Annotated in this window: 95 protein-coding genes, 1 tRNA gene, 1 other RNA gene and 1 pseudogene (1 of these 98 running past the window's edge); 18 read left to right on the forward strand and 80 right to left on the reverse strand. The window is 39.2% G+C overall.

Annotated elements, in window-relative coordinates:
- Nucleotides 1-339: 339 nt before the first annotated feature.
- From MAF46_RS02910 to MAF46_RS02975, 14 genes are all read right to left on the reverse strand, one after another.
- Nucleotides 340-1890 carry a zinc-ribbon domain-containing protein gene (locus MAF46_RS02910; RefSeq protein WP_060785911.1) on the reverse strand — a complete coding sequence of 517 codons (1551 nt, stop codon included), beginning with the start codon at nt 1888-1890 and terminating at the stop codon, nt 340-342.
- A 300-nt stretch (nt 1891-2190) separates the two neighbouring features.
- Complete coding sequence (locus MAF46_RS02915; protein WP_060785910.1) at nt 2191-2955, reverse strand: hypothetical protein; 765 nt, start codon at nt 2953-2955, stop codon at nt 2191-2193.
- 470 nt (nt 2956-3425) lie between these two features.
- Entirely contained in the window at nt 3426-4211 is a 786-nt protein-coding gene (locus tag MAF46_RS02920; RefSeq protein ID WP_269145763.1) for an SHIRT domain-containing protein, read from the reverse strand.
- A gap of 45 nt (nt 4212-4256) precedes the next feature.
- A complete protein-coding gene (locus MAF46_RS02925) occupies nt 4257-5807 on the reverse strand; it encodes a hypothetical protein (RefSeq protein ID WP_230953891.1) in 1551 nt (516 codons plus the stop codon).
- A gap of 109 nt (nt 5808-5916) precedes the next feature.
- Nucleotides 5917-5990, reverse strand: a tRNA-Arg gene (locus MAF46_RS02930).
- A gap of 154 nt (nt 5991-6144) precedes the next feature.
- Entirely contained in the window at nt 6145-6813 is a 669-nt protein-coding gene (locus tag MAF46_RS02935; protein ID WP_060785909.1) for an ATP-dependent Clp protease proteolytic subunit, read from the reverse strand.
- Nucleotides 6814-6818: 5 nt separating this feature from the next.
- On the reverse strand, nt 6819-7430 hold the full coding sequence (locus MAF46_RS02940; protein ID WP_032813113.1) for an ATP-dependent Clp protease proteolytic subunit: 612 nt from the start codon (nt 7428-7430) through the stop codon (nt 6819-6821).
- Between the two features lie 35 nt (nt 7431-7465).
- Nucleotides 7466-8950: a chloride channel protein gene (locus MAF46_RS02945; RefSeq protein WP_060785908.1), complete on the reverse strand. Its 1485-nt coding sequence runs from the start codon at nt 8948-8950 to the stop codon at nt 7466-7468.
- Between the two features lie 137 nt (nt 8951-9087).
- Complete coding sequence (tig, locus tag MAF46_RS02950; RefSeq protein ID WP_060786026.1) at nt 9088-10446, reverse strand: trigger factor; 1359 nt, start codon at nt 10444-10446, stop codon at nt 9088-9090.
- Between the two features lie 51 nt (nt 10447-10497).
- The gene (locus MAF46_RS02955; RefSeq protein ID WP_032840218.1) at nt 10498-11880 is read right to left on the reverse strand and encodes an HRDC domain-containing protein; all 1383 of its coding nucleotides are present in this window, start codon (nt 11878-11880) and stop codon (nt 10498-10500) included.
- A gap of 203 nt (nt 11881-12083) precedes the next feature.
- Nucleotides 12084-12431 (reverse strand): hypothetical protein, encoded by a 348-nt coding sequence (locus MAF46_RS02960; RefSeq protein WP_004574578.1) that lies wholly within the window; start codon nt 12429-12431, stop codon nt 12084-12086.
- 134 nt (nt 12432-12565) lie between these two features.
- The gene (gene pflA / locus MAF46_RS02965; RefSeq protein WP_004112608.1) at nt 12566-13447 is read right to left on the reverse strand and encodes a pyruvate formate-lyase-activating protein; all 882 of its coding nucleotides are present in this window, start codon (nt 13445-13447) and stop codon (nt 12566-12568) included.
- 110 nt (nt 13448-13557) lie between these two features.
- Nucleotides 13558-15933, reverse strand: coding sequence for a formate acetyltransferase (locus MAF46_RS02970; protein WP_004132136.1), 2376 nt, complete (start codon nt 15931-15933; stop codon nt 13558-13560).
- A gap of 249 nt (nt 15934-16182) precedes the next feature.
- Nucleotides 16183-17895, reverse strand: coding sequence for an NAD+ synthase (locus tag MAF46_RS02975; RefSeq protein WP_060786025.1), 1713 nt, complete (start codon nt 17893-17895; stop codon nt 16183-16185).
- 291 nt (nt 17896-18186) lie between these two features.
- Here MAF46_RS02975 and MAF46_RS02980 point away from each other — a divergent pair, with 291 nt between their 5' ends.
- From MAF46_RS02980 to MAF46_RS02995, 4 genes are all read left to right on the forward strand, one after another.
- Nucleotides 18187-19035, forward strand: coding sequence for a MetQ/NlpA family ABC transporter substrate-binding protein (locus MAF46_RS02980; protein ID WP_020758567.1), 849 nt, complete (start codon nt 18187-18189; stop codon nt 19033-19035).
- A gap of 111 nt (nt 19036-19146) precedes the next feature.
- On the forward strand, nt 19147-19947 hold the full coding sequence (locus MAF46_RS02985) for a methionine ABC transporter ATP-binding protein (RefSeq protein ID WP_060785907.1): 801 nt from the start codon (nt 19147-19149) through the stop codon (nt 19945-19947).
- A 1-nt stretch (nt 19948) separates the two neighbouring features.
- Complete coding sequence (locus tag MAF46_RS02990; RefSeq protein WP_060785906.1) at nt 19949-20629, forward strand: methionine ABC transporter permease; 681 nt, start codon at nt 19949-19951, stop codon at nt 20627-20629.
- 52 nt (nt 20630-20681) lie between these two features.
- Nucleotides 20682-21221 (forward strand): peptidylprolyl isomerase, encoded by a 540-nt coding sequence (locus MAF46_RS02995; protein WP_004132129.1) that lies wholly within the window; start codon nt 20682-20684, stop codon nt 21219-21221.
- A gap of 134 nt (nt 21222-21355) precedes the next feature.
- Here MAF46_RS02995 and MAF46_RS03000 read toward each other — a convergent pair whose 3' ends face one another.
- From MAF46_RS03000 to MAF46_RS03010, 3 genes are read right to left on the reverse strand one after another with little or no spacing between them, the layout of a single operon-like run.
- Nucleotides 21356-23695 carry a RelA/SpoT family protein gene (locus MAF46_RS03000; protein WP_060785905.1) on the reverse strand — a complete coding sequence of 780 codons (2340 nt, stop codon included), beginning with the start codon at nt 23693-23695 and terminating at the stop codon, nt 21356-21358.
- An 11-nt stretch (nt 23696-23706) separates the two neighbouring features.
- Entirely contained in the window at nt 23707-24195 is a 489-nt protein-coding gene (gene dut / locus MAF46_RS03005) for a dUTP diphosphatase (protein ID WP_004132127.1), read from the reverse strand.
- Entirely contained in the window at nt 24195-24488 is a 294-nt protein-coding gene (locus tag MAF46_RS03010; RefSeq protein WP_004574584.1) for a DUF4193 domain-containing protein, read from the reverse strand. The genes dut and MAF46_RS03010 overlap by 1 nt, the downstream gene beginning before the upstream one ends.
- A gap of 233 nt (nt 24489-24721) precedes the next feature.
- Between MAF46_RS03010 and sepH the strand changes: the two genes are divergently transcribed.
- On the forward strand, nt 24722-26044 hold the full coding sequence (gene sepH / locus MAF46_RS03015) for a septation protein SepH (RefSeq protein WP_060785904.1): 1323 nt from the start codon (nt 24722-24724) through the stop codon (nt 26042-26044).
- Between the two features lie 20 nt (nt 26045-26064).
- Here sepH and MAF46_RS03020 read toward each other — a convergent pair whose 3' ends face one another.
- Entirely contained in the window at nt 26065-27282 is a 1218-nt protein-coding gene (locus MAF46_RS03020; protein WP_060785903.1) for an alkaline phosphatase family protein, read from the reverse strand.
- 217 nt (nt 27283-27499) lie between these two features.
- On the opposite strand from MAF46_RS03020, the gene MAF46_RS03025 reads away from it, so the two are divergent.
- On the forward strand, nt 27500-30187 hold the full coding sequence (locus MAF46_RS03025) for a DNA gyrase/topoisomerase IV subunit A (RefSeq protein WP_060785902.1): 2688 nt from the start codon (nt 27500-27502) through the stop codon (nt 30185-30187).
- Nucleotides 30188-30253: 66 nt separating this feature from the next.
- Here the strand turns inward: MAF46_RS03025 and MAF46_RS03030 are convergent.
- The 13 genes and pseudogenes from MAF46_RS03030 to MAF46_RS03090 form a co-directional block, all read right to left on the reverse strand.
- Nucleotides 30254-32205 (reverse strand): annotated as a pseudogene (locus MAF46_RS03030) (InlB B-repeat-containing protein).
- A gap of 153 nt (nt 32206-32358) precedes the next feature.
- The gene (locus tag MAF46_RS03035; protein WP_004132121.1) at nt 32359-32652 is read right to left on the reverse strand and encodes a type II toxin-antitoxin system YafQ family toxin; all 294 of its coding nucleotides are present in this window, start codon (nt 32650-32652) and stop codon (nt 32359-32361) included.
- Between the two features lie 26 nt (nt 32653-32678).
- Entirely contained in the window at nt 32679-32936 is a 258-nt protein-coding gene (locus MAF46_RS03040; protein ID WP_004132119.1) for a hypothetical protein, read from the reverse strand.
- A gap of 145 nt (nt 32937-33081) precedes the next feature.
- Nucleotides 33082-35631, reverse strand: coding sequence for an InlB B-repeat-containing protein (locus tag MAF46_RS03045; protein ID WP_081090761.1), 2550 nt, complete (start codon nt 35629-35631; stop codon nt 33082-33084).
- 243 nt (nt 35632-35874) lie between these two features.
- Nucleotides 35875-37980: a hypothetical protein gene (locus MAF46_RS03050; RefSeq protein ID WP_020757906.1), complete on the reverse strand. Its 2106-nt coding sequence runs from the start codon at nt 37978-37980 to the stop codon at nt 35875-35877.
- Nucleotides 37981-38177: 197 nt separating this feature from the next.
- A complete protein-coding gene (locus tag MAF46_RS03055) occupies nt 38178-39362 on the reverse strand; it encodes an MFS transporter (protein ID WP_018627643.1) in 1185 nt (394 codons plus the stop codon).
- An 83-nt stretch (nt 39363-39445) separates the two neighbouring features.
- On the reverse strand, nt 39446-39670 hold the full coding sequence (locus MAF46_RS03060; protein ID WP_004132107.1) for a DUF3791 domain-containing protein: 225 nt from the start codon (nt 39668-39670) through the stop codon (nt 39446-39448).
- Nucleotides 39671-39679: 9 nt separating this feature from the next.
- Nucleotides 39680-40150, reverse strand: coding sequence for a DUF3990 domain-containing protein (locus MAF46_RS03065; RefSeq protein ID WP_230472040.1), 471 nt, complete (start codon nt 40148-40150; stop codon nt 39680-39682).
- 20 nt (nt 40151-40170) lie between these two features.
- Nucleotides 40171-40413 (reverse strand): DUF3791 domain-containing protein, encoded by a 243-nt coding sequence (locus MAF46_RS03070; RefSeq protein ID WP_020758557.1) that lies wholly within the window; start codon nt 40411-40413, stop codon nt 40171-40173.
- A 196-nt stretch (nt 40414-40609) separates the two neighbouring features.
- Complete coding sequence (locus MAF46_RS03075) at nt 40610-42835, reverse strand: InlB B-repeat-containing protein (RefSeq protein ID WP_060785460.1); 2226 nt, start codon at nt 42833-42835, stop codon at nt 40610-40612.
- Between the two features lie 220 nt (nt 42836-43055).
- Nucleotides 43056-45470 (reverse strand): DNA gyrase/topoisomerase IV subunit B, encoded by a 2415-nt coding sequence (locus tag MAF46_RS03080; RefSeq protein ID WP_060785461.1) that lies wholly within the window; start codon nt 45468-45470, stop codon nt 43056-43058.
- A gap of 54 nt (nt 45471-45524) precedes the next feature.
- Complete coding sequence (locus tag MAF46_RS03085; RefSeq protein WP_081090751.1) at nt 45525-46829, reverse strand: RNA polymerase sigma factor; 1305 nt, start codon at nt 46827-46829, stop codon at nt 45525-45527.
- A 135-nt stretch (nt 46830-46964) separates the two neighbouring features.
- The gene (locus tag MAF46_RS03090; protein WP_060785463.1) at nt 46965-47915 is read right to left on the reverse strand and encodes a hypothetical protein; all 951 of its coding nucleotides are present in this window, start codon (nt 47913-47915) and stop codon (nt 46965-46967) included.
- A gap of 283 nt (nt 47916-48198) precedes the next feature.
- Between MAF46_RS03090 and MAF46_RS03095 the strand changes: the two genes are divergently transcribed.
- Together MAF46_RS03095 and MAF46_RS03100 are read left to right on the forward strand one after the other, a co-directional pair.
- Nucleotides 48199-49302, forward strand: a complete 1104-nt coding sequence (locus MAF46_RS03095) for a polyprenyl synthetase family protein (RefSeq protein ID WP_060785464.1) — start codon at nt 48199-48201, stop codon at nt 49300-49302.
- Nucleotides 49303-49385: 83 nt separating this feature from the next.
- Nucleotides 49386-51683 carry a protein kinase domain-containing protein gene (locus MAF46_RS03100; RefSeq protein WP_004574599.1) on the forward strand — a complete coding sequence of 766 codons (2298 nt, stop codon included), beginning with the start codon at nt 49386-49388 and terminating at the stop codon, nt 51681-51683.
- Between the two features lie 9 nt (nt 51684-51692).
- Here MAF46_RS03100 and MAF46_RS03105 read toward each other — a convergent pair whose 3' ends face one another.
- Nucleotides 51693-52397 carry a lysophospholipid acyltransferase family protein gene (locus MAF46_RS03105; RefSeq protein ID WP_004574600.1) on the reverse strand — a complete coding sequence of 235 codons (705 nt, stop codon included), beginning with the start codon at nt 52395-52397 and terminating at the stop codon, nt 51693-51695.
- Between the two features lie 72 nt (nt 52398-52469).
- Between MAF46_RS03105 and MAF46_RS03110 the strand changes: the two genes are divergently transcribed.
- Nucleotides 52470-53009, forward strand: coding sequence for a hypothetical protein (locus MAF46_RS03110; protein ID WP_060785465.1), 540 nt, complete (start codon nt 52470-52472; stop codon nt 53007-53009).
- Nucleotides 53010-53112: 103 nt separating this feature from the next.
- Here the strand turns inward: MAF46_RS03110 and secA are convergent, their stop codons facing one another.
- Both secA and hpf read right to left on the reverse strand, forming a co-directional pair.
- The gene (gene secA, locus MAF46_RS03115) at nt 53113-55881 is read right to left on the reverse strand and encodes a preprotein translocase subunit SecA (protein ID WP_060785466.1); all 2769 of its coding nucleotides are present in this window, start codon (nt 55879-55881) and stop codon (nt 53113-53115) included.
- Between the two features lie 215 nt (nt 55882-56096).
- Nucleotides 56097-56771, reverse strand: a complete 675-nt coding sequence (hpf, locus tag MAF46_RS03120; RefSeq protein ID WP_004132090.1) for a ribosome hibernation-promoting factor, HPF/YfiA family — start codon at nt 56769-56771, stop codon at nt 56097-56099.
- A 157-nt stretch (nt 56772-56928) separates the two neighbouring features.
- Between hpf and rnpB the strand changes: the two genes are divergently transcribed.
- Nucleotides 56929-57300, forward strand: an RNA gene (rnpB, locus tag MAF46_RS03125) — RNase P RNA component class A.
- Nucleotides 57301-57337: 37 nt separating this feature from the next.
- On the opposite strand, the gene MAF46_RS03130 is transcribed toward rnpB, so the two are convergent.
- The 12 genes from MAF46_RS03130 to MAF46_RS03180 all read right to left on the reverse strand — a co-directional run bounded on the left by MAF46_RS03130 (nt 57338) and on the right by MAF46_RS03180 (nt 71369).
- On the reverse strand, nt 57338-57970 hold the full coding sequence (locus MAF46_RS03130; RefSeq protein WP_060785467.1) for an HAD family hydrolase: 633 nt from the start codon (nt 57968-57970) through the stop codon (nt 57338-57340).
- Between the two features lie 35 nt (nt 57971-58005).
- Nucleotides 58006-58083, reverse strand: a complete 78-nt coding sequence (locus MAF46_RS06045) for a pentapeptide repeat-containing protein (protein WP_145988654.1) — start codon at nt 58081-58083, stop codon at nt 58006-58008.
- Nucleotides 58083-59879 carry a DNA repair protein RecN gene (gene recN / locus MAF46_RS03135; RefSeq protein ID WP_060785468.1) on the reverse strand — a complete coding sequence of 599 codons (1797 nt, stop codon included), beginning with the start codon at nt 59877-59879 and terminating at the stop codon, nt 58083-58085. The genes MAF46_RS06045 and recN overlap by 1 nt, the downstream gene beginning before the upstream one ends.
- Before the next feature lie 9 nt (nt 59880-59888).
- Entirely contained in the window at nt 59889-60956 is a 1068-nt protein-coding gene (locus MAF46_RS03140) for an NAD kinase (RefSeq protein WP_060785469.1), read from the reverse strand.
- Between the two features lie 186 nt (nt 60957-61142).
- Complete coding sequence (locus tag MAF46_RS03145; RefSeq protein ID WP_060785470.1) at nt 61143-61928, reverse strand: TlyA family RNA methyltransferase; 786 nt, start codon at nt 61926-61928, stop codon at nt 61143-61145.
- A gap of 75 nt (nt 61929-62003) precedes the next feature.
- A complete protein-coding gene (locus MAF46_RS03150) occupies nt 62004-63101 on the reverse strand; it encodes an HAD-IIA family hydrolase (RefSeq protein ID WP_060785471.1) in 1098 nt (365 codons plus the stop codon).
- A gap of 97 nt (nt 63102-63198) precedes the next feature.
- Complete coding sequence (locus MAF46_RS03155; protein ID WP_275883740.1) at nt 63199-64752, reverse strand: tetratricopeptide repeat protein; 1554 nt, start codon at nt 64750-64752, stop codon at nt 63199-63201.
- Between the two features lie 81 nt (nt 64753-64833).
- Entirely contained in the window at nt 64834-66153 is a 1320-nt protein-coding gene (gene tyrS, locus MAF46_RS03160) for a tyrosine--tRNA ligase (RefSeq protein WP_004574605.1), read from the reverse strand.
- Between the two features lie 65 nt (nt 66154-66218).
- The gene (gene argH, locus MAF46_RS03165) at nt 66219-67730 is read right to left on the reverse strand and encodes an argininosuccinate lyase (protein ID WP_004574606.1); all 1512 of its coding nucleotides are present in this window, start codon (nt 67728-67730) and stop codon (nt 66219-66221) included.
- Nucleotides 67731-67778: 48 nt separating this feature from the next.
- Nucleotides 67779-68993 carry an argininosuccinate synthase gene (locus MAF46_RS03170; protein WP_004574607.1) on the reverse strand — a complete coding sequence of 405 codons (1215 nt, stop codon included), beginning with the start codon at nt 68991-68993 and terminating at the stop codon, nt 67779-67781.
- Nucleotides 68994-69254: 261 nt separating this feature from the next.
- Nucleotides 69255-70661: a sensor histidine kinase gene (locus MAF46_RS03175; protein WP_004574608.1), complete on the reverse strand. Its 1407-nt coding sequence runs from the start codon at nt 70659-70661 to the stop codon at nt 69255-69257.
- A gap of 6 nt (nt 70662-70667) precedes the next feature.
- Complete coding sequence (locus tag MAF46_RS03180; RefSeq protein ID WP_004574609.1) at nt 70668-71369, reverse strand: response regulator transcription factor; 702 nt, start codon at nt 71367-71369, stop codon at nt 70668-70670.
- Nucleotides 71370-71508: 139 nt separating this feature from the next.
- Here MAF46_RS03180 and MAF46_RS03185 point away from each other — a divergent pair, with 139 nt between their 5' ends.
- The 3 genes from MAF46_RS03185 to MAF46_RS03195 are packed head-to-tail and all read left to right on the forward strand — an operon-like array spanning nt 71509 to nt 73819.
- Complete coding sequence (locus MAF46_RS03185) at nt 71509-72273, forward strand: ABC transporter ATP-binding protein (protein ID WP_004132070.1); 765 nt, start codon at nt 71509-71511, stop codon at nt 72271-72273.
- Entirely contained in the window at nt 72270-72995 is a 726-nt protein-coding gene (locus tag MAF46_RS03190) for an ABC transporter permease (RefSeq protein ID WP_020757887.1), read from the forward strand. The genes MAF46_RS03185 and MAF46_RS03190 overlap by 4 nt, the downstream gene beginning before the upstream one ends.
- 59 nt (nt 72996-73054) lie before the next feature.
- On the forward strand, nt 73055-73819 hold the full coding sequence (locus MAF46_RS03195; protein ID WP_004132068.1) for an ABC transporter permease: 765 nt from the start codon (nt 73055-73057) through the stop codon (nt 73817-73819).
- Nucleotides 73820-74078: 259 nt separating this feature from the next.
- Here the strand turns inward: MAF46_RS03195 and MAF46_RS03200 are convergent, their stop codons facing one another.
- Both MAF46_RS03200 and MAF46_RS03205 read right to left on the reverse strand, forming a co-directional pair.
- Nucleotides 74079-75776 carry an ATP-dependent nuclease gene (locus MAF46_RS03200; protein ID WP_004574611.1) on the reverse strand — a complete coding sequence of 566 codons (1698 nt, stop codon included), beginning with the start codon at nt 75774-75776 and terminating at the stop codon, nt 74079-74081.
- A 351-nt stretch (nt 75777-76127) separates the two neighbouring features.
- Complete coding sequence (locus tag MAF46_RS03205) at nt 76128-76784, reverse strand: peptidase (RefSeq protein WP_275883741.1); 657 nt, start codon at nt 76782-76784, stop codon at nt 76128-76130.
- Between the two features lie 905 nt (nt 76785-77689).
- Between MAF46_RS03205 and MAF46_RS03210 the strand changes: the two genes are divergently transcribed.
- The gene (locus MAF46_RS03210; protein WP_004113289.1) at nt 77690-77893 is read left to right on the forward strand and encodes a helix-turn-helix transcriptional regulator; all 204 of its coding nucleotides are present in this window, start codon (nt 77690-77692) and stop codon (nt 77891-77893) included.
- A 57-nt stretch (nt 77894-77950) separates the two neighbouring features.
- Here the strand turns inward: MAF46_RS03210 and MAF46_RS03215 are convergent, their stop codons facing one another.
- The 13 genes from MAF46_RS03215 to MAF46_RS03275 form a co-directional block, all read right to left on the reverse strand.
- Nucleotides 77951-78595, reverse strand: coding sequence for a helix-turn-helix transcriptional regulator (locus MAF46_RS03215; RefSeq protein WP_081090754.1), 645 nt, complete (start codon nt 78593-78595; stop codon nt 77951-77953).
- Nucleotides 78596-78940: 345 nt separating this feature from the next.
- Entirely contained in the window at nt 78941-80224 is a 1284-nt protein-coding gene (locus tag MAF46_RS03220; RefSeq protein ID WP_060785474.1) for a hypothetical protein, read from the reverse strand.
- A 211-nt stretch (nt 80225-80435) separates the two neighbouring features.
- Nucleotides 80436-81395 (reverse strand): hypothetical protein, encoded by a 960-nt coding sequence (locus MAF46_RS03225; protein WP_060785475.1) that lies wholly within the window; start codon nt 81393-81395, stop codon nt 80436-80438.
- A 128-nt stretch (nt 81396-81523) separates the two neighbouring features.
- Complete coding sequence (locus MAF46_RS03230) at nt 81524-82030, reverse strand: GNAT family N-acetyltransferase (RefSeq protein WP_060785476.1); 507 nt, start codon at nt 82028-82030, stop codon at nt 81524-81526.
- A 426-nt stretch (nt 82031-82456) separates the two neighbouring features.
- Nucleotides 82457-83407 (reverse strand): ABC transporter permease, encoded by a 951-nt coding sequence (locus MAF46_RS03235; protein WP_060785477.1) that lies wholly within the window; start codon nt 83405-83407, stop codon nt 82457-82459.
- On the reverse strand, nt 83404-84183 hold the full coding sequence (locus MAF46_RS03240; protein WP_060785478.1) for a hypothetical protein: 780 nt from the start codon (nt 84181-84183) through the stop codon (nt 83404-83406). The genes MAF46_RS03235 and MAF46_RS03240 overlap by 4 nt, the downstream gene beginning before the upstream one ends.
- 10 nt (nt 84184-84193) lie before the next feature.
- Nucleotides 84194-85303 (reverse strand): ABC transporter ATP-binding protein, encoded by a 1110-nt coding sequence (locus MAF46_RS03245; protein WP_060785479.1) that lies wholly within the window; start codon nt 85301-85303, stop codon nt 84194-84196.
- 571 nt (nt 85304-85874) lie between these two features.
- Complete coding sequence (locus MAF46_RS03250; protein WP_230953869.1) at nt 85875-86516, reverse strand: P-loop NTPase family protein; 642 nt, start codon at nt 86514-86516, stop codon at nt 85875-85877.
- Nucleotides 86517-86524: 8 nt separating this feature from the next.
- Nucleotides 86525-88744 (reverse strand): ATP-binding cassette domain-containing protein, encoded by a 2220-nt coding sequence (locus tag MAF46_RS03255; RefSeq protein ID WP_230953870.1) that lies wholly within the window; start codon nt 88742-88744, stop codon nt 86525-86527.
- A 100-nt stretch (nt 88745-88844) separates the two neighbouring features.
- Complete coding sequence (locus MAF46_RS03260; RefSeq protein ID WP_196485392.1) at nt 88845-89279, reverse strand: hypothetical protein; 435 nt, start codon at nt 89277-89279, stop codon at nt 88845-88847.
- A gap of 556 nt (nt 89280-89835) precedes the next feature.
- Complete coding sequence (locus MAF46_RS03265) at nt 89836-90411, reverse strand: hypothetical protein (RefSeq protein ID WP_060785480.1); 576 nt, start codon at nt 90409-90411, stop codon at nt 89836-89838.
- A gap of 424 nt (nt 90412-90835) precedes the next feature.
- Nucleotides 90836-91132, reverse strand: a complete 297-nt coding sequence (locus MAF46_RS03270) for a type II toxin-antitoxin system RelB/DinJ family antitoxin (RefSeq protein WP_004132047.1) — start codon at nt 91130-91132, stop codon at nt 90836-90838.
- A gap of 197 nt (nt 91133-91329) precedes the next feature.
- Nucleotides 91330-91569 (reverse strand): restriction endonuclease, encoded by a 240-nt coding sequence (locus tag MAF46_RS03275; RefSeq protein ID WP_004132045.1) that lies wholly within the window; start codon nt 91567-91569, stop codon nt 91330-91332.
- Between the two features lie 249 nt (nt 91570-91818).
- Here MAF46_RS03275 and MAF46_RS03280 point away from each other — a divergent pair, with 249 nt between their 5' ends.
- On the forward strand, nt 91819-92229 hold the full coding sequence (locus MAF46_RS03280) for a hypothetical protein (RefSeq protein ID WP_004132044.1): 411 nt from the start codon (nt 91819-91821) through the stop codon (nt 92227-92229).
- An 833-nt stretch (nt 92230-93062) separates the two neighbouring features.
- On the opposite strand, the gene MAF46_RS03285 is transcribed toward MAF46_RS03280, so the two are convergent.
- The 5 genes from MAF46_RS03285 to MAF46_RS03305 all read right to left on the reverse strand — a co-directional run bounded on the left by MAF46_RS03285 (nt 93063) and on the right by MAF46_RS03305 (nt 97720).
- The gene (locus MAF46_RS03285) at nt 93063-94361 is read right to left on the reverse strand and encodes a hypothetical protein (protein WP_050566870.1); all 1299 of its coding nucleotides are present in this window, start codon (nt 94359-94361) and stop codon (nt 93063-93065) included.
- Between the two features lie 415 nt (nt 94362-94776).
- Entirely contained in the window at nt 94777-95073 is a 297-nt protein-coding gene (locus MAF46_RS03290; protein ID WP_032812850.1) for a type II toxin-antitoxin system RelB/DinJ family antitoxin, read from the reverse strand.
- Nucleotides 95074-95550: 477 nt separating this feature from the next.
- Nucleotides 95551-95988, reverse strand: a complete 438-nt coding sequence (locus MAF46_RS03295; RefSeq protein ID WP_004132038.1) for a GNAT family N-acetyltransferase — start codon at nt 95986-95988, stop codon at nt 95551-95553.
- A gap of 229 nt (nt 95989-96217) precedes the next feature.
- A complete protein-coding gene (locus MAF46_RS03300; RefSeq protein ID WP_275883742.1) occupies nt 96218-96703 on the reverse strand; it encodes an NUDIX hydrolase in 486 nt (161 codons plus the stop codon).
- A 405-nt stretch (nt 96704-97108) separates the two neighbouring features.
- Nucleotides 97109-97720, reverse strand: coding sequence for a CadD family cadmium resistance transporter (locus tag MAF46_RS03305; protein WP_060785499.1), 612 nt, complete (start codon nt 97718-97720; stop codon nt 97109-97111).
- A 431-nt stretch (nt 97721-98151) separates the two neighbouring features.
- Here MAF46_RS03305 and MAF46_RS03310 point away from each other — a divergent pair, with 431 nt between their 5' ends.
- Nucleotides 98152-98403 (forward strand): type II toxin-antitoxin system Phd/YefM family antitoxin, encoded by a 252-nt coding sequence (locus MAF46_RS03310; RefSeq protein ID WP_060785498.1) that lies wholly within the window; start codon nt 98152-98154, stop codon nt 98401-98403.
- Between the two features lie 380 nt (nt 98404-98783).
- On the opposite strand, the gene MAF46_RS03315 is transcribed toward MAF46_RS03310, so the two are convergent.
- On the reverse strand, nt 98784-99581 hold the full coding sequence (locus MAF46_RS03315) for an LEM-3-like GIY-YIG domain-containing protein (protein ID WP_196485393.1): 798 nt from the start codon (nt 99579-99581) through the stop codon (nt 98784-98786).
- Between the two features lie 318 nt (nt 99582-99899).
- Between MAF46_RS03315 and MAF46_RS03320 the strand changes: the two genes are divergently transcribed.
- Nucleotides 99900-100175: a type II toxin-antitoxin system RelB/DinJ family antitoxin gene (locus MAF46_RS03320; RefSeq protein ID WP_004110960.1), complete on the forward strand. Its 276-nt coding sequence runs from the start codon at nt 99900-99902 to the stop codon at nt 100173-100175.
- 322 nt (nt 100176-100497) lie between these two features.
- Here MAF46_RS03320 and MAF46_RS03325 read toward each other — a convergent pair whose 3' ends face one another.
- On the reverse strand, nt 100498-100737 hold the full coding sequence (locus MAF46_RS03325) for a restriction endonuclease (RefSeq protein WP_004132045.1): 240 nt from the start codon (nt 100735-100737) through the stop codon (nt 100498-100500).
- A 249-nt stretch (nt 100738-100986) separates the two neighbouring features.
- Between MAF46_RS03325 and MAF46_RS03330 the strand changes: the two genes are divergently transcribed.
- Nucleotides 100987-101397, forward strand: a complete 411-nt coding sequence (locus tag MAF46_RS03330; RefSeq protein ID WP_275883743.1) for a hypothetical protein — start codon at nt 100987-100989, stop codon at nt 101395-101397.
- A 169-nt stretch (nt 101398-101566) separates the two neighbouring features.
- Here the strand turns inward: MAF46_RS03330 and MAF46_RS03335 are convergent, their stop codons facing one another.
- From MAF46_RS03335 to pheS, 12 genes are all read right to left on the reverse strand, one after another.
- Nucleotides 101567-102967, reverse strand: coding sequence for a hypothetical protein (locus MAF46_RS03335; RefSeq protein WP_060785633.1), 1401 nt, complete (start codon nt 102965-102967; stop codon nt 101567-101569).
- Nucleotides 102968-103168: 201 nt separating this feature from the next.
- On the reverse strand, nt 103169-103336 hold the full coding sequence (locus MAF46_RS03340; protein WP_004574620.1) for a recombinase family protein: 168 nt from the start codon (nt 103334-103336) through the stop codon (nt 103169-103171).
- A gap of 553 nt (nt 103337-103889) precedes the next feature.
- Entirely contained in the window at nt 103890-105368 is a 1479-nt protein-coding gene (locus tag MAF46_RS03345; protein ID WP_060785651.1) for an Lsa family ABC-F type ribosomal protection protein, read from the reverse strand.
- 110 nt (nt 105369-105478) lie between these two features.
- Nucleotides 105479-105763, reverse strand: a complete 285-nt coding sequence (locus MAF46_RS03350) for a hypothetical protein (RefSeq protein WP_004114737.1) — start codon at nt 105761-105763, stop codon at nt 105479-105481.
- Between the two features lie 91 nt (nt 105764-105854).
- Nucleotides 105855-106448: a DUF4097 family beta strand repeat-containing protein gene (locus MAF46_RS03355; RefSeq protein ID WP_060785634.1), complete on the reverse strand. Its 594-nt coding sequence runs from the start codon at nt 106446-106448 to the stop codon at nt 105855-105857.
- A gap of 273 nt (nt 106449-106721) precedes the next feature.
- Nucleotides 106722-108128 carry a class I SAM-dependent RNA methyltransferase gene (locus MAF46_RS03360; protein WP_060785635.1) on the reverse strand — a complete coding sequence of 469 codons (1407 nt, stop codon included), beginning with the start codon at nt 108126-108128 and terminating at the stop codon, nt 106722-106724.
- Nucleotides 108129-108138: 10 nt separating this feature from the next.
- Nucleotides 108139-108912 carry a DUF3159 domain-containing protein gene (locus tag MAF46_RS03365; RefSeq protein ID WP_004574628.1) on the reverse strand — a complete coding sequence of 258 codons (774 nt, stop codon included), beginning with the start codon at nt 108910-108912 and terminating at the stop codon, nt 108139-108141.
- Between the two features lie 55 nt (nt 108913-108967).
- Nucleotides 108968-109804, reverse strand: a complete 837-nt coding sequence (locus MAF46_RS03370; protein WP_018638755.1) for a DUF3710 domain-containing protein — start codon at nt 109802-109804, stop codon at nt 108968-108970.
- Between the two features lie 69 nt (nt 109805-109873).
- A complete protein-coding gene (locus tag MAF46_RS03375) occupies nt 109874-110767 on the reverse strand; it encodes an exodeoxyribonuclease III (RefSeq protein ID WP_018638757.1) in 894 nt (297 codons plus the stop codon).
- Between the two features lie 137 nt (nt 110768-110904).
- On the reverse strand, nt 110905-111447 hold the full coding sequence (locus MAF46_RS03380) for an arginine repressor (protein WP_016636269.1): 543 nt from the start codon (nt 111445-111447) through the stop codon (nt 110905-110907).
- Nucleotides 111448-111689: 242 nt separating this feature from the next.
- Nucleotides 111690-114308: a phenylalanine--tRNA ligase subunit beta gene (pheT, locus tag MAF46_RS03385; RefSeq protein WP_060785636.1), complete on the reverse strand. Its 2619-nt coding sequence runs from the start codon at nt 114306-114308 to the stop codon at nt 111690-111692.
- Nucleotides 114309-114311: 3 nt separating this feature from the next.
- Nucleotides 114312-115343, reverse strand: partial view of a phenylalanine--tRNA ligase subunit alpha gene (pheS, locus tag MAF46_RS03390; RefSeq protein WP_032815474.1) — the 3' portion only. 36 nt of this gene lie beyond the right edge of the window; 1032 of the gene's 1068 nt are visible here — the last part of the coding sequence; the start codon falls outside the window, past its right edge — the gene reads right to left on this strand; its stop codon occupies nt 114312-114314.

Genomic DNA, 115343 nt, shown 5'->3' on the forward strand with positions numbered 1-115343 from the left:
TGACCTCTTAAAAAGAAAAAATCTAGAGTTTATTCTCGCTAGATTACCGCATAACATATTTTAACTTTACAAATTTCTAAAAAGCCCTTATTCATAATGCTTCTTTTAGACAGTAGCCAACAGACTTGTAATCATTTTCTATAAATGTGAGTAATCTATCATCATACATTTACTAAAAAATACGAATGCCAACTAACAAATGCTCACTTACAAGTCCAACTGCCTACTGCTTTTACTTATAGCGTACTTCAAGTTGTCAATTTGCTTAATCGGATTTCTTCTCATATAGATAGCTATCGGTTTCAATATTTTACTTTCATAAAAGATCCAAGCATTAATCTATTTTTTATTACTACTAATGTTTGAAATATAATCAATCAAACATTTTATACTACTATCAAAATCACTATAATCAGATTGAACAAAAATTTCATGATAATAAGATGATTTTATGTTCAGCGATTGAAGATTAGCTTCTCTAATTCTTATAACAATGAAACCTGCCTCCAATAACTCTGAAGTTTTCCGTTTATCCACATCTATTTTCCCTTCATGCCAGTATCCGCCATCATATTCTATGGCAAATTTTTTATCATGAATACTAAACGAAATATCAATGGACCAGTTATAGGAAAAATTATCATAATTGTATCTAGCTCCAGATCGAGCCGTTCCTATCTTTTTCCGAACAGCATCAAAGTATTTAAGTTCAATCCTTGATTTATTAGAATCTGTACATTCAGGACACACAGCACCATGGATTCTAGAAACTATAGATGCCTTATATGTATGAGCATGATTGTTTTCACACACCCACAAGGGCACAAAATTTAATTTTGCATTAGGACGAATACACCAAGGACTAACAGGATTTGAAGTATCCCATTGCTCAACTAATTTAGGATAAATCCAAGCTATTGATCCTTGAATTTTTCCACAGTTAGGACACAACTGTCCATCTTTTCTTTGTCTATCTCTAGGGGTAGATTGCCATTCATGACCACAAGCTATGCACTTCCACCATACTATTCTCTTACTATTATCTCTTATATTTTCAGGTGTATAAACACCGTTTTTCTCTTTTAGCCACTCAGAAGCTATCTCAGGATTCGTATCTGCCAAAAAAAGTCCAGTGCCAAGAGTTGCTTGACCTCTACATGCTGGACATCCTGATTCTAAATAAGAATACGGAAAAGCATATGGATGATGCCCCCTCTTACATTTAAACCTATATTCCCCATCCCCTGCGCGCATACCGCTCCAATTTGTTGGGTATACTGCTGTCTCGTATGGGCTTCTCTCATCATCCCATGATTCCAATAACTCAGGCACATCAGAACATAAAGTATTTTTTGCTTCTTCAATTGATAAAAAAGTTTTCTGAACATATGTTATTTCTGGTTCCAGAACTTTTCTCGTCACTTTTGGAGCGTAATGAGAAGCAGTGTTAGGATGCATTTGGCATGAACATTTTAATGAACCGTCATCAACGATTTGTCTACCGCAATGACTGCATACAACAAGTAGAATAGTACCAGTATTATCTATAGAACCATCTTTAAGGATACTAACTAATTCAAACCCACGTCGATTCACAAGAGTGCTATATTTACTAAAAATAGTTCCTGAGGTTATATGCACTATAGGATAATTTGACCTCATCAATGCATTCCAATAACAAGCTCTACATACAGGTTCACCAATATTAGCTTTCTCCATAATATACTTGATGCGATAATGTGCTTCTGTGTTGCAAATCTTGCATTTAGTAAGTATGTATAAATCTTTAGGATAGCTTTTAGAAGAATCATAGTTTTCAGCTAGCTCTAAACCTCCAGAAGTTAAAATATTTTCAAGCTCTTCTTTAGTTCGTAAAACTTTTCTTCCCATGATAAACTCTATATTCTTTATAAATTACTTTTAAAATTATTATATGCAATAAGTAAATAACCAGAATGTTTTCTTTGACACCTACTATCTCAATTATTGTTTTATCCTTGAAAAATTTAGCTTTTTGTCTGAGTGCAAGGTAGATGCATTTTCATATTATCTATCCTGTTCAATCGTCACTACGCTATCGACATGTTTCCATAAACGCAAAATAACACTCAAAAACCGTAAGAAACCAGTTTAAAAGCCTCAGCGCGCTAAACTTTTTAACGATATCCTTCACTAAGCACGCAAAACCGACTAATCCGAATATCCAATCACATCTTTCTCAACTTCGCGTATAACATCTTCGGATATGTTTTCAACAGCAATGCGGTAGACCTTATTCATACGAGGATTATAAATACCCAAATACTTAATATTCTGAAACTCTGGATGAATAGAATGCAAACCCATACGCCAATACATAAGCAGTTGAAGAGTCTGATCCTTATCCAACTTTTCTTTAGAAACTTTAAAATCCCACAAAGTATCAGCTGTTATAAAATCACCATCGCCAGCACTTACAGTATCAGTGTAACCGCCCTCTAGCGTAAAACCGTCAAGCACCTTCGGGCCATAACACTCAAGAAAATGAAGCGAACGCTGAACCATAACTCTAATGTTCTGTATTGTGTGCTCATCGGGATTGATTTCATCAAAAGGCCTGTAGCCAATAGGACCATATCTAAAGCATACGTCGAATCCAACAAGTTTGACGGCATTAACTATATCTTCATCGCCAAGTCCTTTAATGTCGGACATAAGTTTCAACGCATTATCGCGTTCGTTTATAATCATTGCGCCCAGTAAAGAAATTTTAAACGCGTCTATTGCACTCGATCCAGACATTAAACGAGTCATGTAGTCAACTACTATACCAACTAAACTTGGGTGAATGTTTTCTTTATCGTATAAGTCTTCTATTCCTTCGCCTAATGATTCTTCAACAAATTCTTTTCGTGGCAAATATCCGCCATAAGGTTGTTTAATGCTTTTAATGCGTTGTGTAACTGAATATCCCATAACTAAACACTCTCCTCTTTAAAAGTGCGTAAAAATTATAAAACTATTTTAATATAATCAGAGTACGTACGAATTTGTTGAGACAGAAAAACTGATATGTAATCCTTTTGTCTAACCCACTGCAATTTTTAACGTGTTAACAAAAGGGTCAAGTAGCGTGATGCTTGCGAAACGTATAACACAAAAGCAACAGTTTCAGAGTTCAGAAGGAAAAGTTTCATTATATCCAAATGAGTAAGAAACTAGACCCCACTTCGTAGTATTGCTAGCTGTTGATTAAATGTTTTATACTCTTTCACTCCGCACACCTCATAAAAATGGTCAGGGCACCGTATGCTTCCTGACCTAATCTTATACTGCAAGTTTATTTCGCAAGTTACGGCTTGTCAAGATATACTACAAAACGGGGTTATAGGCCTTTCGGCCTATAACCCCTCTATCTGTAGATAGAGGGGTTCAATTATTAAACATTAATCTTTTCGTTTAATTACTTTAAACAAAACACCCATCGCAACTAATACACTTACCATCAACACTAAGCTACTAACGGTCGTTCCTGTCCGTGGTAAAGTGGTTTTGGGCTTCGACTGTGGCTGCGGATTCGACTGCGGCACTGTCTCTTGTTTCGGCTGTGGCTGCGACTCTGGCTGCGACTGCGGAGTCGGCGTCACTGGCTGAGGCTGTGGCTCTTGCTCTGGCTGTGGCTGTGGATTTGATTTTGTTTTTTCTTTTACTGTTACTGTCGCTTGTTTTGTTGCAGTTGCTCCTTTGCTATCTGCTACTTTATATGTAATTTCATATGTGCCGACTTTGTTATTGTCAAAACCACCTTTATCTACTATTTCTACTTTTTCTTTTAAGTCACCGTCTTCTTTGTCTGTTGCACTTATTATTAAGGTTTTTAAATCTAAATCTTCTCCTACCATTATTTCTTTGTCAGCTACTTCTAATTGAGGTGCTTCGTCTAGGGTAGATATAGGTTTTATGCTAGTAAATTTCCATGTTCCTGTGAATGTTAAATCTTTGTCTGCTACTGTTTGCTCTTTAGCATCATATCCTATGAATGTCCATTTCCCTCCGTCTACTAATATTTCTTTTTGCGTTGGGTCAGCTGGAGTTATTTTTTCGCCTTTTTTATATGTATTTTCATTTTTTGGCAGTAAGTTTGTGACTTTATCTGGTAAGTTTTTGCCATCTTCTGATTTGAAATTATAGTTTACTTTATATTTTAAACCAGCATTAAAGTCTACGACTATTCTTGTTTTTTTGTCACTACTATCTAAAAGACCAACTGTAAAATCCTAATTTTCTTTTTCGTTATAGTATGGCTCTTCTAAATTTTTTGATTTCAAGACATATTTTCCCGGTTCTAAATAAAGAAGATTATTTGTTTCATAATAGCCTTGATCGTTTATTGTAGTTTTTTTCATCATTTTTTCTATAGAATTAATAGTATCTTCTTTTTCATCCGCACGAGAATGATTAGGTTTAATAGCAGATTTAACTAAAACCTCTTTATTATCTTCCACACGGTAAAGATCAAAACTATTATCTAAAGATGTTTTTTTATCTTCTTTAAATTGACGAACAACAATTTCTGTTGGTATGGCACGATAAGTGACATAATAATGTTTTGTAGTCAACATATTTCTATCTTTATCGTAACCATAAGTTAAATAATGATTGCCCTTTTCTTTCGTTGTGGCGTCATCTTTTTTAAATTCTTTTGTTTTTGGCTTATCTATATCATTATCACAGTAAATATATCCTGGAATTGTTTTTGCTTTTAACTGATCTAAAGTAGGTCTTTTTATTGAACTTTTTTCATCACCATCATATGACAATAAAGGAGTGGACAATCTAGCTTTGTAGACTGGATTATTTCCAAAGAAAGCTTTATCTGTTGTAACAATGTTAAGCATATCTTTTAAATCTAATTTTTTAAAAGCTTCATTAGAAAAAGAATTTTTATCTCTTTCACTTCTTTCTTTTAGAGGTGAAGATAATTTTTGGTTTGTTAATTTTCTATAACTACTGTCATCTATAAAGTGAAAATCTGCATCTACAGAAGTTACAAAAAATTTAAATATAGTATTTCCTTCTCCATATCTATCTACATAAAAAACTTGCGATAGTGCATCGTCTTGTTTAGTTACTTGATAACTAACTCTGATAAAGGCACGAGTTTGCTTTGGATTTACTTTAAATTTAGTTTCCTCTTTTAAATTTTCTCCAAGGACTTTTTTATTTACCGAAAGAGAAAATGGCGTTTCGGCATATTTACCTTCATTAAAAGAAATTTTATTGCCTTCTTCTAAGGTGTTAAAAGCATGATAAACTGCTCCAACTTGCGCTCTTGCAAGGCCTACATTTCTTTTTGGTAAAAATATAAAGTAATCAACTGTTCCATCTTGTGGATACCAATCTACAAATCTCCATCCTATTAATGTTAATTGTTTGGTATCTTTTCCTTTTGGGTTAAAGTCTTTTCCTTTTGGAGTGAAATAAATTTTTACTTTATCGTCTTTTTCTGCTTCAGCTTTTTGCAATTCTTCATTTGAAAAAACTTCTGGATAGAGATTTTCTGATGTTTTTTCAGTCATTAAATCATAATATCCATCATCATCTTTAGTTAAAGGATTAGTTTTGTTTGCAGAACCTGCGGTACGGCTACTTTCTGAGCCATTCCTTAAATCATTATCTGTACCCACCGTATCAGCGTGAACAAGTGTCGCTTGAGATAGAGCCATTCCAGAGGACAAAATTCCAACCACTACAACTGCCACCACAGCAGAAACGAAATGTTGTCCAAACTTACGCAAACTATAACGATTAACTTTCTCAGATTGCATAAGCTATGCCTCTTTTCTTCAATTAATTAATCAATCACTTTTGATAACAACCATTATAAAAAAAAAACGCGTATAAAAAAAAACGCGGTGAAAATCACCGCGCCACCTGTGCGCCAGACAGGATTCGAACCTGCAACCTTCTGATCCGTAGTCAGATGCTCTAATCCGTTGGGCTACTGGCGCATGTTCTCCAAAAACTTGGAACTTTAACTTTCCGTTGTTTTTGGCAACTTGACTAATATACAACCATCTTTGCAAAAATACAAACCCTGGCGTGTCGCCACGCCAGGGTTTGAATCTAAAACATAAGAGTCTAAAAGCAAAAAGCAAAAACTACTTAAGCTCTATGCTCCAGAACCTCGTCTACCATACCGTATTCTTTAGCTTGAGGAGCTGTAAGAATAGTATCTACCTCAATATCTTTACGAATACGATCAACACTTTGGCCAGTGTGCTTTGCAAGAGTGGATTCCAACCATTCACGCAAACGCAACATTTCCTTAGCCTGAAGCTCTATCTCTGTAGCCTTGCCAAAATCTTGACCCATTGCAGGCTGATGAATAAGCACGCGAGCATTTGGCAAAATCATACGCTTACCAGCAGCGCCAGCAGCAAGCAAAATCGCAGCAGCCGAAGCAGCTTGACCCAAGCACACCGTTTGAACATCTGGCTTAATGTACTGCATGGTATCGTAAATGGCCGTCATAGCCGTCATAGAGCCACCAGGAGAGTTAATGTACATCATTACATCCCTGCTTGGATCCATGCTTTCTAGAACCAAAAGCTGAGCCATAATGTCGTCTGCAGAAGTGTCGTCTACCTGAACACCCATAAAAATAATGCGGTCTTCAAAAAGCTTAGTGTATGGATCTTGCGTTTTCATACCATATGGCGTTTGCTCACCAAATTGAGGCAAAACATAACGATTTGTAAACACACCACTGGTCTGACCAAATCCGCCCAAACGCTTAGCGCGAGCAACAAACTTTGCTTCTTCACTTGCCATTAAAATCACTCCTCCCCACGCATAGAAGCTGGAGTGGTAACAATCTTATCTACAAAGCCATACTCCAAAGCCTGCTGAGCTGTAAACCAATGATCATACTCGTTGTCTCTGTAAATCTCTTCAACAGTATGACCAGTCTGCTGTGCCGTGAGCTCAGCAAGAGTTTTCTTCATATCCATAATAAGCTCGGCATTAATACGCACGTCTGTAGCAGTGCCACCAACACCGCCAGAAGGCTGGTGCATTAGCACGCGAGCGTGAGACGTAATAAAACGCTTACCAGGAGTGCCAGAACTCAGCAAGAACTGACCCATAGAAGCAGCCATGCCAACAGCAATCGTAGCAACATCTGGCTCAATAAGCTGCATAGTGTCGTAAATGGCCATTCCAGCGGTAATAGAACCACCTGGCGAATTAATATAAAGCCAAATATCTTTCTTAGGATCTTGCGCAGCTAGCATAAGCATCTGAGCGCAAATAATATTGGCATTTTCATCCTTGACTTCAGAGCCAAGCCAAATAATACGATCTTTTAAGAGTTGATTAAAAATCGAATCCGTTGGATTTTGTGGCTCCCCTTCTTGCATAACGGGAGAAGCCGTAAACAGATCAGTCACCTTATCTCCTTACAAACATTTTGAATATATCTAGACTATCGTGTGCGTGTGACCGCAAAACAAGAATGCGAAGTAAAACGCTTAACGCAATTAGACACACAACTAGATACACAATTAGACACAATCACTGCAAATAGCATAAGACAAAGTAATGTAAACGGTGCGTTTACTAATTCCGCAACTAAAAGCCACGCCATAATCGGAGCTTTTCTAGAAGACGCAAGTAAAGAAGCAGCACCAATAATAGATACAGAAATTGCGGAAACTTGCGAAATGTCAAAAACTTGCGAAAGCGCCGTTGTTGAAAAAATAGCGTATAAAATCACGCCAAAGCAAGCGCCAGTTGAAATACTCGGTTGCAAAACGCCTCCAGAAGCACCATAGCGCAAAACAAGCAAAGTAGCAGCCATTTTAATTAGCGCAAGAAGCAACAAAATAATCATAATATGCGAGTTTTCTGCCATATACGGAAAGCTAGCTACAGAAAACGCAAGTTGGCAAAGCGACCTACCATTCCCCATAATATGCGGAAACCAACAAGCTGCAACACCAATAACTAAGCCAGCTACAGGCATAAAACACAGCATTTGCATGCCGCGCAAAGCATGAGTTCTACACCAAATAATACCCAAGCGAAAAACGTAACCAACTAAGCCGCACACGGCACCAACAACAACAGCTAAAACGCAAATTTGCCAAGAAATCACGCAAGAAAATTGCGAAATATTGTAGTATCTAGAATGATGCAATAAAAACTCAACAACAAACGCAGCAACATAATTCATAACAAGAGCAAAAGGCAAGCAATACAAGCGCTCCGAGCGCGCAATATTTTTAAGTGCATTAACTATTACAGAACCGTTTTCGCGATTTAGAAACGCATAAAAACCAAAACCTTGAGTTTTACTGAGCAAACCTAAAGAAAGCACGGTACCAGCTAAAGGCGCGTTATACACTGCAGCCAAGCCAGCACCTGCAGCAGACGCAACTAGTATACGCTGAGTTTTAACAGACACATTAAAAATACTGCCGCAACGCTGAGCAATCATTGCAGCTAATTCTCTAGGAGCTACTTCCCTTCCGATTGAAATTCCAGAGCCAACAATGACGATTTGCAATAAAACATGTGCAATAGTAGAAAAAATTGGCATTTTGCTGCCACTAACGGCTTGTGGAATAGTAACGATTCGAGGAGGATTCTCCTTTCGCAAAAAATACCAAGCCAGTGCAGCAATAGTCATAGCAATTGTGCAAGATAGCACATAGCGATACCAAGGAAGACCTAAAAATACAGTGTTTTTAGCAGATTCAATTGAGCCAAAAGCAAGATATTGTACAGCGTAAAAAATAAGCGTAAGAACTGTTGCTCCTAAGCCAACAAGAACGCCAAGAGCAACCGAAGATGCAATAAAACGCGCTACTAGAATTGCAAAACTAAGTAACTTGCCATATTTGCCATATTTGCAAAACTTGCCAAACTTGCAACAAGATTCATGTTTAGTTTTAGAACTACTATCCATAATGTCTCGCAATTCTTAATATTTTCCTATAATAATCGTAATTATTTAATTAAATATAAGTAAGACCCAGCAGAGTTATGCTCTACTAGGTCTTAAACAACAAGATTATTAGAAGATTCTAATTTAGAAGACTCTAACTACTTTTCCGCAGCAAGCTCGTCGGCAACAGCTGCAGCAGCAGAAGCAGCCTTAACGCTTTCGTCTTCTGGCTCTTCATCTTCCGACAAGAAAGCACTCAAATCAAGAGCTTCTCCGCCAGCAACAAACTTTACAGCACGCATACCAGCAAGCAAGCCCTTAGAGCGAGCAACTTCTTGAACAGCAGAACCAAGCTGACCATTGCGAACAATAGCGTTAATAAACTGGCTTGGATCCATTCCGTACTGTTGAGCAACAGAAACCAAGAAGTTGGTAACGTCTGCTTGAGAAACAGAAACGTCGAGGCTTTCTGCCAAAGCGTCGAGAACCATTTGGTCGCGAAGCTCCTTTTCTGCAGCCTTTTCAGCCTCGTCCTTTTGCTCTTTAGTAGCCTTTTCTGGATCTGGAGTCATGCCCTTAAGATGCTCGGCAACAGCCTTATCTTTAACACCCTTTGGCACAGGAATTTCAACTTCTTCCTGAATCTTAGCAATAAAGGCATCGCGAGCAAGAGTTGCCTGGCGACCTTCATTTGCTTGCTCCAAAGACTTACGAACGTCTTCCTTAAGTTCCTTCAAGGTGTCGAACTCAGATGCTTCCTTAGCAAACTCATCGTCAAGCTTTGGCAATTCTTGAGCCTTAACGGAGTTAACCTTTACCTTAACCTGAGCCTTCTTGCCTTGGTTCTTTCCAGCCTCAAGAGTGCCTTCAAAAGTGGTTTCTTCTCCAGCGGAAAGACCTTCCAAAGCCTCATCCAAACCATCAAGCATGGTGTTGGAACCAAGCTCGTAGCTTACGCCATTTTGAGAATCGGCAACTTCGTCGTTAATCTTAGCTTCCAAATCAATGTTAGCAAAATCACCCTTCTTAGCTGGGCGATCAACACCAACAAGAGTGCCAAAACGTGCGCGCAAAGCCTCAAGACGAGCCTCAACATCGCTGTCTTTAACTTCTGGCTTCTCTACTTCGATTTCTACACCCTTAAACTTGTTAAGCTTGAACTCTGGGCGACGCTCAACAGTTGCAACAAACTTAAGCTTAAGTTCATCCTTAGCAGATTCTGGAACTTCCTGAACGTCAAATTCTGGCTGATCCATTGGGCGAATCTTCTTTTCTTCCAAAGCCTTAGAATAAAGCTCTGGAACAGCAGAATTTACAGCTTCACCGGCAACAGCTCCGAAGCCAACTCGCTGATCTACAATCTTGCCTGGTACGTGTCCCTTACGGAAACCTGGCACGTTGATTTGCTTTGCGATCTCTTTACGAGCCTGATCCATAAATGGCTCAAAATCTTCGAGATCTGCGGTAATGGTGAGCTTAACCTTAGTTGGCTCAAGATTCCTGACGCTGATTTTCACGCTTGCGCTCCTGAAATTACGTTTTCTAGCTTCTGCCATATGGCACAACCGTTACATAATAGCGCGAGTTACGGACTCAGCAATTAAATCGCTTTGCCACGTTCTTGCACCCTGCTCTACAAGAAACTCCTTAACATCAATATGCTCAATATTATCTTGCCAACAAAGATTGCGAATAATTTGCGGTTTAATAATGATTTCCGTAGGAGTATGCGTATCTTCCGCAATCTTGATTAAAGACTGCTTTACATTTTGTAAGCGCTCATATCTTTTGGGATGATGATCACGCCAATACTTCATAGATCGTGGAGCTGCTTGCGATTCTTGTGCGTCGCTAGAATCAGCAGAATCGCCAGGATCCGCAGAATTGCCAGTATCGCCAAAATCGCCAGAATCGTTGTAATTGCCATATTTACTACTTGAATCATCAAGCTTAGAAACAATAGCAACTTCCCCACTTTTAGCGCGACTAATCGCGTCTTCTATAACAGCTTTCCACACATTTGGCTTGATTTTGCGCTGAATTGGAGCATAACGTTCAAACATCTTGTCTTGTTCGCTGCCCGTGTGAATCCTAACTCGTTCGTTAAGAATGCGAATCGAGCGAAACTCCCTAGAATTACTTGGTTTTCGCTTGCCTGCTTCAATAATCGCAGCATCCGAAAGCAATAGAGTTGGCGCAATATCGTATTGACGAGCAAGCTCATCTCGCTTTTGCCACAGCTCTTTTGCAATCATTAAGCCGATTTTATCGTGCATAAGAACGCTTATATGAGATATTCTAAGCCAAGGATTTGGGTGAGGAGCCTTCTTTTGAGCACCTTTACTTAATAAGTGTGCAAACTCTTGATTTGCCCATAAAAGCTTGCCTTGCTTTTTAAGCTCGCTGCTCATTACTTCTTCTAATTCGATTAGCAATTCAACGTCTAAAGCCGCGTAATTTCGCCAATCTCTAGGAAGAGGTCTATACGACCAATCCGCTGCAGAATGTTCTTTTGCAAGAGTCAACCCCAAATAATATTCAGTTACAGAGCTTAATCCAAAGCGCTTTCTGCCAAGCAATTTAGCTGCGATTTCTGTGTCAAATAAAGCACGCGGACGCAAACCAATATCGAAAAACCCTGGCAAATCTTGCATCGAATCGTGAATAATCCAAGGCGCATCCCCTACTGCCTTGTTAAATTCATTCCAATCAACGCCAAGTTTTTCTAGAGCTATTGGGTCTAGCAATCCAATTCCTGCACCTTTACGTTTGAACTGAATCAGCCAATCTTCATGACCATATCTAAAGCCAGATGCACGCTCTGCGTCTGCAGCCAAAGGACCCGACCCTACTGCTAACAAATTACAATATTCTTTATATGATTCAAGCGTATCAATGACTTCTGGAACTCCTTCTCTAGGCTCTTTTAAAAGCTTTGGTTCCTCGTTCAAAGACGCCTCCCGATTGTACGCTTTAGCCAAATTCTTACGTTTTTGCAAAATATTCTGTACTTTTTGCAAAATATCCGTAAAAAATATTTAAGCCGTGTTATAGATTGTGCATCTTTTAACACGGCTTCAACTTTTGCACACAACTACGACTAATCACAAATAAGTAATCAATTAAATAATCAATCTGTTTTATTGTTTGATTCTTATTGAGTTACGCGCTTAACCAATTTAGTTTTAAGGAATCTAGTAAGAGTAAATGCAACTACCGAAACCAAAATTGTTGGAATAATGTAGAGGGCATGTAAACCCAAATCCTTTATTGGGAAAGTGGCAAGTTCTGTGGCAATAGTTATAGAAATAGATATTATCGGAACTTCAATAAGAGGTTTTTCATCGAAAGCCGCGACGATATTTGTTGGTAATAAAATTATCGGCAAAACAATTAAAATAATAATCGCTGTACCAAAGCCAAACTGATCATTACACCGCACAAAAATAGCCAACGCTAATGTAAAAGCTAATGCAATCCAACAACCTATTCTGCGCTTCATTGCGTATCCTTTCTCTAAAAAGGGTGTTTATGTAATTATACAAAAATCCTTCAAAAAAAAACAATACAATACGCAAAGATTTCCTAAATTACAGTTACATTTTTGACGCAATTTAAATGCAGTCTAAATGCAGTCTAGTACACAACAAAACCGTGGTCTTTGAACTGGTTTACAACTCGCTCTTTTAGCGCTCTAGAAGGTCCTTTTTGATTCTCAAGAGGGTATGGAATCCTAAGCTCATGCCACTTTGGGCGGCCTAGCTGATGGAATCCAAGCACGTCAATATGCTCAACAGCATCCCCAAACGAATCGCAAATCTCAGCAACTTTTTCAACGTTTTCTTCGCTGTCTGTAAGACCTGGAACAAGCACAAAACGCACCCAAATCTTCTTACCAGCCTTCGCCAAGCGCTGACCAAAGTCAATAGTTGGCTGAAGCAAGCCGCCAGTTACTTTTTTATACGTTTCTTCAATACCAGATTTAACATCTAGCAAGCAAAGATCAATATCGTCAATCATTTCGTCTGTATAATTGCGATTCAAAAAGCCCGAAGTATCTAAGCAAGTATGCACGCCCATCTCTTTTGCAGCACGAAACACTCTAGATACAAAAGCTGGTTGCATCATGGACTCGCCGCCAGAAAATGTGATTCCGCCGCCTGTTGCCTTAAAAAGACTTTGATAACGGTCAACTTTTTTAATCATTGCATCTAAGTAGACTGGCTTTCCGTCGCGCATTTTCCAAGTATCAGGATTTTGGCAATATTGGCAACGAAGTGGGCAACCGCTCATAAAAACAGTCATACGAGTGCCAGGGCCATCAACAGAAGTGTTAATATCCCACGAATGCACAAACCCAATATCGCCAGTTTTAAGAGCAACTAAGCGGTCTTTTCTGTCTAATCCAATTGGAGATTCAAAACCAGAAAGACCACCCATTAAAGTTTGTCGGGCATACTCTTTTGACTCCTTTAACATGTGCTGAGTCGTAGTGCGAAAAGCTGTGTTTTCAACCATTTACATGCCCTCCTATAACCGTCTTTGGTAATCTTTAAGTCTATTTTATTTGAAAAGCCGCCAGGAGCAAAACCTGCTCACTCCCGGCGGCACTCATAAATCAATCAGAATCAGTCAGTAACTGAACCCTGGTGGAATGTACGAGAAATAACGTCGAGCTGCTGCTCCTTAGTGAGCTTTACAAAGTTCACTGCGTAGCCAGAAACACGAACCGTAAGATGCGGGTACTTTTCTGGGTGCTCAACAGCGTCTTCAAGCTGTTCCTTGCGCAAAACGTTGATGTTTGCGTGGTACAAGCCGTGGCCGTTGCCAGCGTCCAAAATACCAACAAGGTTGCTAATGCGCTCGCCTTCATCTCTACCCAAACCATCTGGAGTAATGGTGTTAGTCAACGAGATACCATCGAGAGCATCGTCATAGTCAATCTTGCCAACAGAGAACATGGATGGAAGCATACCGTGCGAATCCATACCATTTTCTGGGTTTGCACCTGGAGCGTAAGGAGTGCCCTTCTTGTGGCCAGATGGGAAGGAACCAGTGTTCTTGCCGTACTCAACATTAGAAGTAATAGTCAAGATGGACTGAGTTGGAACAGCATTACGGTACACAGGCAAACGCTTTACCTGACCCATAACAGTGCTTACAACCCACTTTGCCAAGTCATCAGCACGATCATCATCGTTACCGTAGATTGGGAACTCGCCAACCGTCTTGTAGCCAACGATTAAGTCGTCGTCTGCGCCTTCGATGTACTCGTACTCGTGGCCTTCTGTATTCTTAGCATCCTTGTTGTAGATTGGGTAAACCTTTGCATACTTTAGAGCAGCCAAGGAATCTGCAGCAATAGACAAGCCAGACATACCGCAACCGAGTGTACGATAGACTTCCCTATCGTGCAAAGCCATCTCAATGGACTCGTATGCGTACTTATCGTGCATGTAGTGGATTATGTTCAAAGCCTCAATGTAGGTTTCGGAAAGCCATTCCAAAGCCTTCTCGTAGTTGGCCTTAACCTTCTCGTAGTCAAGAGTTCCATCAGCTTCTGGCTTGATTGGGTCAATAACGCCCTTATCAATAACCTGCATGCCAGTCATCTCATCGCGGCCACCGTTAATCGCGTAGAGCAAAGCCTTTGCGGAGTTAACGCGTGCAGCGAAGAACTGCATTTGCTTACCAACGCGCATTGGGGAAACGCAGCAAGCAATAGCAGCGTCATCGCCCCAGTGCTCACGAATATCTTTATCGGACTCGTACTGAATTGCAGAAGTGTCGATAGAGATTCGTGCGCAGAAACGCTTGTAGGCTTCTGGAAGCTTTGGATCCCAGAAAATAGTGATGTTTGGCTCTGGACCAGGACCTAGATGCTCAAGAGTCAAAGTGTTGAGCAAACGGAACGAAGTCTTAGTAACAAAGGTGCGACCATCATCGCTGAAGCCTGCATCGGACCAAGTTGCCCAGTATGGATCTCCAGAGAAGATTGCGTCGTAATCCTTAGTGCGCAAGAAGCGTACAATACGAAGCTTCATAACCAATGCATCAATGATTTCCTGAGCATCGGTTTCGTTGATTAATCCAGCCTTCAAATCGCGCTCAAAGTAGCAATCGAAGAATGCGGAAACACGGCCGAAGCTCATTGCAGCGCCATCCTGGCTCTTAACAGAAGCAAGATAGCCCATGTAAGTCCACTGAACAGCTTCCTTAGCGGTTTGAGCTGGGCGGCTCAAATCCAAGCCGTACTCATTACCCAAGTTAATAAGCTGCTTCAAAGCCTTGATTTGCTCATCGTGCTCTTCGCGGAAGCGAATCCAATGCTCAATCTCGGTCTCAGTAAAGTCGTTGCGGTATGGAATAGAATCCTTATCTCGCTTCTTGAACTCAATAAGCATGTTTACGCCGTAAAGAGCCACACGACGATAATCACCAATAATACGACCACGGCCATAAGCGTCTGGCAAACCAGTCAAAATCTTGTTGTGGCGAGCAATCTTAATATTCTTGGTGTAAACACCAAACACGCCATCGTTATGAGTCTTGCGATAAACGGTGAAAATCTTCTTGATTTCTGGATCTACTTCCTTGCCAGCTTCCTTAATGGCCTGCTCAACCATTCGCCAACCGCCGTTTGGCATCATAGCGCGCTTGCAAGGTTCGTCGGTTTGAAGACCTACGATTACGTTATCTACTTCTGGGCTTTCAATGTAGCCTGCTGGCATTGCGTCAATTCCTGCTGGAATATGTGTTTCAACGTCGTATACGCGGCGCTCGCGCTCGACAGCCAAGTAGTTGTCGTCGAGGTACTTCCACATATGCTTAGTTTTTTCGGTAGCGTCTGCCAAGAAAGTCTCATCACCCTCGTATGGAGTGTAATTCTTTAGGATAAAGTCACGAACGTCAATATCTTTTTCCCAATTGCCGCTTGTAAAACCATCCCACGCTTTTGCACGAAGATCCTCTTCGCTGAGAACGGATGCATCCACTGATGCCATATTTGACTCCTTTCGTATCCACGACGCTTCTTCACGTCGCCTTCTCTACTATGTTAGAGCAATGTTTAAACAGTACACGTCGATTTTTGGCATTTTTAACGTGAGTTACCTCACATTTTACTGTTTTTTAGCTTATTTTTAATAAAAATGCTAGTTTGAATCCTCAAACTAGCACATATACAACGCGTAGCGAACGGGCGGTTGCTTGCGACTTTTCCCAAGCTTCACCAATCCGTTCCCAGCCTCCGCCTATTCCCTAAACGCCGTTGTTACTGGAATTCGCCTATCTCTGCCAAACGCAATCGCACTAACTTTTGGCCCTAACGGATACTGCCTACGCTTCCATTCTGCGCGGTCTACAAGCCGAATAACTGTATCAACTGTGCGCTCATCAAAACCATCTGCAAGCAAATCCGCCCTGCCGTGAGCAAACTCAATATGAGCCTCTAACACTTTGTCTAGCAAATCGTATTCTGGCAAAGAATCCGAGTCCTTTTGCCCTGGCCTAAGCTCGGCACTTGGAGGCTTAACAATAGAGTTTACAGGTATAAGAATGCCATCTTTTGGAGCATTTTCTTTAGGATTATTTTCTTTAGAAAAATCTTCACTGCCAGCAATAGGCAACATTCCAAGACCTACGCCATTTTTAGCAGCGCGATTACGCCATCTAGAAAGCGCCCAAACGCGAGTCTTAAACAAATCTTTAATAGGAGCATACCCACCTACCGCATCTCCATAAATCGTAGAATAACCACATGCAAGCTCCGACTTATTGCCAGTAGCTAAAGCCAGCAAACCTTTCGAATTAGAATACGCCATAACAATCACGCCCCTAACTCGCGCTTGCAAATTTTCTGCAGCAACACCTTGCAAATCAAGCTGATTTTGGAATGACTTAAAAAGCGGCTCAATAGGCTGAATATCGTAGTGTGCACCAAGGCGCTTAGCTAAATCGCAAGCATCGTCTTTAGAGCCAAGCGAAGAATACATGCTTGGCATTGAAATTCCCCAAACGTTTTGCCCTCCGCAAGCATCTGCCGCCATAGTTGCAACTAGCGCAGAGTCAATTCCGCCAGAAAGTCCTAAGCAAACGCCCTTAAAGCCGTTTTTACGCATGTAATCTCTAAGTCCTAAAACGCATGCGCAATAAACTTCTTCGTCTGGGTCTAATTTTTGAGCAATTGTCGAGCACTTTTGCACATCTAAATCTGTATTAAAATCAACAAAACTTAAGTCTTGATCAAACATCTTAGAACGCTCAATCAAAGACCCATCTGCGTTTACTACAAAGCTTCCGCCATCAAAAACAAGATCGTCTTGAGCACCAACTTGATTTACGTAAACAAGCGGAGCATTAACCTCTTTTGCGCGCTTTTGAGCCAACTTTAATCGAATATCCGTTTTGCCTTCTTCGTACGGAGAACCGTTGATTGTTACTAAAACATCAATCCCCTCCTTAGAAAGACGCGCAACTGGGCCGCCATCTTGCCAAATATCTTCGCAAATCGCAAATCCTAATTTTGCACCTTTAACGTTTAGAATTCCGCAATCATTTCCAGACGAGAAAATTCTAAATTCGTCAAAAACGCCATAATTTGGCAAGAAATGCTTATCATAAACAAGCGCCACTTTTCCATTGTTAATAACAAGCAAGCGATTTCTTGGCTTACCTAACTCATCGTCTACACCAACCGTTCCAACAACAACGTATAAGTCGCCTAATCCACTATCTTTTAAGCTTTTTGCAAGACTATAAGCAGCATTATTAGCTGCTTTTCTAAAAGTCGCTCGCAAAGCAAGGTCCTCGATTGGATACCCTGTTAGTGTCATCTCTGGAAACACAACAATATCGGCGTTACCACTGCTTGCGTCTTTGCAAAATCGCAATATTTCATCCGTATTTTTGCTTATATTTCCAACGCAAGTGTCAATTTGAGCTAAAGCTAAACGCAAAGAAGTCATGTTTTTATTATAAGCCATATTGAATAAGCCATATCATTTTAAATCCTTCTAAAACAAAAAGATTGCAAAACGCCACGCCAAAACAATAAGGAAAAACAAAAAATCAAGCCCTAAATGCAAAAAATAATTGTTGATTATCTTATTGATTTTATTAGCTTTACTAACTCGTCATAAATTATACAAATAGAAAATAGGTAGCGAAGAGGCTGCAAAATCGCATATATTGATATTCCGTTGCTAAGAAACAAAATAATCAACGAACAAAAAACATTAAAGGACAAGGGGAAAAACATGAAAATCACAAAAAAGAACACAAAGATTATTGCAGCTTTTACAGCACTAACTGCGATTTTGGGTCTTTCGCTAAGCGCATGCGGATCTTCTGCAAATGGAGCAACTAAAGACGATAAAGTGATTAAGGTTGCAGCTTCCCCAACTCCTCACAGCGATATTTTGAACAAAGTAGTTAAGCCGATTTTGCAAAAGCAAGGCTATAAGTTGGTTGTTAAGGAATTTACTGATTACGTGCAACCAAATACTGCTGTAGAAGAAGGCGAAGCAGACGCAAACTACCATCAGCATTTGCCATACTTAGATAACTTTAATAAAGAAAGAGGAACGCATATTATTTCTATTGCTGGAATCCACTTTGAGCCATTTGGACTTTACCCAGGAAAAACTAAAACAATTAAGGACTTAAAAGATGGCGCAACAGTTGCTGTTCCTAGCGATCCAACCAACGAAGCTCGCGCACTTCTTCTTTTGCAAGACGCAGGTCTTCTTAAGCTAAAGAATCCAAAGGATGTTAACTCAACCAAGAAGGATATTGTTTCTAATCCAAAGAATCTAAAGTTTAAGGAAATAGACGCCTCTTTGGTTCCAACAGTTGTTAAAGACGTTGATTTAGCTGCTCTAAACGGAAACTACGCTATTCAAGCTGGATTTAACCCAATTAAAGATCCTCTTACAAGCGAAAAAGTTGGAGGCGTTGCTGCTAAAACATACGAAAACATTATTGCTGTTAAGAAGGGCTCCGAAAAGCTTGCTAAAATCAAGGCTCTTATTAAGGCACTAAAAACCGACGCAGTTCGTGATTTTATAAATAAAAACTACAACGGCGCTGTTTTGCCAGTGTTTTAACGTGACTACAGCGTTTAATCGCAAATAAAAAAAAAGAGACATGTGCCTCTAAAAAACTAGAGGCACGTGCCTCATATTTGTTTTACAATTCGTTCTACAATCGGTGGAAAAATGATTCAGATTGAACATCTTTATAAGACTTATTCAAGCGGCAAAACTAAGCACGAAGCGCTTAAAGACATTAATTTGACTATTGAATCGGGAGAAGTCTTTGGAATTTTAGGGTCTTCGGGAGCTGGAAAATCTTCGCTAGTTAGATGCATAAACCTTCTAGAAAGACCTACGAGCGGAAAAGTTGTAATAGACGGAAAAGATATTACAGATGCTAAAAATCGCGATTTATCTAATATCAGGTCAAATATTGGCATGATTTTCCAAAACTTTAGTCTTTTTCAGCAGCGAACCGTATTGCAAAATGTGACTTTTCCTTTGGAACTAAACCACACGAATAAAAACGAACGAGAAGAGCGAGCAAAATATTTGCTTGACTTAGTTGGATTAAAAGATTTAGCAAACCGCTACCCTATTCAGCTTTCTGGCGGCCAGCAGCAACGTGTTGCTATTGCGCGAGCGCTTGCTAACAATCCTTCGATAATGCTTTGTGACGAAGCTACAAGCGCATTGGATTCAACAACTACAGCGCAAATACTTGACTTGCTTAGAAGAATTAACCGAGATCTTAACGTTACATTGGTTATTATTACTCACTCTCTTGCAGTTGCACGCAATATTTGCGATAGAGTTGCAATGATTGACGGCGGAAAAATCGTAGAAATCGGCGATACTTCAACGCTTTTCAAGAATCCGCAAAGCAATATTCTAAAAACACTTATTGCAAACGAAAATGTTGAAAATCATAGAGATAACAGCAAAAACATCAGCAACAGCAACGAAAACAGCGAGGTGAAATAAAATGCCAGAAAATATTTCACAATTTATAGACGAATATGGAGAACTAATTATTGAAGGCACAAAAGACACAATTGTTATGACTTCAATATCTACATTATTTGCATACGTAATAGGACTTCCAATAGGAGTTCTTCTTATAACAAGCGCAAAGCAAGGAATTTGCAAAAACGCGCTGCTTAACACTGTTTTAGGAAGCATTGTAAACGTTGTTCGATCTATTCCGTTTATAATTTTGCTTGTTGCTATAATCCCACTTACAAGGCTTATTGTTGGAACATCTTTAGGTGTTCCAGGAGCAATTGTTCCGCTTGTTATAACAGCTGCGCCATTCGTAGCGCGAATTGTTGAGCAATCTTTGGCAGAAGTTGACGGAAGTCTTATAGAAGCTGCTCAAAGTTTTGGAGCAAGCAACACACAAATCGTGTTCAAAGTATTGCTTTTTGAAAGTTTACCTTCGCTAATTCGCGGAGCAGCATTAACGTTTATTACGCTTTTTGGATTCTCAGCAATGGCTGGAACAGTTGGCGCAGGAGGACTTGGAGATATTGCGATTCGCTACGGATATCAGCGTTATCAATACGACGTTATGAGCGCAGCAGTAATTTTGTGCATTATTCTTGTGCAATTAGTGCAAAGCATTGGAGATTTAATATCCAACAAAATCAACCATCACGAGCGCTAATATTAATCAAAATAAACAATAAACAGTCTTTAATGTATGGGAGAATCGCAATATGACACTTATTAATATGCATACGTCTGAAGGCGATATAAAGATTAATCTTTTTGACGATAAAGCGCCTATTACAGTAAAAAATTTCGTTGACTTGGCAACTGGCGCAAAAGAATGGGTAGATCCTTTTAGCGGCGAAAAGTCTAATGAGCCTTTCTACAATGGCTTAACTTTCCACAGAATTATTAAAGACTTTATGATTCAAGGCGGATGCCCTCTTGGAAACGGAATGGGCGGCCCTGGCTACGAATTTGACGACGAGATTGACCCATCGCTAAAGTTCGATAAGCCATATTTGCTCGCAATGGCAAATGCTGGAAAGCAACGCGGACGCGATGGCCGCTTGCATGGCACGAATGGATCGCAATTCTTTATAACAACTGTTCCAACTCCTTGGCTTGATGGCCATCATACAATTTTTGGAGAAGTCGTAGATGATGAGTCTAAAGCTGTTGTAGACAAGCTAGAATCTGTTCCAACAGATAGGTCTGACGCTCCACTAGAGCCAGTTGGAATCGTATCCATTGATGTTATTAAGTAAAAACATTAGCTAAAATAAAGCAAAAATAGTATAAAAATTGCAATAATAAAACTTCCAGCCAAAGCATTATTTGACTGGAAGTTTTATTGTTTAGTTGCGCTTTAGCTACGATTTAGTTACTGTTTAGTCGCAGCTTAATCGCGTTCCATTTTTCTAAGTCGCGGTTCCGCACTATCTTTTGCACCCGTAATTCTATAAACGTCAAAAACGCCATCAATCTTACGAATTGCAGCAAGAAGAGTGTTCAAATGTTGAGGATCTGCCATTTCGAACGTAAATTGGCTTGTAGCAACGCGATCGTCTCCAGTAGCAATCGTTCCCGAAAGAATATTTACGCCATGATCCGAAAGAACTCGTGTAACATCCGAAAGCAAATGCTGACGATCCAAAGCCTCTACTTGAACTTTAACAAGGAACAAGCCTTTATCACTAGTCCATTGCACAGGAATAACACGCTCCGATTGCGACTTTTGCAAATCAATCATATTCTGGCAATCCGTTCTATGAACAGAAACACCCTGATTTCTTGTTATAAAGCCAACAATGTCATCTCCTGGAACAGGCATGCAACAGCGCGCAAGCTTAACCCAAACGTCTCCAACACCCTTTACAGAAACGCCAAGAACGCCGTTAGACTTGCGATTACGCTCTGCCCTTCTAAGCGGAAGCGCCTCTTCTTGCGCTTCTTCTGCTACTTCTTCACTTCCCGCATCTTTAACAAGACGAGAAATAACATTTTGCGTAGAAACTTGACCTTCGCCAATCGCAGCATAAACAGCTTCTACGTTAGCAGTAATATTAAGCTCTTCTGCAACGCCTATTAACGCCTGCGGAGTGAGCAAAGTAGACAAAGGCAAGTTACGTTTACGCATAGCGCGCGTAAGCTCGTCTTTACCCTCTTCAATGGCCTCTGAACGGCGTTCCTTGCTAAACCATTGCCTAATCTTATTTCTAGCTCTAGGACTTTTTACAAAGCTGAGCCAATCTCTAGAAGGGCCAGCAGTATCGGACTTAGACGTAAGAACTTCTACAGTGTCTCCGTTGTTAAGCTTTGTATCTAGCGGAACAAGCTTTCCATTTACGCGAGCGCCCATCATTCTGTGTCCAACTTCTGTATGCACAGAATAAGCAAAGTCAACTGGCGTTGCATCTTGCGGAAGAGCAACAATACTCCCCTTTGGAGTAAACACGTAGACTTCTGAAGCTCCAAGATCTTGCTTTAAGGATCCTAGAAATTCGTCGGAATCTGGCGTTTCGCTGGTCCAATCTGCAAGCTGCTGAATCCACTTTAAGTTATCTAATTCGCTAAGCTCTTTGTTCTCTTCTTGCTCGCGCTTAACATCACCCTTATCTGGCTTGCTTAAAGCTCGACCAGCTTGGCCGTTCGCTTTGTACTTCCAGTGTGCAGCAATACCAAACTCAGCACGCCTATGCATATCCCATGTGCGAATTTGAATCTCAACAGGCTTTCCACCAGGGCCTACAACAGTAGTGTGCAAGCTTTGATACATATTTAGCTTAGGAGTAGCAATGTAGTCCTTAAATCGGCCTGGAACAGGGCTCCAACGCGCGTGAACTGCGCCAAGAGCCGCATAACAGTCTCGAATAGAATCAACGATTATTCTAACGCCTACAAGGTCGTAGATATTTTCAAAATCGTGGCCGCGAACAATCATCTTTTGGTAAATTGAAAAGTAATCTTTTGGACGCCCCTTAACAGAAGCTTTTACTCGCTGCTGACTTAAATCTTCGTTGATTTCTTCTAGGATTTGACGCAAGTAGACTTCTCGCTGGCCAGCTCTTCTAGCAACTAACACTACGATTTCGTTGTAAATCTTAGGGTACAAAACCTTAAAGCTTAGCTCTTCAAGCTCTGTTTTAATGGCATTCATGCCGAGTCGATTTGCAAGAGGAGCGTAAACATCTAAAGTTTCTCGAGCTTTTTTATGCGAGCTAGACGCCTTAACGTACCTCCACGTACGCGCATTATGTAATCGATCTGCAAGTTTTACTACTAACACTCGCACATCTCGGCTCATTGCAACAACCATTTTGCGAATTGTTTCTGCTTGAGCGCTTTCGCCGTACTCCATATTGGATATTTTTGTAACGCCATCTACAAGGCCAGCAACCGTGTCTCCAAAGTCTGCTCTGCACTCTTCTAGCGTGTAATCTGTGTCTTCTACAGTATCGTGCAATAATCCTGCTGCAACAACAATCGATCCCATTCCAAGATCAGCTAAAATTTGAGCTACAGCAAGAGGGTGAATAATGTACGGCTCTCCCGATTTACGCCTTTGACCCGTATGCTGTTTTACGGCTCTTTTATACGCCTTATGCAAAATATCCATGTTTTCATCGGGATGATGCCACTTGCACATTTGCAATATAGGACGCAATGGGTCTCGCATATCTTCGCTAATTTCACACCCGAGCATATTAGCGCCTTTAATATCTTCTTGAGATTCTCCCATTGAATGTCACCTCATTGCACGCCAGTAGAGCCAAATCCTTTAGTGGATCTATCGGAGCCTGGAAGCTGACTTGCTTCAACAAACCTAGCTTCAACATAACGTTGAATAACAAGCTGAGCTATGCGATCTCCACGATTAAATTGCACAGTATTATTTGGATCCATATTGATTAATGGAACCTTAATCTCTCCACGATACCCAGCATCAATCGTTCCTGGAGCATTAAGAACAGTAACACCCTGTTTTACAGCTAAACCAGAACGCGGATGAACCAAAGCCACGTATCCAGCAGGCAAGGCGATTGCAACGCCAGTCGGCACTAGAGCACGCTCAAATGGACGCAATGTAACGTCTTGCGTAGTTCGCAAATCCGCTCCAGCATCTCCAGCATGGGCGTAAGAAAGATGCTCCATTGCAGCCTGGCTATCTGTTCCATCGTTCAAATATTTAATAAGAACTTCCACCTGCTCTGGGCCCGTATAGGTATCATCGTAAGCCATTAAGCTGCGCACTCCTTGCAAATTGGTTGACCGTCTTGAGACATTTGAGCGAGCTGGCTTCTGTGCTTTACAAGGAAGCATTCGGAGCAAATGAACTCATCACCTTGCATTGGTATTACTGTAACAGATGCATCTTCGTTGCTAAGATCTGCGCCTGGCAACTCGTAATCTTCTGCAATAGCGTTTTCGTCATCGTCTATATCGTTTGCAGAACTTTGAGAGCCTTTGCTCAATGCTTCCAACGACTCCTCGTCTTCGTCTTTACTACGAGGAGAATCATAATCCTGTGCCATTATGGTCCTTTCGTTTTTAAGATTACTTATTGCTTAAAACTACTTTTCTACTTTATTTATAGCGATTAGCACTATTTATAGCAATTAGTCTAAATCTACCTACGCGCATAGCATACATGAAAGCTACCCCGCATAGAATACTCGCTTTTTTATTAATAGAAAATGGCAAAGAAGGCATACTATGGACTAAAGTATGTTATAAGTATCGTTAAAAGCGAGGAAAGTGGTGCGCAATGCTTGAAAATCCGCCAAAAGAGGCGAGTTTCGATCATGTGGATAATAATGGCGATTTAATTTTTATTTTTGAAAACACGCCGTTAAAAATTCATGTTGACGACACGCTGGAGCGCGCAATCGCCGAGTCGAAAAAACTAACAAATGTTGATGGACGTAATCAAAATACAGTTAACTCGACTGGCAAATCGGACGATTCGCCAAATGCAACTACAGCAACTCTGCCTATATCTCAAATTCAAGCTTTAATACGCGCTGGATTAGAACCAGAACATGTTGCAAAGCGCTACAACGTAAGCGAATCTCAAGTTAGACGATTCTCAAGCGGAGTAGAAACCGAAAAGCAATATGCTATTGAACAATTCTTGACTGTTCCAGCGCCTAAACAAAGCAATATGCGAACTCTTTCGGATTTAATTGAGCGCACTCTTGCAAAAGCGCATATTGGAATGGAAACAGTAAAGTGGCGTGCCACAAGACGCGGACTTGAGCCATGGCTTATAACAGCAGAATTCAACACTGCTACTCGCACAATAAAAGCCGAGTGGACTTGGAACATGCACGATAACTCCGTTGCTTGCGCTAATCCTTCTGCAAGATTGTTACTTGGCGAAGAAGTTATGAATAATGATTCTTCCAAAAAGTCGCAATTTGGCGGAACTTATAGAGATACTGTAAGCATTAGCTTCCCATTTGCAAACGAAGATCTTCCAGGAAACTCAATTCGTTCTGCAAGAATAGAGCGCGCTGTTTCTCAATGGGAATCGAGGAATAGTGAGAACCTTGCAAATGTTGCAAATGTTGCAATGCAAGCGCAAAATGCAAAAAATGAGCAAGACCAAAATGCGCAAAACGCAAACGCACAAAACGCACAAGAACAATACAATGCGAATAAATCACTAGACCAAAATAACGCAAATCCTTTAGATTCTTTGCAAAGCTACGAGCAAAACAATAATCTAAGTACTTTAGTTGCAAATAGCGAGAACCAAGTGGATGCAAATGCTGTATCTAACAGTATAAATGCCGTACAAATCGCATCGAATATAGCAAACTCGTCCAATTCCGATTTGAGCAAATCTAGCAACAATTCAGATGCGCTTTTTAGTGACGACTCTAGTTCTAACAATGACTCGAGTATCGAAAAAGCAAAACAAGAAGATAATCACATTCAAGCAGACAAAACTGTTTCGATAGAAACGCCAAAGTCTGCGCAAACGCCAAAGTCTGCTAAAGCGCGCGCAAACGAACATTCTAAAGCCAAAAAGAGCAGCCGTGCAGCTGTTCCTAGCTGGGATGAGATTCTTTTTGGCGAAGGATGATAAGGATGATTTAGCGTAAATTAAGCTATATCAACTAAGCACGGAATATCCATTTCCATTGCGCTCATAGAGCCATGAACACTCGGCAAGTTCATGGCTTTTTCTGTTTCGATTCTAGAATCAACGATTGTTACAGATGACTTTGCTTGAACAAGAACATCTCCAATAACGCTTAGCGCAAGCGAGCTGACTTCTCCAAAAACGCCATCTTTAACAGCTTGCTCTTTAGTTCTAACACGCGCTTTATCTTGCAAAACATTAGTCCACCTTAACGCAATGTCTTCTGGATTTGCGCCATCTTCCGCGTAAAGCATAACAGACCTAGGCTCTCCCCCAACAAGCTTAACTCCTTTAGTAAGACGACTATCTTTTGCAATATCTATTTTCAAATCTGGATTTGACTCAATCATTCCATGGTCTGCCGTAATAACGATTAGAGTTCCTTTTTGACAATTTTTTCTTAAAAGATTTAATTGTGCGTCTATCTGCTCAAAAATAGAAACCCAATTCTCGGATTCCCAACCATAATTATGCCCGATTTTGTCAATATCCCTAAGATACAAATACGTTAGACCAGGCGTTTTAGTGCTATTTGCAGCGTTCATAATTCTCGCTCTAGCAGTTGTTCCGCTTATAAATTTAGCTCCTCTAAAAGCTGCTTGAGTTAAAGGAGAATCCTCAAATTTTGAAAGACTTACGTGATTCGCTCTAACACCCAAGCTAGAAAGCGACTCGAATATTGTAGGCTGACGCTGCAAATCTAATGGATTTGGAGCATCCCTAAATTGGATTAATTGAGATAATGCACCAGTTTTGGGATTTTTTTGAGTGTATCCTGTCATTGCAGTAAGACCAGGGCAAGTTCCAGTGCCAAAAGTGGCCATTGCTGCAACTGTAGTACTAGGAACGCAAGTTGTTATAGGTCGCTGATTTGCAGTGTTGTTAAGAAGAGTACGCAAATATGGAGCATGACCTTTTCTAATAGCAAGATTCCAATATCCAAGACCATCCACAAGCACAACAACAGCACTTTTTACTTTAGGAAACCCAAACAAATCTCGCAAAGAATCAGGATTTTTATGGATTTGTGTGCAAATTGGCGATCCTATAGAAGCACTAAGAGCTGGAAGAATCGAAGATAGATGAAGAGCAAATTTAGGATTATTATATGCGTCACGGATTTTGCTACTTTCAACAAACTTCAACAAGTCATCCAATTGTGGAATCTCAATAGTCATAAGCTACATTGTAGTTAAAAAAGACTACATTAAAGTTAAATTCGAGTTAGCGCTAAAGTTAGATTCAAATCATAAGAAATAACGCAAGAAATAACGCAAGAAAAATCACCACTAAAATGGCAATTAAAATCACAAGAAAAATAAGCATTTAATAAACATTTGTGCATATAAATTGGTATTATAAAGGCTTGTAAGTCACTTCAAGGAGTTCAAAATCATGCCTTCACGCAGCAAGTCAACAAAACCAGCCTTCGACCCTAGAAAGGTTAAAGAAAACATTGTTGAAACGCCGCTTAACGAAGAGATGAGCAAATCTTTCCTGGAATACGCATACTCTGTGATTTACGCGCGCGCATTGCCAGACGCAAGAGACGGAATGAAGCCAGTACAGCGCAGAATCGTGTACCAAATGGGAAACATGAATCTTACGCCAGATCACGCGTATATGAAGTCTGCTCGCGTTGTAGGCGAAGTTATGGGAAAGCTGCATCCGCATGGAGATTCCGCGATTTACGAAGCAATGGTGCGATTGGCTCAGCCATTTTCTCTTAGACTCCCTTTGGTTGACGGTCATGGAAACTTTGGTTCCTTAGACGACGGCCCTGCAGCATCCAGGTACACAGAAGCGCGACTAGCTCCAGCAGCGCTTGGAATGAATGCAGACATAAACGAAGACACTGTTGACTTTGCTCCAAACTACGATAATAAGCTAAAAGAGCCAACAGTTTTGCCTGCTGCTATACCAAACTTGCTTGTAAACGGAGCTTCTGGAATCGCAGTTGGAATGGCTACAAATATGGCTACTCACAATCTTGGAGAAGTTGTAGCTGCAGCGAAATACGTTATGAAGCACCCAAATGCTACTCTAGACGATTTAATGCAAATAGTTCCAGGCCCAGACTGGCCAGGCGGCGGCATAATTATTGGCCGCAGCGGAATCCGCGAAGCGTACGAAACTGGAAGAGGCGCTTTTACAACTAGATCAAAAACGCATATTGAAAACGTTACAGCGCGCAAAAAGGCGATTATTGTTACAGAATTGCCATTTATGGTTGGACCGGAACGCGTGCTCGAACGCATATCTCAAGGTATAAAAGCGCGCAAACTAGACGGAATATCTGGAGCAATCGACTTAACAGATAGACATAACGGAACGCGAATCGTAATCGAAATAAAAACAGGATTCGACCCAAACGCTGTTCTTGCGCAACTTTTTAAGCACACTCCACTGCAAGAAAGCTTTACGATTAACAATGTTGCGCTAGTAGACGGCAGGCCGCACACAATGGGTCTTCGCGAGCTTCTAGATGTGTGGATTTCGCACAGAAGAACCGTTATTAGAAGGCGCAGCGAATTTAGACTAAACAAAGCCAAAGAGAGATTGCACCTTGTAGAAGGATTGCTTCTTGCAATGCTAGACATTGACGAAGTAATTCAAGTAATTAGGTCTTCCGAAGACGCAGAAACTGCAAAATCAAAGCTTATTAGCGTATTTGATTTAGACGAGATTCAAGCGCAATACATTCTTGACCTAAGGCTTAGAAGACTTACAAAAATGAGTCGAATCGAGCTAGAAGGCGAAAAAAACGACTTATTGCAAAAAATAGATGAGCTTAACGAGATTCTAAGCTCTGCAAATCAGCTAGACAAAGTTGTGATTGCAGAGATGGATTATGCTGTAAAACAGTGGGATACTCCTCGCAGAACAATTCTTTTAGACGAGCAAGAAGACGGCAGCTTTACGCCTGTTTGCACTAAAAACACTAAAGTTACAAACAATGATTTAGCAATGGACGCAGTTATTGCAGCAAATAAGATTACAAGCACTCAAGCAGATGTAGCAGCAGCTGCACTAGCTGCCAAAAAGTCTGGAAGCAGCGATGCGTCTGCAATAGCTTTGCAATTAAGCGACGATCCATGCGCTGTAGCTTTGAGCACATCTGGGCTTATAGCAAGAACAAGCGTTGAAACATTTAATAGATGGAAATCACATTCTTCAAATGTTTTTGATACTCCATGCTTAAGCCTGTTTGAAACAACAACGCGCGCAAACTACGCTTTAATAACATCCGCAGGGCGATTAGTAATAGCGCATGTTGCAGATTTGCCACACTTAAATCAAGGAAACGAAGACGTTCTAGAATCGCTTTCTAATGGAGTTAACGCAAGCGAATTGCTAACTTCCACTCAAAGCACAGACCCGATTAGAGGAGAAAAAGTCGTAGCTGCTATTGCATTAGGCGAATCTGATTCTAAAACTCCTACATCTTCTAAAACTCCTCTTGCAATCGGAACAAAGAATGGCGTTGTAAAACGATGGAATTTTGAGTCGCCAACAACAATGGATTCCTGGAGCATTATTGACTTAAAAGATAATGATTCAGTAATCGGCGCAGCTCTTGCAAAAGACGAAGACAGGATTGTGTTTATAAGCAGCGACTCTTCCCTACTTACATTCGACGCCAAACAAGTGCGAGCGCAGGGGCGAAGCTCTGCTGGAATGGCAGGAATTAGACTTAATGAAGGATGCGTTGTTTCTGCCTTTGCTGTAGTTGCTAAAAATGATGTTGAATGGAACTACGAAGAGGGCGAAAACGGACTATTTTCTGCTTCTGGAAGCGTAGTATTCACTCTTGCTGGAGACAGTGACGCGCTTGCTGGAACAGAAAACGGAGCTGCAAAGATTACACCGCTAGAAATGTATCCTACAAAGGGTCGCGGCACGGGAGGCGTACGATCACAGCGATTCCTTAAGGGGCAAAACACGCTTTTGGCAGCATACGTTGGGAATTATCCGCTTTACGCGACTACACAACGCGGAGCGAACGTGGAACTACCTAAGCCAGATATGCGAAGAGACGCTTCGGGAACTGAGCTTGTTTCCCCAATTGCGCATATTGGGTAGTTACGCTGTGTAGTTACGCCATTTACGCAATTGTTTCGATGGATGCTAAAGTTGCAATTTTCGTAACTAGTTTTTGCGAGCATGCTTGGAATAGCTACGGAGTGATTTTCTAGCTCCTAAAAGTACGAAAATTCCTGCAAACACAGATGCAAACAAAGAATTCATGGCCATAGCCACTGAAGAGCCAGTTTCAGGCAAATGCTTAGCAGAATTAGCTTGAATCTGCATTTTCAATGGCGCTTCATCTTGTTTCTTTACATCAAACGAATAATCTTGATTCTTTGTATATTCTTGCCCATGCGAAGGAACAAAATCTGTAATAGGCGTAGAATCTGGAGCTGGAGTTTGCTCTTCATCCGTCTCTGGCGCAGGATTTGGCGTTGGCGTTGGCACAGGCGTTGGAATCGGAGCAGGAGCTGGCTTAGGTGTATAAATAGCATAAACCGTCATATCACTTTTTACTGAAGTTTGATCAGTAAATATTTTGCTTTTATCCTTACCTGTAGAGTCGGCATTCCACTCTACAAAAGTATAACCTTCTTTAGATGGTGCCGATGGCATCATCTGACCTGCAACACTGTTTTCACTTATGCTTTTGCCTTCCTTAACTTGCACAGAAGCATAATTAGAATTATTGCCATCTACAAAGGTAACAGTGTAGATCTTAGCCTTAGGAACGATTTTGTAGGTAAAGTGCGAAATACCAATTATCCTAAATTGTCTGTTGATAATATCGTAAAACAGGCACTGACCTTCAAGTGTCCCAGGTTTTACTGCTATATATTTGCCTTCTTTATTCTTCTTAAAGTAAGATGAACTTTCAATTTGTACTGGACTACCGTTTTCTTTGAATCCCTCTATGACACTGATTGTATGATTAGAGTTTTCCTGCGTAATTGTAATAGGTCTCTTGTACTCCTCTCCTACTTCAATAGTGAAAGTTCCTGGATTCTGGTTATCAAATACAGAATCGCTTTTTTGTGGATTATTAGATGGGAATAATTGATAATTCCCTAAATTACCTTTTACAACAATTTCAGAAATTTTATTACCTTGGAAAGCAACACTACCAACTCCAGCAAGATAATACGGATTAGTATCTGTATCGTGCTCTTTTCCCTTATCATCAATTACACCTTCAAACACAACTTTTTCAATTTCATTAGCTACAAAAGCGCCATTATGTATTGAAATTACACTTTTCGGAATAGTAACAGTTCCCTTAATTTTATTCCAACCGAAAGCGCCATATTCTATAATCTTAAGAGACTGTGGAAGAGTTACGCCTTCAATATAAGTTTCGCCATCAATGTGTTCATGTTTATTTCCAACTTGTGTTGCACTTCCAGTAAAAGCACATTCATGAATAACTTCAATGCCTTCAGGAATAACTATGTGATGATTTTTCTTAAGCTTTGCAAGGCCTTTGGCATTAAGTCCTGGAACAATAACATTTTCTGTACCAGATGGTTTTCCATCATGATCAGTAACAGTAATATCTTTCCTGTACCCAATCTGTTTGCCGTCAGGGGTGATGTTAAAGTCATCACGCGTCCAAGTTAAAGATGCATCATCTGTAGTACTTGAATCAGTCGAAGCTTCCCTAGATTCTGCAGATTCAGGTACATTTATACTTCCACGATTATTTGTTGGAAGATTAGTATTGCTTACATCTATAAGAGTTTGCGTAATCTTATTAGTTTCAAAATTTTCAGTATCAGTTACAGATTCAGAAGTTTTAGCAGATTTAGCAGATTTTGTAGTTTCGTTAGTTTTTTCAGTTTCGTTAGAATTTGAAGAGTTAATACTTTCAGAAGGTTTTACGGAAGTGCTATCTAAAGCTCCCCCCCCCCGAGTGTATTAGAAGTTGCGGCAGAAGAATTTACAGACGTATTAGCACCAGAAGAAGCAGCTGACATTTCGGCAGCATTCGCACTTTGCGCCACGCAAAAAGCACACGCAGCAGTAGCAATACCCATCATAGCGCTAGTCAAAATTATATTAGTTCTCTTACTCATTTTTTCCTCTCGCAAAACCAACTCTTCTAAAATTATTAGCGATTAATATAATACATGTGCTTAACAGTATTAGTTTGAATCTTCACATATTCTACAACTTACACTTTCAATAGCAACAAAATGTAACTAAACTAACAATAATCGTAATAATTATTACTTACCAAACAGATCAGAATGAGTGCCAGTGCGAGTCAAATATAATATAAGTTCATCATCTGCTATTTCGTAAACAAGCAGCCAATCAGGAGTTATATGACATTCTCGGCAACCATCATAATTACCAGCGAGTTTATGATCCTGATATTTTCCAGGAAGACTCACACCAGACGCAAGAATATCAACAACTTCTTCAAGCAAACTAATGTTATATCCACGTTTAATAGCCAGCTTCAAATCTTTTTTAAACATGCGCGACTGCGCAATACGATATTTCTTATAAACGCTCATAGACATTCTCGTGATTATCGCTACAGTCAATCATTGTCAATATCTTGCAAAAGTTCAGCAAATGAACCGTAAGTTTTTTTATTAGTATTAGCCTTAAGCTGTTTTACTTCCTCAATAGCTTCAATAGTATCCGCATTAGGAATATCATATTTAATAACCGATTGCATATATTTAACTAAATTGTTTTTTACATTATCTCCGCGTGATTTAACTACATGCTTATACTGGTTGTAAATATTGCGATCCATAACAAATGAGCATGTAACAGTATCTTGATTAGGCATTTAATATTCCTCCCCAATTAACAACTCAAACAATAAAACCATCGATTTACAAACGACATAATTACTAAGTAGTATTACTAAGTAATTTTACATAGTAATACTACTCAATAACTTAAATTGCATCAACATAAATAATTAACTGTTTTTAATTTTCGTGAAGATGCCTTAAGTCTGCTTCCAATACCACAAGCCCAGAGAACAGCGAGGCAATTGCGGAAGCGAGAATTGTGGTTGCGGTTGAGCCAGTTTTAGGAAGATGCTTAGCAGCGTGCTTAGGTTGTTGTTCAGGTTGCTCTGGCTGCGAAGGAGCTGGAGCTGGTGCAGGTTCCGGCTCTGCTTCAGCAGGCGGCAGAATCGGATCTGGAGAAACAGGGATTTGCAATTCAGGAACTGGAACTGGTTCTTGTTCAGGCTCCGGAGCTGGCAGATTAGATATATACGAACTATGCACAGAAATATTGCCACGCACAGTAGTATTTCCAGTGAACTTAGTACCTTTACCATCTTTCTCAGTAAACCAACCGTTAAAAGTAAAACCAGGCTTCGTAGGATCTTTAGGCATCGACTGATTTTTCAGTTCGTCACCATCAATCGAACTTCCTTTTTGAACTGCCACAGTCGCATACGGCTTACTGTCATCGCCGTCGAAAAATGTTACAGTAGCAATTTTCTTTCGCAATATGAAAGTAACAACTTGCTGAGTAGAAACATTATCAGTTGAATGCACTGCAATATTAACGTTAGCATCAGTTGGAGCGTCAACGATATCTTCTGAGTTTTTTGGTTCAACAACCCACTCATAATTTTCATCATCAATTGCAGCTTTTGGCTTTACAATATAGTTTCCCGGAGCAAGATACACATCGTTGCCAGAAATATACCCAGCTGCCTCACTAAGCAAAGTTGTATTCGAATTCGTTATCATCGTTTGAAGTTCAGCTTTTGTAGGAGCTGTTGGGGTATTAGAAGATGAAGTAAGAGTATCACTTACAAGAGTATTTCCAGAATAAATAGCATACTTCTTACCACTCTCAATATTGTTTTGCAAATCTTTGTATCGCACAACAAGCTGCGTAGGAATCGGCCTAAAAGTCACATAATAATGCTTCGTTGTTACTTGATTATCATCCTTATCTCGAACAATACCGTAATCGTAGTTGCCAAAATTTTCAGTATTATCCTTGGTAAATTTGCCTCCATTAGGAGTATCAATATCGTTACTGTAATACAAATAACCAGGGATGTTAGTGTTTTTAAGCTCTTCCATAGTTGGGCGCTTAATAGAATCTTTCTTGGGATCGCCTTCGTAGCTTAGTAGAGGCGTATACATATTTCTTACAACCTGATTATTACCAAACCTAACTTCGGAAATATTTTTCATGTCAGACAAATCGGATAAATCCAACTTGGTAAACGGTTTAGTAGAGAACCTATCAGTTTCAGCAGAACTACGTTGTGGAAGCTCATCATTCCCTTTAATGTTTGCTGCCTTGCGATATTGCAAATCATCTACAAAGTGAAATTGCGCGCCACATTCAGGTAAAAAGGCGACATATCCAAAAATTCCAGATGAGTCTTCATGATTAAATCCTTCATAGCCAAAAATAGCTTCATGAGTGTTGTCACCCTCCATAACAACATGAATAAACGTTTGGTTCTTTCTCATATATACTGTGATATTTGTCTTATCAGCCAAATTGGATCCAATAAGCTTCCCATTTACCTCGAGCCTGTATGAGATCTTATTGTCGGGAGCTTTATTAAAGTCAAAATCTGCTGATCCATCTGAATTTTTTAGCTCGCGAGATGACCTGTATGGATAAAATTGGCCATCACCTGTATATACACCTTCTTTATCAACACGTGGAACAAATATGAAAATATCAATTCTTCCAAGCCTGCCACTATACGTGTTGATGATTTCATCAACAGTTTTAGTATCGCCTGTTGCTTGACCGTTCTCTACAGAAAACTTCTTACCATAAGACGTATAAAAAATCTTTTGAATAGAGGACAGAGGCCTAACAGATGTTGTTTTATCCTGCAGCTCTTTGACTTCAGCAGGCGTAATAACATTCGGGAACGGATTGATTACATTCTTGTCATTACTAAAATCGTATATGCCATCTTTATTAGGTTTAACTTCGCTTTGCTTATCGACATTAGCAGGCGAATCTGCTGACGCCCTATCATCTTTTGTTGCTTTAACTGATTTTTGTGTACTTACTTCATCGTTTTTTGGTTTACCCGCATCAGTAGGATCATTTCTTTTATCAGCTTTGTTATCGACAGCAGAACCACTATAGTCAGAGGAAGGTGTCAACCTAGTTTCACCGCTAGAAGAATCAGCATTATCAAAGTTAGATTCATGACCTTCAGAATCAGACTTCTGTTTTCTAATAATTTCTTGTGACTGTTTAGAAGCATGTGACTGCGCCAAATCGCGCGACTTTGCAGATATATCATTCTGCACATTTTCTTGTGATTTTACGGACTTTTGTGACTTTGCTAAATCAACAGGGAAAGTACCTCCCCCCCCCCCATTAGAAAAATCAACACTAGTGACATTCTGCTTCACATCTGCTGCAGAATTATTTTCAGCAGCATTCGCAGCCTGAGCAATGCAAAAAGCGCAAGCAGCTGTAGCAATACTCATCATCGTCGTTGACAACACAATTGCAGTTTTTTTATTCATTTTCGCCTCTTTACTAAAAACTCATAAAATTACATAAATTGTACAAACAACCATTAAGCAAAGCTTAAATCCACAAAACTTATAAACACTTTTGATTATACAATAAATAAACATTAAATATAAGTAGACGCACACAATATTTGCTTGAAAGCAGATAATACGATAGCAACGAATTTCCCCCTGATATATAAAACATCAGAGGGAAATTATCAGCATTCGCTCAAAACATTCATAAATGCAATACTAATTTTTGCGTTTAGTTATTCCAGCAAGCAAACTAGAAAAACCAGCGAAAAGGGATATGATTGAAGTCACAAATGTTGAAGTTGCTGAAACACCGGTATCAGGCAAATGCTTAGCAGGAGCCTTAACATTATAATCCTCACCAGCATCAACAGCCTTAAAACGCTGAACAACAGAATACTCTGGATTCTCTGGAACAATCTCAGGAAGAGGAATCCACGAATCATCAGGCGCATCAGAAACATCAGGAACTGGAGTAGGCTCAGGCGCTGGAGTCGGAGATGGTGCAGGTGTAGGAATAGGAGGAGTTGGCTTCTTCTTCAATACAAAAGTAATAAATTGTAGAGAAGCAGTATTTCCAGTTTGAAGTCCAATATTAATATCTGCACTAGTTTTGGTATCCTGCTTATTTGAATCTACAACCCACTCGTACCCTTCAGGCGCTTGAGCTGTAGGTTTTACAGTATAGTTTCCTGGAATCAAATACACAGCACCGTTAGATAAGTAACCAGTAAAACCTTTAAGAAAAGTAGTGTCAGTTGACTTCATCATAGTGACTAAATCGTTTATACTACTGGCAACAATATCACCACTCGCAGCAGCAAATTGATTTCCAATTTGAGTATTCTTAGAATCTAAAAGCTCGTACTTTGCATTTGATTCAAATGTTCCATCAGACTTCTTATATTTGACGACCAACTGCGTAGGAATTGCTCTAAAAGTCACATAGTAGTGCTTTCTAGTAAGACGCTTAACAGGCTTGCCGTCCTTCATTTCGTACGCAAAAGAAAGATAGTGATTACCAGGATCTTCCTTAGTAGCATTATCGTTTGCAAACTCATGATTCTTGTTCTTAGGCTTATCAATGTCATTATCCCAATAAACATAGCCAGGAATTTTTGTGCCAGTAAGCTGAGCTAATGTAGGACGCTTTATATCAGTAGCTTTTGAATCTCCTTCGTACGAAAGAATAGGAGTTTTTAAATCTCCGCCAGTGCTGCGATAATATAAGGATGTATTGGTTTTAGTAACCTTACTGTCTATATCTTGTAATCCTTCAATCTCATAGAATGGCTTTGCAGACATAAGGTTAACTTTACTTTCATTTTTTTGAAGCGAAGTATGATAATCTGAATTTCCTCGCTGTTTTAACTTACCTTTCCCATCTAGACCTTTAGGATTCATAGCTCTATATTGCAAATCATCAACAAAATGGAATTGAGCGTCTGTAGACACTACATATTCAGCTATTAAACTAGTGCGCTTATATCCGCCAGTGGTCATAGATACGCCACCATTCATAAGCACACGTTCGTTAAGCTCATTATCACTCGGACAAGTTAGTTCAAAGTAAAAATAATTATCTGTCGAATTTTTCTTATCAACATTAATAAGAATTCTATTCTTAGAATCGTTTTTAAGCTCATGCCCATTTAGCTTAAAAGTTCCTTGATGAAAAACATATTTCACAGTTGAATCTGATCCGGAATAAACACTACCGTCAGACGCAATAATTCCATTTCGCGACTGATACGCATCAAAAGTATAAAGTTGTATAGGATAAGCTAAATCTGCAAATTTAAAAACTGCATATATTTTGAACGTTCCTTTACCTTTAGGTAAAACTTTAGTGTTACTTATATCAACAGGTTTAGCGTTTTCGCCACTCTCTGTAGAGTCAGGAATAAAGTATTCCTTGCTTATACTAACTTCACCTTTCTTAAACTCATCTTCAATTTCTTTATTAGAAATAAATTCAGGAAAAGGATTAGTTATTTTATTAGGATTTTTTACATAATCGTATGTGATACTGTCATCATCTTCGTCAACTTTCTTATAGTTAGCAGCAGTATCAAATACAGGCGTTTCCTCAGGAGCACTTCTATCTTCATCAACAGATTTAGCATGTTCTGAGGAAGTGCTATCTAAAGCCCCCCCCCCGAGTGTATTAGAAGTTGCGGCAGAAGAATTTACAGACGTATTAGCACCAGAAGAAGCAGCTGACATTTCGGCAGCATTCGCACTTTGCGCCACGCAAAAAGCACACGCAGCAGTAGCAATACCCATCATAGCGCTAGTCAAAATTATATTAGTTCTCTTACTCATTTTTTCCTCTCGCAAAACCAACTCTTCTAAAATTATTAGCGATTAAAACAAATATAATACATGTGCTTAACAGTATTAGTTTGAATCTTCACATATTCTACAACTTACACTTTCAATAGCAATCAAATGTAACCAAACTCACAATAATCTTAATAAATCTTAAACCAAAACCAGCAAACAATCACACAAAAATATTTTCATACTAAACTTTTGCAAGTCCGAATCAATTTCATATGCATAAACGCCATTGCAGATAGCAAAATAATCAAATATGCTGGCAGCAAAGACATAGACACGTTTTGACCAATAAACCCAAAGATTGCAGGCATTAGCATTGATCCAATATATGCGCTAGCCATTTGCACGCCAACAATCGCTTGCGATTTATCAGCTCCAAAATAATGCGGTGTGGAATGAATAATGCATGGATAAATAGGCGCACAACCTAAACCAATAATCACAAATCCTGCAACCAATGCTATATGATTTGGCAATGGCAATAACAATACAATAACGCCTAAAATCATCACTAGTTGCCCAAGACGAATCATGGTTTCATCATTAAAACGCATTGTCAAAAATCCGCTTATAAATCGTCCTGCTGTAATACCAACATAAAATAAACTTGCCCAACCCGCTGCAACAACGCGGCTAACTCCCCCGTGCAAAACCATGTAACTACTAGCCCATAATCCTGCAGTTTGTTCAATAGCGCAGTAGCAGAAAAACATTATAAAAATATTTTTAGCTCCAGGAATGCGCAAAACTTCTGAAAAAGATAGCGTTTTAGAATATTCTTTAGATATCTGAATAGGTTTTAGTAATTTATGCGATTTACGATTATTCCACAATGGCAAACTTGCAAACAATATTACAGTTAATATAACTTGAACAATAGCAATATATTGATACCCTGCAGACCATCCAAATCCGCAAGAAAGCGCAAAACCCATAACGTAAGGCCCAGCTGAAGCTCCAATACCCCACATGCAGTGAAGCCAGCTCATATGACGGCTTTCGTAGTGCAAAGCAACATAGTTGTTAAGAGCAGCGTCTACTCCTCCAGCACCAAGTCCGTACGGAATTGCCAGAAAAATAAGCACAAGGTAATTCGGCGCAAAAGAAAAACCCAACAATGCCAATGCAGTTAGAGCAACAGACACAAACGTAACTTTGCCTGCACCAAAACGCTTAGTTATTCTGTCACTCAATAGAGCAGACACAATAGTTCCTGCAAAAATAACCATTGATATTCCGCCAGCCCAAGAAATTTGCGCGCCAATATCGTGGCTCATAGTCGGCCAAGCAGATCCTAAAATAGCATCTGGCAAACCCAAGCTAATAAATGCTAAATAGATAATTGCAAGAAGAAGGTTAATCATATTCACATATCAATTCATCAAACGAGTTATAAGTTTTTGCATTAGAATTTAGGTAGGATTAAAAAACGCCAGCACTATAACATTTACAAATTGTTTTTCTCACTAGATTCGTGCATCTCATCAAGCAAATCTTGAACCAAATATCCGTCGCTCATACAATGCATATCCGAAATACCATTACGCATCAAATCGTAAGTAACAGAATGGTAAAACACGTCAAGCGCCTGCTCATAACTCAACCCAGCACGCTCAGCCAGAAGACTTACAACCCTAGCATACTTCTTTTGCAACAAAATAGGATTCGCCATCAAAATCCATCACTCCCCTAAAAACTTACTATTTACACACTCGCTTTTTATGTATGTAAGACACAAATCAATAGCTTTCTGACTTCTAAAACATATTTGATTATTAGGCTTTTCATATTTTAGTCTGCCTAAAGCTTCAGACTTAGTAATTAAATCATCAAACAACAATTCAAGTGTGTTATAAACCTTATCGTTTGCCACACCGCCAATTACCACTTCAAAACTACTTGTATCATTTCCAGTACGAGCACTAAGTATGAAATTAAGCCATTCTTCAGAATATGAATCAAACTTAAGAACAGATAATTCACTAAGCACATCATCGTCAAAATTATAAGAAGAAACAAACGCATCATTGCCTTTGCGAATAAATTTCTTCGCCCAATTATCAGCCTGGCTACGTATTGATGTAACGTAGAATCCTGCGCCAAAATCAACATCTTTACGCGAATGCAATACATCTGGAAATTCAACAGGCATAAAAGAACCGTGATAAACAATCATACTTTTACACATTTTTCGCGCATGAAGGAAATAATATCGTTTGTAATATACTCTTTGCCTTGAGTGTGCAAAACGTCATAAGATGGAATAATATAAGACATAAGAATATTACTCTTCTTAGTCAAAGCATCATACGTATCGCGAGGGTTTTGATTAAGCTTCTTAGCAACATTTTCAATACAAAATATTGCAAAATCAAGCTTATCCTTGTCAAAGACTTCCTGCTTATTACCAACCATAAAACCCTCCTTTTTAAGATAAAGTACAATAGAACACTGACTACAAAGTAATAATTCTTAAAACAAGCTTTTAATACATTTTACATCAAAAATTACACATGCAATAAGGCTTCTAACTTGATGCTATAAAACATTAATCAGAAGCCTTATTCCAATATTCTTAATTCTTATACGCGATTATATTCGAGTTTCGCATTTAATGCTTGCGGCGAGACTTGAACATAGACAAACCAAAACCAGCAAACAAAGACTCAAACAAAGACTCAAACAATGGTGCAACACCAACACCAGTATCAGGCAAATGCTTGGCAGCATGCTTAGCTTCAGGCTGCTTTTGCTGTTCCGGCTGCTCAGGCTGAGCAGGAGCTGGCGCTGGCTCAAGTTCCTGCTCAGGCTCAGGAACAGGAACCGGTGTTGGCTCTGGCTCTGGTGGGGTCGGTGGCGTTGGCTTCTTAGTAACAGTTACTGTGGCAGATGCTGTTGCAGTAGCGCCACCATTATCTGTTACACTAAACGTAATCTTATAGGAGCCAACTTTAGTATTATCAAAACCACCGTTATCGGTTAGCTTTACCTTACTGGTTATATCACCATCTTCCGGATCTTTAGCAGACACTATAAGACTATTCAAATCAATCGAATCGCCTTCAGTAATCGTTTTATCTTGCAAAGTAAGCGTTGGAGCAACATTCATAACAGTCGCATTCAAATCATAAATAGCATAAACTGTCATATCGCCTGTTACTGGTGTGGCAGCACTAAATTCCTTGGTTTTATCTTTACCGGTTTCGTCCGTACTCCAACCTCTAAATGTATAACCCGTTTTAGAAGGATTAGCAGGCATAGACTGATCAGTCCACTCATCGCTATTAATAGATTTACCTTCTTGCACTTTTACTTTCGCATACTCACTGCCCTCATTCATAAAAGTAACTGTATGATCAGCTTCTTTTATCCACTTTGGGAACACAACGAATGTGTGGTTTGTAGTGCAATATTGTGTACCTAGTTTACTTCCAAACGTATTTACACCCTTGCTATCTCTAATCACAGCAAATAAATATGGGTAGGTAGTAGTTTGTTCGTTAAATGGTACATAGTCAACAGTTGTGTTATCTATTATCTTTTTATCGTCATCAAACATACGGTCATACGACGTATACGGTTTGCCGTTTTTCTTTTTAGCAACATAGAACTGCCAACCAACAAACTTGTAACCTGCTTTTGTAGGATTAGTTGTCGGGAACTGAATAACATTATCTTTTACACGAAGACGTTCAAAAATATTATCCTTGTTATATGTGAACTTCCAGTTTCCGTCAGATTGATACTCCTTATTAGAGTTTTGAGGCTGCGCGTACGAGAAACACTTAGATGCAACATCCTCATCCTTGGCATACACAATTTCCAAGGCATTAAGACGAAAATATTTGTTTTGCGTTTTATTAGACCCGCTAGCTGGAGTCCATGTAAAGTGGCTAACACTAGGTGTAAATTCATCACCTTCATCTACAGAAACATTATTGTATGTCACATAATACGGGCTTGGAACTGTGCTGTTTACCACTGACACTTCATATGTATGGTTTGAATCATAACTACCCAAGCTTTTGGTTGCACTAGTAGCAGTATCAGGATCATAGGTGCCAGTAGTTGTTGCTACTACCTTGTTATCAGTTGTATCTTTTATCTGAAACTGTATATTCTTAAACGCATCCTTTACGTCTTGTCTAGAAGAATCTAGCGTGGAACCAAAGTCCCAATTCTCAAAATTCAATTGACCAAAATCGCTATCACCCTTAATAAATGCATTTTTATTATCTTTGTTCATGGTTTCCCAGCAAAGACTTACTCTAAGCTCGGTTGTTTGTGTTTGAGGTTTAGGAGTTTGATTAGGACCTGGCTTACCACTAGCAAAAAGCGCTTGATTAAAAATTGTTGGTGAAACTGGAGCTTCCTCACCTTTAGACTTTGAATCAATGTTTGATTCAGTCTTTGTATCAGTATTTACAACAGAATCTGCATTAGATTTAGCAGTAGTCTTAACGCCAGTGTTTACATTAGTCTTTGTATCAAGCTTTGCATCAGACTTTACATCGCTCTTAGCTTCAAGCTTGGATTCAGTCTTTATATCAGACTTCGTATCAATATTTGTACCAGACTTTGGTTTCACATTCTCTTCAGATTTTGCATTACCTTTTTCAGAAGAATCAGAAGACTTTATAACACTCTTATCAAAAGTATCAGTTTTTTGAGAAGAGCTATTTTCAATTGGGGGGGGGGTAGTAACTTTTGCAGTGGAAGTGCCAGAATCCACGTAAGTATCAGCAGCATTCGCAGTCTGCGCAACGCAAAAAGCGCAAGCAGCGGTAGCAATACTCATCATCGTAGTCGATAATAAAATCACAGTTTTCTTGTTCATTTTTCCCTCTTATAAAACAAATTCTAAGAAAATCAATAAATGCAAAATCCCAGACTCACTTCCACTATTGAAGCAAACCTGCATTTGCAATTATATCATAAAATCATTATAACTTAACTAAATGTCATAATGTAATTACAATTCAAAATTTGTCATACACATCATGCAATGCGAAGAAAATTACAAATATTAAGTAACTTAACGCGCAAGTAAAACAAAATCAGGTATCGATTTTGGAGCGATCAAAGTCGTCTGCGTTATCAACAATAAACTGCTTGCGTGGAGGAACGTCATCGCCCATTAGCAAATCGAATACTTCGCTTGCTTGTTGAGCATCTTCCATACGAATCCTTCTTAACATGCGAGTTCTAGGGTCCATAGTTGTGTCTGCAAGCTGATCTGCATCCATCTCACCCAAGCCCTTGTAGCGCTGAATATCGCTGTTAAAATCAATGCCCTTAGCTTGCAAGTCATCAAGCTTTCCAGCCAATTCGTCGTCGGAATACGTGTAAATATACTCGCCTTTGTGCTTTCCAGCGAGAGCAATTCTGTGAAGCGGCGGCACTGCAGCATAAACATGACCGTTCTCAATAAGCGGACGCATATAGCGATAAAACAGCGTAAGAAGCAAAATACGAATGTGCGCGCCATCAACATCAGCATCGGTCATCATAACAATCTTGTTATAACGCGCTTGCGAAATATCAAAACTTGCGCCCGATCCTGCTCCAACAACTTGAATGATTGCAGCGCACTCTTTGTTAGAGAGCATTTGAGCAAGACTTGCTTTTTGAACGTTCAAAATCTTACCGCGTATTGGCAAAAGCGCTTGGAAAGCGGAATTTCGAGCAGCTTTTGCAGTACCAAGTGCAGAATCGCCCTCTACGATGAAAAGTTCTGCAACATCGTCGTTTCCAGGCTGACAATCAGAAAGTTTTGGCGGCATAGAAGCAGACTCAAGCGCATTCTTTCTGCGAGTAACTTCCTTAGTTTTACGCGCTTGAATACGCGCATGCATCTCGGAAACGATTTTCTCTAAAACTCTAGCAGACTGCTCTTTAAATCCTCGCTTGGATCCGCTAATCATTTCCCCAAATTGAGCATCCGTCATTTTTGTAACGATTGGCTTAACTTGAGCAGTCCCAAGAACATCTTTAGTTTGACCCTGGAATTGAGGCTCTGCTATACGAACCGTTACAACAGCAACCATTCCAGCCAGAATATCGTCTCGCTCAATCTTAGTGTTTGAATCTTTAAGATTGACTTTAAGTTTTCTAGCATTGTCTTCAACAGCCTTGCGAATTTGCTTAGTCAATCCTTGCAAGAATCCGTCTACGTGCATGCCTCCGCCAGGAGTTTCAACAACGTTCACAAAGCTAATAATCGTTGAATCGTAGCCATTCACCCATCGCATTGCAATGTCAACACCGCATTTACGTGTTACTTGTTGAGCATGTAAATCCCCTGCAGAATCAACAGCTTGCGTTTCTTCTACATACGTATCTTCGCCAGAAATACGCCAAATATCGGAGATTGCTTGACCTTTTGAAAGAAAGTCAACAAAATCTTTTACTCCGCCATTATGCAAAAATTCAACAACTCTAGGATGATGATTATTTTGCAATTCTCTAGCAGACTCACTATTTGCAACAGATTGTTCGGTGGATTCTTCTGATTCTTCGGATTCTTCGGATTCGCTATCAATTTCGCCATCGGATTCAACTTCCGATTCGCCATCAGATTCAGATTCTTCTGATTCATATTCAGATTGATTTAGCTCATTAGATTCATTATCTACGGTTGCTTGCGATTCATCCTTAAAAGCCAAATCATCTGTTAAATCACTAGTATTAGCATTCGCATCATCACTAGCGCTAACATCAATCTCTTGAATATCGCTAAATTCGCCTTCTGGAACATGCTCATCAATAACAGTAATGCGCAATCCTGGAACCAAAAAACTGGTTTGACGAACTCTGTCAATCAACTGTTCGTAACTAAAGCGAGCTGTTGAATTAAAAATCTCAGGATCCGCCCAATAACGAACTCGAGTACCAGTAGTTTTTGGCGAAACCGTACCAATAATCTCAAGCTCAGTAGGCTTGTTCTTGCGCGTGCGCTTAAAAGGAGAAGCAGGAGACGGATTTGCTGAATCTGCATCGCTATAAACACCAGGATGCCCCTGATGGAAAGCCATATGATGCGTTTTTCCGTCTCTATCTACTTCTACGTCTAATCGCAAGCTCAACGCATTTACAACAGAAGAGCCAACACCATGCAATCCGCCTGCAGCATTGTACGAAGCGTTACCAAACTTTGCTCCAGCGTGAAGCTTAGTTAGAACAACTTCAACGCCAGTAAGCTTTGTTTTTGGCTCCACGTCTACTGGAATACCGCGACCATTATCCGCAACTTCAATAGAACCATCGTTGTGAAGAGTAACAATAATATGATTGCAAGCACCAGCTAAAGCCTCATCAACCGCATTATCAATAATCTCCCAAAGGCAATGCATTAAGCCTTGACTGTCTGTAGTGCCAATATACATACCTGGGCGCTTACGAACAGCATCCAAGCCTTCAAGCACGGTCAAACTATCGGCATCATATTGCTCTTGCTCTTTAAGAGAAGCCACTTTTACTCCTTATACAACAACAATTAAAGCTACTAGAGCGTATCTAATAACAAATCACTGATCTAAGAAGTCACGCAAGGTTTGCGACCTAGAAGGATGACGCAACTTAGACATAGTCTTAGACTCGATTTGACGAATGCGTTCGCGAGTAACGCCATACACGCGACCAATATCGTCCAAAGTCTTAGGCTGTCCATCTTCCAAACCGTAGCGCATTTTAATAACACCAGCTTCTCTAGGAGCCAGAGTTTCCAAAACTTGCCTAAACTGCTCTTGAAGAAGCGAGAATGCTACTGCATCCGAAGGTGCGATTGCATCGGTATCTTCAATCAAATCACCAAACTCAGAATCGCCGTCTTCACCCAAAGGAGTGTGCAAAGAAATAGGCTCACGACCATACTTTTGCACTTCTTGCACCTTTTCTACAGGCATATCAAGCTCGCGTGCAAGCTCATCTGGCGTAGGCTCGCGACCCAAGTCTTGAAGCATTTGACGCTGAACTCTAGAAAGCTTATTAATAACTTCCACCATATGCACTGGAACTCGAATTGTACGAGCCTGATCTGCCATAGCACGCGTAATCGCCTGGCGAATCCACCAAGTTGCGTAGGTTGAGAACTTAAAGCCCTTCTTCCAATCGAACTTTTCTACTGCACGAATTAAACCAAGGTTACCTTCCTGAATTAAATCAAGGAAAAGCATGCCCCTGCCCGTATACCTTTTAGCAAGAGAAACAACAAGTCGTAAGTTTGCTTCTAGAAGATGATCTTTAGCTTTCTTACCATCTGCTGCAGCCCACTTAAGCTCGCGCTTGCGCTTAAACTCCATTTGGTCGATTTGCGTATCGAGCAAATGCTGAGCATATAAGCCAGCTTCGATTCTCTCCGACAAATCAACTTCCTGCTCCGCGTTAAGAAGGCTAACGCGACCAATCTGCTTTAAGTAGTCTTTAACAGGATCTGCCGTAGCTCCAGTAGCGATTACTCGACGCTTTGGGTTGCCAGAAGGCGTAAGATTATCGTCATCGTCGTCATCTCGAACAATAAAAGCGCCTTTTGCTTGAGGAACTTGCGGAGCTTCTGGCTTGTTTTCGTCCGTTTCTTCGCCGTCTTCGTCTTCAGAGATATCGTCTAGATTATTAATGTCGTCATCATCATCCAAGTCGTCTACGTCGTCTACATCAAGATCATCGTGAATTTCATCAAAATCTTCTAAATCCATGTGATCTTCGTCTGGATCCATTGGCGCATCAACATTAACGTCAACATCTTGAGCGTCAACGTTTTCATCAATCTTAAAGTCTTGTTGTTCTTCTTTGCTCGTCTTGGAATCGACACTTGCTTTATTTTCGCTCGCCAAACTTTTCCTCCTGTAGATTCCCCGCTAACACAAAGTAATCAGCCAAAATAGGGTATTTAATTTTGCTATACCCTAAAGGCACTCTACTATACCATAAAGGTACAGTTATGGCAAGGGCAACTTTTCATTAAGAAGTTAATCATCTTCTAAGGACGATTCCTTATTACTTTCTTCTTGCGGCGTGGCGAATTTTCTACACCACGCTGGCTCTACATGATTCCTATATGCGTTATCTACTATTCTAACCATTGAGCAATCAGGATCTATATCTAACGCCATTTCAACATATTTTTCAACATTACCTAGCCTAAACCACCAACTTATATAGCACATTAAAGCGTAAACTTGCACTTTTAACTCTGGGATTCCATCTACAACACAAGCCATAGCTTTTAGTAGATTTACAACGTCTAACGCTTTGCAAATATCTGGAAGCTCGTGCTCTTCGTTAAATTTTTCTTCTAGAAAACATCTTAAATCCTTAGAGATTTCTTTTGTTCTAGGCTCAAAAGCTAGAGTAAGCAACGAATCAATATTGTAGTACTCACCTTTAGAATCCAATAAATCTACAAGCAAAGTGTCTCGAACGTTAATATTGTCAAACATTGCAATCGGCAGCATTATAAGGTCGTAGCCTACAATGTTTCCTTCTTTTTTGCAAATCATATTATTCCAGTTGCGTATTGATTGATTTACAAAAATATCAAAAGCCGAGAATACTTCTTGCTTACATTTAACATCTAAATCTCTGTTTATGTAATCAATATACTTTTCAAAAAATTCTGGAGCTAAAGATCTAAGATTTTTAATCCAATTATCGTTGTAATCATGATGATTGTTAACATAATCTTTAGGAATGTCTAAAACTGCTATACACTCTTTTGGAAGATGATTAAGATCCACTTTTTCTATTGTTTTTCCAGAAGCATAGCTCACAGCAAAATAGTCTTCGGATTTGTTACAAATCATACTTGCAGCATAAATATTCGTCATCTCTTTAAAAGTTGAATATTCATGATCTTTGTCTTCAAAAAATTGTGTCTCGCTGATTTCGCAGCCTTTAGACTCGTTTTTTATTGTTTTCATAATTCCTCCCCTGTTTGTTTGTTGCTTGTTATTTGTTACTTGCTATTTGTTACTTGCTATTCGTTACTTGCTATTCGTTACTTGCTATTCGTTACTTGCTATTTGCAGTATTGATTTTGTGGCTTCTTTTAACTTTGTAAATAAGAGTTTTGCATCGCAAAAGCGATAGCGCAATAAAAACTAAGCAATGTGGTTAAAGGCTATAAATCCTAGAAAAATCCTAGAAAAGTCTTAGGAAATACTCACTTCTGCAATGTCTAAGGCATGTGAATAACTCGTAGATATGAGTTTAGATTCGCAAAAGTCATGCATCGATACGCGTATAAGCGAATTAATTTATAGTCAATTTGATTCTTTAGCTTGCAAAAATCTTATTTCTAATTGCAATAAAACACTTAAAAACGTTGTTTCCCAAGCAATTTTGTCTAGCGAAGGCGGAAAACGACTTAGAGCTTTATTAGCATTATATGCTTTTGATGCAGCAAAAGAGAGCAACTCAGCTACACAAAGTGACAATTCTTACAAAAACTCAAAAAACGCAATGCTAGACGTTGCTTGTGCTCTAGAAGTATTTCAAACAGCAGCTCTTGTTCACGACGACATAATCGACGAATCCGCTTTAAGACGAGGAAAACCAAGCGCATATTGTGCGCTATCTAAAGCCACAAACAATAGTCATATTGGAACTGGTCTTGGATTAATGCTCGGAGATATTCTAGCGTCTCAAAGCTTCGACATAACTAGAAAAGCGTGCGAAAATTTGCAAAATCCTAATGAGGTTTTATGCGAATTTACAAACATGCAAAAAAACGTTGGAATTGGCCAAATTCTAGACCTTTCAATCGAAATGATGAGCCTGGATAATCCACAAAAACTTGCAGAATCTTCTATAAACGTTTTTAGGTGGAAAACTGCAAGTTACACAACTATTGCACCTCTTGCTCTAGGATTTTTGGCTGCTGGAATGCAAAAAGACTACGCAATCAATTTAGCGAATCAAATTGGAGATCCTTTAGGAATCGCATTCCAACTTGCAGACGATCTTTTAGATATTGTTTCGGATTCTGCTCACACAGGTAAGCCAATCGGAGGAGATATTCGGGAAGGAAAACGCGCTGTTCTTCTAGCAGACGCATTAGAACTTTGCACTCCCGAAGATAAGCTCTTCCTTATAGACGCATACACTTCTAAAAGTCGAAGCGAAGACGATGTTAAAAAAATCATTGATATTTACAATCAAAGCGGCGCTATAAGTAAGTCTAAAAAGCGCATTCACAATCTTTGGGTTGAATCGCAAGAAAAAATAGACACTAGTTCGCTAAGCAATCATAGTAAAGTCATTTTGCACAATATTTCTAGCATGTTTATTCCTAAAGAATGGCAATAAGCGAAAATTGCGACTATTCTTTACTGTATTACCTGTACACTTTTAAATAGTGTGTTTTAATACGCGTATAAGGGATTTACTATATGAGTGAAGTTCAAGCGCAACTGGGAATGTGTATTGAAAATCGCTATCGCATAGTTAAAAAGATAGCGGAAGGTGGCATGGCTACTGTTTATAAAGCGCAAGATGAGCGTCTTAATCGCCCTGTTGCGCTTAAAATCATGCATACTCAGCTTGCTCAAGGTCTTCACCGAGAACAATTTATTGCAAGGTTCCGCCGAGAAGCAACTTCTGCAGCATCAATCGCAAATCCGCATATTGTTCAAGTTTACGATACTGGCGAATTTGAAGGACTTGACTACTTAGTTATGGAATATGTTCATGGCGTAAATCTTAGATACGAGATGAACAAATACGGCACTTTTAGTGTAAAAGATACTTTGCGCGTGCTGGCCCAGACTTTAGATGGTCTTGCATCCGCACACCTTGCTGGCGTTGTACACAGAGATATTAAGCCAGAAAATATTTTGATTAACGACCGCGGAAACGTGCAAATCACCGATTTTGGACTTGCGCGTGCAATTTCTCAAGCAACTCTTTCTTCTACGGGTCTTCTTCTTGGAACGGCTGCATACCTTGCTCCAGAAATGATTGAGAAGAATCTTGCAACTCCTCAAGGAGATTTATATTCCGCAGGAATGATGGCTTGGGAGATGTTAGCTGGCAGAGTTCCTTTTAACGCGGATAATTCAGTAACTCTTGTTTTTAAGCATGTTCACGAAGACACCCCTTCTATAAAAACTGTTTGCAAAGATATCAATTCTTCGGTTGCTGATTTTCTTAGTTCGATTACTGCTCGAGAAATGGAAAAAAGACCAAGTGATGCTTCTAAAGCGCTTAATATTTTAAGAAGAGTGTGCTCTGGCTTAAGCGAAGAAGAGTGGCAATATAAGTTTGAAGTAGATTTAGACGCAGAAAATCAATCTTTTGAAGGCTCGATAATAACAAACAAACTTGAAGATAAAAACTCTAATCTAAAATCCCAAATACCGCTTCCGCCTAGCATTAATAGCAATACTTTTAATAGCAATACTTTGGGTAATTCTGATTCGTCGAATGATACTATATCTAACACAAAAGAGCTAAATAAAACTGTAGATATGGATAAAACTACAGACATAGATAAAACAGCTGATATTGACGCAACTCAAGCATTATCTACAAAAAACTCCGATTTTAATGAAGGTTCTTCAAACTATTCGTCTTCAACAAGTAGCAATCCTCTAGAAGACTTTAACGATAATAATATGCTCACTGTTACAATGCGCGCACCGCAATTTATTAGTGAACGATTAAAAGCTAAAAGAAATAAGTCTAATAATGCAAACGACAATGGCAAAAAAACGCGCAAAAACATTATTATTATATCTGCAAGTTGCGCAGCAATCGCAGCAGCCGCAGTAGCATTTGGCGCGTACTGGTACTATTTAGGCCCTGGAAGCTATTGGTCTTTACCAAAACCAAACACGCAAGAATGCGCATCACAAAGTGCATGTAAAATAACAAACGTTCCGTGGGCAGACTACGAGCGCACTCTTAAAATATCTAATATTCCTTATTCGGTTTCTAAAGACTTTAGCGACAACATACCCGAAGGAAACATTATTTTCACTAATCCAGATTTTAGTGGCAGCAAAATCTCTAAGCGAAATAATGGCCGCGTTAAAATTGTTGTTTCAAAAGGCGTACGCAAGTCAACTATTCCAGAAGACATTATAGATCCAACTTCCAATGCTGGAAAAGATCCTATAAAAGCATTAAAAAAGGCAGGATTTACTTCTATTACGCATAAATCAAGCGAAGATATTTATTCTTTGGAAATTCCTAAAGGATGCGTTGTTGAGATTTCGCCAACTCCTGGAATGCAAATGAATCACAATAAAAATATTACTGTGATTCTTTCTAAAGGGCCAATGCCTGTTTCTATGCCAGACGTTGTTAATCTTACAAAAGAAGAAGCAGATAAGGCATTTAACGAAGCAAAATTAGTTCCAAACTACAGCGAAGAGTTTAATGACAAAGTAGGAAAAGGCAAGATTATTAGCGCGTCTGTGCAAAAGGGAACGCAAATGCATTGGGGAGATAAACTCGATGTTGTTGTTTCTAAGGGACCGAAGACTATAACAATGCCAGATGTGCGCAATAAGAACGCTAATGAAGCTAGAAGAATACTTGAATCGCTTGGATTAAAAGTTAATATTTCTGCGCCTTTGGGCGATCTTATGCACACTGTTAGATTCCAATCCGCGGCTCCAGGGTCTCAAGTTAGAGTTCTAGACGAAAGCGGAAATCCAACAACAGTAACGTTAACGATTATTTAACTATTTAACTTAACGATTATCTGTTTTTGCTTGCGACTCTTCTAGCATGCGCTTTTTAACAGTTTGCGCATATTCGTCAACGTACTCTTGACCGCTCATTTGTTGGATTGCTTTTGTTACTTTATTAGTAAGATCTCGAAGAATATCGTGCGTAATTTCTTCTGGACTCATCTTGCTAACTTCGATTGGCTTTCCGTAAATCGCCTTAGTATTGCCCTTTGCAGGCATAATCTGGCCATGTTTTTGAAGTTCGCGAGTGCCAACAATCGCAACTGGAACAATCGGACATCCTGTTTCTAGAGCTAATCTTGCAGCGCCTGAATGACCCTTATATAGCTTTCCATCTGGGCTTCTTGTTCCTTCAATGTGAATACCAAAAAGCTGACCTTTTTCTAGGATTTCTTTAGCGTGATTCAACGCGCCAAGCGATTTTGATCCGCCAGAACGATCCACTGGAAACACGCCAACAGACGTAAACCACCACTTTTTGAATCGCCCCTTTAATCCTTTGCCTTCAAAATACTCAGCTTTTCCCATAAAATGAATCATTCGAGGGCATGTAAGAGGTAAAAGCGCGTCGTCAATAACAGCAAGATGATTTGCTGCAATAATCGCTCCACCTGTTTTAGGAATATTATTGACTCCTTGAGCAGTAGGGTGAATCCTTAAGCGAGCAATGAATCCAAACCCCTTTACAAAGAACCAATACAACATGCTAATCCCCATTCTAGCAAGATTCACAAAATAGCATTCAAACTATCAAGCAGACTTGCTACAGTATAATTCATGACTTCTTCTAAGAATACCAACTCCCATAACCGTTTGTATAATAACGAAAACAGCAATGGTGACGATTCGTTTAGTAAAAACTTTAACGACGACTGGTCTCAATTCGTTAGCGAGCACAAAAAAGATTTTAATGATTTAGAAAAGTCTAAAAGCGCAAAAATCTTTAGAAAACGCATTAATCAAGCTGCAGAACCATTAAAAAACATAGCATTTAACACTAAACCTGGTCCAAGAGATAACACAACATCAAGCTGGCTCGATGTTGATAAAACAATGGACGAATACGGAGATGACTTTGTTGCTCCAAACCCCCATTTTAAGAACGTTTCCATTACCCTTATAGTTTTATGGAGCGTGTTTGTTTTGGGCGTTCTAGGCATGATTTTGAGCGTTCTAGTGCCATATTTTGCGATTTACACTGGCTCTGTTAGCGCTTTCCTATTTTTGATTGGTGGCGCAGGCCTACTTATGAGCAGAAAAAAGGACAATACTTCTAGCGAAGACTATAACGAGTTTGGAAAAGGCGCGCGAGTTTAGAACTAGCGAGTTTAAGTGTATTCGAGCAAAAAAGAAAAGAATGAGGCTGATGCATTAACACCAGCCTCATTTTTATAAAACGTTACTTTATAAGACTTTGACTTTAATCCTCATTTTGACCATGGCAAAGCTTGTACTTTCTGCCAGATCCGCATGGGCATTCGTCATTCTTATTTGTTCCAGGGAACGTACGACCATCTGCCCAAGGAGTCTTCCACTCCTCCGCCTTTGGACGCTTGCTTAATGGAACTTCGCCTTCTGCATGGCTCATAGGAGCAGGGCCGACGATTCCAGAATGCTCGTCTTCTTGCTCCTCTTGCTCAATGCTTTCGTCCATATAAGAATCATCTTGGTTTTCTGTTTCTGCAACAATCTGCTCAAGATTCATGCGGAACAGAAGCTGAATAGACTCTTCCTTAATGGCCTCAATCATAGAGTTGTACATTTGGAAGCCTTCGCGTTGGTACTCAACCAAAGGATCTCGCTGACCCATACCGCGCAAGCCAATGCCATCCTTTAAGTAGTCCATCTCGTAAAGATGTTCGCGCCACTTTCTATCAAGAACAGCCAAAACAACTCTGCGCTCAAACTGACGCAAACTATCGGATCCCATTCGCTCTTCAAACACTGCATAAATAGTTGTTACACCATCTACAATCGTGTCTCTTAAAGCATCAACAGCTTTTTGACCCTTAAGAGGCTCAATTTGCAAGCGAAGCTGATCCCAATCAACAATAATTGGCATAACTGCGTTCACAGCATCTTTAAGGCCTTCCCAATCCCAATCCTTAGGCTTATCGGAACCGTTCATTGCTCCACGAACGTAGCTATCTGCAGTATCTTTAATAAACTTTAAGATATCTTCGTGAATATCTTCGCCCTTAAGAACAGCCTGACGTTCTGAATAAATAACGGTACGCTGCTTGTTCATAACATCGTCATACTTCAAAACGTTCTTACGCATTTCAAAGTTACGCGCTTCAACAGTCTTTTGAGCCGTGCGCACGCCATTAGAAACATACTTAGATTCGATTGGTTCGCCTTCTGGCAAGCCCTTAGCCATAACACGCGCAACAAGCTGAGTGTTGAACAAACGCATTAAGTCATCTTCCAAGCTTAAGTAGAAGCGCGATTCGCCAGGATCACCCTGACGGCCAGAACGGCCTCTAAGCTGATTATCAATACGACGAGATTCGTGGCGCTCAGTACCAAGAACATACAAGCCACCAAGCTTCTTAACTTCTTCGTGCTCGTCTTTAACTTGTTCCTTAACTTCTGCCAAAACGCCTGGCCAACGCTTCTCGTACTCTTCTGGAGTATCGTCTGGAGAATAGCCTTCTGCTTTAAGCTTTGCATCTGCCAAAAACTCAACGTTTCCGCCAAGCATAATATCTGTACCACGACCTGCCATGTTTGTAGCAACAGTCACAGCACCCTTACGACCTGCAACAGCAACAACAGCTGCTTCCTTAGCGTTTTGCTTAGCATTCAACACTTGATGAGGAATACGAGCAACATCCAAAAGCGAGGAAACGATTTCGGAAGATTCAACCGATGCAGTACCAAGCAAAACAGGCTGACCCTTTGCATGACGCTGAGCTACGTCTCGAACAATCGCAGCAAGCTTTTCTTTCTTAGTGCGGAAGATCAAATCATCCTTATCCATACGAATAACTGGACGGTTAGAAGGAATTGGAAGAACGCCAAGCTTGTATGTTCCCATAAACTCGGCAGCTTCCGTTTCTGCAGTACCAGTCATGCCAGCGAGCTTGTCGTACATGCGGAAGTAGTTTTGCAAAGTAATAGTTGCAAAAGTCTGATTTTCTGCTTTTACTTCAACATTCTCTTTAGCTTCAATCGCCTGATGCAAGCCCTCGCTATAACGACGACCTGGAAGAACACGGCCAGTGTGCTCGTCAACAATCAAAACTTCGCCATTAGTAACAACGTAATCGCGATCAAGAAGGAACAATTCCTTAGCTTTCAAAGCATTGTTCAAGTAGCCAATCAAAGCAGTGTTGCTTGGCTCGTAAAGATTATCAATACCTAAATAATCTTCAATCTTTGCAATGCCTGGATCCAAAATACCAGCAGTCTTGCGCTTTTCGTCAATTTTGTAATCAACATCGCGATCAAGCTTTAGAACAAGCTTTGCAAACTCGCGATACCAACGCGTAACATCGCCTTCGGCAGGTCCCGAGATAATAAGTGGCGTACGAGCCTCATCAATAAGAATAGAATCAACCTCATCGACGATTGCATAATGATGACCACGCTGAACAAGATCACCCTTTTCCCAAGCCATGTTGTCTCGCAAATAGTCAAAGCCAAACTCGTTGTTTGTGCCGTAAGTAATATCTGCGTTGTATTGCTTCCTGCGCTCTGGAGGCTGCTGATCTGTAATAATGCATCCAACGCTCATGCCAAGGAACCTGTAAATACGACCCATAAGCTCACTCTGGTAGCTAGCAAGATAGTCGTTAACTGTAACAACATGAACGCCCTTGCCTTCCAAAGCGTTCAAATAGCTAGGCAGTGTTGCAACGAGTGTTTTACCTTCACCAGTCTTCATTTCTGCAATATTGCCCCAATGCAATGCTGCACCGCCCATAAGCTGAACGTCAAAGTGACGCTGACCAAGAGTACGCTTTGAAACTTCTCGCACTGTAGCAAAGGCCTCTGGCATTAAGTCATCAAGCTTCGCACCATTGTCTAACTTTTGCTTGAATTTTGCCGTTTGTCCTTTAAGTTCCTCGTCCGAAAGCGCAGAAATCTGATCTTCAAGCGCATTCACAGCCTTCGCAACGTTCTCAAGGCGCTTCAATTGACGGCCTTCACCCATGCGCAAGGCTTTATCAACGATATCTACCACGTTTAGCTCCCTTAGGTCGTGTCTATTATTCGGCTAGCCAATATAGACGTAAACTGTGCCTATATTACGCGACGGCTACGATTTTTGCAGCTCGCGAGTCCAAAACAACGCATAAAATGCCCGCCTAGCTTATTACTAGACGGGCATTGCACTCATATGAGTTATTTTATTTACTTTATTTACCCTTATTTTTCTATTGTTTCTTTACTGTTTTGTTACTTCTTTTTAGCAACATTTTCTGGAGTATCAATCTCAAACACACCATAACTCCATCCATGCCTACGGTATACAACCGATGGACGCATGGTTTCTTTATTTACAAACAGGAAGAAATCGTGACCAATAAGTTCCATCTCGTACAATGCTTCATCAATGCTCATTGGCTCGGCAATGTGGAGCTTACGACGAATCACAATAGGAGTATCTCCAACACTCACTTCCACTGATTCGCCAGGACCCAAGTCGGAAGCAACCGCAGCATCTGCACTATTTGTTCCATCAACTTGAACAACTTCTTCAACAGTTGTTTCAACTTCTGGCTCTACAACACCCAAGTCAACTGGAACCATCTGCTCGTAGCCACGACGATGATCCTTGCGGCGATCTCTAGTTCTACGCAAGCGAAGCGTCAACTTATCTAATGCCATATCTAATGCACTGTATTGATCTGTGCTAGACGCTTCTGCGCGAATAACCGTACTTCCTGCAACTACAGTAATTTCAACTCTTTTTGCAGTATCTGCCTGCCTTGGATTGCCCTCAGTGTTAAGCACAATCTGAATGCGCTGCGCATCTGGAGCAATGGCGGTCACACGATTCATCTTGCTTTCTACAACGTCACGGAATCTTTGCTTAATTTGCGTATGACGTCCAGTGATGACGATCTCCATGCGAACCTCCTTAAGTAATCCGATATAAAATCGGCTTGTGTACACGTCAACGGCACCAGCGCCGCTGATACATCTATTATATCCGCTAAAAGCCGCCATTTTCTAGCGAGTCGCAAAATATGCGCAAAATTAAGACGTCTGCTATAATTGGGAAGGTTGAGGTTTCACGATGACCGCGGCTGCAATGTTCATTCGGAGTAGCTGAGGAACTTCCGGGCTCCGTAGAGCACAATGGCGGATAACGTCCGCCCAGGGCAACCTGAGAGATAGCGCAACAGAGAATAGACCGCCTAAACTTTTGTTTAGGTAAGGGTGAAACGGCGGTGTAAGAGACCACCGGGCTTCTGGTAACAGTTAGCCGCATGGCAAGCCTCATTGGGAGCAAGGTCAAGCAGAAGGTGTTTAAGGGCTGCTCGCCTAAGTCTTCGGGTAGACTGCTAGAGTTTGGCGGTAACGTCAAATCGAGATGGATGGTCATCCGTGTGCATTTTGCACGCGACAAAACCCGGGGTATGTGAAACCTCACCTCAACTTTTGGATTTTATTTAAGACTTTTACTTTGGCTTTTATTTAAGACTTTTTGGCGCAAAGTCAAAGTCACCATTTATTAAATCCACTACCCCACAAGTTTTCATTCCAGCTAAACGAGCTGATTTTAGTGCTGCATCAGAATCCTCAAAAACAGTGCAATCGCTTGGTTTTACGCCAATTCGCTTTGCTAAGTCAACATAAGTTTTATAGCTATTTTTTGCATTACTTTCTAAATCTTCTCCAAAAATCATCAAATCAAAGTAATCATACAAATCCGTACGCTTTAACGCAGCAACACATAAAGACTTAGAAAGAGTAGTTATAAGAACAGTTTTCGCACCAGTTTTATGCAAATAATCAACGTAATTTTTAGCGCCTTTTCTAAGCGGCAAATGCTTTGCGTATGCGTCAAAAGCCATGTCTTGCCACTCTTTCATTAAATCTTCGGGAGAATCCGTAAAACCAAAACGCTTAATAACATAATCCGCAACTTGGCGAGGTGTCATTGTTGCCGTGGAATCAGCAAAATCGGCAGGCACTTTAATACCGCGCTTAGCAAAACTCTCTTCGTCTATCTTGTCCCAAACGTTCAAAGAATCAAGCAAAGTTCCGTCAAAATCAAAAATCGCAGCACAATTTGAATTATCAACTAATGCATTTTCGCTCATATTATTAATCCCGATTATCTTTGATATTAACCCTATTATTCTGTTTTAGAAAAATCTGTTTTAGAAAAATCTGTTTTAGAAAAATTACTTTGAATTAGCTTAAGATTTTTCATTAGACTTTACTATTTTCAAGCAATTCTTTTGCATGATCCAAAGATGCTTGCGATTGGCTTCCCGAAAGCATTCTTGCGATTTCGCTTTGGCGGCTAATCTCATCTAATTTGGTAACAGTTGTATCTGCAAAACTAGAATTCTCGCCAGAATCCGCACTAGAATCAGCTCCAGAATCAGCTCCAGAATCCGCCGCGCTTTCAATCTTTTTTCTAACAACAAATTGAACGTTTGCAAAAGCTGCTACTTGAGCTAAATGCGTTACAACAATCACTTGTGAACTTTTAGCAAGCAAAGCCAGGCGCTTGCCTAACTCTACTGCTGCAACGCCTCCAACACCTGCATCAACTTCGTCGAAAATAAACGTCATTGATTGATTATTACTGCGATTTTGTTTTGCGCTAACAAGCTCCATTGCAAGCATAAGCCTACTGAGTTCTCCACCCGAAGCACTACTGCCCATTGGCAAATAGTTAGACGCAGGGAAAGGCTTAAAAAGAAACTCAACACTATCTAAGCCGTGCACGTTCAAATCAAATTTTCCGTCCTTGTTTTTATCGCGCTTAGAAACATTAATAAAAAGTTGCGCATCTGGCATAGATAAGGATTCAAGCTCTTTGCTAACTTCGTCGCTAAACTTTTTTGCAACAACTTTGCGCGTGCTATAAAGAGCTTCGGCAAGTTTTTCAGCGTCTTTATAAGTCTTCTCGCACAAATCTTTAGCGCGCGCAACAGCTTCTGGCGAATCATCCAAATCTTCAAGCTCAAATTGCGCTTTTTTGGCCCACTCTAAAACATCGTCAATTTGCGGGCCCCATCTGCGTGTTAAATCGCTTAAATCGTGAATACGATTGTTAATAGCGTCTAAATCTTCCTGACTTTCATCAACATCTAACTGCTGCGCAAGTTGCATAACAATGTCGGAAATTTGGGAAGAAATATCGTCAAGTTGATTTGCAATCGCGCTATAATCTCCGTCAACTCGAATTGAGCGAATTGCCTTAGATGCATTGTCTACCAAATGTAATGCGTCAACTGAATCTATTGCGCCATAATCAATTTGACTTGCGTCTAACGAAGAGATTGCTTCGCTAATAGCTCCAACGATTTGAGCAGCGTTTTCTATGCGATCTCTTTTAGCTTTAAGATTTTCATCCTCATTTGGTTTTGGATCGATTTGGCGAATTTTTTCTAACGATTCACGCAAATAGTCTGCGCGCTGCCTAGAAGACGATTGCTGATTTATAAGGCGATTATATGATTCAACGGCACTTTGCCACTTATTAAACGCGGATTCATAGTCTTGCAATTCTTTAGAATTACAAGAGATTGAATCCAAGAATTCACGCTGCTTTGAGGCTGTTGCTATGCGAAGCTGATCGCTTTGACCATGAATTGTTATTGTGTGCGAGCAAACGCTTTCTAGCAATGATTTTGGAACAGAATAACCAGATATTACAGCTCTTGATCTACCAGTTTTTGGAACAGATCTAGATACGTAAACTTCTTCTTTAGAATCGTCATCTTCACATTCTTCGGCATTAATCCCAGATTCTTGCAATATTTGCGCAACATCGCTGGATTTTGACACAGAAAACACGCCTTGCGCCCACGACTCATTTGCAAAAGATGATACTTTTGCAGAATCTGCTTTTCCTCCAGATATAAGCTTTATAGCACTTAAAAGCATAGACTTTCCAGCACCAGTTTCGCCAGTTATTGCAGTCATTCCTTTAGAAGGCGTAATAACAGCGTTAGAAATTGGGCCTAAATTACGAATCTCAAGTTCTTCAAGCACAAATACCCCCTATAGGTTTAGATTATTAGGGACGATTGAATATTCTGCATTACAGTCAGCATTGCCATCAGCGCTATCTACACTTGCACCATCTACGCATGCGCTATCTTCATAATTTCTATCGGTTTCATTATGAAGATTTGCTTCATAAATCTTAGGCTTAGCGGCCACTTTTCTGCGATTTTCACGCCATCCAACAACTGGCAAATCAAACTTTGTGACTAATCTTTGCGTAAATGGAACGCCAGAAAGTCGTGCCAAAAGCAACTCATCTTTAGATTGCCTAATTTGAATCCTAGAACCTTGCGGCAAAGCTCTTTGACGCCTTCCATCGCAGCAAATCCACCCACCAGAAGATGATTCTTGCAAAATATCAATCGTAAAAGTAGAACCTGCTCCAATAATCAATGGTCTAGAAAAAAGCGCGTGTGCAGCCAAAGGAACAAGTTGCAAAGCCTCAACATTTGGCCACATAATCGGCCCACCTGCAGAAAACGCGTACGCAGTAGAACCAGTAGGCGTAGAAACAATCACGCCGTCGCACCCAAAAGACGACATTTCAACGTTGTCAACGCGAATCGAAAGCTCCACCATCCGCCCACGATCTGCCCTATCTAAAGTAATATCGTTAAGCGCCCAATCACTTAAAGGCTCGCTCGCTCCAGGGAGCCAAACATCTACATGCGCTTCCATTCTATGCTCTAAAAAGTAGTCTTTTTGCGCAATTCTTCGCATAGCTTCATCTATCTGGAAGCTCTCAAATTCCGCCAAAAAACCAACATGCCCAAGGTTTATTCCAATAATTGGAACAGGAGTGCAATGCACTAATTCTGCAGCTTGAAGCATTGTGCCATCCCCACCTAGCACAACAACAATTTCCGTATTTTTATCTACTCCTTGAGCGATTTTTTGCGCAAAATCCGAAACTGCAGCACTATGAAACACACTAACATTAAAACCAGCATTTTTAAGCTGAGTAGTAACTTGATTTACAACAGCACTGTTGCCATCAAGACGCGCATGCGTAACCACAAGAGCATTGCGAGAAGCAGAATTACCTTCTAAACGTTCTTGCATAGCACCCCCTTTGTAGCTATTTGTAGATTAATCGTAGCTTATTTACAGATTAATCGTAGCCTAATCGCAGCTTTACAAACATTAATAGTTATTGTAATTGTTGCACTACATATTGTGCATTAATCTACATATTGCAATATTGCACATTAATCTTATGCAAATATTTATCAAACAATCTCTTGACTATTAAATTTGACTATTAAATCGCGCATAAAGAAGATATTCAACGTTCCCGTGAGTTCCCTCTATAGGTGATTCGCGAGTTGCAATAACGCTTAAACAATTGTTTTTAGCGCATTCTTTAACATTTTCTAAGGCTTTAAGTCTTAGGTTTTTATCTGTTACAATTCCGTGCTTGCCAAGATTTCCTTTACCAACTTCAAATTGCGGCTTTACAAGAAGAACAATATTCGCGTTATTTTGCGCAATACGTGCAATTACTGGAATCACAAAGCTAAGAGATATAAAAGAGACATCGGAGACTATAAGATTCGGCTTGTATGGCAAATCTTCCGCGTAAACATTTCTAATATTTACGCCACTCATTTCAATAACGCGCGGATTGCTTGCGATTTTTGTGTGCAATTGACCGTGTCCAACGTCTAAAGCTATAACGCTATTGACGCCATTTTGCAACAAATAATCGCAAAAACCGCCAGTAGAAGCGCCAATATCTAATGCTTTAGTATTTGAATCAACTTTTAAGCCCAAATTCTCAAATAAGCGAAATGCGCCTTCGAGTTTTAGTGCTCCTCTAGAAACGTATTTAACGCAAGAATTTTCTTCTTTTGATTCGTCAAGGCTTATTTTTTGCGATTTTTTCACTAAAAATGACGATTTTTTAACAATACGATTATCTACTTTCACTACTCCAGACTTGATTAAGCGTTGAGATGTAGTTCTACTCTTTACTAAACTGCGATTTACAAGCGCGCAGTCTAAGCGCTGAGCTAAATCATCTTCGTCTAGCATTAAAAACCTCGCTTAAAGTATAAAGTCGTAAATCGCAAGTCGTAAGCCACAAATCACAAAGCCACAAGTCACAAATCACAAAGAAAACTCTGGAAGAATGTAATCTTCAAGCGATTTTCCACTATCCATTAAGCTCCAAGCGAGCGCACAAGCAGCACGCAAAGCGTTGCAATCATTAGGATTGTTTACTTCAATAGAGTTACTAACGATTTGCGCTCTAGAAGTTCCGCATACAAACGTAGAATCGTCAACGCGCTTAGGAGCAACATGCACCTCGTTCAATCCCCTTAAATCCTTAGAAACAAAGCTTGGTCGCAAGTGTTTTGGAGCTTCAAACAACATGCGCGGATTGGTAACGCCCGTAAGCACTAGAAGAGACTCATACCCCCCTCTGGTACCTGCTTCAATGTCTGTGTCTAATCTGTCTCCTACAGCAAGCGAGCGCTCAATACTTATTACAGGATTTCCAAATTCGTCTTTTTGCGCATATTCTTTAATATCTTCATCATTGTGCTTTGCGTTTGCAGCAACCAACAATCGCGCTTCGTCGTACATTGCGCACTCGGGCTTTCCAGCAGACGCAATAGGCTCTACTCCAGTGGCATTTACTACAGCTTGAATCATAGAACCGCATCCAGGAGCTATACCGAATTCACGTGGAATTGTTAAATCGCGATTAGTAACAAAATACTTAGCTCCGCGCTCTACAGCAAAAGCGACTTGTGCCATTTCTTGCCAAGTCATTTGCGGATACCAGCCTTGAATAACGGCTTTTGGATTATCTTTACAAGACTTTACTGGATTAAGACCAGCGCTACGAACCTCTTGTACAAGATGATCTGCGCCTAAAACTAAAACGTTTGAACCGCTTGGAACATATCGAGCAACCATTCGAGCAGCTACAAGTGAAGACGTTATGATTTGCCACGGCTCTACTTTTAAGCCAAAACTTTCTAGCTGACTTGCTACAACTTCTTGAAAACGAGAAGAATTATTAGTTGTGTATTCAATAAACATGCCATTTTTTTGAGCATTTTCAATTGATTCGGCTGCGTATTCAACGGATTTTCCGCCTCTATACACTACGCCATCTAAGTCAAGCAAAGCTAAACGAAAATCCTTGCTTAACGCAGATTTACTATTTGAAAAATTCGCTCGTTCATCAAGTTGCATAAAATATCCTCACGATTTTAAGAATACTAAAGTAGAAAATGCCCAGCTTACTATACTTTTACAATACAGAAGCCGGGCTTAGAAAATATTATTTATACTATTCCTCTTTAGGATTAACTGCATTCATCTCTACAGTTTCAGTATTATCTGCGATTTGTGAATCGTCGTCTGAATCTTCGTCTGAATCTTCGTCTGAATCTTCGTCTGAATCATCATCCGAATCATCATCTGGAGCAAATTGCGCATCATCTTCACTAATGCCAACTTCGTCCATAATCGCATCATTAAGATGTTCCAAATCGTAGTCAATCACAACATCTTCTGGATTTTCTTCGTCTTCAATATCTGCATACTGCTCTTCTAAGCGGTCAAGCAAAGCGTCAAGCTCAATCGCCTCATCGCTTCGCCCAGCCTCCTCTAGGAAGTACTGCTCCGCTTGAACAGCGCGCATTCTATACTCGCCAGGCAAGCCCTTAGACCTGCCCATTGCATGAACAAGCTCAATCGCCTTATCTGCATGGTTTGTATCTGCCAAAACGCCTGCGTACACGAGGAACATTTCTGCTTTAACTTCGCCACTAACGCTTTTAGCTTCATCCGACATGCAAATTTCCAGCGCTTTATCGAGGTTGCCCATGCCGCGCTCGCAATCTGCAATAAATGGAAGATAATCCGTGTAGCCATTCATTCGCATAGCTGTTCTAAACTCGCGCGCAGCAAGCTTGTAATCGCCTTGACGGTACGCAATAAATCCTAGTGTTTCGCGCGAAAAATCAATGCGAGACGCCTGCTTTGCAGCCCACTTTGCGTGCTCTAAAGCAAGCTCTGGATCTTCGTCTTGCAAAGCGTATGCAGCAAGAATATGCAAGCCAATGTTTTCGGAATGCTCCTTAGAAAGACCGCGCAAACGCTCGCGAGACTCCTTAGAAAGCATTGAATACTCTAGGCCCTTAGGCATTTTTGGCTCGCCCGGACGCCTATCTGTATACGGGTTTTGAGATGGGTAAGAAACAGTTCCATCCGAGTTTCTACGAGGTCCATTTTCAAAGCGGAAAGATGACTTTGAATCGCGCTTTCTAGAATCGTTCTTCTTAAAGCCACCCTTGTGGAAGCCATCCTTGTGGAATCCGCCGCGATTGTCTTCAAAACGGCGATCATTGCGTTCTGAGCGGTCAAACCTGCGATCGCCACGCTCTGAGCGATTATCTCGATTATCGCGATTATACTTATCAAACTTCTTGTATCTTGGATTTCCCGATTCTTTTGAATCAGACTCAAAACCACGATTTGTGCGCTTATCGTAATCGCTGTGATTGTATCGATTATCGCGATTGCGCTTATCTTCGCGATTATATCTATCTTCGCGATTATCTTTTCTGTCAAATCTGCGATTATCGCGATCAAACCTGCGCTCACCATCGCCATCAAACTTGCGATCCGAGTTTTTCTTAAAACCGCTCTTCTTGAATCCATCTTTATGGAAACCACCCTTGTGGAAACCGCCGCGATGCTCACCATCTTTGTGGAAACCACCCTTGTGGAATCCTCCGCGACGCTCACCGTTTCCACCATTTTTACCGCCATTTTGACGGCTAAAATGTCCACGATTACCAAACGACTTACCACTACGCGATCCGCGTTCTTCGCCCATTATTGGCATACCTTTCAAAGTCTAAAAATATAAAATTATACTAAAATCTAATGCTAAAAACAAATAAAGCGCGCTTAAAAACTACGCACGCTCAACAGCGCCAATAGCCTTCTTGCCCCTACGAAGCAAAGCAAAACGACCGTGCAAGAATGAGCTATCGCTCAAAACGTCATCAACGCTTTCTACGCGATTATTGTTAACGTACAATCCGCCAGCTTCAATAGCTCTACGAGCCTCGGAAATAGTACGGAACAATCCTGCAGCAACAGCGGCCTCAACAACGCGATCTTCAACATGCGCTTTAGCAAATTCCAAAGTGCCATCTTGTGCTTTAACTTTAACACCATCTAAAGCAGCTTCAAGAGTTTGCTCGTCAATTCCAGCTAAATCGCCCTTGCCAAAAAGCGCTCCAGAAGCAGCAATCGCCTGATTCGTAACATCCTCGCCATGCACAAAACTTGTAACTTCCCAAGCGAGCACACGCTGAGCTTCACGACTTCCTGGATCTTCTTGAATCTGCTTTTCCAAACGCTCAATCTCGCTCTTAGGTAAGAACGTAAAAGCCTTAAGAAGCTTAACAACTTCATCATCTGGCTGATTAAACCAGAATTGATAGAAGCGATAAGGGCTAAGCATTGTAGGATCAAGCCACATTGCGTTACCCTCAGATTTTCCAAACTTACGACCTTGATTATCCGTAATAATTGGGCTTGTAAACACGTTTACAGAAGCTCCGCGAACCTTACGAATCAAATCCATGCCAGAAGTCAAATTACCCCACTGGTCAGATCCGCCAAGTTGCAAAGTAACGTTGTAATTATCAAACAAGTACAAAAAGTCGTTTCCTTGCAAAACTTGGTAGCTAAACTCAGCAAAAGAAATGCCTTCGTCGGAGTTTAAGCGGCGAGCAACAATATCTTTAGAAAGCATTGTGCCAACTCTAAAGTTCTTGCCAACATCGCGCAAAAAGTCGATAGCAGACATTTTAGAAACCCAGTCGTAGTTGCTTACAAAACGAACAGGATTCTCTCCATCAAGAGGCAAAATGCGGCCAATTTGCTTGCGCAAACGCTCCGCCCAGCCAGCAACAATATCTTTAGAATTAAGCGTGCGCTCTCCGCTTTGGCGCGGATCTCCAATCAAGCCCGTAGCACCACCAACCAAAGCAATAGGATGATGGCCTGCAGCTTGCAAATGACGCATGTTAATAAGCTGAACAAGATTGCCAATATGAAGCGATGCAGCAGTAGGATCGTAGCCGCAATAATAAGTTAATGGTTCTCCGTCAAGTGCTTGAGCAAGTTGATTTTCGTCAGTAGATTGAGAAATCAATCCACGCCACTTTAGCTCTTCAAACAAAGAAGCAAATCCAGCTTCTTTGTAATTCCTCACCTGAGCCATTTATATCTCCTTATTATTGCAAAAATTACCGAAAGTATCGGGCGCATTTGCGCGCTACAAGCCTTTCAATTTTGGCAGCACATGGAGACACTCTTATAAGCTGTTCCGTCGCTTACAGATTCAGCGAATTTCTTATACTCACTAATCGCAAGCTGAGCTTGATTAATTTGTTCTTTTACGCGCACAAAAGCTGTTCCACCTTTGCCGCATCTAGAAGAAACAGAGCCATAGCTAGAAAGAACAAGTCTAAGATCTGGTATTTTATTTGCATCAATAATGCCGTCTAAAATCGTTGCATAATCGTCGTTACTCAAATCGCTTAAATCGCATTTAAGACTTTCGGCACGTTTTACACATAGTCCCGATAACGTATGCGCATTGCGGAAAGGAACGCCTTGTTTTACAAGCCATTCTGCAATGTCTGTAGCAAGAGCGAAACCAGTTGCAGACTGCTCAAGCAAGCGAGGCGTGTTAAATCGCATTGTTCTAACCATTCCTGCAAATGCTGGAAGCAAAACTTCTAGAGTGTCGATTTGGTCAAAAACCGCTTCTTTATCTTCTTGCAAATCGCGAGCATATGCGGTTGGGAGACCTTTAAGAGCGGCCATTAATCCAGTTAAATCTCCGATTAATCGCCCAGCTTTACCTCTAGCAAGCTCCGCAATATCTGGATTCTTCTTTTGAGGCATAATCGAAGAGCCAGTCGAATAGGCATCGTCTAAAGTTACGAACGCAAATTCTTGAGTATTCCATATAATAATCTCTTCGCTTAAGCGAGAAATATCAACGCCAATCATAGATGCAATAAACGCAAACTCCGCAACAACATCGCGGCTTGCTGTAGCATCAATCGAATTTGCGCAAACAGCAGAAAAACCAAGCTCTTTAGCAACTTCTTCGGGGTCTAAGCCAAGAGTGTTGCCAGCCAATGCCCCTGCTCCGTATGGACTTTTGTTTGCGCGCAAATCCCAGTCCGCAAGGCGATTTACGTCTCGCAAAAGCGGCCAAACATGAGCCATTAGCTGGTGTGCAAGCAAAATTGGTTGAGCGTGTTGCATATGAGTGCGGCCAGGCATTACAGCGTCTTTTGCTTCTAAAGATTGAGCGACTAAAGCATTGCAAACATCTAGCACGAGTGCCGCTAATGCGCGTGCGTGTCTGCGCAAAAACATGCGTATTAAAGCTGCGATTTGGTCGTTTCTAGAGCGGCCAGCCCTAAGTTTTCCGCCAAGTTCACTTCCTGCAATCTCAAGCAAGCCGCGCTCTAATGCTGTTGCTTCGTCCTCGTCTTCTTCAATTGGAGCAAAAATGCCATTATCTACGCGGTTTTGCAACTCGTCTAGCGCTTTGCAAAGATCTGCGTATTCTTGATTTGTTAATAAACCTGCACGATGCAAAGCGTGGGCGTGCGCGCGAGAGCCTGCAATATCGTCATCCGCTAATCGCCAGTCAAATTGCGTTGACTTGCTAAGCTTTGCGAGTTCCGCGGAAGGCCCCGAGCTAAAACGGCCGCCCCACAAGGCTATTGGATGATTAGTATTGGCATTTGCGCTGTCATTGGCATTTGCATCGTGCATAGTTATTCTTTCGTCTTTTTAGTCGTTCTTAGTTGTTTTTAGTTGTTCTCAGTCGTTCTTAGCAACGCGCATATCTCGAGCTGCAGCAACTTTACTAGACAATCCGTAGATTTCAATAAATCCGTTGGAAGCGCGCTGGTCGAAGGTATCGGAAGAATCGTAAGTAGCCAAGTTAAAGTCATACAAAGACTCATCCGACTTTCTGCCTGTTACAACAGCCTTTCCTGCGTACAAAGTCATGCGAATATCGCCAGAAACATGCTCTTGAGTTTCGTTTATAAACGCATTCAAAGAACGCACAACTGGCGAGAACCACTGGCCATCGTACACAAATTCTGCCCACTTTTTGTCTAGAGCACGCTTAAGCCTGTGCTGTTCGCGCTCCAAGCAGCAATTTTCAAGCTCTTGATGCGCTGTAATCAAAGCTTGCGCGCCTGGAACTTCGTACAATTCGCGAGACTTAATGCCAACTAAACGATCTTCAATAATATCGATTCTGCCGATTCCTTGAGCGCCTGCCCTTTTATTCATCTCTTCAATCGCTTGAAGCGGAGTTACGCTGTGACCGTCAATCGCAACTGGAACGCCTTTTTCAAACGTGATTGTAACTTCGTCTGGAGTTTTAGCTTCCAAAGGATTCTTTGTGTAAGAGTAGCATTCCTCGGTTGGAGCATTCCACGGATCTTCCAAAAAGCCTGTTTCAATTGCCCTTCCCCAAACATTTTGGTCTATGGAATACGGGCTTTTCTTGCTTTGAGTAATCGGAAGATTATGGTCGTTTGCAAAAGCGATTTCCACATCTCGAGTAAGCGACAAATCACGAATTGGGCTAATTGCCTTTAATTCTGGGTCCAAAGACTGAATCGCAACTTCAAAACGAACTTGATCGTTTCCTTTACCCGTGCAACCGTGTGCGATTGTGTCAGCGTCAAATTCGTGCGCTGCGTGAACCAAGTGACGAGTAATAAGTGGCCTAGAAAGCGCGGAAACTAAAGGATACACGTCTTCGTACATTGCGTTTGCTTTTAACGCAAGCATGCAATAGTTATCCGCAAATTCTTCGCGAGCATCAACTACATACGACTCAACAGCTCCGCAAGCTAAAGCGCGGTTTTTTATGACTTCAAGCGCTTCTCCGCCTTGACCAACATTTAATGACACGGCTACAACGTCTTGGCCTGTTTGCTCTTTAAGGTACGGAATTGCTACAGATGTATCGAGGCCACCCGAATACGCCAATACAATACGCTTCTTATTAGTCATAGCAACCTCCCACGGTCATATATTGAATAAATAATATTGAATAAATAAACAATACATAGCATATTATACAACTATATATACAATCTCAACACGCGCAGAAATACACCATTTTGGCGATTCGCGCTTAGAAGTATTTAATCAAAAACCAAAACAAAGATAATACTTATACAGTTAACAGATATGCTTAGTAGGCACAATTTTAAGGCATAATTTTATAAGCATAACTTATAAGCATAATTTATAAACATAATCGCAAATGCGTTATAAATATTTTTTATTCGGAACTGTTAACTCAACCTTAAACCCACCGTATTTGCTTCTGCTTATATCAACCGTTCCATTATGAGCGCCAATAATCTGCTGAACAATCAGCAGACCCAAACCATGACGCTGTTCTGCAGTACTTGTATCGCAAATCATATAGTGCGGTGCATGATTAAGCTTGTCGATTTTTTCATCTGAAGCACCTATACCGTTATCTTCAACACAAATAATACAATTATTATTATTTTCAGCAACGGATACATAAATCGTACACCCATTTTCATTGTGAGATATGCTGTTCTGAATAAGATTAGATATTGCTCGTTTTAATAAATCTTTGTCTACGCTAATATTGCAAACAGTCAATTTAGCATCTGTTTCCCACTTAATCGAAAACTCATCTTGCATACCCATATTCATAAAGTCCACAACAACTTGCCTAACAACAGCAACAACATTTTCTTCTTTTTTCATAATTGGTTGCATATTATATTCAAGTTTTGAAGCCAAATTAAGGTCATTAATCAAATTCTTCATTCTTGCACTTTGCTTAATAATCATCGTCGCTTTTTTACGATCTTCTTGCGAAATATGGAGAGAATTTTCTAACTGTCCTGCATACCCCATAACCATAGATAACGGCGTACGAATATCATGTGAAACTCCAGCTATCCAATTCGCTCTTGCAGTCTCCTTTTTTCTCAATTGTTCTTTTTGTATTTGCAAAATATCGGAAGCAGAATTTATGTTAGATGAAATTTCTGAAAGCGCTCCTGTTTCTGGAATATGCACGCTTTCTCCACTAGATAAACGTTGTATCCCTTTTGTAATCGGATTAATTGATTTTAGTAGTTTTATATTAGCTATTAAATAAATTCCAAGAATAAGCAAAATGTTGATGAAGAATACGCTTAAAAGAATCTGCGGAAAATTTGAGATTAAACTGTATTTCCAACTTGGTCGTGTATGTTTCCAAAAGCTTTTATGCGGAAATCCGACTACGACAACTCCATTCTTATTATCACCCGTGTAAGTTGGATAACCATCAATATAACCAACGCTCAAATTAGCTACATCAGACAAAGTATAATCGTTTGGAATAGTTGCAGGAACGTCTTTTGTTTTCCATACGACTTTCAATGTATTATTATCAATCAAAATTGCCCATGCGCCAGAATTTGTCAATTTGGAAGACATATTTTTTGATAATACATAATCCCCACTTGCGGATAATTGTAATGCTTCTCCCGTCTCTTTGGCTATGCTATAAGGAGACATCTCTTTATCGGGAGCGTAATTTCCTATAAGTACAATAAACGCAATAATATTCATTAATACTATAAGCACAGAGCTTAGTAGAAAAATACTTATAAAGCGTTGTATTAGTTTTGGTATGCTTTTCATTCTGCTTTACTCCACAATCAGCTTATACCCTAAGCCTTTAACTGTTATTAAAGAAACAGGCTGCGATGGATTGAGTTCTATTTTTTCTCTGATACGACGTATATGTGCCATTAAAGAATTTTCATATCCAAAAGGATTATCACCCCATGCAGCTTCACATAACGCGTCAATTGTTACAATGCATCCAGCATTTCTATAAAGTGCAGAAAGTAAATCATATTCTTTGGCTGTGAGTGGAATATGTTCGTTATTTTTTATTACTTGGGCAGAAGAAAAATCAATCTGACTATTTTTCAGTTTAACAATGGGATTTTCGCTCTTGTAGCTTCGTCTTAAAATTGCCATAATGCGAAACGTTAGCTCTTTTGGAAGAAACGGCTTTACAATATAATCGTCTGCTCCTAAGTCAAATCCCTTAAACTTATCTTCATCTTCACCGCAAGCAGTAAGGAATAAGATAGGACAATCACTATATTGTTTTATCTGCTTCATTAACTCAAACCCATTACCGTCGGGGAGCATAACATCAAGGATTGCTAATTCTGGACGTAATTTTTGTGTTGCCTCTACAGCATCTTTCATGCTTTTTGCAGTAGTTATATTATGAAAACCATATTCGCTTAATATGGATACAACCATATCTAAAAGTTCCTGCTCATCATCAACAAGTAGCAGATGCTTGTTCAATAAATAATCATTCCGATTCATGGAGAACCCCCTAACATATATTATGCCATGTGAATATTCATTTTTTGACCTCGAATAAAAATGTAAGGTAGATGTAAGGTGAAGAGAATGTTGTAGAAAGGTTGACGCAATATCATAGATTCCGAAAGGAGATATTGCCATGAACAATATTGTTACAACAGAACATTTAACAAAAAAATATAAGTCATTTATTGCTGTTAATGATGTTTCACTTCATATTCGCAAAGGTAGCATTTACGGCTTTCTTGGGCCAAATGGAGCTGGAAAATCTACAACAATGAAAATGCTCCTAGGGCTTACAGCTCCAACAAAAGGTGCATTTACAATCGACGGAAAAAAGTTTCCTGCCGATCGCATACCTATTTTGAAAGAAATAGGCTCATTTATTGAATCACCATCTTTCTATGCAAATCTAACAGGTAGAGAAAATCTTGACATTATACGTCGCATTTTAGAACTACCTAAGAGTGCAGTTGATGACGCATTAGAATTAGTAGGTCTTTCTGAGTTTGGAGACCGTCTTGCAAAAAAATATTCGCTTGGCATGAAGCAAAGGCTTGGTCTTGCTGGAGCATTGCTTGGTAGACCACCTATTTTGATTTTAGATGAGCCAACAAATGGACTCGATCCATCTGGCATACACGAAATCCGAAATCTGATTAAGTCACTGCCAGATCTTTACGATTGCACGATTCTTATTTCTTCTCATATGCTATCCGAAATTGAGCTTATTGCAGATGATATTGGAATACTTAATCACGGACACTTGTTATTTGAAGGTAGTTTAGATGAACTACGACAGAATGCATTACAATCTGGTTTTGCTTCCGACAATTTGGAAGATATGTTCCTATCCATGATTGATGAAGACAATAAGATCAGGAAGCAGAGTGCAAGACTATGAAAACGCTTGTAATCGAACTAAAAAAATGCAAGAGAACTGGCTTTATAGCTCTTATGATTGCTATTGGCATTATGGGAGCAGCGTACGCTTTTGTGAATTTTATTGTACGAAAAAATACATTATTAAACCTGCCTTTAGCTCCTATGGATATTCTTCTTACACAGCTTTACGGCATGATTATGGTGTTAAACATGTTCGGCATAATAGTCGCAGCATGCATTATCTACAACATGGAATTTAAGGGAAATGCAGTAAAAAAGATGCATATGCTGCCTATGAGCGTTCCTGCTATGTACCTATGCAAATTTATTCTGCTGACTGTTCTATTACTAATCGCTATTTGCATACAAAATTTAGCACTTGCAAAAATCGGTGTAACAGATTTGCCACAAGGTACGTTTAATGTAAGTACTCTTATATCTTTTGCTGCATATTCATTTATTACGTCAATGCCTGTATTGTCCTTTATGATTTTTGTATCATCACGATTTGAAAACATGTGGGTAACGCTTGGAATTGGTGTAGCAGGATTTTTAAGCGGCATGGCATTGGCTTCGTCAGACATTGTGCTTTTTATGGCATCACCTTTTATAGTTATGCTAAAACCAGCAGTTGCCATGAGCGCGCAACCTAATACTACGGTCGTAATCGTATCCATAGTTGAAACACTTCTGTTTTTATGTTCTGGATTGTGGGCGGCTAAGAACCTGCACTATGAATAAAAACACGCACTATAAGTAAAAACTTGCACTATATAACTATGAATAAGGAGACTATGAAAATGAGATTTTTTGAACTTCTTAGAATCGAATTTAAGAAAGTAAAGCGTAGTAAAATTATTCCTTTGATTTTTATTGCACCACTAATTGTGGTTGGATCTGGTGTAGCAAGCCTTCATAGATACTTCACTCCAGAATATACACACGCATGGGCTGCTATGTTTATTCAAAGCGCATTAGTCTATTCATACTATTTGCTTCCGCTTAGTATGATTGTTATTTGCGTGATGATTGCAGGACGAGAAACAAGCAATAACGGAATACTAAAAATGCTGGCACTGCCTGTTAGCAGATACGCGATTTCTGCTGCAAAATTTTGCGTACTGCTATTTTATTTGCTTATGGAAATGGTCGTATTTTTTGCCGTATTCGTTATAGCAGGATTGTTTGCAACCAGTAGCACAGGAGTTACAGAAACGCTCCCAATTATGTATCTATTAAAATGGTGTTTAGATCTGTTTTTGACTATGATTCCAAGCGTAATAGTCATGTGGGCGATTACTGTGCTTTTTGAAAAGTCAATGCTATCCGTTGGATTAAATATACTTCTTGTTATTCCTGGCGTATTAATAGCAAATACTCCACTTTGGATAGTTTATCCTTATTGTTACAGCGGATATATGGTTTCCCGCTCTCTACATGCAGTTACATCAACAGGATTAGGAAACGGATTTAATCTTATACCATTTTTGCCATGTGCAATTGCAATATCTGTGTTTGTATTTTTGATTGCAATAACACAATTTGGTAAAAAAGAAATGAGATAACAAAAGATACTAAATAACAATGCAACGAAATAACAAATGCAGATGTGAATTGCAAAATTGCGTATAATGTTTTAGCTATACACAAAACGCGTAAAACGTTCAAAACGCTCAAAACGCAGTATGGAAACAGATAGAACAAAAACAAAAAGCTTTCGGTTTTGAATGCCCCTAGTAGCAAACAAAACCGAAAGCAACACACTCAACACTCAAAACACAAAACACACACAACAAACGCGCATATGATGCAGACTAATAGGCTTTATGCATCCTTACCGCTGTTACAAAAGTTATTTTTGTATATTTTAGTCATAAATTCTATTGACTTCTTTATCTCTTCATCGCTAGGCTTTGTGCGCTTTATATTGTTTTGTATTACAGCTTTAGAGCATTCTTCGCAATCGCATTTTTCAACATGATTATCTATAAGATCACCAGGATGATCAATATAATTCCTAATATATGTGCTCATAGATTTATCACGTTTACAATATGGCTTGCCAACATGGTTAATGTTAAAATGATTATCGTCAGTGCTATTTTCAGTTTCCTGTTCAATTAGCCATTTGTCAAAACTACTTATACTTTTTTCTGATACAGTTCCCTTTCCTTTATCATAATGCTTTCCTATTGCCTTCTTATGTAGAGCATTAAAAAGCTCAATATGATATTCAACACTAGGCATATCAAATGCACAATAGTTTATTTCTCCCCACGTTGGAGAGTATTCCCCAGATACGTTCAGCATCTCTTTTTTATTAAATCCACTATATCGTTCTTTGCTATTCGCATTTTCTTTGCTTGCCTCTTCCTTACTAAATATATTTAATTTGTCTTTTAAGCTTGGCTTATTATCCGTGTTTTGATTAACTTCATAGAATGCCTTCAATAAATACGGAGAATGAGTTGTTATAAGAATCTGAGATCTTTGTGATAATTTATTAAATGATTTCATCAAATTATTTTGTGCATTTGGATGCAGGAATGTTTCTGGCTCATCAATGCAAAATATAACTGGCTTTTCTACACTGTCTTCAGATTTATTATTTATCTCTGCATATAACTGAATCAGACTCAAAGCCAGCGCTCTCTGCATACCTGTTCCCTTTTGGCACACTGGCGTAGCAATCCCATTATCAGATACAAGTACAACACCATTTTTGAAGAAACTATCTATTTCAGGTAGTTCAAAATCGAATTTTACTTCGCCCTCTCCGTATTGCTCATCTAGTATTTTTGTTACTTTGCGCTCTGTATCTTCCAGTATTTTCTGTAAGCCTTTGTCTCCAAACGCTTCTTTGTGCGCATCCTTAAACTTTCCCCATAAAGTTTTATTACCGTTTCCATCATCTTCTCTTTGAAAATCTTTTGTTAAATCATTTATTATTTTTCCTATTATCTTTGTCTTACCAAAATCTTGATATTCTTCATTCTTTAAGTCGGAATACACAAATTGCACATCAAACAACGCTGCAATGGTTTTATCAATTCCCGTAGGATTTTCGTATCTTTTAATTCCTTCTTCATTGGAGTTTGGATTGTAAACCCTTATGTTTTTAATATCAAGATTAACAGTTTTCTTACCTTGCACAATAGAAGTACTCTTGGAACTTCTTAGTATTCTTATGCTACAAGTTTCATTATCGCAATTTTCCTTATTGCACTTTTCTTTTATAAGATAGTCTTGGTATTTTTTTAGACCAGAGTTATCGCTATTAACTAATTTTTCAATATCTGTACCTGTAAATTCAATTTCAACACTTACATCTTCTGACTCTTTACCCTTTGTTATATATTCTTCTTTACTCTTTCCCGATTGTATAAATTCAATTGCTCTAAAAATTGTTGTTTTACCGCAATTATTATTTCCAACAAAAAAATTAATTCCGTCCGATAATTTTAATTCATGCTTTCCAGCAAAACTCTTAAAATTGTTTAATATTATTTTTGAAATATACATATCAAACTCCTTGCATAAGTTATATGCAGAAACTCATTTTCTTTCTAACAAATAAATGTGTTCATTATTTAAGAGAAATAAAATAGCATCTTTGCATCAATTGTAATTCTATGATTATTATTTCTAGAATCGCTTTGTTTTCTATTAGTACCATTTAAAACACAACTATGTGCTATAAATTCCTAACTGCTAAAGTCGCAACATTATTAGAACATTTTGATATAGCAAAGGGATGAATGGATTAACCACTCACCCCTTTACTATTTTGTAAACACTAGAACTGTCTTTACGTAATGCCTAACAAATTACAAAACATAACCATTAAGCTTAAAGACAATTCCAAATCAGTGCTTAGTGACGAGCCTTGCGAACAGCAGCACCCATGCCAGCAAGCATAGTGGCAGCCAAAGCGGTCAAAGTTACGCCAACACCAGTAGCAGGCAACTTCTTACCGGCATCCTTCTTCTTCTCAACCACAGTGGTCTTAGCACCAGCAGCAGCACCATTGGCACCAGCCTGGCCAGACTGACCCTGCTTAGCCTTTGCATCCTTAGAAGTCTCAGCTGGCTTTGTGTCCTGAGGATTCTTTGGATCAGCTTCAGCTGGAGCAGGCTTAGCTTCATTCAAAGCCTTCTGAGCCGTCTCAAGAGCCTCCTGAGCTGTGCTCAATTCCTTCTGAGCTTTCTCTACAGCAGCCTTCTTCTTTGCACCATCAGTATCATTATCATAGGTAGCTGTCTGAGCATCATTTGCTGCCTTTGTCTTATCTGCAACAGTAGCCTTAGCCTCTTCAACAGCAGCCTCGAGCCTCAAGACCTGAGCTTTAGTATAAGTCTTAGCAGCCTTCTTCTGAGGGATGAGCAATTCGTTAAAGAAGCTGCTCACTTCTCCTTGGTTCTTGAAAGGCGTGTCATCATTATTAGCAGCCATTGCTGGGGTTGCCATTGCAAAGCCAGCGAGCAAAGTTGCGCCAGCAGCGAAAGCGGCGATAGCCTTCTTATTCATCATTTTATTTCCTTTCTTCTTCTCCTATGCGTTAGGGGCGCATAGAAAAATTTGCCTTTGCGGTTTCCCGCGTAGTAACCGAGAACTAGGGATTCATCGGTAACTGACTTAAAAGATACAACATACTCTACCGAAAATCAACTAAAACATTCAGCTAACATTAAGGTTTGTTCTAAATATTTTATTGTGATTTTACTAAACTAATACTATTTGCCGTAAATTTTACATATGATTCGCTATCAAACCGTAAAAATACGCATTTCAAGGTTTTTGAAGAATTTTCCCAGGTTTTTTTAAGGAAAGCTTTTCGGGTGTGTCGTGTCGCTTGCGCGGTCTAAGCAAAAAGGCAGGTACTGTCGTAAATCAAATACAATCGCACTACAGTTTTGCGTGTTTATGTAGTGCGTTTGTATCAAAAAACACCGAAATTCGGTACAAACACACTACATGGCAGGTTCTGTCGTTCGCACGGATTAGCCGTGCTATTCCGAACGGCTATTAGTAGCCGTTCGGCTGATTTGGCGCATAAAGTCCACTGGACTTTATGCCTTAAGCCAAATCACGCTTTGAAGGAGCTTGAAATGCGCTATGCAATTTCAAGCTCAGTCAAAGCGCGCAGCAGAAGCAGTGCTTCTGCCTTGAGTGGCTCAGCGCTCCGAATTGCCTTCGCGCGCGACTCTTCAAGCGCTCAGGCAGGTCGGAGCGCAAACACACTACAGTTTTATCAATGCCAATCTCTTCATTTACTAGCAAACTATACTTTTCACACTCCTTCAGGTTTACCAATACGTCTAATTCACATCCCACAACAATACCTAAACCAACAATGGAAAGCTAACTTGACATTTGCTTTCAAAACAATTATATTATATGTAAAGCTAGCTTTCCATTAGAAAGGAGAATGTAATGTGAAAAATAGACTTGAACAAATTAGAAAAGAAAAAGGCATAACACAAGAAGAACTTGCCGATGCACTCGAAGTATCAAGACAAACAGTCGGTTCTTTGGAAAATGGAAGATACAACCCATCAATCATATTGGCATACAAAATTGCTAAGTACTTTAATTTAACAATCGAAGAAATATTTATATACGAGGAAGATAAAAAATGAAAAAACAGAAAACCCAGAATTTTTGGTACATTAAAACCAGACCCACCCACCCATTTACTACTTATTACGAAGCTTACCAACTTTCATAAATTCTTTATCTCCAATACGGAACTTTTTACTATTAAACGCCACTCCCATAATTCTGCTAATAATATACTCATCAGTTATAAGCACGAAATACTGCTTATCTTTTTTATCCACCAAATAATACTGATCAGCCCCAAGAGTGGAAACAGCTTTACTGAAATCATATATGCCAAACAATGGTAATCCTCCAAGGAGAGTAGAAAACCATCCAACAAAATTATCCACCATTTTCTCAGATGAACTGTTATAAGTCTTAACAACAGTTAGCATATTGATTTCTGAGTCAGGATATTCATCTAATACAATCTGCTCTTTAATTTTCAACTTCTTAAAACCGCTCAACCTACCGTCGAAACCATATTTATTGAGATTAATAGGCTTCTTAGTAATAGAAAAATCAACGCTACTGTTCTCATCCAAAAGATAATCAACACTCACGCTTAGAGCAGATGCAATAAATTTCAGATTCTCTATATCTGGCAAACCCCGATTCGTTTCCCATTTTGCTACAGCAGCACGAGATACCATCAATAATTCCGAAAGCTCCTCCTGCGTCAACCCAGCTTCCAGACGAGCCTTTTTAATTTTTTCTCCCAAAGATATAACACTACTCATAATGCAACTCCTTTCAAATCAGTTATTACACATCATGAAATTACTTGACGGAAACCAAATTAGTATTGAAATATTTGATTTAGATACCGCCTAATTACAAACTAACAAATAATTTACAGCGGAAAAAGAAACAAGGTGAAACACTATAGTTACCAACTGTAACAGCATAAGAAATCAAATAATGCAGGGAACTTTTACAATTTTTACACCGATTTGTTCCCCAAAACATAAGCAACTAGAGCACGCAAATATGGATGCTACTATCTGACAATCACTATCTGGCAATCTTCAGATACTCTTCGATTTTGGCATCCAACCACTCTGCCCTACTACCAATCAACCCTACTACCAATATGCCCTACTGCTCTTTGCAATTAGCCCAGTGCTATATTCATAAGTATAGGTGTTCTGCATATGAGCATCACTCGGCGACCAGCTTCCATCTGAAGATTTTGAAGCCTTAAACAGAATATAAAGACCACATTTTCCATCCTGAGAGTCCCTGTTATACTGCAGATAAGTAATGTCCGAACGGCTTTCACTCAGAACAAAATACATATCCCCCTTGGCAGTATAGTTCTCCTTGAACGCAAAGCCTTTCGCCGCAAAATACTTATCAAATATCTTAAGCGCTGCATTTCTTTCCCTCTTTGATTCTAAATCATGCTCAGCGGAATCATGCAAATCGGAATTTTTCTCTGGCTCTTCAGCCTTTAATCTTGCATCTTTTAATCTTGTATCTTTCCTGTTATTGCGATCTATTCTGCTATACCACTCAGATTCACTTATTTTTGGATCAGTATCACTTGAATCTTTCATTGGTCGAAGATACTTAAGGAAAAATGGACCTTCAGACTTATAAAGATAATACTCAAAAGGAGCATACATATCATCCACGTGCTCTGTGTATGTACCATTATCATTTTGTTTCACAGAATATCTTCCAACAATAAATAAAACGTCAAAAAATCCAAGACCTAAGATAATCAATACGCAAAGTAGAACAGATAGATAACGAAGTACAATTCTTATACCTATTTTCCGTATACGCGAAATAAGATAGAGATTATAGAAAACACATTCAAGAGCAATCGTAATCATCCAAACAACTGGCATTGCCGCGCATATAACATATACCCAAGTCTGCAAAAGCCACCGATTTGGAAGATGCAACGCAGTTATTTCAAAAAATGCAGTTAGAATACCACTTAACACAAAAAAGCAACAAAGAACCAGTGAGAGTCTACCCTTCCCCTGTTGATTATCATAGCTAAGAAAAGATTTGTTACGCTCTACATTTGCACTCCTAAAACGACTATGTATATTGCGCTGCCCAATAACACAAATAACCCAAATAAGAGACACTACAACAAGAAGAAGAATTGCAAAACAATAGGTGATCCATCCAAAAAGCTGTAGCTTATTGGACGCCATAAAAACAGTTCCAATAATCATTAAGATGGAAAAAATTTCCGCACTCGGCTGTAAAACCTTATACTTGGATGATTCCTTATTTGCACTGCGAAGGTTTTCACATATTTGCTCATGCGATTCACAATATAGAGGATTCTTCTCATCTGTGGGAGTATGTTCCTGCTTTTCTTTCTCTTTCGTCGACGAATCTAACATTTTTCTATCCCTATATTCTGTTCCTACATTCTGTTTCCTATATTGCGCTTACGATTTACAATTGTTCTAATTATTCCAGTCGCTTAGTCTGTTCTCTTCTAGCGTAAATAATCGCGAGTATTTGAACTTCTTTTCTACTCTCATCAACACAACGCTTTCGACGTATGTAGAACCTTTTGCTCAAAGAAGAAGAAAACAGTCTTATAAAATCTTATGCGGCTACTGCGGTTCTTCTCCGTGGGTGCCACTTGATAACGAGAACAATATTGGTAAGCACAATACCAACGACTACACTCACCCATGCCAAGCTAGGTGTAAGCAGCCAAGCGAGAACACCGAAGATAAGCAGTCGAAGCAGCACAGCAATGACTAAGAAAGGCCAACTTTTTGTTAGGCATTTCTGTTGATCGGTCTTCAATGCGCCCATCAGAACCATAACCGCAGCCGCCGCGCAAGAAAATAGCATATTGCCCAAGAATATGACGAGTAGCGTTCGCCAGCCAACGCTACTACCCAGCATCCACCATTGCAGTATCAATGCAAGCAAAAATGTTGCAACATCGCATACTGCTTCAATCAGCATATTCGCAACAATTAACGAGGAGAATGTTAGAGACGTACCTCTAGGAGTGTCTGTTTTACCTTCGCTCGCATGCTGTAATGCAATCATGTTTCTCGCCTCGGCGCGCTTTACGCGCTCTTCTTCAAGCATTTGAACACCAAGCTCAACCGATTTCTTTGAAGCTTCCTGTAATTGCGCATCCGTCATACCTGGCTGCCAAGGCTTTTCGAAAACAAACAGCAACACACTAGTAATCGCTGCGCCAATAATAATGCTTAGCAATGTGATATCGGAAACAAGCAATAAAGCAATACCAGAAGTCACCAGCAGCCTGAGCACAAAATCGATGATTCCTCTGAGTAAATCGCCAGACCTGTCATCTGGTCTGCGATGCCTATCCCACTGCAGATACGCTGCACTTAGAAGCGAAAACAACACAACACTCAGTGCAAGTATTGCCACAGTTTCCCAACCTAGTACGCGGTGCCCTACGAACTGCTGTACAAGCAACGCAATAATAAGCGTGCAAATACCAGCAACAGTTTCTGTAATCACATAACCCCAAAAAGCATCCTTGAAAAGCACTGGCCTTACATTCGTCTCACTCATCATCTTTCCTCAGAAAATCCAATTACGGAATATCGTGCTTTGATTGTATAGCTTTAATCGCACAAAATATCTAAAAATTACCCTAAACACCGCTTGAGCGGTCAGTATAGATTAAATTAATCTTTTTCCTATATATTAATCCAATATCTTCTTGTTGTAACGTTTCCTCTTGATAAGCTATTTTTCACTTTGTTTTCTAAAATTCCACCATTATTTTCTATGACTCGTATCGATCCGATATTGTCATCATCACACGTAATTAAAACCTTATGTAGATTCAAAGTCTCTTTACAATATGTAAGTGCCATAGAAAGCATTTTTGTTCCATAGCCCTTCATACATTCAGATTGTCTAATCTCGTACCCTATGTGGCCGCCATAGTTAATTAAAAAAGAGTTTAATTCATGCCTAATATTAATTTCACCAATAAATTTTTCATTATCTATCAGCCAAAACGTAGTAGCTTTAACATAATTTTCAGGCAAATTTATACCATGTTCAATATTATAAGAACTCTCTATAATCGTCTCAGGGTGTATAAAACGTCTTTCTGCATTCGGCCTAAAAATTTCATCTTCTTCATTTGCTTCTATATAACCTTGAATATATTTACTATCTGGTCTAATTAATTTCATAAGTTCTCCTTATTTCTAATATGTGATTCTAATAAGAATGCAATTCTATTAAAATTAGAATCCATAATAGTCTGTTTAGCTTTAATAGTATTACTATTTAAAAAAAAACCACACATACAAGCTTTTATTAAAGAAAAAATTTAATTTTTTCTTTCAATTAGTGCGAGCTTTTCAAATCCATAAAATTTTTCTTTTCCATAAAGCACAGCTTCTACTAGAAAAGTAATGTATGATATAGCCAAATATACAAACAAAAAGTGGGTGCACTTTTTAACGATAGGAAAAAAATATCGCAAAAAGGTTTAAGATTGGCTTAATAGCTTGCTGAACAATCTTACGCAATAATCAACATGCCACTAGTCTTACACCCACTCCCCATACGCGAATTTAATATTTATATAATTAACTAAATCCCATATTTATCAGCTAAAATCCGATATTTGTTAAAGTACCTTTACGTCGTTGAATCGCCACACCAACATTCCATATGATCACACCAACAATTGCCCACAACGCACCAACAATAAGAATCACAAGTAGCGATACGCCAACATTTACAGAACCATCAACTATACTACGCGATACTTGCGTAACATGAGTTACTGGAATCACATATAACACGTATTGCATCATCTTAGGAAATACGCTAATTGGAGCAATCACACCACAAACAATAGGAAGTATTGCACTAAGCGCGTTAGAAATAATATAAACATCATTCATCATCATGCTTATAGCAGCTATAGCAATACCAAATCCCGTAGAAGCAACAGGAACAAGAAGGAACAACAGCATCAACGCGCTCATATTAATCACAAAGAAAACACTCGGGCTTACTACAAGCATTGTTATAAACAAAGTCACAGCATCACTCACTAAAGAAATAGTCACGAGCGCAATAATACGACCGAACCATAATGGTAATGCAACTTTTGCGCTTGTAAGCACGAATGGTGTTGTGCCTTCAAAACGGTCCCATGCTAGTGCTTCTGACACAGTCATACTTGTGGAAATAGAACACGCACCCATAACAGCAGCAAGAGTTGATGCAATCAAACTATGATTAAAACCCGCGCTAGTCGCATAACTAGCTGCTCCATTGAAGCCTCCGATTACAGCTCCAGCTAGAAAAACGTATAAGAACGTGGATAAAAGAGGCTCAACAATCATACGGATAACAGCAGTATTCCAACTATTTAAGCTAGGTATACTCTGTATACTCACTCTTGCGCCAGTTCGTATACTAGATAACACGCTCACGTGACCATACTGTGAATATTGATTATATTGATGTAATCTAGCGTACTTATTATTTTGAATAATTTTATTTCGCATTTTATTTCGCATAGTTTCAACCTGATTATTATTTCGTATCATATTATGTTCAAACTTCCATTAAGCGTTGCAAGTCGAATAGCATGACGTAACATAAAACCTGCAATAACAAGCAGAACGCTGGATAATACAACGCATAACACAATTGCTAACACAGTAGCAGCATTAAACGATTGTGCATGAGCCACCCACACTGCAGACGTAAGCGGATGAATAAACGCAATAACGCGAGCTGGCAATGGCATTGATTCTACAGGGATCACTATTCCACAAAGCATCCATACAGGAATTAAAATCAAACCTTCATAAACTGTAGCTTTACGGCATAATACAAAAATTCCAGATAATAATGCAGCAGAAGCTACGCAAGCGAGCATAGAAAGTAAGTATCCAACTAACTGCGTGAATGTTATCATAAAGAACCCATGGCAGAAAACAGCAACGGTAATAATCGCAAGCGGCATACCAATACAACCAAGTAAAGCTGCGGATCCTACAATAGGAAGAAACACTGCAGAAGGTGAGATAACACTTAAAGTTAAATATTGCAATGTCCCTAAATAACGCTGGTATCCAATAATTCCAACAGCAGTAGTTGTAGCAGACCATAATCCAGCTATAGAAGAATCAACCCAAATATTATTAAGACAATTAGCGCAATCATGAGAAAAACCATAGTATGCAACAATTTTCATCAACGCAAAACATACTGGAGCAAGTATCGCATTTTGCAAGAAAAACGTTGTTTTCGCTAAACTTTTAAGCTGAAACCACATGCCACGAATCACAGAAGCGTATAAATGAGTAGAAGTATTCATATTAAACCTCCTACTTACTTAATGGGAGTAAGGACGGCGAAGAAGACGGCGCAGCAGCAGAAGTAGAAGTAGAAGTATTTGATGCAGAAATATTATCATTTTGCACAATAGCAAGATACGTTTCTTCCAAACTTGCAGCGCGATCACCTAAACGCGTAATACCATCAACAGGAATTTTAATATTTCGTTCTTGAGATACTGTTTTACTCCACGCGATAGTAATATTTAACACTCCATGCGATTCAAAAACATCACACCACAACACTCCATCAAGTTTTTGCAATTCTTCCTTAACACTAGGAGTTCCACTTGATGCTTCACATTCATACGCGTACATTGTTACATGATCAATATGCTGCAAAGAAGCCAACTGCTGAACACTTCCCTGAGCAATAATATTACCGTGATTTATTACAGCAACAGTATCAGCTAATTTTTCAGCCTCACTCATCTCATGCGTAGTTAGTAAAATCGCTATTCCTTGATCTCGTAAAGCATGAATAATTTCACGTACTTTCCTAGCATTTTCAGGATCCAAACCAGTAGTAGGCTCATCTAAAAGCATAAGATCCGTTCTAGCAACCAGCGATCGAGCAATATGCAACCGCTGCCACATTCCCCTTGAAAAAGTTTGAACAGCATCATGAGCTTTATCAAGTAAATCAACTTGCTCAAGAGCATCGTGAATACGCTTTCCTTGCTCCCTATATGGAACAGCGGAAAGATCCGCAAAATAACGAAGATTATCTAATGCACTTAGCCTTTGATAAAATCCTCGTTCACCTCCAAGAAGTAACGACACGTGCTTACGTGCTTCTCGAGGATTACTCACAGCATCAATACTAGCAATACGAACACTACCACCATCAGGAGCTAACAACGTGCCAACAATTTTTACGGTAGTTGTTTTACCTGCACCATTAGGGCCAAGCAAGCAAAATATTTCACCAGAATGGATATCAAAAGATACGTTATGTAAAACTTGGCGAGTTGTCTTCTTACGACCTAATCCACGAGAATAAGATCTTGTTATATTATCAATACGCAATATTAAGTTGCTAGATGACTGCTTATTATTGTTATCGCGACTATCAGTTGCGTTTTCTATATTATTATTCATTATTATTGCTTCGTTCTTACTTGTTATTAAAGCTTAATTTTTACTGTTATTAAACCTTAATTCTTACTGTTATTGAATAAATTTCAACAATGAAAATCAGTTAGATAAAAAGATAACGCTTGCTTACAAGAACGATAAGAACGCGCAAAAACATGCAAAAAACGTGCAAAAACTATAGAAAAACCAACGCGCATGTGCAAACATAATGACAAAACATCATGCGCAATGCGTGTTTAATACTGCTAAAGAATATATATCTTAAGCTGTTTTATGTGCTTTTATATGCCTTTCAAACCGTTCTTAAGACTAGCGATCATTTGGGCAGTCATAGCGCAACACCTCATAAACTTAAATGTGCTTTACGTGGAAAATTATATATGTTTTGGTGAATTTAATCAAATAATTATACGTATTGAGTAATGCTGAGCATAAAACATGAAAAAGACACGCAGCAAAAGAATTGCTGCACACACTAAATATTTTGTTGGCTTTTGTGACTAGATGACATGTATTTCACACACCGCGCTTTCCAATCGTCCTCACGAACGCAACTCACAGTACTTTTGGGTTCTTAATATTCATCAAAATTAATTACCTTATCGAATACATCACAATTAGTTTGTGCGTGCAACACAACTACAAGCTTGTTATTCCTCGTTTTAGCACATCTGATAGCTTGCATGATTATTTCACGTTCACTACAACCATCAGCATCAGTTACACTTTTGAAAGTCTCATCCAACATAATAACAGTTCGTTGTTGAGAACCAATACACTTTGTGAGCGACGTAAAATCTGGAGCAACAATAGCACCGTCATCATCAAATAAATAATCTTCAATCAGCATACAATTCTGAGTATTGTTATGATCAAACCAATCTCGTAACAATACTGATTTACCAGCACCACTAGCGCCAATAATAGCAACCGAAGAAATACCACTATCAGCAATGGTATTACTAAGATTCTGGTATGCTAATTCATTCCTATTATACGCTTGCTGCTTACGCTCATAATTTCCCAAGCTGAAAACTCGTTGAGCAGTCTGGGTCAAAACTCCTGAATCTTGCAAAGTTTCAATCACATTTTCCAAGCTTGACGACAGCATTACCACAAAATACAACACAGCACTAGCAGAAGCAAAATTCATTGATGATGCTGTAAGCATATAAAGTATTGAAAATTCCAATATTAAAGAGAGACTTTGCATCATGCAATTTCTCACTGTGTAAATATTGATAAAACGACGCATACGCTGCCAATACTTATTTTCTGACGAAGCATAATGATACTTGCGCGAACTATCAAAATAGCACCTTGCGGTAAGCTTCGCGTTGATAATAACGACGATAATGCTCCTAAAAACTTATCGCGATATTGTGCTTGTTTATCCGCAGCCGTATTAAGTAATCGCGAACCTGCATACCATATGAGACAAGATAACGGCACCATAATAATCATTATGTATACGTACTGCGGTACTGCAGCAATTGTAATAGCAAGAACTATTACTGTTTGAACAATAATAAAAATAACGTGTGCAATAGCACTCGGAATACTCATCTGTAAGTCAGAAAAATCATCTCCAAGCCTACCTAAAACATCACCTTTATTATCAATATTTGAATACTTATGCAAACGCATAATCAAACGATTATGCAGCTTTGTAAGCCGCACAATTGGCACAGCATATACAGGAAAACTAAGAGCAATAATACCAATTACAATAAGCAAACTTGCAAACAATGCAGAAGACTTAAGCATATTTAAGCTGGTATTCGTAGCAATATTCTCTACAAACATTAACTCAGCAAGAACTATAAGTACCGTTGCTATCGGCAAACAAACAATACTAGCGGAGAACAATTCGCGCACAGTTCTAATGAACTTACCACGCGATTCTGCACCTGTAGGAATTTTCGATTCCACACAATCCGCTTGCATAGTTTTATCACTACAAGTATTCTGCAAATGATTTTCTTCAACCACACTATGCGTGACTTGCTTAGACTTATTACCATAAAACACGCAAGGAATATACTCCGGATTACGCGCGAATAAAACAATATGCCGAACTTGAGAACTTAGCATGGCTTGTGAAACTGTTTCTCGAAGCTCTGGATTTAACACAGAAAAAACGTCATCAAGCACCAAATATTCCACGTCTTGAGCAAACGCCATAGCCAGCACCACGCGTTGACGCTCACCAACAGATAACGTTTCAGGATTATGCAAAAACCTATCCGCAACCTCACGCGACACATTAAATAAACGCAAGAAGTTTTCATACTGCCGACGAGTATCATCGCTCGCAATATCAAACCAAGCTTCAATAAGCCCCTGCGACATAATAGGATTACAAGGCGCCAATATTTTACTACTGCTAACAATAGAATCATACGCATTCAACGCCGAGCCAGCTTCTTTAGACAAAAGAGCGAACTTATTATCAAACACAACAGAATCAGAAATATTAGTAGCATCCGCACGAGTATTATTCATAGCATTTTGCTCTAATTGCACTAAATCCTTGTCCATTGGAAGAGCAAGCCGAATCACGCGATAATTCACAATATTATTCTGCATGGCACCATACAAATATTTAATCGCAAAAAGAATTCCAACATTAAACAACGCATTTGGAAAAATAGTTACATGAACAAGAACAACACCAGCAAGCAGTAATGTCAACCCACCTTGCTCAACAATATTACTCAACAATTGAGGAAATATGCGCTTATAAAGCACTCTTTCTTCCGCTTTACGTGCATCTTCAATCGCAGTAATACCAACATTATAACGATACACTCTTGAAGCGTGAGGAAGTTTATCAATAATCTTACTGAGAAGATTACGACGTTTACCTTCTAAATCCACATATCTCTTCCACAATACGCCAATCCAACGTATAAGGAACAAATTACCAACACATAAGAGAACTAATAGTAAAACCGCTACAATACTATTCTCGTGATATTGAACAACACAGATAGCAAAAAGAATAATAAACTGCAATATTGATAACACAAAATCAACACCATAAGCTATCTGACTTATCTGATTTGGATATGTTAATGCCGAAGACTGCAATGTTTCATCATCATTATTCTGAACAGATAAACGCACAAAACGATGGAAAGTAAGCTGACGAAACAAAGCTATAAGAAGCATTTCACAACGATCTTTAGCAATAAAACCCAATGCTTGTAAGAAGAAGGATAACGCCAACTTAAACGCAACAAACCCTTCAAGCAGCGTCGAAGCAGAATGTAAAGATCCCATCGTATAAATAAGCAGCAACATTCCAGCAAGCTGTATCAAACCAGTAATAAAAACTGATAACACCTGCGGCATAAGAACTATAAAATATACTAAAGCACCTTTTGTATGTTGATGATTCGCAACGAACGAATCATAACGAGATACAACCCTATTTAACATATATCTCCAACATACATATTCATTCCAAACCCTCTAATCTACAAGTTTCATTAACTAATTCATCATCAGGGAAACGCTTCAAATTGAGTGCAAAATATTACTATTTCTTCTTATACCCTACAGCAACATTACCTGTTTTATTAAGTCCTGGTACTTTAAGAACATTAGAGCCTGGCTTGTCTTTTAAATCAAATTTTCCAACTAAAAATAAAGCTTTAAGTCCTGGACCAGGCAAATTAAACGATGAGTCAACTAATTTGATACGCTTACCGCCAAGAGTGACTTTAGACAAATCATAATGAGAATCAAGAATATCTCGTGACGCAAAGAGATACAACTCACCTTTATTCATATAGTTTTCTGGTATACGAAACTCTTCCCGAGACACCTCTACTGTTTCCCAATGATACGACGCAAGCTCCGCCTTCTCCTCATCGTCGGCACATCCCGCAAGAGAAAATAGACTACCTAGCAGCAGAAGCATAACAAGACAACTTTGAAAAATGGTTTTACAAAAAATAGTTTTACTTCTCATAACACCATTACCTTCCTCTTCGTTAACACGACTTTGTATCAAATGATTATAAAACAGATTATTAAGTAAACAAGATCTCCCATTCTCTCTGATTACTGTAATAATCTTAATAAATATTCTATTTTTTTTTATTAATTTGTCTATACTATCGACGCTAATCTCTTCACTTACTAGCAAACTATAATTTTTATAAACAGCAAGATTCGCAGAGCCAGAGGAACCAACATAATCGCGAGCATTTAATGCTTCCAACAATATTCCCTCATAAACGAAGCAATCACCTGCAAATCTTCACCCTCATAATACTCAACAAGCAACTTCTTAAACTCAGGAACCCTAGTTTCTGGAATAACCAACAAGCCCCTGCCATGAGAAATCAAACAGTGTAGGGAACTTTTTTACAATTTTTACACCGTTTTGTTCCCCAAAACATAGGCAACTAGAACACACAACAACACGACAGCAAAATAGCCTTAATGCTCATTGCAGAATGAAAGTTAATATTGGAAATATTGTAGGAGTGTAAACATCCAAGACAATTGCAAACAGAGAGTTGTTAATTTTTTTGTTCAATAATTTTATCGGTAAATGCCTTTAAAAATTCTTTAGAATTGCTCCATCCTGCACCATTGTTTACTTCAGAAAAATCGAACCCAGATATTTCGTCTAAAGCTTTACTACAAACCCATTCATACATTCCAGCCTCTTTGCTTTTATATATTATTAGGAACAATGGTTTCATTGCTTTTTTACCCAACAACAAAACACTAATATATTGTTTAGAATACATTACATCGTTATACCATTGTCCTGTCAGCCAATAGAATTTATCTTTGCGCCCCTTTTCACCAATCTCATCGCATAGATTTTGTAATTGTTTAGCCACATATGTTAGAACCTTTTCATCTATGTTTTTTACGAGCAAAGTTTCATCAACACCATTTTTACTTACCTCTTTCCAGTCAACATTTTCATTATTTTCTGAATTTCCTTCATTTCTTGCAGACTTTTGATTTTCTGTTTTTAGCTCTCTATTATTATTGCTAAAACTATTCTGATTCTTACAACCTGAAATAAGTGATATAAGACAAACTACCATAGTCAAAAAAGCATAATGCTTGATATGCTTCATTTATACCTCCACCTACAACTTAATCTTTACCTAATTGCAGTTACGATTATCATGTTCAATCTTCACTCTGTTATTCACTATCATCTGCACAATATTCATTCATCTCGTAGTACAAATCATCTTTGAGTCTAATAAAACTGACGGGATGTAAATTATGGACAAAGAATGTAAATCTGCAGCCTATAAAATAATTGTAACTAAAAATCATCCGATAATCTACAGGATTTTATTTACATACATAAACAGATGCGTGGCAAAATGAGTACACGCTTTAACGATAGAAGCGAGATATCGCAAAAGGTTTAATTGCCATTTACAACTTTCTCAATATCTCTTTTCCCATAAAGCACACGAGAAACCACAACTTCATACTTTTCTTCAAAAACAAAATAAAAAATAAGAAAATTATCACACGACACGAACCCTATGCCTTATGCAAAGATTCAAAAACCTTACTCGCAGGCTTCGCATCACCAGATAAAACCGACTTATAACCCTTTTCCAACTCATCATTCAACTCACCTTGAGTCATAGAACTCACATCACGCGGCTCTCTATAACCCAATTTCACATCAAAAGGAAGCCCCTGCTGTAAAACAACCTGCTTATAAAACATGGTAATAGCACTCAAAGGAAGAAGACCCAAAGAATTCAATATATGCTCTGCCTGCTCTTTTAACTTTGTATCAATACGAGTATACAAGTTAGCTGTTTTCGCCATATAATCACCCCTTGTTTCTTACAACGATTACATGACATTGCATTGGCATTGCAATGTCACTGCATTAACATCAGCATTAGCATCAGCATTTACACTTATACGTAATATTAAAAGCAAATTGCATTCAAAAACCGTAAGAAACCAGCTAATAAACTTAAAACATAACAAAATCAAGTCACAAAACTTACACAAAAACACTACTCATCTTGATATTCAAGCAAAGCATCAGTATCAATCGTTTTAATCTCAAACGTTTTTCTTGTTGAAACACAAAAATTATGCTTAATCATAAGATTTGCAAGCTTCACACCATCAACCAAAATAATATGATGATTGTCAGCGTAATCTTTAGCTTTCTGCGAAAACCTAGACGTTGTAACAAAAAGACCATGCCCTTGCTTACCAGCTAGCCGAAAACCACGCTTGATTAACACCATTCTTCTTTTTCAGTGCCTTATAATTCGGCCATATCCAACCCTCACCCCATTGGGATATGTTTTCACGATATGATACTCAATGCCGTATTTATCCAGTTCTTTAAGTCCTGTCTGCCAATGACCGCTAGATTTTAATCGGATATGATTATCCCAACTTTCTAAGTAAGATAAATTAACGTAAAATGAGTGAAAATAGTCCGTCTACGACAGTAGTCATCCACTTGACTATATAAATTTAAGGAGGTTGTAATGAAGAAATCTATGTATCAAGCTATACGATTATTCCTTTTTTCATTATTATTGCCTCTTTTAGGACTTATTATCAATTCTCTTAAATCACTCGATTGGGAAATTGTTTATGACTCACCCTTTTTACTCATTGTTATAGCTCATGCACTTGGTTTAACAAAAATTCTTCTTTACTCGATTGTTGTCAATCAAAAAACACTCGAAAACTTAGGAGTTTGTAAAACCATCGCTATCGCGCTTATCGCCCCTGCTATTGATTTATTGATATTACAAGAGTCTCCTCGGCAATTGGGTAGTAGCTGGACTTGCACGTACATTACATTTTTTATTACTCTTGAATGTATCCCAACTATAATTCCAATCATTGTTAAAGAGTTTTTACGAAGAAGAAACCAAAAGCATAAAGCCTAAAAATGCACCCACCTAATCCATACGTGACATCAATACTATAATATCTTTTACTTCCAAGATTAGCTATGAAATTAACCGTTTCTTGATGCCTTTATAACGTATATTATATCTGTGAACAACATCTCGTAAACGCACGTCTCTTCCTATTTAGAATTATTTCCATTTCGGAATTTAATCTAAATACATTATGAAGAATAGGCTCATGGAACTCAACGCTATTTAGAAATCTATCGCAAAAAAGTCTCTAACCTCACCCAAGCTAGCCGTGGACACTCTTTAGAATAAATACATCGCGTCCACTCCACTTAGGAGTTGCAAAACATGTACTTGTATGATGTCATCCATTTAATTAGTCTCGCTGTCTAGTCGGAGAATTGTTTTACTTGCTTGACTTAATAAGCACGACTATCCAAGCGATAAGAATCAGTTCCATTGCAATGGCTACTCCAAACAGATAGTATATAACTCCATAATAGCGAAAGCTACAATAACTGGAACCATTACGCTTGTTAGAATAGAAACTAGCTGCATTTGCTTACGACTGTTTGAACATTTACTCATTTAGATGCCTTCCTAGTAAGCTAGTGCATTTAGAATCACCAGGGTCTCAAGTGAACAATAAGATAATAATAATAATGCTAACGTCCACTGATGAAATTCAACTATTTGAAACTAACGGTGCTAAAGTACCTCTCTCACCAATTAACAAATTATCATAGTCGGCGTGAATGGCATTCTGAGTGACGGTGGCACCATTCATGTCAAGAGGACGAATACTGTCATACTTTTTGTTACAACGTACCTGTCACCTTATCATTCTTCTTTTTTCACATTCATTCTGCCTTACCCATTGGTAAGTAGTAGATTTTACCGTCTTTAGAAATCAATTGCACATCCTCGGCATACAGGTCAGAGGTGTCCTGCGGATGTTTAATGGATTTGACTGATGCTTGAGCCGTTATCATATCTACTGTTTTTTTGTTAATCGACCTAAAATTAAGGTCATCATCAAATAATCCAGGAATAAAATGGATGACGCGATCGATTCCATCTCTTTTACGCTTGATCTCATCTGTATCAATGCTTAAACGATTTACGGATGTCTGATGCCAGCCAGTCAATAATGCTTGAGTATCTTCCACCTGCTTTGTGTATGTCGGCAAAAGCGCTAGGCACTGCTTTCTTGAGACAGCCCCCAGATGAAGCGTATACCTCAAGTCGGAAATCTTATACAGCACATCAAGCAATGCTTTTTGGTATGTATACCAGTTTTGCGCTTCTTTTAATTCCTTTTCATAAGATGCATAATCCAGGTCATTTTTCTTTGTAAAGCCCGCCAAAGTTAAATTAACCTGACCAAGTAACTGAGTACATTCTTCTTCTAGATTATCGAGCTGCGCAATCTTTGACAGTCTCAATTCATCATTCTCAAGAATCTCTACTTGAAAGTCGGCAATTTTCTTAATATGAGCAACAAGTGAAAAAATCCGACTTCGAAATTCATTATCTTGGAAATCAGATATTTTTGAAATTCCATCACGGATTACTCCAAGCTCTGCATTTATCTGCGTCATGTAATACTGCCCAACAACAATTGATGCCAATCCCATGGCTACACCCACACTATTTGCTACTACATTTTTAGCTTTAACCGCTACAAGGTTTGCATGACCCTTGATTCCATTAGCACCAAAATAGAGTCCTCGAACCGCTCCTTCCATAGCCTTAGAATTGGTAAGTTTAGCACCAGCCGGGATTATAGCGCGATACAAAACCTCACTTCCCGCTTTTGCAGTTTGGACTGCATTGGAACCTGCTATACCAGCCTGCACCAATCCGGAAAACAAATTGCTCACACGCCCCAGAATTTTACTATCAGTTATCTCCACCAGCTCACTATCATCAGATATTGCTTCTGCCGGAAGCATTTCCATCTGAATGACAAGTTCATCGAGCTTTTGATCTGGCTGAGATAATTTACTTGTTTTCTTTACTATCATCGCACTATTATTCAAATCAGAGTTATTCTCGTCTTTGGGAATATTTGTTTTCTTTAGCCTATTAATTAGGAAAGCAGCAATCATTACCACTGCCACAATACATATGCCAACTACAACATACTCTATATTCAAAGTTCCTCCTTTTAACGTTCTATAATAGGAATAGTAAATTTTGCGAATAAATCAAGTCTCACTGATTTTGATATCTATCTCACAACCACAACTACCCGACATCTAACCCGACAACTCCATTTATTGACATCTATCTTGGCAACTCACCATCACACTTTTGGTTGGTTCTCCTTTGGATAAATTTCCGCAGAGTGTTTTGTCTGCCCGATTCCGAAGTCCCCCGATTGCCAGAAAACCGCAGCGTTACCGAGCTTTTGCGGCTATTTTCCTGTCACTCTCAACATGGATTAAGAGAACGCTATAGATACCATAGCATATGTTCATATTGGGAAATCTACTTTCATCAACACAAAAATAAACGTAATAATTTTTTACGCGTATTCTTCTAAAAACAAGTTTACACCACGGCTGCTAATCAACATTCAAGCTCTTCAAAAACACCATCTATCGGATAACTATCGCCACAAACCGCCTGATTATAACCTTTAGCCATCAACGCGTTAAACGTTTTCTCGTCCATATCATCTTGTGCTGGAAGTGACTTTGGAATAGTAAGAGAAAACGGAATACCCTTATTAAGAATGATTTGACGATAAAACATGTCAATAGCAGTAGCCCTAGGAACTCCAATAGTTTCCAAAATCTGCTCCGCCTGCTGCTTAATATTTTCTTGTATTCTCACATTCACATTCGCTGTTTTAGTAACTGTCATATCAATCAACCTCCATACACACATCATAAAATACTGTATCGCATATTGCAACACATTTGCACGAATAGGATTCCTCGACTGTCATACACGATTTTTATGTTCGCATTACTGCATCAGATAGCACAATCAAGCGCCGTGATGGTGGGAAGCACCACTTATTTTCTCGTTTGAGTTTGAACATAAAAATATCAGATAAAGGGAAGGAAATGAATTTACACCAAAGTGAGGGTTTGACCGATTCTTATCATCTTATCTCCTTTACTTTCTGTAACATATTTAATGAAACTAGCATTTTGTCGTGTATATATTAGTGAGAAGCATTTGAAATACTTTCTTAGCTTCTTAGTGAGTTTTCCCTATTTATTGATCGCAAAACATAGGGAAATTAAGCAAGAAAAAAGACGATAGATTTTTTCTTTTTTCTATCGTCTTACACATTTAGTATTTAATTTTTCAGTTCAACAAACTAGAATTGACTTATTCGAAAATTTTAATAAATCTCTTTTGCGTCTTATCACATACATATCCTATATTTTCATAGAATTTATGTGCTTCTGTTCTTGCTTCTGCTGAGTTTAACCTGATAAACTTAATTAATTTTTGTCGAGAATCCATTTCTAAATGATTCATCAATTTTTTTCCAATGCCTCTTCCTTGAAACTCTGGTAAGACAGCTAATCCTAGAATATTTAATCCACAATCTGAATAAAGACTCTCATACATTTCAGCATGTATAAATCCAACAACTTTACGTAAATCCTCATCCTCATAAACATAAATCACATGATGCTTTTTATCAGCTGATAGTTTTGTGATTTGATTCTCTACTAACTCTGTAGAAACAGTATATCCTAAAGAAATATCACATATTTCTCGTATAGATTGAGCATCTTCTTTTTTTATTTTTCTAATCATTTCATTACCTCCGCAACTTCAAATTTATCTAGCTCTATTATTTCAGATATACCCTCGACCATATAGTTATAACAGTAAATCTTACAATCTTGTAATTACCGTATTTCTATTAAGCTTAACCTTGCCTTTTCTCTTTATATATTCTTCAATATCAAACACATTCTTCTTGTCATAATCTTCTAAGAAATAATGTTTATGCAACGATCTCTTGCCATAATAGCGGGATTCATTAATATCTTTCATCTGAAATTATATGCTCTATTCCACTATGCTCCGATTTAAGATATTCTTTCATAAATGTCGGGTAAGCCTTGAACTTATCAAGCTCATCTATAGGTAACCAATGCATTGTCTCTTTAGCACCTGACTCTGTAGTACTATGGCTCGTAAAATCTCTTTTGCCCATGGACTTCATCAAGTAGTAGAATGTCAGCTCATGGAAGTCTACTCCATCTAAGCCGGAGCTACCGATGAATAAGTTCTCGTGTATGACAGCAAGGTGATCTACTTCGTAATTAAGACCTGTCTCTTCAAATACTTCTCTCTTAACGGCTTCTTCTGATGTCTCGCCCACGTGAACCGCTCCGCCAACTGAGTAGAAATAGTCGTCCTCATCATTTCCTGCAAATAGCACACAACCTTCTTCGACTATGATGGCTGCTGCTCTATATCTAAATGCTTTTTCATCGTTAATAAATCCGCAATTATGTTCCATAGTTTACTCCTTCATTTTTTATCTAATGACTGTGACTTATGGTTCAAATGCAAACAAGTTCCCAATCTGAATTGAAAATCAAAGTGATTGATACATTTGTATATCACATTGTGCACAAGCAACAGTCATTGAACTTATTACACTCGACCCTAGAGCGTTGATATCTTCCCTCATACAGCCAAACTGCGCTCAAAAACCACAAGAACTCAGCCTAAAGCCGTCGCATACTAAACCTTTTAACGATAACCCTCGCAAACCCCTGCTACATAAAGGACTAAAATGCACCCACCTAATCAGCCTCCTGCATCTTATAGCACGGTGAAGCGCCGTGACGGTGGGAAGCACCACTTATTTTCTCGTTTGAGTTTGAACATAAAAATAGCAGATAAAGGGAAGGAAATGAATTTACACCACTTTTAGGACTTGACCTATTAAATAATTAATAGTTCCATTTTCAATCAATATATAGAGACCGAGTCCAATAAACACGACTGGTACAATTATTTTTTCGTACTTTTCCACAGTCTCTCCGATAGCAGAAATTGAGGCGAGATTTTGAGATAATTTGCATAGAATCAAAATCCCTAAGGCAAATATTACTAAACTTATACCAATCTCAATCAAACTCTTTCCTGTAAAATAGGGGATATAAATTCCTAAATTATCTCCACCCATTGCCACTGTTAAACTTGTAAATGCTAAGATTTTTGATCCATCTCCGGTAATTTTCCCCTCGATATCTTCTTCATCAATATCTTCATCCACAAAAATTGCTCTTATACCAAGACCTAGCGGAATTAGACCAAGGAGTCCGATAATCCAATCTTGTGGAATAAAATTTAAAAAGTAAGCGGCAATAAGACTAGCCAGTACAAGCAGTCCTGTACCTAAATACTGCCCTACATAAATTGATTTCAAACCTTTCTTTCCTTGACTAGCGAATAAAATAGTCAAAACAATTAAGTAGTCAATGGATGTAGAAACAAAAACTAATAAAGCGGATACTATTGTTTCCATTATTTCTCCTTTCAAAATGTTTAATGTTTATAGCCAATCAAAATTGACTGCACACACATTGTGCCTCGGCAGTTACCAATGTAGACATTTTAAGAAATAACTTCACAATTTTCCCACCTTTCCTTGAAATATTACTTGTGAAATTTACTTAAACTATATGATTTTGTCAAATATGCTGATAGATATCCACGCAAACTGTGAAGATTGAAAATATATAAAATTAGATAGACCAAACATTATTCATCTAAATAAAGCCATTGTTTTCAAAAGTCTTATAGTCTATTATTTTATTTTCTTGACAACAAACAAATTGATTCTAAATGGATTGAGAGGACGGGTAGTATAGCTACACTTTTTGAGTGCCAAGCCACTAATATAATTGTAATCTTGATAATATTATGATACTTTTTTGATAAAAGGAGGTTGATACTATGATTAATATTCGTCCAGTTTCCGATTTAAGAAATAAATTCCCAGAAGTAGAAGAAACAGTTATAAATTCAAATACACCGGTATTCCTTACAAAAAACGGTTATGGAACTATGGTTCTCATGAGCATCAAACAATACTCTGCTCTCACTGACGACGTTGAAAGAAAACTCGACGAAGCAGACGCTTTTGCCGCAAATACTTCTACGCGTCTTTCTAAAGACGACGTCTTTGATAGCGCAAGGAGTAATTAATCAAAAAACACAAGAACACCACTACTACAGGATTAGCGTACGCAACTTTTCTGTTTTTTACGTTGTCATCGACGACACTATGGAAGTGCGCAGACTTCTATATTCAAAACGAAATATTGACGTACTACTGGAATAACTATTCCTAATAACTATCGTTATTGTGCTAGCGGTTATTGAAAAACCTATTGTTAAAAGGTTTAAGATTGGCTTAATAGCTTGATTTTGGGCGATATCCATTCTATTAACACCATACCCATGCGATATCAACTTGTTGTCTGGAAGCCGTGATGTTCTAATAATGGGCGTAAAAATTTCAAGTTCAACTTCAAAACAAACGCACTTTCTAATAAATCATTTCCTACAATAAACTATAATTTATCTCACTTCTGCGGATTTAGGTATGTAATCGGATTCTGCGCCGACTGATTCAATTTCAATCTGATTATAGATTTCCCTAGATAAAAAGCTTCATTTTCATCAAGTGTAAATCCTTGTTCATATCTATCATCCACAAAAAATAATCTATTCGCCTTTTTTGGCTCAAGAATGATATCCTGCCTTGGAAGTCTGTCCTTTGCCTCTTTGCAAACAAACCACTTTGACGGCTTATATACCGCCACAATCAAAGAATTGTATACACCAAAAACATATTCAACGGTTTTTACTTTTTCTTTTGATACTCTCCAGATACCACGAACAGCATCATACAATACATTCTCATCCATGCATCTCCGATAAAGCCTATTTATTTTTATAACAAGAATTCTGTGCTTTATGTCTTTTTCTTCAAGTTCGACCGCGCCATTTATTCTTTCGTATTCATCAACCGATAATGCCTCTGCAGAATGATGCCCAGCAACAATATTAGTGAGGCCTGTGTCACTGACGTAATTAAATGCATTGATTAAAGACGCCTCTGACGCAAACGCCTCTTCTTCAGTAAGGTTTGAATTAATGATAATCTTTTCAACTTCAAGTCCAGCAGCCTTAATTTCTGATATTGTCTTAAGTTTCAGGTTCTCACTTTCAGAACTAACCAGGATTTTTTTCTCGTGTTCAAATACTCTGTTTCCTGCGCCTTTTCCAATATAGAAGATTCGTTTACTACGTGGATCGATAAGTCCATACACATAATAATCTCCAAGTGAAAGAAGACTTTTCTCTGAAAATCTATCCATCGTTTTCTCCTAATGAGCAGTTTCCCATTATTCGTATACAACTGAAATACGACTTAACAAGATCCAATACAATCATCTTCATCTGTTGATATAGCATAACTCTACATCCGTTTTTCTCTGAAATATTAAAGTCAATCAGCGTTTTTATCATAAAAATCAACAAATTGCATGATGTACTTCAAATTGTAATTTCCCATTGCAATTTTTTACTCTTTTAACATTAACACTAATCATTGAGTGCAAAATATTACTATTCCCTCTTTATGCTTGACAACGTATACTGATTGTATCATAATCATTTTAAAAGGAGCTAATATTATGGCAACAAGTCCTACTCAAATTCGTATCGATAGTAATGTCAAAACAGAAGCAAATGAACTGTTTAGCGAACTCGGCATCGATATGTCAAGTGCCGTAAACATCTTCTTACGCCAATGCGTTTTGCATGGAGGACTTCCTTTTAAAGTAGAAATCCCAAAGTTCAATACTGAAACACTGGCGGCCATGCAAGAAGCCAAAAGAATTTCCAGAGACCCTAACGTACCATCGTATTCTTCTATGGAAGACCTTAAGAAAGCGCTGTTGCAAGACTGATGTACAACGTTAAGTTCACGAATGCTGATATTCTCACCCTCACACTTATCGATACTGGTAGCCACGCAGACCTCTTCAACCTGTAATCGTAAAAAATGTACGATTAACCAATATCCACAACCAAAGCCAAAAGTAAAACAAAAAACAAACCAAGATTTTTCACCGCACACATCGCTTATAAGTGAAATTTAATGGCAAAATCGATAATTTATAATTTATAATTTATAACTGATAAAATAGCAAATTCATATCTAAAATCTCAAAAAACTCAGTAACAAACTCAAAATCAACAAAATCAAGTCACAAAACTTACACAAAAACACTACTCATCTTGATATTCAAGCAAAGCATCAGTATCAATCGTTTTAATCTCAAACGTTTTTCTTGTTGAAACACAAAAATTATGCTTAATCATAAGATTTGCAAGCTTCACACCATCAACCAAAATAATATGATGATTGTCAGCGTAATCTTTAGCTTTCTGCGAAAACCTAGACGTTGTAACAAAAAGACCATGCCCTTGCTTACCAGCTAGCCGAAAACCACGCTTGATTAACACCATTCTTCTTTTTCAGTGCCTTATAATTCGGCCATATCCAACCCTCACCCCATTGGGATATGTTTTCACGATATGATACTCAATGCCGTATTTATCCAGTTCTTTAAGTCCTGTCTGCCAATGACCGCTAGATTTTAATCGGATATGATTATCCCAACTTTCTAAGTAAGATAAATTAACGTAAAATGAGTGAAAATAGTCCGTCTACGACAGTAGTCATCTGCTTGGCTATATAAATTTAAGGAGGTTGTAATGAAGAAATCTGTGTATCAAGCTATACGATTATTCCTTTTTTCATTATTATTGCCTCTTTTAGGACTAATCCTTAACTCACTTAGATTGTTTAATCCAGAAATTGTTTATGACTCACCTGTTTTATTTATCGGTATAGCTCACGTATTTGGTTTAACAACGCTTGTCCTTTACTCAATCGTTGTCAATCAAAAAACACTCGAAAACTTAGGAGTTTGTAAAACCATTGCCATAGCGCTTATCGCACCAGCCATTGATTTATTGATATTACAAGAGTCTCCTCAACAATTGGGTAGTAGCTGGATTTACTTATACATTACGTATTTCTTAACCACTGAATGTATTCCAACTATAATTCCAATCATTGTTAAAGAGTTTTTACGAAGAAGAAACAAAAAGCATAAAGCCTAAAAATGCACCCACCTAATCAGCCTTTGACATCAATACGACAGTCTCCACGTGTGTCGGGTTATAACTATGGATTGAATTTGATATGTTGTGTAGGTGGTTTAGATGCCACAAATTACTGATACTATTTTCCTACATTTAAACTCATCATTTACACAACTTAAACATGTTGCTATTTTATTAACGCATTCACATTATTTATAAATTGATTCATGTTTTCCACAGCAATTTTTATTAATTCAGTTCTTTTATAATAACAATCTTCAAATACATAATATACTTTATTATCAATAACTTCTAATTTTATTCTACCATGTGCTATTGCATTTCTTATCTTATGTAGAATATATATAGTGTTTCCAAACTTTTCATCCCTACTTCTAATCGTACCATCTGATATTTTCTTTTTAACAAACAATGCCATTTGTGAACTATCATATTCAAAGTCATCTACGTTTAAAACAGAATATTTTATCGATTCTAGGTCAGTATCTTCCAACCTCAATGAAAAATTAATAATATATATAATTTTAAAGAACCATCGGAATTCTATCCATGAATCACTGTCTTCTTTTAATTCATCAATACTTTTCAATATTCGATCGATCATCTTAGCTTTTTTTGAATCTATAGCAATTTTATAATCTATGATTCTATCATTCAACTGAATTAGGTGAGTTAAAAAATTTGAAAATTCGGTTTCTATATCATAGATGCTTTTGACAAAATATCCTAGCTCATTCTTTGTAATATCTTTACCTAGATATTTATGTAACATTTCACAATACTTCGTTAATTCTTTTTCTGTAATTTCCGTTTTAGTAATTTCAAAGCAATCCTCATTATTAACTAAAAATTCTTTTAAAGCTTGAAATTCTCCACTCGAAAAGACCTTATTATTCATAGGATGTAGCTGATTATCAAGAGTATATTTTCGCTTTCCTTTATATTTAACTTCCATAAAATATGGAATTTCTTCACTTAATTTAATATAGGTATGTTTGTAGGCAATAGATTTTGTCATTTGATTTAAGTATAGTTTTCCTATTAATTCATGACAAAGTGGTTCTATAACCAATCCCTTGCTTTTTAAAATCCCCTTATCTTTATTGAATGCAAAATAATATGGAATTGGGCCGTTCTCTCCATAACTCATAAAACATCCGTACTGCATATGTGCAAATGAATTTCTTAAAATTTTTCTACTATCCCATAATGACTTAGGTTTATATTTTAATTCTGATTCATTAAATTCATAATAAAACGTGTCATCAACAGTTATTTTAAATCTGTCTTCAATTTCTTTAATCGTTTCTCCATATTTATTCTTAATACTAGCAATATAATTTTTAGAATCAAAAGTATCTTTTAAATAATCTTTTTCTAATTTTTCTTTGTTAAACAACATCACACAAGAATCTAAAAAAATTCGAAATCTGAATAAATCTACTAAATTCATATCTATTTTGTTTGTGCAAATATCCTGCTTAATTTTATCGATATCAAAATTATATTTATAATAATTCTCATATTTTTTTATTTGTATCACATTATTCAAAAGATAATTAGTCAAAATTTGTACCCCCCTCCGACCAACTTTTAATTTGTTATATATTATACATGCTCATCACTTATACTATACAAAAAAGAGAGACACAGAACTATGTAAAGAAGGCAATCCTACATAGGTCTATGACTCTCTTACTTTTTAATATTGATAACTTGCCCTGTTTTCAGCTTTAACTCTAAACTAGCATCTTTCGCTTGTACTTCATCAACTAGCATCCATCGTATGGATGTTTTCCTTTTCAAAGTAAATAGCAACTTGTTTAGCCTTTAGCTCACGAGCGTATTGTAAGCAATCTAAAGTATTTCTGGCAAAGCGTGAAATAGATTTAGCAATCACTAGATCTATATACCTTGCTTTACACTCTTCAATCATTCGATTAAACTCTCACCGATTCTTCATGTTAGTCCCAGAAATACCTTCATCTGCATAAATATCTACTAAGTATATAGAATTAATTAGTAACATCCATATGCTGTCCCTTTCACGGGAATTCTGCAGCAAAAACTAGGACTTTTTTGGACTTCTATTGTAATTACTTTTATAGTTACTTTTGAATAAACCACACCGGGTGCAAGTGGGTGCACTTTTTAACGTTAACATCCTGTGCACTCGACCCTAGAGCGTCGACATGTTTCCCCATACAGACAAAATACGTTCAAAAATCGCAAGAACTCAGCCTAAAGCCGCCACTCACTAAACCTTTTAACGATAGCCCTTGCTAAACCCTGCTGCATAAGGGCAAAAATGCACCCACCTATTAAGCCTTTGACATCAATACGACACTCTCGACGTATCAAAACTACCCTGATGATAACCATGCATCAAGAAAAGAGCCTTAACGTTCGTTGCAGGAAAGAAGCTGACAAGGGGAATGTCGTATGATGATAAAAGTCTAAGGCACTACAAACTGGGATTTGGATTTTACTTAAAATTGTATTATTTTATTAGCGATATCTTCTACAAATCGCTTATCGTGTTCCACAAATATGAGTGTAGGCTTTGCTTCTTTTATAATTTCCTCAATCTGTATTCTTGATATTACATCTATATAATTCAGTGGTTCATCCCAAACAAATATATGAGCTGGCTTTGAGAAACTTACAGCAATTAAAACTTTCTTTTTTTGTCCATCACTATAATTCTTCATATCCATTTCAAATAATTCTCTTGAAAAATCTAATTTTCTTAGAATTGTTTTACACAATGTTTCATCAACATCTTGCTTGTGAATATATTCATTTAGGCTACCTGTTAAATTAGATGTGTCTTGAGGAATATACGAGATTTTTAAATTACCTGCTAATTTTATCTCACCTGTATACTCGTGATTTATACCTAATAAAATTTTAATCAAGGTTGATTTTCCGCTACCATTACCCCCATATATAGCCACTATGTCGCCTTGCTTTATCTCAAAACTTACATTACTTAGGATCTGTCTTTCTCCATAGTATGCTGATAAATTGCTAACCGATATTAGGGGATTTTTGTGATGATGTAGCGGATGCAGTAATAGGCTTTCCTTTATTTCGATATCTTTTAGTAAACTCTGTTTTTCTTCTATTGCCTTGTTTTGTCTATTCTCCAAATTCTTAGATTTTTTCATCATCTTGGCTGATTGATGACCTATATGTCCTTTGTCTGGTTTTACACCTGATACTTTCACACCATTTTTAGTATTTTCAATTTTATCAGACCAAATTTGACTTTGTCTTGCAGCCTCTTTTAATCGTTTAATATCTTTTCTTAATCTCTCATTTTGACTAATTTCAAATTGGTCTTTCATCACTTTGTTTTCATACCATGATGTAAAATTTCCCGATTGGACATCAATAGAATTCCTGTTAATAGAAATAACATGATTGATACAACCATCTAAAAAATCTCTATCATGAGAAATGAGCAAAAATCCTTTTTTACTTTTCAGATATTCACTTACAATTTTTCTTCCGTTCATATCTAAATGGTTTGTTGGTTCATCAATAAGTAAAAAGCCATCTCCTCTTGTAAACAAAATAGCTAAAAGGATTTTTGTTTGTTCTCCTTTAGAAAGCGTTTCAAACTCTCTGTAAACAAGGTTCTCATCTACATTTAGCAAACTGAGTTCTCTAAATAATTTCCATTCTTCATCATCTGATATTAGTTCTTTATATAACTCAATTCCTAATTTTGAAGTATCGCTTATATTTGGTGGAAATTTAATAAATTCAACATCCTTGCTTATTTTACCTTGATAAGTTTCTTGATTTAAAAGTAACTTAAATAGAGTTGATTTACCGATTCCATTTCTTCCTATCAATCCCGTTTTCCAGTTTGTATCAAAGGAAAACGATACATTTTTAAATATGGGTTTTACATATCCATAATATGAGAAAGTGAGGTTTTCAATTTTAATTACTGACATAAAACGCCTCCCTAAACTTATCATTTACCGCCATGGGTGCAAAGTGGGTGCACCTTTTAACGTTTAGTTTTTCCTGTATTACTACGCTTATCACTGCTTTGCTTTTTCAGTTATTTCAATTCTCGATTAGGCAATTTTCCAGTTCTCAAAGCGACAGTAACAAACTCAACCTCTTGCAAGCACTTCTCGCAAAGTTCATAACCTTCATTGAAGTTCACTCTTGACCTAAATGTGCTAGCAATGAATTCGCATGGTGAGGTGATCCTTTCAACTACACCGCACCGTTCGCACTCAGCATACACATTCCCATCCTTAATCGGAATAAACATTCCATGATCTTTCTCATTTCCCATGACGCTAACATCTTCGAAATCATCAAATTTTACATAGAGCATATACGGCTTCCTCCTTTATCGGTATGTCTATATACGCTCTAATTCCAACTTATATCAAGTTTTATTGCTTCTTTTTTGATCTATATGTCTGCTACTTCGCAATAGCTTTCCCATTAAGACAGTGCACCATGTAATGCGCAAATCCATCGTTTTTACAATTTACCTTCTTCTTATCTGAAACCTCGGTGACACCATTCTCACAATCTACTTCAAGGCTTGCATCCTTGGTGATTGTTCCTTCTAAAATACTCATGCCATTTAACGTATCAAGCGTACAAACATGAGTTACTTCTACGTTTGTTGCTGAAGCAGACCCATTATAACATTTAAGAAAGACATCATCCGCCTTCAAATTAACAACTTCTACCTTGCCATTGTTCACTTCTACATAAAGCTTACCAATCTCAATATCCGTGATGAGCACTTGATTAGAATCAGATTCAACCTCACAAACTTCCACATCATGTGGCAAACTCACAACAATTTCAGGCATACCCTGAGTAAGCCACCTCACCCAATTCAAAGCTGAGACTTTTTTAGTTTGAATAAGCCTTATAACATTTTGCGCTTCCTCAACCCTCAATATATCTTGTTCACAGTTAACAAAGCTCACACCAAAGGTATCAGCACGTTTCACCGTTAAACGAACATCTTTCGTCTCTGCGATAAACTTCTTATTATCCATTCCTTAAGCACCTCCTCGTGCACATACTAATAATCAGGTTTCATTTTACCTTTTGAGCTATATTTTCCCACTTCACAGGGTGGGTGCAAAGTGTGTGCACCTTTTAACGTTAACATCCTGTGCACTCAACCCTAGAGCGTCGACATCTTCCCTCAAACAGCCAAACTGCACTCAAAAATCACGAGAACCCAGCTTAAAGCCGCCGCACATTAAACCTTTTAACGATAGCCCTCGCTAAGCCTTGCTACACAAGGGCAAATTTGCACCCACCTATTAAGCCTTTGACATCAATACGACACTCTCGACGTGGTGAGTGTTGGGATATATGTCGAACGCACGCAAAGACTGAACGCTGTAGCCAAGCTCCTTAAACGTACCAACATCGCGAGCAAGACTAGTCGGATCGCAAGCAACATACACAACAGCTCTTGCCCCAGACTTCGCAATCTGCTTACAAACTTGAGCTTTAGCACCAGCGCGCGGAGGATCTAACACAACAACATCAGGATGCGCAAATCGGCGAACAATCTTAGACGACTTACTCGCCTTAAACACCTGCGATTCAAGCGTTTGCGCAACATCGCCTTGCAAAGCTTCAACAACATCCCTGCTAAGACCTGCGCGCCCAATGTTTCTCCTTGCATTCTTTACAGCAATCGGCGCACCTTCAATACTAAGCACGCGCGCTGGCTCTGCAGAACCAGAATCGCCAGCAGAACTAGATAAATTCCCGCCAACATTAGCCAAAGTCGCAAGCGGAATCGTAAACAAACCGGATCCAGAATACAAATCCCACAAAACCGTATTCTTACTACGCCCCCCAAGCGCAGAACGGACTAGTCCCAAAACGTAGCTCACCAAATGCTCTGGAGCTGCGCGATGAATCTGCCAAAAACCGCGCGCGTCAACATCGTAATCAAAAGTACGCGCACGCGATGAATCGCAAGCAGCCACAACGCGCACGCGCTCGCGCAACAAAGCCGATCCTGCAACCAACTCATCATTTACTATAAGCGCATAATTTTCGCCAATCGCATCAAGAAGCGCAGCCTTGTCATTAAAATCCAAACCATCAACCCTAGGCTCTGGAACAGCAAGGCGAATTTGCGCATTTGGCGAGAAAGAACGATTCCACAAGTCCAAAGAATCCGCAACAGCCAAAACCGCGCGCGACGCAAGTGGCATAGTATCAATCGCAATGCGGTCATGCGACTCGCGCTTACGCATAGACAGTCGCCCTTCATCATCCGCAACCAACTCCATGCGCGTACGCCAATTAAATCCGTTAAGCTCCTCGTCCCCTGGAATGCGCTCAACACTAACATCGCTTTCCGCAACATCCATATGCGCTAAACGTTGGAATTGATTGGCAATTACGGAAGCCTTCCAACGAATCTGACCAGGCAAAGAAACGTGAATTAAATCCGCGCCGCCAACTCCGCCGCCCTGAGCCAAAGGGCCAGCGAGCTTCCATTGCGGCTCCACACGATCCGCGCTAGGCTCCAAAACTTCTACAACTTCGCCAGTAAAAAAGTGCGCTTTTGCACGCATCGGCTCATCCATACGCACAACAACCAGCTCACCAGGCAGCGCAAATCGCACGAATACAACGCGTCCGTCAAGATGACCTACGCATCTTCCTTGATCCGCATAACGCTCGATTCGCATCGTCACTTGCATGTACTACCCCTTAGTTCTGCTTCTCTTCACTTTGCTTTTCGCTAATCTGTTTTTCGTCAATCTGCTTTTCTTCGCGATAATTTTCTTCGCGATTTTTATGATGAAGACGCATAAACGGCGTTGCAATAATCAAGTAAGAAACCCAAATCGCGAGCGCCCAGAACGGCAATCCCATAAGCAATCGAACAGTGCCAAGCCACACAACGTGATTTGTCAAATATAATGGCACTTGTAAAACGAGTCGCAGCGCAAAAACGCCAATCCATAATCCAGTAACATACATGTACGCGCGCTTAAGTGGCTTATAATCAAGCCATTCGTGCAGCCAAGCGCCAAAATTTTCCGTAGGCATTTTGCGAATCGACTCAATCACAAGCCCAAGAGCTGGCACACGCGCAATCAGCGAAATCGCAAGAAGAACACCGTACACAGCGTTTGTAATAAAGCCCATCATGTAGTAGTCGCGCGCTTGATGACTCGTCCACACCCAAATAAGGCAGATTCCAACGGAAACAAGCCCACTTAGCGCGCCCATAATCGACTGACGTTGAATAAGTCGCGCCACCACTTGCAAAACTGCAAGAGCTGCAGACGCAATAACTGTTGTTTGTACGTTCCGCGTTACAACAAAGCAAATAACAAACAGCAAGCCTGGCAGCATGGATTCAATTACGCCACGAACTCCGCCAATGGAGTCAATCACAGAAAACGCTTTTTCTTCGGATCCAATGGAAGCTAAAGAGGCTAATCCTGAGCGTTTTTTGTTGCGCGCATTTTTTTCCAAGACAATATCCTTTGCTGCATGACTTTTGCTATTCGACTTTTGCTGTTTTATTTTACTAACGAACTTCGGAGAACATTGGACCGCGAGTTAGCGTAGTTTTGACTTCTACCTGCTGATCTGCGCCAAGTGGCCCCTTTGGACGGCCTGGAATTTCGCCAGAATCACCATTGTTAGAATCAACATTATCAGAACCACCATTGTCAGAATCTCTAGGAACCACAACATCATGCATTGGAATCATATCTCTTGGTGCTAATGGCTCGCTTCCGCGATCTACAACAATGTCACTAAACCACTTATTAAGCAAAACTGCTTCATCACTCGCCTTTTTTGAATCGCCAGCAACCGAAGAATCGCCAGCAGCTACACCAGAAAAGACTCCACGAAGCATCCAACGCGGGCCATCCACTCCAACAATTCGCGTATCTACAGTTTTATCTTCCACTTCAACTGGCAATATAATCTCTTTGCCAAAAACGCCATTCACTTCCCTGGCATCAGAATTTCCCTTAAGCAAATCCGCGCGAACTTCGCTCCAAATTCCTTCTGTTTTAGGAGCCGCAAACGCCTCAACTTCTACGCTAGAAGACCTATACGTAACTGTTATGCCAAGAACTTGGTTAGACTCGCGCTGCTTTTTTACGCGCAACTCTATTCCTTGCAAATACGGAATGCGAATAGCTCCGAAGTCAATATACGTACTTAAATCAGGAACCTTTTCGTCTGAAATATTCCAAGGTCCTCTAAGATTTCCTCGACCCAAATACGTGTCTGCGCTGTATCCGCCTTCAATAAGCTCGTTTAAGGCCGAATTTTGGGATTGCAAATCCGCAAGATTTCCAGCATTTTTACTATCAGCTTTAGCCTTGCGCTTCGACTTAAACCATCCCATAATTCCTCTTTTCTAACGGCCAATGCCACTTTTACTCAACTTCACCAGATTACCACAAGCAAAGCAAAATCACACATTGTATCTTATGCTTAGCGCAGCGTGATCCGACCAGCGCGAATCGTAGCTTGGAGCGCGATCAATCACGAATCCGCAAGCAGTTTCTGCAAGCTCTGGAGTTGCAAATTGATAGTCTAAACGCCATCCAACATTGTTATCAAAAGCTTTGCCTCGCTGACTCCACCACGTGTACGGCCCTTGAATATTGCCAGCAAGCATTCGCATAACGTCTACAAATTCATACTCGTTAATCCAGCGGTCGATATACGCGCGCTCCTCTGGCAAAAATCCAGCACTTTTCTCATTCGCTTTAGCATTTTTAATATCAAAAGGGGTGTGTGCAATATTAAAGTCACCACACAAAATCGCCTGATTTCCGCCACTTGCAGCAATATCTCTAAGCTCCCCTAATCGCGTAAGCATAGTGTCTAAAAAGCGGAATTTTTGATGCATTTTTTGCGGATCGTCAACATTTCCAGCATGAACATACACGCACGCAACCGTAATATCATACCCCTGCGGAGTATGAACATCGGTTTCCACCCATCGACCGGAATCCACATCTTCGCTTAAACCAGGCAAACCGTAACGCTGCTCTACAACTGGCAAAGACGTTACAAGCGCTACTCCAGCGCGCCCTTTTATATCGCAAATCTGATTTGTAACGCAAAATTGCTTGTCATTTTTTGCAGATTCATCTTGTCCATATTCATTTTGCACAGATTCGCCACTTTTAGACGCATACAAATCCTTGATTTTGCTCATAATCGGGTCGATCGCATCTTGCGGAGCGCGAACCTCTTGCATACACCACACATCTGGAGTGTGATTTTGCACCCAATCAAGCATCCCCTTTCGCTCGGCAGCGCGAATGCCATTCAAGTTTGAAGTTGTAATTGTAATCATAAAATCCACTCTAATCGAATATGCGTATTACAAATGCGTATTACAAAATAACAAGTATTAAATAGAAGATATTAAATGACAAATATTAAATGACAAATATTTTAATCTTTGCGCGCCGCTTTGCTACAGATTTTCCACTACCTTGACGCAACAGAAAGCATCCAATTTGCACGATTTTCCGCTTCTTCGTTAGAAACACAAACCATAAGCACTGTGTCATCGCCAGCAACCGAACCTAAAATCCCCTTTAACGGCTGTCTATCAATAACACTAGCAACATATTGAGCAGCACCCGAAGGAGTGTGAATTACAACAATATTATTAGCAAATCCAACTTCTGTAATAAGACCAGAAAGAGTTCTTGCAACTTGCTGATCAATCCTAACCGTATCCATTGCGTGACGATTGCCAGTGCCATCTCCCAAGACGTACGCAATTCTGCCATCTGTAAGGCGAATTTTAACAGCATTTATCTCGTCTAAATCGCGACTCAGAGTTGCTTGAGTAACATCAAAACCATTACGAGCCAAAACAGAAGCTAGCTGAGATTGAGAAGTAATAACCTCGCTTAAAAGCGCCTGCTCAATCGCGTTTAATCGCGCAGCCTTAGTTGCAGGACGTTGCTTGCCAGCAGAGTCATTATCATCAAAATTCCCAAAATTCTTCTTTGCGTGAACCATAGCTGACAAACCTTTCTAAAAAACTATTCCAATCTAATATACATGTATATATGCATAACTTTACGTATATTTAGCAATAATGGCCAACATTCACTAATATTTATTAATTTTTACTAATATTTGCATATTGGATATAACGAATATACTGAATAAAATCACAATAAAAATCACAATAAAAATGCGGCCAAACAACTAAAGAATAGTTATTCAGCCGCATTAATTAAAAACGCTAACTTGCGATTTTACACGCGCAAAGTTGCATGCAAATCTTTAGCCGCTCTTGTAATTGCATCTCGAACAGCTTCCATTTCTTCTCCAGAAAGCGTACGATCTGCAGCTCTAAACGTTACCGAATAAGCAAGAGACCGCAAACCATCTGAAAGCTGCTCGCCTTCATAAACATCGAACAACTCTACAGACTCCAGCAAATCGCCAGAAGCTTTAACAATGGCTTTCTCTAAGTCGCTAGCACTCAAAGAAGAAGGAGCAACAAACGCAAAGTCCTGCTTAACAGGTGGGAATGTAGAAACAGGCTTTGCTTGAACAGGCTTAACTTGCATAGCATTAAACAATGCGCTCAAATCAAGCTCGAATGCTGCAGAATGCTTTGGCAAATCCAAATTCTCATTCACGCTAGGGTGAAGCTCGCCAACAATGCCAATTTCAACATCGTCACCGCCATCAACAGCAACAAACACTTTGGCAGTACGTCCTGGATGCCAAGAAGCAGGAGCATCGTTTGCACTAAGCTGACGAATCTTAAAATCAACGCCGATGCGCTTTCCTAAACGCTGAACAGCTTCTAGAGCATCGCTATAATCAACGTCTCGATGCGCACCAAGCCAACCAGTTTCTTCTGCTTTACCAGTAAAAAGCGCTGCAACGTGCAAAGGCTGCTTAGGCAAACCAGCATCCAAAGCTGCAAGTTGAGCATCCGTAGGACGAACCGAGCCAGGCAAAGCAGGAATTGCAGGAGCATTAGGATCTGCAAAATACACATGACCAAGCTCATAAAGCGAAACATTGCTCAAACCGCGACGAATATTTCTGCGAACCGTTCCAGCTAAAGTGGTAAGAACATTCCTGCGAAGCCAAGGACGATCGCCAGCCAAAGGATTTGCGATTTTTACGCTAACTTCAGCAACAGAATCAACGTCTTCACGGAAAGCATCAAAATCTTCCTTACCAACAAACGGGTAGCTCAAAGATTCAACTAAGCCCATTTCTGCAAGCTCGTAAGCAATAGCTCTACGAGTTGCTTGTTCCTGCGTTAAACCAGTTTTGCCAGTAACAGGAACAGCTGGAACCTTAACAGGAATCTCATCGTAGCCAACCAAGCGCGCGATTTCTTCAACCAAATCGCATGGATCATTCAAGTCTGGTCGCCAAGTTGGAGGCAAAACAGAGAACGAACCATTTCCGCCGCCAGCAACCGAGCAACCAATATCCGTAAGAATATCGCTAATGCGGTTCAAATCGATGCTTAATCCAGAAACGCGCTCTACCTCGCTAGCTTTGAAAACAATAACGTTTCTATCAACAGTATTGTTTACGTCTGTAGGCGTATTAGAAGGCTCTCCAGAGCCAATCTCGCTAAGCATTGTAACAGCCATTTGCGCAGCTGCAGGCTGAAGCTGAGTATCTACTCCGCGCTCAAAGCGGCGAGAAGCCTCGGTTGGAAGCTTGTGTCTACGAGCTGTACGAGCAATAGAAACGGGATCAAAGTGTGCAGCTTCAACAAGAATATTCTTTGTTTCGCTCGTCACTTCTCCATACATTCCGCCCATTACGCCAGCAAGTCCAAGAACACGCGAACCGTGATTTCCCTTTGGAGAATCGCAAATAAGCAAGTCCTCAACGTTAAGCTCTCTATCTTTGCCATCTAAAGTTGTTAAATGCTCTCCAGCTTTAGCGCGGCGAACAACAATAGGACCTTCAATCTTATCTAAATCATAAGCGTGAAGCGGCTGACCTAAGTCAAGCATTACGTAATTTGTAACGTCTACTGCAAGAGATATTCCACGCATTCCAGCGCGAGTCAAACGCCTACGCATCCAATTAGGGCTTGCAGATTGTGGATTAAAGTTTCTAACTACACGCGCGTAGTATCGATCGCATCCAACAACACCATGAATAGGGTTTGTATCTTCAATGCTAACTTCAATATCTGTAGACGCGTTTTCAACAGAAACTTGACTTGCCTTATTATTAAGTTCCACTACAGGATCCGTGTATGCAGCACCAGTTGAATGGTGATATTCGCGCGCAACACCCCTGTACGAGAACGCGTATCCGCGATCAGGAGTGATGTTAATCTCTAGCAAAGGCTTGTTTAAGTGAAGAAGCGACATTGCGTCATCTCCAGGCTTTAATGCCTCGTATTCTGCTTTAGAGAATCCATATTCGCGAAGCAAAATAATGCCATCATGACTATCTCCCAAACCAAGCTCGCGCTCGGACGCGCACATTCCATTAGAAATGTGGCCGTAAGTTTTGCGAGGCTCAATCTTAAAATCGCCAGGCAAAACAGCGCCAGGAAGAGTTACAACAACCTTTTCTCCAGCAGCCATATTTGGAGCGCCGCAAATAATTCCACGAGGAACTTTATTGCCATTTTCGTCTACCTCGTTGTATTTATCTCCAACATCAACATGGCACCAATTAATAACCTTGCCATTTTTTTGCGGCTCTGGAGTAGCATCAACAACGTAGCCTACAACAATAGGACCTGTAACTTGAGAATCGTGAATCTCTTCTTCTTCTAAGCCAACTCGCACCAAATCTTTAGCAAGCTGATCATAAGTCAAACCTTCTGGCACTTCAACATGATCTTTAAGCCAGTCAATATCTACCATTGGCATGAGTTACTCTCCCATCACAAACTGTTCTGCGAAGCGCTTATCGCCTTCAACTAAATCGTGCATATCGTTAATATCGTGACGAAGCAGCAAAGTGCGCTCCAAACCAACACCGAAAGCAAATCCCGTATAAACATCTGGGTCTAAGCCTGCAGACTTAAGAACGTTCGGGTTAACCATTCCGCATCCGCCCCATTCAATCCAACCTGGGCCACCCTTTTTATCTGGGAACCAAAGATCCAACTCCGCGCTAGGCTCCGTGAACGGGAAGTAGCTTGGGCGCAAACGGCTTTTTGCATCTGGGCCAAACATTGCAACAGCAAGGCGATCAAGAACACCCTTTAGATCTGCCATGCTTAAGTGCTTATCTACAGCCAAAGCTTCGCATTGATGGAAGACTGGCGTATGCGTTGCATCAAGCTCATCCGTGCGGAACACGCGACCTGGGGATGCAATGTACAGAGGAACTCCTCGCTCAATTAGCGCGCGAACCTGGTCGGAAGAAGTTTGCGTACGCAAAACCATGTTAGATCCAACAAATCCTGCAGCATCCTTTGCTTGATTTCCTTGCACGTAGAAAGTGTCTTGCATTTGGCGAGCAGGATGATCTGGACCAAAGTTCAACGCGTCAAAATCAAACCACTCTGTTTCCACCTCTGGACCTGCAGAAATCTGCCAACCCATAGACACAAAAAAGTCTTCAAAATCTTCAATAATACGCGCAATCGGATGGCGAGCTCCAAGCGGCTTACGATTTATTGGCAAAGTCATATCGACTGTTTCTTTTTGAAGCATGTTTGCTTCTTCTTGAGCTTTAATACGCTCTTGAGCCGCCGCAAATTCCCTACCAAAATCAGCACGCAAAGCAGACATTACTTTGCCAGCTTCTTTCTTTTCTTCTACTGGAAGACTTCCAATAGCTTTGCTAGCAAGTGTCATTGCAGACTGAGCGCCAGCATACTTAGTTTTTGCCGCTTTTAAATCTTCCATTGTTTTAGCGGCTTGAACACAAGCAATGCCCTCTTTTACTACCTTTGT

This window comes from Gardnerella pickettii, assembly GCF_029226345.1.
Lineage (GTDB): Bacteria > Actinomycetota > Actinomycetes > Actinomycetales > Bifidobacteriaceae > Bifidobacterium > Bifidobacterium piotii.

Bases quoted from the DNA above. Each gene is read 5' to 3' on its own strand.
- MAF46_RS02910 (WP_060785911.1), bottom strand. From the start codon at position 1,890: ATGGGAAGAAAAGTTTTACGAACTAAAGAAGAGCTTGAAAATATTTTA.
- MAF46_RS02915 (WP_060785910.1), bottom strand. From the start codon at position 2,955: ATGGGATATTCAGTTACACAACGCATTAAAAGCATTAAACAACCTTAT.
- MAF46_RS02925 (WP_230953891.1), bottom strand. From the start codon at position 5,807: ATGCAATCTGAGAAAGTTAATCGTTATAGTTTGCGTAAGTTTGGACAA.
- MAF46_RS02935 (WP_060785909.1), bottom strand. From the start codon at position 6,813: ATGGCAAGTGAAGAAGCAAAGTTTGTTGCTCGCGCTAAGCGTTTGGGC.
- MAF46_RS02945 (WP_060785908.1), bottom strand. From the start codon at position 8,950: ATGGATAGTAGTTCTAAAACTAAACATGAATCTTGTTGCAAGTTTGGC.
- MAF46_RS02960 (WP_004574578.1), bottom strand. From the start codon at position 12,431: ATGAAGCGCAGAATAGGTTGTTGGATTGCATTAGCTTTTACATTAGCG.
- pflA (WP_004112608.1), bottom strand. From the start codon at position 13,447: ATGGTTGAAAACACAGCTTTTCGCACTACGACTCAGCACATGTTAAAG.
- MAF46_RS02970 (WP_004132136.1), bottom strand. From the start codon at position 15,933: ATGGCATCAGTGGATGCATCCGTTCTCAGCGAAGAGGATCTTCGTGCA.
- MAF46_RS02975 (WP_060786025.1), bottom strand. From the start codon at position 17,895: ATGACTTCTTTGCGTTTAGCTTTAGCTCAAATTGACACTTGCGTTGGA.
- MAF46_RS02980 (WP_020758567.1), top strand. From the start codon at position 18,187: ATGAAAATCACAAAAAAGAACACAAAGATTATTGCAGCTTTTACAGCA.
- MAF46_RS02985 (WP_060785907.1), top strand. From the start codon at position 19,147: ATGATTCAGATTGAACATCTTTATAAGACTTATTCAAGCGGCAAAACT.
- MAF46_RS02990 (WP_060785906.1), top strand. From the start codon at position 19,949: ATGCCAGAAAATATTTCACAATTTATAGACGAATATGGAGAACTAATT.
- MAF46_RS02995 (WP_004132129.1), top strand. From the start codon at position 20,682: ATGACACTTATTAATATGCATACGTCTGAAGGCGATATAAAGATTAAT.
- MAF46_RS03000 (WP_060785905.1), bottom strand. From the start codon at position 23,695: ATGGGAGAATCTCAAGAAGATATTAAAGGCGCTAATATGCTCGGGTGT.
- dut (WP_004132127.1), bottom strand. From the start codon at position 24,195: ATGGCTTACGATGATACCTATACGGGCCCAGAGCAGGTGGAAGTTCTT.
- MAF46_RS03010 (WP_004574584.1), bottom strand. From the start codon at position 24,488: ATGGCACAGGATTATGATTCTCCTCGTAGTAAAGACGAAGACGAGGAG.
- sepH (WP_060785904.1), top strand. From the start codon at position 24,722: ATGCTTGAAAATCCGCCAAAAGAGGCGAGTTTCGATCATGTGGATAAT.
- MAF46_RS03020 (WP_060785903.1), bottom strand. From the start codon at position 27,282: ATGACTATTGAGATTCCACAATTGGATGACTTGTTGAAGTTTGTTGAA.
- MAF46_RS03025 (WP_060785902.1), top strand. From the start codon at position 27,500: ATGCCTTCACGCAGCAAGTCAACAAAACCAGCCTTCGACCCTAGAAAG.
- MAF46_RS03035 (WP_004132121.1), bottom strand. From the start codon at position 32,652: ATGAGCGTTTATAAGAAATATCGTATTGCGCAGTCGCGCATGTTTAAA.
- MAF46_RS03040 (WP_004132119.1), bottom strand. From the start codon at position 32,936: ATGCCTAATCAAGATACTGTTACATGCTCATTTGTTATGGATCGCAAT.
- MAF46_RS03045 (WP_081090761.1), bottom strand. From the start codon at position 35,631: ATGAATAAAAAAACTGCAATTGTGTTGTCAACGACGATGATGAGTATT.
- MAF46_RS03050 (WP_020757906.1), bottom strand. From the start codon at position 37,980: ATGAGTAAGAGAACTAATATAATTTTGACTAGCGCTATGATGGGTATT.
- MAF46_RS03055 (WP_018627643.1), bottom strand. From the start codon at position 39,362: ATGATTAACCTTCTTCTTGCAATTATCTATTTAGCATTTATTAGCTTG.
- MAF46_RS03060 (WP_004132107.1), bottom strand. From the start codon at position 39,670: ATGGCGAATCCTATTTTGTTGCAAAAGAAGTATGCTAGGGTTGTAAGT.
- MAF46_RS03065 (WP_230472040.1), bottom strand. From the start codon at position 40,150: ATGCCTGTTGAATTTCCAGATGTATTGCATTCGCGTAAAGATGTTGAT.
- MAF46_RS03070 (WP_020758557.1), bottom strand. From the start codon at position 40,413: ATGGTTGGTAATAAGCAGGAAGTCTTTGACAAGGATAAGCTTGATTTT.
- MAF46_RS03075 (WP_060785460.1), bottom strand. From the start codon at position 42,835: ATGAACAAGAAAACTGTGATTTTATTATCGACTACGATGATGAGTATT.
- MAF46_RS03090 (WP_060785463.1), bottom strand. From the start codon at position 47,915: ATGAAAACAATAAAAAACGAGTCTAAAGGCTGCGAAATCAGCGAGACA.
- MAF46_RS03095 (WP_060785464.1), top strand. From the start codon at position 48,199: ATGAGTTTAGATTCGCAAAAGTCATGCATCGATACGCGTATAAGCGAA.
- MAF46_RS03100 (WP_004574599.1), top strand. From the start codon at position 49,386: ATGAGTGAAGTTCAAGCGCAACTGGGAATGTGTATTGAAAATCGCTAT.
- MAF46_RS03105 (WP_004574600.1), bottom strand. From the start codon at position 52,397: ATGTTGTATTGGTTCTTTGTAAAGGGGTTTGGATTCATTGCTCGCTTA.
- MAF46_RS03110 (WP_060785465.1), top strand. From the start codon at position 52,470: ATGACTTCTTCTAAGAATACCAACTCCCATAACCGTTTGTATAATAAC.
- hpf (WP_004132090.1), bottom strand. From the start codon at position 56,771: ATGGAGATCGTCATCACTGGACGTCATACGCAAATTAAGCAAAGATTC.
- MAF46_RS03130 (WP_060785467.1), bottom strand. From the start codon at position 57,970: ATGAGCGAAAATGCATTAGTTGATAATTCAAATTGTGCTGCGATTTTT.
- MAF46_RS06045 (WP_145988654.1), bottom strand. From the start codon at position 58,083: ATGAAAAATCTTAAGCTAATTCAAAGTAATTTTTCTAAAACAGATTTT.
- MAF46_RS03140 (WP_060785469.1), bottom strand. From the start codon at position 60,956: ATGCAAGAACGTTTAGAAGGTAATTCTGCTTCTCGCAATGCTCTTGTG.
- MAF46_RS03145 (WP_060785470.1), bottom strand. From the start codon at position 61,928: ATGCTAGACGAAGATGATTTAGCTCAGCGCTTAGACTGCGCGCTTGTA.
- MAF46_RS03150 (WP_060785471.1), bottom strand. From the start codon at position 63,101: ATGCAACTTGATGAACGAGCGAATTTTTCAAATAGTAAATCTGCGTTA.
- MAF46_RS03155 (WP_275883740.1), bottom strand. From the start codon at position 64,752: ATGGGCGAAGAACGCGGATCGCGTAGTGGTAAGTCGTTTGGTAATCGT.
- tyrS (WP_004574605.1), bottom strand. From the start codon at position 66,153: ATGGCTCAGGTGAGGAATTACAAAGAAGCTGGATTTGCTTCTTTGTTT.
- argH (WP_004574606.1), bottom strand. From the start codon at position 67,730: ATGCACGATGCAAATGCCAATGACAGCGCAAATGCCAATACTAATCAT.
- MAF46_RS03170 (WP_004574607.1), bottom strand. From the start codon at position 68,993: ATGACTAATAAGAAGCGTATTGTATTGGCGTATTCGGGTGGCCTCGAT.
- MAF46_RS03175 (WP_004574608.1), bottom strand. From the start codon at position 70,661: ATGAAAAGCATACCAAAACTAATACAACGCTTTATAAGTATTTTTCTA.
- MAF46_RS03180 (WP_004574609.1), bottom strand. From the start codon at position 71,369: ATGAATCGGAATGATTATTTATTGAACAAGCATCTGCTACTTGTTGAT.
- MAF46_RS03185 (WP_004132070.1), top strand. From the start codon at position 71,509: ATGAACAATATTGTTACAACAGAACATTTAACAAAAAAATATAAGTCA.
- MAF46_RS03190 (WP_020757887.1), top strand. From the start codon at position 72,270: ATGAAAACGCTTGTAATCGAACTAAAAAAATGCAAGAGAACTGGCTTT.
- MAF46_RS03195 (WP_004132068.1), top strand. From the start codon at position 73,055: ATGAGATTTTTTGAACTTCTTAGAATCGAATTTAAGAAAGTAAAGCGT.
- MAF46_RS03200 (WP_004574611.1), bottom strand. From the start codon at position 75,776: ATGTATATTTCAAAAATAATATTAAACAATTTTAAGAGTTTTGCTGGA.
- MAF46_RS03205 (WP_275883741.1), bottom strand. From the start codon at position 76,784: ATGATGAATAAGAAGGCTATCGCCGCTTTCGCTGCTGGCGCAACTTTG.
- MAF46_RS03215 (WP_081090754.1), bottom strand. From the start codon at position 78,595: ATGAGTAGTGTTATATCTTTGGGAGAAAAAATTAAAAAGGCTCGTCTG.
- MAF46_RS03220 (WP_060785474.1), bottom strand. From the start codon at position 80,224: ATGTTAGATTCGTCGACGAAAGAGAAAGAAAAGCAGGAACATACTCCC.
- MAF46_RS03225 (WP_060785475.1), bottom strand. From the start codon at position 81,395: ATGAGTGAGACGAATGTAAGGCCAGTGCTTTTCAAGGATGCTTTTTGG.
- MAF46_RS03230 (WP_060785476.1), bottom strand. From the start codon at position 82,030: ATGAAATTAATTAGACCAGATAGTAAATATATTCAAGGTTATATAGAA.
- MAF46_RS03235 (WP_060785477.1), bottom strand. From the start codon at position 83,407: ATGATACGAAATAATAATCAGGTTGAAACTATGCGAAATAAAATGCGA.
- MAF46_RS03240 (WP_060785478.1), bottom strand. From the start codon at position 84,183: ATGAATACTTCTACTCATTTATACGCTTCTGTGATTCGTGGCATGTGG.
- MAF46_RS03245 (WP_060785479.1), bottom strand. From the start codon at position 85,303: ATGAATAATAATATAGAAAACGCAACTGATAGTCGCGATAACAATAAT.
- MAF46_RS03250 (WP_230953869.1), bottom strand. From the start codon at position 86,516: ATGATGCAAAGTCTCTCTTTAATATTGGAATTTTCAATACTTTATATG.
- MAF46_RS03255 (WP_230953870.1), bottom strand. From the start codon at position 88,744: ATGTTAAATAGGGTTGTATCTCGTTATGATTCGTTCGTTGCGAATCAT.
- MAF46_RS03260 (WP_196485392.1), bottom strand. From the start codon at position 89,279: ATGAGAAGTAAAACTATTTTTTGTAAAACCATTTTTCAAAGTTGTCTT.
- MAF46_RS03265 (WP_060785480.1), bottom strand. From the start codon at position 90,411: ATGAAGCATATCAAGCATTATGCTTTTTTGACTATGGTAGTTTGTCTT.
- MAF46_RS03270 (WP_004132047.1), bottom strand. From the start codon at position 91,132: ATGGCGAAAACAGCTAACTTGTATACTCGTATTGATACAAAGTTAAAA.
- MAF46_RS03275 (WP_004132045.1), bottom strand. From the start codon at position 91,569: ATGGTGTTAATCAAGCGTGGTTTTCGGCTAGCTGGTAAGCAAGGGCAT.
- MAF46_RS03280 (WP_004132044.1), top strand. From the start codon at position 91,819: ATGAAGAAATCTATGTATCAAGCTATACGATTATTCCTTTTTTCATTA.
- MAF46_RS03290 (WP_032812850.1), bottom strand. From the start codon at position 95,073: ATGACAGTTACTAAAACAGCGAATGTGAATGTGAGAATACAAGAAAAT.
- MAF46_RS03295 (WP_004132038.1), bottom strand. From the start codon at position 95,988: ATGATTAGAAAAATAAAAAAAGAAGATGCTCAATCTATACGAGAAATA.
- MAF46_RS03300 (WP_275883742.1), bottom strand. From the start codon at position 96,703: ATGGAACATAATTGCGGATTTATTAACGATGAAAAAGCATTTAGATAT.
- MAF46_RS03305 (WP_060785499.1), bottom strand. From the start codon at position 97,720: ATGGAAACAATAGTATCCGCTTTATTAGTTTTTGTTTCTACATCCATT.
- MAF46_RS03310 (WP_060785498.1), top strand. From the start codon at position 98,152: ATGATTAATATTCGTCCAGTTTCCGATTTAAGAAATAAATTCCCAGAA.
- MAF46_RS03315 (WP_196485393.1), bottom strand. From the start codon at position 99,581: ATGGATAGATTTTCAGAGAAAAGTCTTCTTTCACTTGGAGATTATTAT.
- MAF46_RS03320 (WP_004110960.1), top strand. From the start codon at position 99,900: ATGGCAACAAGTCCTACTCAAATTCGTATCGATAGTAATGTCAAAACA.
- MAF46_RS03325 (WP_004132045.1), bottom strand. From the start codon at position 100,737: ATGGTGTTAATCAAGCGTGGTTTTCGGCTAGCTGGTAAGCAAGGGCAT.
- MAF46_RS03330 (WP_275883743.1), top strand. From the start codon at position 100,987: ATGAAGAAATCTGTGTATCAAGCTATACGATTATTCCTTTTTTCATTA.
- MAF46_RS03340 (WP_004574620.1), bottom strand. From the start codon at position 103,336: ATGATTGAAGAGTGTAAAGCAAGGTATATAGATCTAGTGATTGCTAAA.
- MAF46_RS03345 (WP_060785651.1), bottom strand. From the start codon at position 105,368: ATGTCAGTAATTAAAATTGAAAACCTCACTTTCTCATATTATGGATAT.
- MAF46_RS03350 (WP_004114737.1), bottom strand. From the start codon at position 105,763: ATGCTCTATGTAAAATTTGATGATTTCGAAGATGTTAGCGTCATGGGA.
- MAF46_RS03355 (WP_060785634.1), bottom strand. From the start codon at position 106,448: ATGGATAATAAGAAGTTTATCGCAGAGACGAAAGATGTTCGTTTAACG.
- MAF46_RS03360 (WP_060785635.1), bottom strand. From the start codon at position 108,128: ATGCAAGTGACGATGCGAATCGAGCGTTATGCGGATCAAGGAAGATGC.
- MAF46_RS03370 (WP_018638755.1), bottom strand. From the start codon at position 109,804: ATGGGATGGTTTAAGTCGAAGCGCAAGGCTAAAGCTGATAGTAAAAAT.
- MAF46_RS03375 (WP_018638757.1), bottom strand. From the start codon at position 110,767: ATGATTACAATTACAACTTCAAACTTGAATGGCATTCGCGCTGCCGAG.
- MAF46_RS03380 (WP_016636269.1), bottom strand. From the start codon at position 111,447: ATGGTTCACGCAAAGAAGAATTTTGGGAATTTTGATGATAATGACTCT.
- pheT (WP_060785636.1), bottom strand. From the start codon at position 114,308: ATGCCAATGGTAGATATTGACTGGCTTAAAGATCATGTTGAAGTGCCA.